Origin of the sequence: Actinomyces slackii (assembly GCF_900637295.1) — a bacterium.
Lineage (GTDB): Bacteria > Actinomycetota > Actinomycetes > Actinomycetales > Actinomycetaceae > Actinomyces > Actinomyces slackii.
The window spans coordinates 1,383,760-1,495,669 of record NZ_LR134363.1 but is presented as its reverse complement, the minus strand read 5'-3'; the positions used below and the strand labels follow the sequence as shown (position 1 = coordinate 1,495,669).

Here is a 111,910-nt window from a genome sequence, read left to right as displayed (position 1 = left end):
GCCCCCACCAGGGCGATGGCCTCCCAGTTGATCGAGCCGTAGACGCCGTCGGGGGTGAACAGGGCCTGCTCGTCGTAGTCGCGCCGGCGCATGATGACCTCGGCGATCATGATCCCCGCCCAGGCGGCGATGACCACGCCCAGGGTGGTCAGGAAGCCCTGGAAGGGCCCCAGGAAGTCCGATGCGCCGAAGGTCACGGCGATGGTGCCCAGGGCCATGATGGTGGCGTCGATGGCGGTGGCGGTGTGGCGCCGCAGCGGCAGGCCCGTGGCCAGCAGGGACAGGCCCGAGGAGTACAGGTCCATGATGATGCCCCCGGCCAGTCCCAGGATCGCCACGACGGCGAAGGGAACGAGGAACCAGGTGGGCAGGATCGTGGTCAGCGCGCCGATGGGGTCGGCGTTGATGGCCTGGCCCAGCTCGGCGTCGGAGCCCACCAGGAGGATGCCGAAGAAGACGAGGACCACCACGGGCAGGGCCGAGCCGAGGGTTGTCCATCCCACGACCCCGGCCGAGGAGGCCGAGCGGGGCAGGTAGCGCGAGTAGTCGGCGGCCGCGTTGACCCAGCCCAGCCCGAATCCCGTGGCCACCATGACCAGGGCCCCGATGACGGCGGCCGGCGGGCCTGCGGGCAGCCCCGCCAGGGCGGCGATATCGATCTGCGGGGCCACGAGGATGAGGTAGATGACCGTCAGCGCCCCCGTGGCCCAGGTGATCCAGGTCTGGACCCGCATAATGGCCTCGAAACCGAGGATCCCCGCGCTGGCGGCCAGGCCCACGGTCACCAGGAAGCCCACGATCTGGGCGCCGGTCTCGTTGTGCCAGCCCAGGGCGCGAAGGACAGTGGCCGAGGCCAGCGTGGCCAGGATGCACAGGACGGTCTCCCAGCCCACGGTGAGGATCCAGGAGATGGCCGCCGAGAGCCGGTTGCCGTTGTAGCCGAAGGCGGCCCTGGACAGGGCCAGGGTGGGGGCGCTGCCGCGCTTGCCCAGGATCGCGATGATGCCGCACAGGCCGAAGGACACCACCACCCCCACGGCTCCGGCGATGACGGCCTGCCAGAAGGACAGGCCGAAGCTCAGCACCCATGCCCCCCAGGACAGCCCCAGGACGGAGATGTTGGCCGCGAACCAGGGCATGAACAGGTCGCGGGGCCGGCCCTTGCGATCGGATTCGGCGATGATGTCGAGCCCTGCGTTCTCCAGCAGGGACATGTCAGTGACGCCCTCGGTGCTCATCAGCGCCTCCACGATGCGACAGCGGTGCAGCAACGGGACGATGATATAGGCCTCACCGATGGTCCGCCTGGGTCAGCACGCGCAGTGCCTCGGCGGGGTCACCGCCCGCCAATAGCCAGTCCCGGGGTGATAGACCGTCGAGATCCTCGGGGTCTGCCGCGGTCATGCGCGCCTCAACGGAGGCGGGCGTCAACTGTGGGCGCAGAGCGGGGACGATCGCAGCCAGGCCGGGCAGGGGGAGTCCGGCCTCGAACTGCCAGGTGGGATAGCGCAGACTGCGACCATCGGAGAAGGCGTAGTACCTGCGCCCCGTGGCACGTGTGATAGCGGAGGCGGAGCGCCCGAGCATCTGGGCGACCTGGCGGGTGGAGAGCGATTTGGCCAGGCGGCGCGCCGCAGCGATGGCATCCTGGCGGGCGGCCACGATCTCGGCCTGGCGCCGATCAGTCAGCAGGCGCTCGACCTCCTCCTCACTGGTGATCTCGTCGCGCGCCTGCGCGCCCAGGAGCCCGGCCTGCTTGGCGCTGTGGCGAAGGAAGTCAACCATGGTCCCGGGCAGAGGCGCCGCACCGGTCCGTGCGCCGCGGCCCTGCGGCCTCATACCCGCAGCCCCAGTCCCCGCATGCGTGAGACGGCGCCCTGGGAGAGGACCTCGTGGAACTGGCTGGCGCTGCGCTCCCCCAGCAGCTCGGGGAACTCGGAGAGCAGGCGCTGGAAGGTGCTGATCTCCTCGCCCACCACGCGCCGTGCCCACAGGCCCAGGCGCGCCGCCAGCTGGGTGTCCCCGGCGATGGCGGCGTCGAGCTCGGCGGTGGCGTAGCGGCCGATCGGATCGGCGGCGAGCTCGTCGATGAGGGCGGTGCGCACGGGCTCGGGCAGGGAGTCGCTCAGGGCCATGCCGAAGTCGATGAGCAGGCCGAAGGCGAGGTAGGTCTTGACCAGCCGCTCGGCCCAGTCCAGGGGGCGCAGCCGCGCGTCGAAGTCGCCCAGGACGCTGACGAAGCGCTCGGCGGCGCCGTAGACGTCCACTCCCGCGGCCGAGGCGTGCTCGACGATGCGCTCGAAGCAGCCGACCTCCCAGGCGCTCATGCGCAGCAGCGCCAGGCGCGCCTCCATCGACGGGGCCTTGTCCGCATCCTTGGCGTAGCGCACGCAGGCGGCGGTGCGCGAGTAGGCGACCACCCCGACCACGCTGAGCTCGTGGGGGCCGACCTGCATGGGGGCGCTGGGCTGGGGCGTGTCACTCATGGGGGTCAGCGTAGTCACGGCCGCGACCGCGCGCTGGAGCATCGGGGCCCATCATCCGCGGTTGGACGGCCGTCGTCGATCACCATCGATTCTGCCGACCCGTCGGTGACTTCGGCCACGCCCAGCCGGGGAAAAGGGCGGTCGGGGACGCGGATCACCCCGCGGACCGCTAATCTGGCCTCGTCCACGGTTGCCCGGTCGTCCAGCAGCCCGGTCCCGCGAGCCGCCAAGGCGGCCATGCACGGGACTCCATTCCACGATCGGCTGCCTTTGATCGCATCGCGTCGGCCCGCCCGAGAGTCTCGGGCTCGCTGCGCCTGCCGCCGGTGGCGCCTCACCTCGACGAGCCACCCGCCAGCGCCCGCGCGCCGACCAGTACAACCAGACAAGGAAGCTCGTGACTAACGAGGATCGCAGGGACGACGACGTCGAGCCCGCTCAGCAGGACGCGCCTGCCACCCAGCCCGCCTCCGGGATCATCGAGACCGCCGGGGCCCACGCCCCCGTCCTGGAGGAGGCCACGCCCGACATCACCGATGAGGGCGGCCAGGCCGAGCTGGGCGCCCGGCGCTTCGCCGACTTCGGCGTCGAGCCGGAGATCTGCCAGGCCCTGGCGGCCAAGGGCATCACCTCGCCCTTCCCCATCCAGGCCCTGACCCTGCCGGTGGCCCTGACCGGCCAGGACATCATCGGCCAGGCCAAGACCGGGACCGGCAAGACCCTGGGCTTCGGGATCCCCCTGCTCATGGACACCCTGGGCCCCGGGGAGGAGGGCTGGGACGAGGACCCCGCCTCCGGCTCCCCCCAGGCCCTGGTGGTCCTGCCCACCCGCGAGCTGGCCAAGCAGGTGGCCGAGGAGCTGGCCACCGCGGCCGCCCTGCGCACCGTGCGCATCACCCAGGTCTACGGCGGACGGGCCTACGAGCCCCAGATCGAGGCCCTGGAGAGGGGCGCCGAGATCGTCGTGGGCACCCCGGGGCGCATCATCGACCTCATGGATCGCCGGGTCCTCAACCTGGAGCATGTCACCACCGTGGTCCTCGATGAGGCCGATGAGATGCTGGACCTGGGCTTCCTGCCCGATGTGGAGAAGATCCTGTCCCGCACCCGCCCCGACCGCCACACCATGCTCTTCAGCGCCACCATGCCCGGGGCCGTGGTCACCCTGGCCCGGCGCTACATGACCAAGCCCACCCATATCCGCGCCCAGGACCCCGGGGACGAGGGCATGACCGTCAAGTCGGTCCAGCAGGTCGTCTACCGCACCCATGCGCTGAACAAGGTCGAGGTGGTCTCCCGCATCCTGCAGGCCGAGGGACGGGGGCGCACCATCATCTTCGCGCGCACCAAGCGCACCGCCGCCCGCGTCGCCGAGGACCTGGCCGCGCGCGGCTTCGCCACCGCCTCCCTGCACGGCGACCTGGGCCAGGGCGCCCGCGAGCAGGCTTTGCGGGCCTTCCGCAACAACAAGGTCGATGTGCTGGTGTCCACGGATGTCGCCGCCCGGGGCATCGACGTCGACGACGTCACCCATGTCATCAACTACCAGTGCCCCGAGGACGAGAAGATCTACGTCCACCGCATCGGGCGCACCGGGCGGGCGGGCAACTCCGGGACCGCGGTGACCTTCGTGGACTGGGATGATGTCCCGCGCTGGAGGATCATCGCCAAGGCCCTGGGCCTGCCCATCGAGGAGCCGGTGGAGACCTACCACACCTCCGCCCACCTCTTCGCCGACCTCTCCATCCCCGAGGGCGTCACCGGCAGGCTCCCCAAGGAGATGAGGGTGCTGGCGGGCCTGGACGCCGAGGAGATCGAGGACCTGGGCGAGACGGGGCGCTCGCGCCGGGCCGATCGGGGCGAGCGCGGCCGCGGGCGCGGCGGGCGCTCATCGCGTGGCTCTCGCTCCGGCCGCGGGAGGGCGGGCCGCCAGGATCCCGGCAGCGCCGGCGGGACCGGTGAGGCGGGTCAGGACAAGCCGCGCCGCACGCGCACCCGCACGCGCAAGCGCACCCGTGGCGGGCGGCCCATCACACCCCCGCAGGAGCAGTAGGCATCGCATCCGCGGGCCGGCCCCATCGGGGGCCGGCCCGCCTCAGATCCAGGCGTCCAGGAAGGCGAACACGCCATCGGCCATGATCTGCACGGCGATCGCGGCCAGCAGGAGCCCGAAGATCCTGGTCAGGATGCGGATCCCCGACTCCCCCATGAAGCGGTTGAGGCCCAGGGAGAAGCGCAGGGTGAGCCAGACCACGAGGTGGGTGCCGATGATCGCCGCGGTCACCGAGACCCATCCGGCCGCAGCCGCGCCCGCCGTCTCCACCGCCACCATGGCGGCCACGATGGCCCCGGGCCCGGCCAGCAGGGGCGTGCCCAGGGGCACCAGGGCCGCGTTGGCGGTCACCGAGTCGGGGTCGGGGCTCTCATCGGCCTTGCCGGTCAGGAGCTCCAGCGCCACCAGCAGGAGCAGGAGGCCGCCGGCCACCTGGAGCGCCGGCACCGAGATCCCCAGGAACTTCAGGATGTAGCGCCCGAACACCGCGAAGGCCAGGATGACCCAGAAGGACACCCAGGTGGCCTGCCGGGCGGAGGCCGCCCGCTCGGTCGGGCTCTGACGGCCCGTCAAGGACAGGAAGATCGGCACGGCTCCCAGGGGATCCTGGATGACCAGCAGGGTCATGAAGGAGGTGGCGAAGAGCGTGGGGTCGAAGACTGACTGGAGCATGGGCCTTCCGGTGGGTGTGGACACGGCCGCGGCGCGGCGGCGCGCCGACGGCGAGAACGAGCACGAGGGTAGCGCCGACCATGTCGGATGTCGTGCTCGCAGGCCCTGACGGGAGGACCGGCTCAGGGCTCGACCAGGCCCAGGGCGCCCTCGGAGACGATCCGCTCCAGCAGGGCGGGCGCCATGAGGTTCTCCCCCAGCGCGTTGGGCTTGCCGCCGCCGTGGTAGTCCGAGGCTCCGGACTCCCCCAGCCCCAGACGGCGGGCGAGGCTGCGGGCCTCCTGGCGCTGGGCCTCGTCGTGATCGCGGTGATCGACCTCCAGGGCCGCCAGCCCGGCGTCGGCCATCTGCGCGAAGACCTCGTCGGGCACGAGCCTGCGCTGGCGCCGGCCCGCCCGGGGGTGGGCGGCCACGGGCACTCCCCCGGCGGCGCGCACCAGGGCGCAGGCCTTAACCGGGTCCAGGGCCCAGTGGCGCACGTAGTAGGGCGATGCCGTCGCCAGGGGGCCGGCGAAGACGGCGGAGCGATCCGGGAAGCATCCGGCCGCCACCAGGGCATCGGCGATATGGGGCCGGCCGATGGTCACCGTCCCTCGGGTCTGCTCCACCAGGTCCGTCCAGCTGATGGGGTAGTCGGCGCTCAGGCGCTCGACCATCTGGCGGGCGCGGGTCTCGCGCGAGGCCCGCGCCCGCTCGAAGGCCGCGGTCAGGCCCGGGTCATCCGGGCGGTGGAGGTAGGCCAGCAGATGGAGGGTCACGCCGTTGGAGGAGCAGGAGATCTCGGTGCCCCGCAGCAGGGCGACCCCGGTGCCGGCCACCGCTGCCGCGGCCTCATCCCACCCTGCCGTGGTGTCGTGATCGGTCAGGCCGATCACGTCCAGGCCCGCCACCGCGGCCGCGGCCATGAGCTGGGCCGGGGTGTCGGTGCCGTCCGAGCAGGCCGAGTGGGTGTGGGGGTCGATGCGCACCGGCCCAGTCTAGGCGGGCCCATGACCGCCTCGTGCTCCCGGCGAACTGGGACGATGAGCCCCCAGCGGGGCCCGGTTCGGTGCAAGACTGCTCGCATGTTTCCCAGCTCCACTCCTCCCGCCCCACGCCCAGACCCTCAACCCGTGCGCTTCGGCATCATCGGCTCGGGCTTCATCGCCCAGTGGTTCGCCGATGCGGTCGCCCAGGAGTCCGCCGCCCAGATCGTGGCCGTCACCTCGGCGCGCCCCGAGCGCGCCCGGGCATTCGCCGAGCAGCACGACGTCGCCCACGCCCACACCAGTGTCGAGGATCTGCTCTCCGCCCACGGCCCTCACAGCGATGACCCCATCGACGTGGTCTACATCGCCTCCCCCAATGCCTTTCACGGCGAGCAGGCCATCGCCGCCCTCCAGGCGGGATTCCATGTGCTGGTGGAGAAGCCCTTCGCCCTCAACCTCATGGAGGCCCGGGCCATGGTGGAGACCGCCCGCCTGGCCAACCGCTTCCTCATGGAGGCCTGGCTCTCGGCCTTCGAGCCCGGTGTGGCCCGCCTGCGCGAGGCCCTGCCCCGCCTGGGCCGCATCCATCGCGCGGTCCTGGTCAAGGAGCAGTTCTCCTCGCGCATGAGCGCATACCGGGAGGGCTCGCTGCCGGCGACCTTCGACCCGGCCATGGGCGGGGGCTCGCTGATGGACCTGGGCATCTACCCGGTGAACCTGGCCATCCACCTGTTCGGCCGGCCCGATCGCGTCACCGCCTCCGGCCAGCTCCTGGACTCCGGCGTGGACTCCCACGGGACGGTGGTCCTGGACTATGAGCACGGCGAGCACTCCGGGCTGCAGGTGGTCTGCCTTCACTCCAAGACCTCGCAGGGAGGGGTGGACTCCATGATCGCCTCGGATCACTCCGCCCTGGTCTTCGACGACTGCCAGTGGCCCAGGCGCATCGAGCTGCACGAGTCCGGCTCGGGTGACCAGCGCACCGAGAACCTGTCGGTGCGGCGCCGCGGAGCCCAGCTGCGCTACGAGCTGGCGGAGGTGTGCCGCCTGGTGCGCTCCGGGGCGCACGAGTCCGGGCTCCACCCGCTCTACGCCTCAGAGGCGGCCGTCGACGTCCTGTCCCAGGCCCGCGCCCAGACCGGGGTGCGCTTCCCCTCCGATCCGGAGCGGTGATCGGCAGGGGCGCGAGCGCCGTCAGCGCGGTGCCGCGCCCCCTGCGATCCGGGGCCGCGACCCGGCGCGGTGATCCGGAGCGATCCGGAGCGATCCGGCCGGTCCTGCGCACCTCCTGCGGGTCGTGGCACCGGCGGCCCGCTGGTGGAAGGATGCTGCCATGACACGCACGCCCAGCAATGATGCAGCGCCCAGCCAGGACCAGCCCATCTCCGAGCGGGGATCCAACCGCTCCCACCGTCCCTCCAGCCGGGCCTTCCGCGACTTCATCGCCTCAGGATGGGGACCGCGCCCCGATGCCCTGCCCAAGGCCAGCCCGGCGGCGCCCTGGGCGGCCCAGCGCCGCCAGGCCTTGGGCGCGCTCTTCCCCTCCGAGCGCCTGGTCCTTCCCGCCGGCCCTCTCAAGGTGCGCAACAATGACTGCGACTACCGCTTCCGCCCGCACAGCGCCTTCGCCCACCTGGCCGGCACCGGCCAGGACTTCGAGCCCGACGCCGTGCTCGTCCTGGAGCCGCTGACGGTCCCCGGCCAGGAGCTCGGGCAGGGGCCCACCCATGAGGCGGTCCTGTACTTCCGGCCCCGCGCCTCGCGCAGCTCCGAGGAGTTCTACGCCAACGCCCGCTACGGGGAGCTGTGGGTGGGGGTGCGCCCCTCCATCGAGGAGGTCGAGGCCGCCACGACCATCCGCTGCGCCCACATCGACTCCCTGCCCGATGCCCTGGCCAAGGATGCCGGGCCGGGAGCCGTCCAGCTGCGGGTGATCGCCCAGGCGGATGAGGCCGTGACCGCGCTGGTGACCTCGACCCGCCAGGCCGCGGGCCTGGCCACCGGCCAGGAGGCCGAGGAGCTCGATGACCGCCTGGCCGAGGCCGCCAGCGAGCTGCGCCTGCGCAAGGACGCCTGGGAGATCGACCAGCTCCAGGCCGCCGTGGACGCCACCCGCGCCGGATTCGATGACCTCATCCGCTCCATCCCCCGCGCCACGGAGCATCATCGCGGCGAGCGAGTCCTGGAGGGGGCCTTCGCCGCCGTGGCCCGCCAGGAGGGCAATGGGCTGGGCTACGACACGATCGCGGCAGCCGGCGACCATGCCAACACCCTGCACTGGATCGCCAACGACGGCCCGGTCCGGCCCGGCCAGCTGGTGCTGGTCGATGCCGGGGTGGAGGTCGACTCCCTCTACACCGCCGATGTCACCCGCACGATCCCGGTCGATGGCCGCTTCACCGAGGTCCAGCGCCGCGTCTACCAGGCGGTCCTGGACGCTGCCGACGCCGCCTTCGCCCGCGCCAATGAGCCCGGCTGCCGCTTCACCGATGTCCATGCCGCCGCCATGGAGGTCATCGCCGCGCGCCTGGAGGAGTGGGGCCTGCTGCCCGAGGGGGTCAGTGCCGCGGACTCCCTGGAGCCGGAGGGCCAGTACCACCGGCGCTGGATGGTTCACGGCACCAGTCACCACCTGGGCCTCGATGTCCACGACTGCGCCCAGGCCCGCCGGGAGATGGCGATGGATGCCCTGCTGGAGCCGGGCATGGTCTTCACCATCGAGCCGGGCCTGTACTTCCGGGCCGACGACCTGCTGGTGCCCGCTGAGCTGCGCGGGATCGGCGTGCGCATCGAGGATGACGTCGTCGTGCGCGAGGACGGCTCGGTGGAGTCCCTGACGGCGCAGATCCCCCGCACGGTCGAGGAGGTCGAGGCCTGGGTGGGCGGACTCATCTCCTGACCCCCTCCCGAGCCGCTCCCGAGCCGCGGCCCGGCGGCGCGAGAGGAGACTCACCCCTCGACTCATAAAGAAAATTCGATATGATGGGGGCATGACGCCGCCGCAGGACTCCTCGGAGCACCACCACAGCCACGATCACGCCACGGGATCGTCACGACCGCGCCTGGCCATCGCGCTGGCCCTGACCTCGACGGTTCTCATCGCCGAGGTCATCACCGCCCTGCTCACCGGCTCCCTGGCCCTCCTGGCCGACGCCGGGCACATGCTCACCGATTCCGCCGGCCTGATCATGGCGCTGGTGGCCGCCGGCCTGGCCGCGCGCCCGGCCACCGACCGCTCCACCTGGGGGCTGCGCCGCGCCGAGGTCATCGGCGCGGCCCTCCAGGCCGGGATGCTGACGGTGGTCGGCGCAGTGGTGGCGGTCCAGGCGGTGCGCGCCCTCATCTGGCCCTCCCCCATCGAGGCTCATGGGATGCTCATCATGGGTGCCATCGGCCTGGCCGCCAATGCGATCGCCCTGGTGGTTCTGGCCGGCGGGCGCGGGGCGAGCCTGAACATGCGGGCGGCCTTCCTGGAGGTGGCCAGTGACGCCCTTGGGTCAGTGGGCGTGATCCTGGCCGCCCTGACCGTGGCCCTCACCGGGTGGCACCGGGCCGACGCCGTGGCCTCCCTGGTCATCACCGCGCTCATCGTCCCGCGCGCCGCCGCCCTGCTGCGCGCGGCCATGCGGGTGCTCATGGACTTCACGCCCGAGGACCTGGACCTGGCCGAGGTGCGGCGCCATATTCTCGAGGTCGAGCATGTCGAGGCCCTCCATGACCTGCACGCCTGGACCGTGGCCTCCGGCATGCCGGTGCTCACCGCCCATGTGGTGGTCAGGGACGAGTGCCTGACCGAGGGCTGCACCGAAGAGATCCTGGACCGCCTCCAGGAGTGCGTGGCCGAGCACTTCCCGGTGCGCATCGAGCACGCCACCTTCCAGCTCGAGCCGGTCTCCCACCTGGCCCATGAGGCCCAGTACTGCTGAGCGGGGCACCATGGCGGCGCCCCCCGTGGTGCCCGCCGCCTCCCGCAGCGCCGGGTCAGCGGTCGCGGCGATAGCGCCTGCGGGTGGGCTCGGGGATATGGGCCGGCTCCGCGCCCTCCAGGTGCTGGCGGGCGAAGGCCAGCGCGCTGGCCAGGCCCTCGCGCCGCTGCTCCGGGTTCATGGAGCGGGTGGTCACCTCCACGACGACCTGGCCGCCGCCCTCCTCGAAGCCGGTGGAGGCCAGATGAGCCAGGACCCCGGCGCAGTCCTGGTTGCCCTGGCCGGGAAGGAGGTGGTCGTCCAGAGGGCCGGGCACGCCGTCGGTCAGGTGCAGGTGGCGCAGGGTGGGGCCCAGGGATCGCGCCATGGCCAGGGCGTCCGAGCCCGAGGTGGCGGCATGCGAGATGTCCAGGGTCACCGAGTGGTAGCCCTGGCCCACCGGGTCCCATGTGGGCGAGTAGGCCTGGAAGTCGCGGGTGGAATGGGCTGAGCGCGGCCGCCAGGTGAACATGTTCTCCACCGCCAGGTGCACCCCGGTGGTGGCCTCGCGCCGGGCCACCCCGGCCACGAAGGAGCGCGCGTAGCGGGTCTGCCAGAAGAAGGGCGGGTGGAGGACCACGGTGGGCGCCCCCAGGTAGTGGGCGAGCTCGATCGTGCGGTCGATCTTGTCCCAGGGGTCGGAGCCGAAGACCCCCCGCGTCACCAGGAGGGTGGGGGCGTGGACCGCCAGGACGGGCTGATCGTGCTCCTGGGACAGGGCGGCCAGGCGGACCGCGTCCTGGGAGGCCTTCTCGCCCCAGACCATGACCTCCACGCCGTCATAGCCCAGGGACTGCGCCATGGCGAAGGCGTCGGCCACCCCTCCGGGGTAGACGGAGCCGGCGGACAGGCCCACGGGGATCGCCATGATCAGTCCTCGTCCCGAGCCTTGGCCCCCGAGCCGGAGTCATCGGGGCGGGGCCGCAGGAAGGGGTCGTAGTCCTCGGGCACCCGGGCGGGCTGCGTCTCAGGGGTGTCAGGGCCCTGGGGATGCTCGGCCTGCGGGGACTCCGGCAGGGGCGCGACGTCCTGGCCGTCACCGGCCTCGGCCACCACCTGGCCGTAGCCGGAGGGATCCGCCACCGGGGTGACGCGCACGCCGAAGCGGGGCTGCTCATCGGGGCGCGAGCCGAAGGCCGTGGGGCCATCCGAGGACGCCTGACGGGCTCGGCGCCGCTCCTCGGCGCGTCGGGCGGACTCCCCGCCCCGGGTGAGGTTCCCGGGCACCCGGGCCAGGGCCAGGGCTCCCTCGCGGGCGTCCTGGGAGGCGATGATGGAGTAGCGCGAGGCGATGACCTGGCTGATGGAGGTGAAGTCGCGCCGCCCCCGGGTCAGGGCGTAGCCCACCACCTGGAAGATGATGCCCCACAGCACGCCCAGCAGGACGCAGGCCACCAGGGGAACGCTCGTGGGGGCCGACTGGCCGAACATGGCCATCATGGCCGCGAAGAAGATCCCGATCCACAGGCCGGATCCCGCCCCCGAGGCCACCGCCCGACCCCAGCTCATGCGCCCGGTGATCCGCTCGACCTGACGCAGATCGGTGCCGACGATGGTGAGGTACTGGACCGGAAAGCCCTCATCGGACAGCGCGTCCACGGCGTGCTGGGCCTCGGCGTAGGTCGCGAAGGAGGCGATCTCCTCGCCGCGCGGCATGGTGACATGGCGGGAGGATCCCAGTGCGGGGCTCGGCGTCAGATTGGCGGTCATGGGGGAATCGTCGCACGCGCAGGCGCGCGCGGGAACCAGATCGGAGCGGCCTTCACGCCCAGGGCGCATAGTCTTGGCTTGTGGAGAACACCAGGACGCGCACGACAAGCAGGGTTTTTGTGGCCCGTCTCATCGGCACCTCCGTCTTCGACCCGCTGGGAGATGCCGTGGGCAAGGTCCACGACGTCGTCGTCCTGCTCCAGATGCGCGGGGAGCCGCGGGCGGTGGGATTCGTCATCGAGGTCTCCTCGCGGCGCCGCGTCTTCCTGCCCCTGTCACGGGTCACCGCGATCGAGCCGGGGGCGGTCATCACCACGGGCCTGGTCAACATCCGCCGCTTCAAGCAGCGCAATGTGGAGACCCTGGTGGTCGGCGAGCTGCTGGACCGGGTGGTCTCCCTCAAGGACGGCTCGGGCACCGTGACCGTGCGCGACGTGGCCATCGAGCGCGACCGGGGCATGGACTGGAAGGTCACCCGCCTGTTCGTCCAGCGAGGGTCGACCGGCCCCCTGGGCCTGCGCCGCGGGGAGACCTTCACGGTCAGCCCCGATGAGGTCACGGGGCTGGCCGGCAGCGTCGAGCAGCAGGGCGCCACCGCCCTGCTGGCCACCCTGGAGGACCTCAAGCCCGCCGACCTGGCCGATGTCCTGCGCGACCTGCCGCGCGACAGCCAGCTGCGCGTGGCCGGGGAGCTCAGCGATGAGCGCCTGGCCGACGCCCTGGAGGAGCTGGGCAATGAGGCGGCCGTGGCGATCCTCTCGCGCCTGGACGCCTCCCGGGCCGCCGACGTCCTGGATGTCATGCAGCCCGACGACGCCGCGGACCTGGTCAGCGGGCTCCCCCAGATCAAGGCCGCCGAGCTGCTGGGCCTCATGGAGCCCGAGGAGGCCGAGGACGTGCGCCGCCTCATGGCCTATGACGAGTACACGGCCGGTGGCCTCATGACCACCGAGCCGATCATCCTGCCCCCTGAGGCCACGGTCTCGACCTTCCTGGCCCATGCCCGCAAGGCGGAGATCCCCCCGTCGCTGGCCGCCATAGGATTCGTCTGCCGCCCGCCCCTGGAGACGCCCACCGGCAGGCTCGTGGGCGTGGTCCACCTCCAGCGCGCCCTGCGGGAGAGGCCCCAGCGGATGATGGGCTCCATCCTGGACACCCATATCGACTCCGTCCACGCCGAGGACTCCATCGGCACCGTGACCCGCCTCCTGGCGACCTACAACCTCACCGCCCTGCCCGTGGTCGACGACGCCGGCCGGCTGCTGGGCGCGGTGGGCGTCGACGACGTCCTGGACCACCTCATGCCCGATGACTGGCGCGAGGCCGACGAGGCGGTCACCGACGATGCGATCGAGAGGAGCGCCAATGCCTGATCAGCTCGACCAGCCGCTGCCGCACAACCGCTGGCGGTGGCTGCGCTGGACGCGGCCCTCGCGCGCCTCGCGCTCCGACACCTCGGGGCGCGTGGCCGAGGGCATCGCCCGCTTCTCGGGGACCCCGACCTTCCTCATCTGGCTGACGCTCTTCGTGACGGTGTGGATGGCCTGGAACTCCTGGGGCCCCGAGGCACTGCGCTTCGACCGGGCCAGCCTGGGCTTCACGGCGCTGACCCTCATGCTCTCCCTTCAGGCCTCCTACTCCGCTCCGCTGATCCTCCTGGCCCAGAACCGCCAGGATGACCGCGACCGCGTCACCGCAGAGCAGGACCGCCAGCGCGCCGAGCGCAACCTGGAGGACACCGAGTACCTGACCCGGGAGATCGCCTCGCTGCGCCTGGCCATGAACGATGTGGCCACCCGCGACTTCGTGCGCTCCGAGCTGCGGGACATGCTCTCGGAGATCCTGGCCGAGGAGCGGCGCACCCGCGAGGAGCTCGCCGAGTTCGCCGAGCCAGCCGAGGACGATGGCCAGGAGGAGAGGCACGAGGGCGGGCGCCAGGCCGGCCCTCCCCCTGTGGCCCGCCGGCAGGATCCTGATCGGCACTGATGCACTGATGGCCTCGGATAGGCGCTGACCTGCGCTCTGACGTGCTCTGACGTGCCTTGGGCCACGGCGAGTCCCCTGTGCGCGCCCGTAGGATGGGCCCATGCCACTACCCACTCGTGAAGCAGTCATGGAGGCGCTCAGTCGCGTCGATGACCCCGAGATCCGCCGTCCCATCACCGACCTGGGGATGGTCGACTCCATTGACATCGGCGAGGACGGCGCCGTGACGGTCGGCGTGCTGCTGACCGTGGCCGGCTGTCCGCTCAAGGACACCATCACCGCGGACACCCAGCGGGAGGTCGGGGCAGTGGAGGGCGTGACCTCGGTGTCAGTGACGCTGGGGGTGATGAGCGATGAGCAGCGCTCCGAGCTGCGCCGTCGGCTCCGGGGAGGGGCGGCCGAGCCGGTCATCCCCTTCACCCAGCCCGGGAGCCTGACCCGCGTCTACGCGGTGACCTCCGGCAAGGGAGGGGTGGGCAAGTCCTCGGTGACGGCCAACCTCGCCGCGGCCATGGCCGCTCAGGGCCTGAGCGTGGGCGTGGTCGACGCCGACATCTACGGCTTCTCCATCCCCCGCATGCTGGGGGTCGACCAGGTCCCCACCCAGCTCGACGGCATGATCGTGCCGCCGGTGGCCCATGGCATCAAGGTCATCTCCATCGGCATGTTCGTGGAGGACAAGCAGCCGGTGGTCTGGCGCGGGCCCATGCTGCACCGCGCCGTCCAGCAGTTCCTCACCGATGTCTTCTGGGGCGACCTCGACGTCCTGCTGCTGGATCTTCCCCCCGGAACCGGGGATGTCACCATCTCGGTGGCCCAGCTGCTGCCCAATGCGGAGATCCTGGTGGTCACCACCCCGCAGGCCGCGGCGGCCGAGGTCGCCGAGCGCACCGGGCTCATCGCCACCCAGACCAAGCAGCGGGTGGTGGGGGTCATCGAGAACATGTCCTACATGCCCCAGGCCGATGGCTCGCGGGTGGAGATCTTCGGCTCGGGGGGCGGCGCCAGCGTGGCGGGGTCCCTGAGCCAGACCCTGGGCTACGAGGTGCCGCTGCTGGCCGAGCTCCCCCTGGACATCCGCCTGCGCGAGGGCTCGGATAGCGGTGTGCCCGCCACCGTGGGCCAGGAGGGCAGGCCCTTGGCCGATGCGCCCGCCGCCCTGGTGCTGGTGGAGGTGGCCAAGCGCCTGACCCATCGCGCCCGGGGACTGTCAGGCCGCAATCTGGGAGTCACCCCCACGCGCTGAGCGGCGCGGCGCCCGCCCGCGCCCCGGAGCACCACCCCGTGATGCGCGTGGCGGAGGCTCGGTGGAGGCTCGGGCACCGGCTCGATCCGGCGGGAAGGTCCACAGGAATGTCCGCCGCAGCGGGGCCGTCGGGCTCAGTGGGCCTGGCTCATTGGGCTTGGCGGGTCCGGGCGGCGGCGTTGGCGGCCCGCACGATGTCGCGCGGTGAGACAGGGCGCGCAGCCGGGGCCGGGCCCTCGGCCTCGGCCAGGCTGACGGGCACGGTGGGCACGGTAGGCTCGGCGAGATCATCAGTAGACCCAGTGGGCTCGGCGGACTCAGTGGATTCTGCCGTTGTGCTCGCCGGGACCGGGGCCTGCGCGTCCGCGTCCGCCTCCTGGGCGTCCTCCGCCTCCGTGGGGCCCTGACCGTCCTGCCCGGCGTCGTCCTGCCCTGCCTCGGGGGCCGACTCCGCCGGTGCCGCGGGCTCGGCCTGCCCGGGCTCAGTGGCCCGCTCGGCACTTTCTGCGCTGTCGGCGCTGTCGGCGCGATCAGCCTGCCCGGGTTCGGCGGCCTGGGCGGTCTCCTCGGGCTCATCGCGCGCCGCGGTCTTGGCGGCAGCGGTCGTGGAGGCGGCCTTGGCCTCCTCCTTCTTCTCAGTGATGCGCTTGCTCAGGGAGTCGGCGCGCTCCTTGGAGACCGCCTCCTTGACAGCGCCGGCGGCGGCCTCGGAGGTCTCCTTGGCCGCGGCGGAGACCGAGCGGAAGGGGTGGGCCAGGTCCTCACGGATGGCGTCGAGGTCCTCCCCCAGGGCATCGCGCACGATCTTGCGCGGATCGTACTGGCGGGGGTCGAGGTCCGACAGGTCCAGATCGGCCAGCTCGGGGCCGACCTCCTCGGCGATCTGCGTGCGGGCATTGTCCAGGTAGACGCGCAACTGGCGCACGAGCTGGGTGAGCTTGCGCGTGTACTCCGGCAGGCGCTGAGGGCCCACCACGATCACCGCCACCAGAATGATGACGGCGAACTCTGCTCCTGAAATGCCGAACACGCCGCTCAGTATAGGGAGCCTCCCGGGCTGCGCCATGTTCCGGCGGCCCCGGCGGCGCAGGCAGCCCAGGCAGCCCAGGCGACCCCCGGAGGCCCCGACGCTTCTGCCGGGCGATCCGCGCCGGTTACCTGCTCGGGGTCGGTTTGCTGGAACAATGGCCCGCAGGGGCCGCGCCGGGCGGCCCCGAGCAGGGAAAGAGGCTCATGGTGAGTGCGGACAAGACGCTGAGCTGGTCCTACACGCAGGACTTCCTCGCGGAGGATGAGGCCACAGCCCAGGCCCGGATGCGCGGCCTGGAGCTCGGCATCATCCCGGTGTCCACGGGGACGGGGGCAGCGCTGCGCATGCTGGCGGGCTCCGTGGGCGCGAAGTCCGTGGCGGAGGTCGGCACCGGCACCGGTGTCTCCGGGCTGTGGCTGCTGGCGGGCATGGGGCCCGACGGCGTGCTGACCACCATCGACGTCGAGCCCGAGGTCCAGCGCGAGGCGCGTCACGCCTTCGACGCGGCCGGCTACCCCACCTCCCGCATCCGCATCATCCAGGGCCGGGCCTCCGATGTCATGCCCCGGATGGCGGCGCGCAGCTATGACATGGTGGTCCTGGATGTCGACCCCCAGGAGTCGGCCTACCTGGCTGGTGACGCGCTGCGGATGCTGCGCATCGGCGGGGTCCTGGCCGTGACCCGGGCGCTGTGGAACGACCATGTGGCCGACCCGGCCCGCAGGGATGCCGCCACCGTGGCGGCCCGCGAGCTGGGCAAGGCCATGCGCGACTCCGATGCGCTGCTGACCACGCTGCTGCCCGTCGGCGACGGCCTCCTGGTCGCGGTGCGCCAGGCCTGAGAGCGGGCGCACCAGAGGTCAGAAGGGGTCAGCAGAGGTCAGCACTTCAGACCGGCGGGCACAGGCTGGATGGGCGCGCCCGCATAGCGGAGGGCCGGGCCCATGGGCCCGGCCCTCCAACCGTGACAGGCTGTGCCGATCAGATCTTGGCGTTGGCCAAGGCCTCGCCGAGCTCCTTGACCTCATCAGCGGTGATCTCGAGGACAAGGCGGCCTCCGCCCTCCAGCGGCACCCTCATGATGATGGCGCGGCCTTCCTTGACGACCTCGAGAGGACCGTCGCCAGTCCGGGGCTTCATGGCAGCCATGTGCTCACCTTTCGTCAGTGCGACGCGGACTTATCGCCGCGAGACCTGCCACATTCTACGCCATGGGCGCACAGTTATCGGCAGATCTCCATCTCATGACGCGGCTCACGCCACGGCGATGCGCCTTGACACCTCCGCGCGCGGACTCGCGGGGTCCGCTCAGCCCTGGGAGGCCCGCCCCTCGCGGAGCCTGCGGGCCGCGGCGACCACGTAATCCACGGCCTCCTCGGCGCTGTCCACGACATGGACGAGATCGGGGTCCCCCGGGGAGATCATGCCCGCCTCGACCACGGTGGAGCGCAGCCAGTCCAGCAGTCCCGACCAGTAGCCGGAGTCGACCAGCACGATCGGGAAGGAGGAGATCTTCTGGGTCTGGACCAGGGTGAGGGACTCGAAGAGCTCATCGAGGGTGCCCATGCCTCCGGGCATGACCACGAAGCCGTCGGAGTACTTGACGAACATGGTCTTGCGGGCGAAGAAGTAGCGGAAGTTGATCCCCAGGTCCACGTACTCGTTCATGCCCTGCTCGTGGGGCAGCTCGATGCCCAGGCCCACGGAGACCCCGCCCGCCTCATGGCATCCCCTGTTGGCGGCCTCCATCATTCCCGGCCCTCCACCGGTGATGACGGCATAGCCGGAGCGGGCCAGCCCGGCACCGACCTCGCGGGCCACCGCGTAGGAGGGCGCCTCCGGCGCTGTGCGCGCCGAGCCGAAGACGCTGATGGCCGGGCCGAGCTCGGCCAGGGCGCCGAAGCCCTCGACGAACTCGGCCTGGATGCGCATGACGCGCCACGGATCGGAGTGGAGCCAGTCGGCCTCCTCAGAGGAGCTGAGCAGGCGCGCGTCGGTGGTCTGAGCGGGGATCTGGGTTCCGCGCAGAAGCACGGGGCCCTTGCGGTAGGTCTGGCGATCGGTCATGGGGCTCATGCTCCCCCATGTTCCTGAGCGGCGGGCGAACCGCCGCGCCCACTGAGCCCACTGAGCCCGCTGAGCTCACTGACCTCGCCGAGTCCACTGAGCCCGGCGCGCTCAGCGCACGTGGAGCTGTCGGGCCGCCTCGGAGACCGTGCCGGACACCGAGGGGTAGACGGAGAAGGCATTCATGACCTGCTCGACGCTCAGGCGCTGGGTCACCGCCAAGGTGATGGAGAAGATCTGCTCGCTGGCGGACTCGGCCACCACCACGCCTCCCAGCACCACGCCGCTGCGGCGCTCGGAGGTCAGCTTGACGAAGCCCTCGGTCACGCCCTGCATCTTGGCGCGCGGGTTGCGGAACAGGGGCACGGTGGTGGTCACCGCATCCAGTCCCACCGCCTCGGCCTGGGCCTGCCCCAGGCCCACCGAGGCGATCTCGGGCAGGGTGAAGACCGCCTGGGCCACGGTCTCGGTCTCCAGCGGGGCCACGGCGTCGCCCAGGGCATGGCGCATGGCGATCTGCCCCTGCATGGCCGCCACCGAGGCCAGCGGCAGCACGCCGGTGCAGTCCCCCGCGGCGTAGACGCGATAGGCGGTGGTGCGCGAGACGCGGTCGACGCGCACATGCCCGCTCTCGGTCAGCTCGACCCCGGCCTCCTCGAGTCCCAGGCCCGCGGTGGCCGGCACCGCCCCCACCGCCATGAGGCAATGGGAGCCGCGCACGGTGCGCCCGTCGCTCAGCACCACCTCCACGCCCTCATGGTCGGTGCCCTGGTCGATCAGGCGCGCCGCCACGGCCCTCGTGCCTCCCAGGACCTCCATGCCACGGCGCTGGAAGGCCGATTCGACCAGGACCGCGGCATCGGCATCCACGGTGGGCAGGACCCGGTCACGGCTGGAGACCAGGGTCACGCGGCTGCCTAGGGACAGATAGGCCCCGGCGAACTCCGCCCCGGTGACGCCCGAGCCCACGACGATGAGGTGCTCGGGCGCCTGGTTGAGGTCGTAGAGCTGGGTCCAGGTCAGGATGCGCCGCCCGTCCGGGGCGGCGTCGGCCAGGGTGCGGGGGCGCGCCCCGGTGGCCAGCAGGACGACGTCGGCCTTGAGCTCCATCTCGCGATCCCCGGCGGCCCCGGGGATGTGGATGGTGCGCTCCCCGTTGGCATCCAGTCCGCCCAGGGCGGCGCGCCCGTAGACCACCTCGATGCCCTTGTGGAGCATGCGCGCGGTCAGGTCGTGGGACTGCTCGGCGGCCAGGGCGCGCACCCGCGCGTTGACCGTGCCCAGATTGACGCGCACCGCCTGCTCCCCCTGCCCCACGGTGATGCCCAGGCTGTGGGCCTGCTCGGTGGTGACCAGCCACTCGGCGGTGGCGATGAGGGTCTTGGAGGGGACGACGTCGGTCAGCACGGCGGAGCCTCCCAGGCCCCGGGCCTCGACGAGCTGGACCTGGGCGCCGAGCTGGGCCGCCACCAGGGCGGCCTCGTAGCCCCCGGGGCCGCCGCCGATGATGACCACGCGCAGGCCACGGCGCACGGGCGAGGCGTCGGTGGGCAGGACCGGGGTGCTGGGCGCTGAGGAGAAGGCGTCATTGCTCTGGCTCATGGTGACAGTGTGACGCATCAGCCAGGAGGTGCTGCGCGTCGAGACGCGCCCTGTGTCTGGGAACACCCGTGAGTGCTGTCATGGTACGGACGATCAGCGCGCCGGCCGCGGTAGCGTCTCGGGCATGACCCTGTCTCCGGCGCAGACTCTCGACCAGGCTGTCTCCTCCTGGATCACCCACGACCCCGACCCGGTCACCCGCGAGGAGCTCTCCGGCCTCCTCCAGGCTCATCTCACCGGCGAGGCCGGGGCCACGGCGGCCCTGAGCGAGGCCTTCGCCGCCCCCCTGGCCTTCGGCACCGCCGGACTGCGCGGGCGCCTGGGCGGAGGGCCCGGGCGGATGAACCGGGCGGTGGTCATCCGCGCCGCCGCGGGCCTGTCCGCCTTCCTGCGCGACCGGCTCGGCGAGGGCTTCACCGTGATCATCGGCTTCGATGCGCGCCATGGCTCGGCGCAGTTCGCCCGGGACACGGCCAGCGTGGTCACCGGGGCCGGCGGGCGGGCCCTGCTGTTCGACGAGCACTGCCCCACCCCGGTGCTCGCCTTCTCCCTGCGCCGCCTGGGCGCCGATGCGGCCATCATGGTCACCGCCTCCCACAACCCTCCCCAGGACAACGGCTACAAGGTCTACCTGGGCGGCCGTGCGGTGACGGACTGGGGGCAGGGCGCCCAGATCGTTCCCCCGTACGATGAGCAGATCGCCGCCGCCATCGCCGCCGCCGCCCCGGCCAACGAGATCCCCATGCCCCAGGACGGCTGGGAGGCCGTGGACCCCCGGGTGATCGAGGAGTACCTGGAGCGGGCCGTCAAGGCGGCTCACACGCAGGCCGCCGCGCCGCTTCGGATCGTGCTGACCGCGATGCACGGGGTGGGCGGAGCGCTGTGCCGCCAGGCCCTGGAGCATGCGGGATTCGATGACATCGTGGAGGTGGCCGAGCAGGTCGACCCGGACCCCGACTTCCCCACCGTCGACTTCCCCAACCCCGAGGAGCCCGGCGCCCTGGACCTGGCCCTTGCCCTGGCCCGGGAGCGGGACGCCGATCTCATCATCGCCAACGATCCTGATGCCGACCGCCTGGCGGTCGCGATCCCCGACCCCACGGCTCCCGGGGGGTGGCGGCAGCTGACCGGCGATGAGCTGGGCTCCCTGCTGGGCGAGCAGGCCGCGGAGCTGGCGGCCTTCGCCGGCACGGGGGTGCTGGCCAACTCGGTGGTCTCCTCCCGGCTGCTGCGCAGCATCGCCCGCGCCCACGGCCTGGGGCACCGCCAGACGCTGACGGGCTTCAAGTGGATCAGCCGGGTCCCGGACCTGGTCTTCGGCTATGAGGAGGCCCTGGGCTACTGCGTGGATCCCGGAGCGGTGCGGGACAAGGACGGGATCTCGGCCGCGGTGCGCACCGCGGTGCTGGTCTCAGTGCTCAAGCAGCAGGGTCGCAGCGCCGTCGACCTGCTCGACCGCCTGGCCCGCGATCACGGCCTGCACGCCACCAGCCCGCTGAGCATCCGGGTTGAGGACCTGGGCCTCATCACCACGATGATGGAGCGGCTTCGGGCCGGCGGGGCCCCGGCCCGGCTGGCGGACTCCCCCGTCACCGCACGCTTCGACCTGCTCGACGGCGCCCCCGACGGCATCGGCGGCCACCTTCCGCCCACTGATGGCCTGGTGTGGACCACGGCCGCCGATGACCGGGTGGTGATCCGCCCCTCGGGAACCGAGCCCAAGCTCAAGTGCTACTGCGAGGTGATCCTGGCCGTGGAGGGCCGCCCGATGGTCGAGGTCCGCGCCGAGGCCGAGCAGCGCCTGGAGGCCATCAAGGCGGACCTGCGCGGGGTCCTGGGCATCGGCTAGCCGAGGCTCCCGCGGCTCTCGCGACGGCGCCGCATCATCCGCGGGATGATGCCGTGGCGCGGCGAGCCCAGGTAGGCGGCGCCGAAGGCCAGGGACTGGCACACGATGATCCATCCCGCTGAGGAGGCATTGGTCCAGTAGGCGATGTAGAGGCCTATCACCGTGGAGCCGGTGGCGATGGCCGGAGCCACCAGGAGCATGGTCCCCATGCGGTCGGTCAGGAGGTGGGCGGTGGAGCCCGGGATGATGAGCATCGCCACCACGAGGATGACGCCGACCACCTGAAGGGCCACGATGGTGGTCAGGGCCAGGAGCACCAGCAGCAGGGCGTTGATGCGCGCCGGGCGCAGGCCGATGGCGTGGGCGTGGGTCCGGTCGAAGGCGAAGAGCGTCAGGTCCCGGCGCTTGGCCAGGAGCACGGCGGTCACGACGGCGGCCAGTGACAGCACCATGGCCCGGTCGACCGGGGAGATCCCCAGGACATTGCCGAAGATGATGGAGTTCAGGTCCGTGTTGGCGGGGTTGCGGGATTTGAGGATGAGCCCGGCGGCGAAGAAGGCGGTGAAGACCACGCCGATGGCGGCGTCGCCCTTGACCCGGCTGGTGTCGCGCACCACGCCGATGAGGGCCACCGAGGCCATGCCGAAGACCAGTGCCCCCAGTGTGAAGGGCAGGCCCAGCATGTGGGCCAGGACCACTCCTGGGAGCACCGCGTGGGAGATGGCGTCGCCCAGCAGGGACCAGCCGATGAGCACCAGCCAGCAGGACAGCAGGGCGCACACCAGGGAGGCCGCCGTGGCCACGAGGAAGGCGTTGGTCATGAAGCCGTAGGAGAAGGGCTCGGTGAGAACGGTGATGACGGCGCTCATCGCAGCATCCCCTCCCCCGCGGCGGCCTCGGCGCCGAAGGCGTGGGCGATGGCCTGAGGGGTCAGGACCTGCTCGATGGGCCCGGCGGCCAGGACCCGCCCGGCCAGCAGGACGGCGTCGTCGGCCAGTTCCCTCAGCGAGCCCAGGTCATGGGTGGAGACCAGGACGGCGCAGCCCTCGGCGGCCAGCTCGCGCAGCAGGCCGACGATGGCGGCCTCGCTGACGCGGTCCACGCCGGCGAAGGGCTCGTCGAGCAGAAGGAGGCGGGCGCCCTGGGCGATGGCCCGGGCCACGAAGACGCGCTTGCGCTGGCCCCCGGACAGCTCGCCGATCTGCCGTCGGGACAGGCCGTCGATGCCCGTGCGCTCCATGGCCGCCTCCACGGCTTGCCGGTCTGCGCGCGAAGGTCGGCGCAGCGGGCCCATATGCCCGTAGCGGCCGGTGGTGACGACCTCGCCCACGCTGATGGGGAAGTCGCGATCGACGGCGTCCTCCTGGGGGACGTAGCCCACGACGCCCCGGCGCCGGGCGATGGCGCCGGGGGTCCCGTCGATGATGATGGTGCCGGCCTCGGGGGCGACCAGGCCCATCACCGCGTTGAACAGGGTGGACTTGCCCGATCCGTTGGCTCCGACCAGCCCGCAGATGCGGCCGGGCAGGACCTCGAGACTGGCGTCATCGAGGGCCAGGAGCGGGCCGTAGCGCACGCTCAGCCCGCGCACCTCGAGCATCGGGGGCTCCTGGCCGGCAGGGAGTTGACGGCTTGTCACTGCTGCTTCCCGCCTGTCAGGCCCTGCGCGATGACGGCGGCATCGTGGCGGATGAGGGCCAGGTAGCTGGGGGCCTCGCCCTGGGCGTCGGTCAGGGAGTCGACGTAGAGGGTGCCGCCGAAGGTGGCGCCGGTCTCGGAGACGACCTGGCGCATGGCCTTGTCATTGACGGTGGACTCGCAGAAGACGGCGGGCACGGAGCGGGAGCGCACGAGGTTGACGGTGTCGGCGATCTGCTGGGGAGTGCCCTCGTTCTCGGCGTTGACGGGCCACAGGTAGCCCTCCTCCAGGCCGGCGTCGGCGGCCAGGTAGGAGAAGGCGCCCTCGCAGGTGACCAGGACGCGCTGATCGGCGGGCAGCGGGGCGATGGCGGCGACCAGCTCGTCCTTGACCGCCTGGAGATCGGCCTTGTAGGCGACTGCGTTGGCCTGGAAGTCCGCGGCGTGGTCGGGATCGAGCTCGGCGAAGGCCGTGGCCATGGTGTCGACGTAGGACTGGGCGTGCGTGGGGCTCATCCAGGCGTGCGGGTTGGGCTGGCCGGCATAGGACTCCGAGGCGATCTCGATGGGGGTGATGCCCTGGCTCAGGGTTACCGAGGGGGCGTCGCTGCCCGCGGTGAACTGCTCGAACCAGCGCTCCAGGCCAAGGCCGTTGGCCAGGATGAGGTCGGCTCCGGCGGCCGCCTTGATGTCATCGGGGGTGGGCTCGTAGTCGTGGATCTCGGCTCCGGGCTTGGTGATGGAGCGGATCTCCAGGTGGTCTCCCGCGACCTGGCGGGCCATGTCGGCGATGACGGTGAAGGTGGTCAGCACCACCGGCTTGCCCGAGCCCTGGGTGGCTGCCGGGCTGCAGGCGGGAAGGAGCAGGAGGGTCAGGATGGTCGCCAGGGCTGCGATGACCCGGCGTCGCGAAGAAGGGAAGATGGACATGCCCCCATCATAGTTTCGGGCACCCGAAACCATGCAACTCGAGCAGCGCCCACCTCATGCGCCGCCCCCACGCCAGGTGCCCGCCCCGCGCACCGCCCCCACTCGCCGAGGTAGACATTGTCCGCCGAGGTAGACGTCGAGTGCGTCTACCTCGGCGGACAATGTCTACCTCGGCGTGAAGGATTGGAGGGGTCAGTCCTCCAGGCCGGCGAGGACGGCGGCGGATGCGGACAAACCCAGCCTGCTGGCTCCGGCCTCGACCATGGCGAGGGCGTCCTGCGCGGTGCGGATGCCGCCGGAGGCCTTGACGCCCAGGCGGTCGCCGACGGTGGCGCGCATGAGGGCGACGGCGTGCGTGGAGGCGCCGCCTGCGGGGTGGAACCCGGTGGAGGTCTTGACGTAGTCGGCTCCGGCGGCCTCGGCGGCGCGGCAGCAGGCCACGATCTCCTCATCGTCCAGGGCCGCCGACTCGATGATGACCTTGAGCAGAGCCTGGCCGCAGGCCTCCTTGACGGCGCGGATCTCGGCCTGGACGCCGTCGACATCGCTGAAGTTGCCCTCCTTGACCAGGCGGAGGTTGACGACCATATCCACCTCCTGGGCGCCCTTGGCCACGGCCTCACCGGCCTCGGCGGCCTTGACCGCGCTGGAGTGCGCCCCGGAGGGGAAGCCGCAGACGGTGGCGAGGTGAAGGCCCTGGGGAACCTGGAGGGGCAGCTGGTTCGGGGAGACGCAGATGCTGTAGGTGCCGAGCTCGGCGGCCTCGGCGACGAGCTCGGCGACGCGGCCGGCGGTGGCCTCGGGCGCGAGCAGGGTGTGGTCGATCATGGCGGCGATCTGGGCGCGGGCTGGCGTCATGGGAGTCCTTCCTGTGCTGCGCCGGGCGGCGCGGGGGCCGCGGGCGCGATGGTGGCCAGAATACGGGGCCAGCCGCCGAGCTCGCGGGGCCCTGGACGGCGGGGGTCGCGCGCCGCCGCCAGGTCCACGGCCCGCACGGCCCCGGTGCCGGGCTCGTAGAGGTGGAGTCGCGCGGGTCCGGGATCCTCCTGGCCGATCAGCCTCCAGGGCAGGGCCAGGACGTAGTGGCGGGGAATGGCCGGGGGCAGCAGGAGGGCGGGCCCGGTGGGCTGGTCTGCGCGCCGCGCCCGCAGGCCCAGGCCGGGGTCCCCTCCGGTCAGGAGCAGGACCGGCGCCCCGGTGGCCGCATGGTCGCGCATCTGCTCGACGACGCCGCCCCATCCTCGGCGCCGATCCGCCACCCAGCGCACGCGGTAGGCCGCACCGGTCAGGGCGCTCATCTGGGCGGCGAGTGCCCAGGGCGTGGAGCCCAGGGCCCCGGGCCAGGGCGCGATGCGCAGGCCGCGACGGTTCATCATGGATTGGAGCCGCTTCTGGCGCCGGCGCAGGGCCTCCATGAGCTGGGCACCGCGGGCCTTCTGGGGGCCCGGGCCGGGCCCCGCCGCGAGATCGGCCTCCAGGCCGGTCGCAAGATTGGCGTCGAGCGTGGTCTCAAGGTCGGCGGCCAGGTCGGCGGCCTCGGCGGGGTCGAGCAGGAGCCGGGCGGCCAGCACGCAGGCGGCGCCGCAGGTGGTGGTGTCGGCCTGCGTGAGGGTCACGGCGTCACCGCCGCGCCTGAAGCGCCCGACCCGCAGCCGGTAGTTGACGACCGTGGCGCGAAGGCCCATGGGAGAGTCCCTGTCCGTCTGCGTCCGTCCCTGTCCGTCCATTCGATCCTCGACGGCTCAGGCGCCGATGCGCTCCAGGACGATCCCGGCCTGGCGGCGGGCGCGCGCCTGGGCCGCCTGCGGGGAGTCCGGCTCACTGATGACGATGCCCCCGGCCAGGGCCTGGCGCGCGCTCGAAGCGCTCGGGGCTGGCGGTGTGCAGCGTGAGCAGCGCCTGCCCGGCCCTCACCGCGTCCCCGGGCTTGGCGTGCATCTGCACGCCCGCCACGGCCTGGACCGGGTCCTCCTTGCGGGCTCGGCCCGCCCCCAGGCGCCAGGCGGCCACCCCCACGGCCAGGGCGTCCAGGGCGGTCAGCACGCCGTCGGCCGGCGCGGTGATGACCTCGGTGTGCGGGGCCACGGGCAGGGGCGCGTCGGGGTCGCCGTCCTGGCGGCGGATCATCTCGCGCCAGCGGTCCATGGCCCGCCCGTCGGCCAGGGCGGCGCGCAGCTCGTCCTCGCCGATGGGCCGGCCCGAGGCGTCGAGCATCTCGGCGGCCAGGGCGATGGTGAGCTCGACGACGTCCCGGGGGCCCGCGCCGGCCAGGACCTCCAGGGACTCGGCGACCTCCAGGGCGTTGCCGGCGCTCAGGCCAAGGGGGGTGGACATGTCGGTCAGCAGGGCGCGGGTGGTCACGCCGGCGTCCTGCCCCAGTTCCACCATGGTGGTGGCCAGCTCACGGGCCTGGTCCATCTCCTTCATGAAGGCCCCCGAGCCCACCTTGACGTCCAGGACCAGGGCGCCGGTGCCCTCGGCGATCTTCTTGGACATGATGGATGAGGCGATGAGCGGCACGCAGGAGACGGTGGCGGTGGTGTCCCGCAGGGCGTAGAGACGGCGGTCGGCCGGGGCCAGGCCGGAGCCGGCGGCGCAGATGACGGCGCCGGGGCCGTCGGCCCGGAGCATGGCGGTGATCTCCTCATTGGACAGCGCCGCGCGCCATCCGGAGATGGCCTCGAGCTTGTCCAGGGTGCCGCCGGTGTGGCCCAGGCCCCGGCCCGAGAGCTGGGGGACGGCCACGCCGAAGACCGCCACCAGGGGCGCCAGGGGGAGGGTGATCTTGTCCCCCACCCCGCCGGTGGAGTGCTTGTCCGCGGTGGGCCGGCCCAGGGCGGTGAAGTCCATGCGCTCCCCGGTCTCGATCATGGCCCGCGTCCAGCGGGCGATCTCGGCGCGGTCCATGCCGCGCAGGTAGATGGCCATGGCCAGGGCGCTCATCTGCTCCTCGGCCACGGCGCCGCGGGTGTAGGCGTCGATGACCCAGTCGATCTGATCGTCGGCCAGGCGCTGCCCGTCGCGCTTGGCGGCGATGATGTCGACGGCGTCGAAGGGCTCGAAGGCCGCGCTGGGGGTCTGGGTCCTGTGGGCGCTCATGGCTGACCTCCTGTCTGGGCGGGTGGGGTGGGCCGGTGGGCCCGCCTATGGGGCGCCCGCGTCCTGGGGCGCGATAACGGCCTCGATGTCCGCGCTGGTGAAGCGGTCGGGCAGGACCTCATCGATGGTGGCGATCCCCGAGGGCATGGCCAGGAGCATGGCCGGGTCGGCGTGCTCGGACAATAGCTGGCGGCAGCGCCCGCAGGGGGCCAGGGCCGCGCCGTTGGCGTCCACGCAGGCGAAGGCGATCAGGCGCCCTCCCCCGGTGCGGATGAGCTCGGAGACGAGCCCGCACTCGGCGCACAGGGTCACCCCGTAGCCGGCGTTCTCCACATTGCAGCCCGAGACCAGGCGCCCGTCGTCGACCAGGGCGGCGGCCCCGACCTTGAAGCGGGAGTAGGGCGCGTAGGCCCGCTCCATGGCCTCGGTGGCCAGCTCGCGCAGGCGCTGCCAGCAGGCGGCGTCGATGCTCTCAGGCATGGGGCGGCTCACGGGTAGGGCACCCCCTCGGCGGCGGGGGCGCGCACCTTGCCCACGAATCCGGCCACGGCCAGGATGGTGACCACGTAGGGGATCATGAGGATGATGTTGGCCGGCACGGGGCTGCCGATGACGGAGATGGTCTGGCCCACGGCCGTGGCGAAGCCGAAGAGCAGGGAGGCGCCCAGGGCCCCCAGGGGCCGCCAGCCGCCCAGGATCATGGCGGCCAGGGCGATGTAGCCGTTGCCGGCGGCCATGTCCTTGGTGAAGGCCAGTCCCGATCCCAGGGTGAAGAAGGCCCCGCCCAGTCCTGCCAGGGCACCGCCCAGGACCAGGTTGTTGACGCGGGTGCGCATGACGTTGATGCCCACGGTGTCGGCGGCCTTGGGGTGCTCGCCGCAGGCCCGCATGCGCAGGCCCCAGCGGGAGCGGAAGAGCATGACCGACAGCACGGCCACGGCGAGGTACATGAGGTAGACCAGGATGGTCTGCTTGAACATGACCGGCCCGATGACCGGGATCTGGGCCAGGACGGGGATGGGCAGGGCGGGCAGGCGCATGGCGGCGTTGAGGCCGGCGGGGTTGTGGGCCAGGACGGTGGAGAACAGGAAGCTGGTCAGGCCCAGCACCAGGACGTTGAGGACGACGCCCACGACGATCTGGTGGACCCGGTGCTTGAGGCCGAACAGGGCCAGCAGGAGGGCCACGAGGATGCCGGCCAGGGGCGCGGCGATCAGTCCCACCCAGGGGCTGGAGGCCATGGAGGCGACGACGGCGCCCAGGAAGGCCCCGCCCAGGAGCTGGCCCTCGATGGCGATGTTGATGGTGCCCGAGCGCTCGCCGATGAGCCCGGCCAGGGAGCCGAAGACCAGGGGGACGCTCAGGGCCAGGGCCGAGGACAGGATGGTCACCAGGGGGATGACGGAGTCGCGGCCGGCCCCCACCCAGGTCAGGAAGGACAGGGCGAAGGCGGCGCCCAGAATGGCCTTGACGCCGATCCCGATGGCGGCGCGGGCCCTGGCCCGGTGCAGGGCCCAGGCCGCCGCCCCGGCGCTGAGGGCCGCCAGGACGCCGATGACGGCGGCGGCGGGCAGGTGCAGGACGGGCAGGGCGAGGAAGTCTGCCGAGGTTGCCAGCTGGAACCTGGTCTCCCCGCGGGCGGCCAGGGCCATGCCCAACTGGAGGAGGGCGGCGACGGCGCCGATGATGGGGATCTTCAGGGCCAGCGGCGCCAGGGCGGCGGGCGCTGCCGCCAGGGCCTGGAGCTCGGGCGCGTGACCGGCAGTGCCAGCAGTGCCAGCAGTGCCAGCAGTTCCAGCAGAGCCGGCGGGACCGGCGCCGCCGCCCTGGGAGGCGGTCTGCTCCGAGGCGGGAGCTTCTGGAGAGGATGGTGATGGGGCGGTCATCTCTCAGGCCTCCTGGGCGGTTGCCGGGGCGGGGCTGCGGCGGGCGCGCATCCATGATCCCTGGGCGGGCAGGCGGTAGATGGCGCGCACCAGCGGGGGTGCGGCGATGAAGAGCACGATGGTGGACTGGAGCACCAGGACGATGTCGATGGGGGTTCCGGTGGCCGCCTGCATGGTGGTGCCGCCGGCGCTCAGGGCGCCGAAGAGCAGCCCGGCCAGGACGGTGCCCAGGGGCGTGGAGCGCCCCAGGAGGGCCACGGTGATGGCGTCGAATCCGATGGTCCCGGCCACGGACAGGCCCAGGTACTTCTGGGTGCCCAGCAGCGGGGCGGTGGCCGCCAGCCCGCACAGGGCGCCGGAGACCATCATGACCAGGACGGTCACGCGGGGCACGTCCATGCCGGCGGTGCGGGCGGCGGCGGGGTTGAGCCCGGTGGCGCGGAACTGGAAGCCGATGGCGGAGCGCTCCATGAGCCACCACACCCCCACCGCCGCGGCCAGGGCCACGAGGAACCCGGCGTGGAGGCGGAAGGCCGATCCGGCCAGCAGCGGGTAGTGGGCGGCCTCGGAGAGGTAGAGGGACTTGGGGTTGGCGTTGCCCTCGCCGATGAAGGCGTCCAGGGTGAGGATCTGGGCGAGCAGGTAGCCGGCCACGGAGTTGAGCATGATGGTGACGATCACCTCGCTGGCCCCGGTGCGTGCGCGCAGGACTCCGGCGATCCCGCCCCAGATCAGGCCGCCCAGGGCCGCCCCGATCATGGCCGCCAGCAGGTGGAGGCCCACCGGCAGGTCCCAGATGATGCCCACGTAGGCGCCGGTGATGGCGCCCACGATGATCTGCCCCTGGCCTCCGATGTTGAACAGCCCGGCCCTGAAGGCCACGGACATGCCCAGGCCCGCCAGGATGAGGGGGGTGGCGTTGGTCAGGGTCTCGGTGAGGGGGCGGATCATGCGGGTGGCGGAGGCGGCCCGCCAGTCGATGAGGGAGCCGCGCAGCAGGGAGGTGTAGGCCTCGGCCAGGGCGGTGCCCGAGGCGCTGAGCATGTCGGTGGGCCGGGCCAGGAAGTAGCCGGCGGTGGTGCGCACCTGGTCGTCGGCGATGAGGATGAGCAGGGATCCCACGATCATGGCGGTGACCACGGCCAGGACGCCGATGAGGGCGGAGGACTCGGCGATCTGGCGCAGCAGCGGCGGCTGGGCCTGTCCCTGGGCCTCGGGGGCGTCCTGGGGGGTGGTCGGGGCCTCCTCCTGGGGCGAGGGGCTGGGCGGCGGGGACTGGCTCATCGCTCCTCCTGGGGCTCGGGGCTGGCGGCGCCGCTGCGGGACTCCTGGGCCTGGTGGTGGGCCTGGTCGGCGGGGATGCCGGCCATCATGAGGCCCAGGACGTCGCGCGGGGTGTCGGGCTCGACGATGCCGACAATGCGGCCCCGGTACATGACGGCGATGCGGTCGGCCAGGGCGTAGACCTCGTCGAGCTCCGAGGAGATGATGACCACGGCGGTGCCGGTGTCGCGCTCGGCGACGATGCGCTGGTGGACGAACTCGATGGAGCCCACGTCCAGGCCGCGGGTGGGCTGGGAGGCCACCAGGGCGGTCAGGGGGCGGGAGAGCTCGCGGGCCAGGATGGCCTTCTGCTGGTTGCCCCCGGACAGGGTGGAGATGGGGTCGGCGACGTCGGTGACGCGGACGTCGAACTCCTGGCGCAGGGCCTGGGCGTTGTCGCGCACCCTACGGGGGGACAGCCAGGGCCCGGCGCCGAAGGCGGGGTCGTCGTAGCGGTCCAGGATCATGTTCTCGGCCACGGAGAACTCCGCGACCATGCCGTCCTCGGATCGGTCCTCGGGGACGAATCCCAGCCCGTCGCGCAGGCGGCGGTGGACGTCGTGACCGGTGACGTCCTGGCCGCCGAAGGCGATGCTCCCCGTCGAGGGGGTGCGCAGGCCCAGGATGACCTCGGCCAGCTCGGACTGGCCGTTGCCCTGGACGCCGGCGATGGCCAGGATCTCCCCGTTGCGCACGTGGAGGTCGACGTCGTCGAGCAGGAGGGTGCCTTCCTCGGCCAGGGTGACGCCCTTGAGGGTCAGGCCCTCCTCGCCCGGCTCGGCGGGGGCCTTGTCCACGGTCAGGGAGACCTCGTGGCCCACCATGAGGCCGGCGAGCTCGCTGGCTGAGGCGGTGGGCTCGGCGCTGCCCACCACGCGGCCGCGACGGATGACGGTGATGGTGTCGGCGACCTCGCGGACCTCGCGGAGCTTGTGGGTGATGAAGACGATGGAGGTTCCCGAGGCGGCCAGGTCCCGCATGATGGCGATGAGCTCGTCGGTCTCCTGGGGGGTGAGCACAGCGGTGGGCTCATCGAGGATGAGGACGCTGGCCTGGCGGGACAGGGCCTTGATGATCTCCACGCGCTGCTGGACGCCCACGGGCAGGTCCTCGATGCGGGCGGCGGGGTCGACGTCGAATCCGAAGCGCTGGGAGATCTCGGTGACCTTGGCGGCGGCGGCCCGGGTGTCGATGATGCCGGCCGGGCCGGTGGGCTCGTAGCCCAGGGCCACGGATTCGGCGACGGTGAAGACCGGCACGAGCATGAAGTGCTGGTGGACCATGCCGATGCCCGCGGCGACGGCGTCGCCCGGCCCGGTGAAGGTGACGGGCTGGCCGTCGATGAGGATCTGCCCGCCGTCGGGCTGGTAGAGCCCGTAGAGGACGTTCATGAGGGTGGATTTGCCGGCGCCGTTCTCACCCAGCAGGGCGTGGATCTGCCCGGGCTCGACGCTCAGATCGATATGGTCATTGGCCACGAAGGATCCGAAGACCTTCGTGATCCCGCGCAGTTCGAGCTTCACTCAGGACTCGCTTCCGAAGCTGGGGTCTCAGATGCCATCAGGTGCAGGGGGATTCTATGCCAGGGGCGGCGACCCGCTGCGGGCCCGGGCCTGGTGGGCGCGGGCCCGCATGCGTGCGGGTCAGGAGGGGTCGTAGGGGGTGGTGACGTCGATGGAGCCGTCGATGATCTGCGTGCGCAGCTCCTCGACCCTGGTCTTGACCTCGGCGGGGACCTTGGAGTCCTGGTCGTGGAAGGGGGCCAGGGCGACGCCGCCGTTGTCCAGGGTGCCGATGTAGGGCTTGGAGGTGAAGCTCCCGGAGGAGGCCTCCTTGACGGTGTCGAAGACGGAGGCCCCGATCTCCTTGACCACGGAGGTCAGGATGAGCGGGCCGCCGTCGGTGGCCTCGAAGCCGTCGGAGTCGACCCACACCACGAGGTCGTCCCCGGAGGACTCCTTGACGACCGAGAGCGTGCCCAGGCCCACGGGTCCGGCGACGGGCATGATGACGTCGGCCCCCTGGGAGATGAACTGGTTGGTCAGGGACTGGCCCTTGGCGGTGTCGGAGAAGTTGCCGACGAAGGAGCCGCCCTTGGGGTTGTTGATGTCCCATCCCAGGACCTTGACCGAGGCGCCCTTGTCCTCGTTGTACTTGGCCACGCCCATGGCGAAGCCGTGCATGAAGATCTGGACGGTGGGGATGGGCTGGCCGCCGTAGGTGGCCACGGTCCCGGTCTTGGACATGGCGGCCGCGGCGTAGCCGGCCAGGTAGGCGGACTCGGCGGTGTTGAAGCGCAGGGGCTTGGCGTTGTCCAGGGAGAGCTCCTCGCCGCTGGTGTCGCGGAAGACGTCGTCGATGAGGGCGAACTCGATGTCGGGGTTGGCCTTGGCGGCGGTGGCCAGGTCGGTGGCGAGGTTGAAGCCGACGCCGAAGATGAGCTTGCAGTCCTGCTGGATGAGGGAGTCGATGTTGGTGGGGTAGTCGGCGGCGGACTCGGACTCCACGGTGATGGTCTTGACGCCCAGCTCGGCCTTGGCCTTGTCCAGGCCCTCCTTGCCGGACTGGTTGAAGGACTGGTCGTCGAAGCCGCCCTCGTCGGAGACCATGCAGGCGGTGAAGTCGGAGGCGCCTGCGGCACCGGAGCCCTGCTCGGGGGCGGCGCCGCAGGCGGCGAGGGTCAGGGCGAGGGCAGCGCTGAGCGCTAGGGCAGGACAGGCCTTCTTCATGGGGACCTCCAGGGTGGATCAGGATCCGCCGACCGTCGTGGGCGGCGTTGAGATCTCCATGGTACGACGCCGCCGTGACGGCGACTGCCAGGGACGACGCCCCGGCGCGCCCGCCTCCGCCGACCTTCAGCGCGGTGGAAGGTGGCAGAGCCCGACCGGGACGCGGTCACCGCCGCCCTGCACATCGAAGGTCTGCGGCGACACATCCATGGGGCTGAAGGGATACCCTCTGTTACCTGTCGCGACCTGAGGGCCCTGAGGAGGACGCATAAACCACATCGGCGTGGGAGAGGTGTCCAAGAGTGCGGCACGTAAGGCTGGAAGTACACTGCGTGAGCGCTGGCGTGGCGATGTGGAGGCAAACGATCTTGTTGACGTTCTGTCGACGATTGACGCCTACCGACGCTCGTTCGCCAAACCTATGGCTACCGTCAGTGACCAGTTGAGCAAGCTACTGACACATCGTGGCATCGAAGCGGAGGTGAGCCAACGACTCAAACGTATGCCGACCATCGTCGAGAAGATCGCCCTGCGCGAGTCGAGGCTAGATCTGTCTCGCATGCAGGACATTGGAGGGTGCAGAGTCGTCCTGCCGACAGAAGGTGCCGACCCTGTCTACCGTGTCGACAGCATCGTCAACGATCACTGGGGAGAGGCGGTCAAAAAGCGTTCTGACTACGTCACCAACCCTCGGAGGTCCGGATACCGAGCCATCCGTCGTCGAGCAGGACGGACGACTCATCGAGATCCAGTTGCGGAGCCGCTTGATGCACCAGTGGGCCGAAGTGGTCGAGGCGCTCAGTGAGGTGTTGGGGGAGAACTACAAACAGGATGGGGAGTCCGTCGTCCAGGACTGGGCTCGATTGCTGTCGAGGAGGTATGCTGGCCGCGAGGGGGTCCCACGCCTAGCCACGAGGATGAGGCCAGGCTCACCGACCTGGCAGTTGACCTTCAGGCTATGCTCCCACCGCGAGCTAAGGAGCAACCGTGACGACTAGAACTGGCAGCATCCAGCAGTTTCTGCTCATCTACGATCGCCATCGTGACGAGCTCATCTCTCATGAGTCCTTCGGTGACGACGTTGATGCTGCTACCACTGCGTACCGTGCCGCCGAGATGGAGTACCACGACCGGCCTGAGATCAACATCGTCCTGGTGGGGGCCGAGTCCTTGGATGCCATCCGGGTCACTCACAGCACCTACTTCACCGGTGCTGTCGCCCGGCTGCGCAACTCTCTGGACAACCTCATCTGAGGCCAGCATCCCGGCCTGAGACACGTGCGCCAGCACGCGAAATCAAGTTGTCAGTTCAAGCCCCATCCAATGCGGTGGAGTCGAGGGTGGCGCCGGCCTGTTTCAGGGCGGCATCGATGAGGTCCTGGGGTCGGAGGTCGGCGGGGCTCTTGCTGGGATTGGTCACAGAGATCCACATCTGCCCGAGCTGGCCATTGCGTATGAAGCGCAGGAATATGCGTTGCGTTGTCACGGCCTTCCCTCGCCTCTCATCAATGATCGTGCTCGTGTATCCCACAACCCCTTTTGGTAGGGAATCTGATGACAGGGAGGAGAAGAACTCCGTACCCTGGTCACCACTATTATAGACCGACCATGACCCGAGTTCGTCGCACGATGCGATGTCAGCATAGTACTCCCCCATGACACCATCGATCCCAGTCGACTGAACGATCAATGTCTGCTGAACTACCACACTATCGGGCAGCAAGATTTGAACCGTGGTTTTTGGCAACACCTCATCTTGGGACCACTGAAAACTGAGATCATGTCTCAACGCACCACAACTGGAATCATGTTGAAATTCAATGATCGTTCGCCGCTCCGCAGACTGGACATCACGCACAGTCAGCATGTAATCCGCAGTTGCAACACGAGGATCACGATCCGGCGAGCACCCACCCACAAGCACCAGACACGCAACAACAACCCACGACATCACACGCCGAATAAACATCCTTTACTCCACCAAATCATCAACCTCAGAAACTGTTCGCCACACCATTGTTCACCGAGATTCCAGCCGAGGCGTTATCACTGGAATAGCAACCGAAACCACTCTTACCCAATTCACACATACTGTCAACAATCTTGTCAAGTAGGCGTCGATGAGCCTTGAGATGGCACCGCTCCCGCCGTGGGGTAGGCGGAAGGTAGAGCAAGCGCCAGGTACGACGCCAGCCGAATCATGCGATTCTTCAATTCGGCATCAGGGATGGAATCACTTCCCTCCCTGTCGAAAGCTTTCAAACTGAGAGTCCTACCAGAGTCAGAGAACCAAACGTAGGCCGCTCTTCCACCTCCTGGACCCGGGGAGAAGTAGTAACTACTCCCGTCAAGACCGTCATCTCGAGACTCAAGCGACACTCTATAATTTTCAGGAAACTTCAATAACTCATTCTCGTCGGTGATTTCGTCGCCATAGAAATAACTACTTTCTGTATATCCTATTTCTATGCCAGCGTCATCGAACATCAAATCACAAAAAAGAATGTAGTCGTCCCGACCACCCCACGCGAACTTCGTACTATCCATCAGAGTTGACTCGAACGCGTGAGACGCGCCATCCGCGGAGAGCGGGCCTTGGCAAAGAGAAGAAGAAGTGCCCTTCGTTGCGTCGGCACCCTGACGGATTGGCCAGAGACTACAACTACTTACACTCACCACAATAAGAAGAGCAAGACAACCGATCAACTTGCGTGATTCAGACACGAAATAACTCACAGATTATACTATCGAATCAATTCCAAACTGAATGTCAAAGGCGATCATTCGCTTTTTGTTTTCTCAATCACCCTTCCCTGATCCGGGTGTACTCGTAGCCCCCGCTGACTCGGGTGCGCCCGAAACGTTCCAGTTATCATATCCTTCCACTCCAGCCTGCTCCAGTTCATCCCAATAATAGAAGGATTGTCCACCGTAATCACCGGCTGCGTCAAGTCGTCGAAGCAACGGGGAGTTGGCCGTTGAGGAGTCGGGTGAAGGCTTCGGTGGGGGTGAGGCAGCCCAGGCGGCGGCGGGGGCGGTTGTTGATCTCCTCGGCGATGCCGGTCAGGTAGGGCTGGTGATCGGGGATCACTGTGCCTTTGGGGAGGTAGGCGCGGATGCGGCGGTTGGTGTTCTCGTTGCTGGGTCGCTGCCAGGGCGGGTGAGGATCGGCGAAGTAGACCGGCATCTGTGTGGCCAGGGTGATCCTGGTGTGCTGGGCCATCTCGCTGCCCCGGTCCCAGGCCAGAGAGGCCCGCAGCATCTTTGGCAGCTCGTTGAAGTACTCGATCACCTCCTCGGCGGTGGTCTCGGCGTGCTTGGAGGGCAGGGCCAGCAGCCCGGCCAACCCGCTCACTCGTTCCACCAGGGTGTGCTGCGCACGAGGCACCGTTCTTCCCGATGATCAGGTCTCCTTCCCAGTGCCCCGCCACCCGGCGCTGATCAGCGTCCTGGCCGCGCCGGCAAGGGCACCATGCCGATGATCGGACCGCCCCGGGAACGGCCGGTGGTCCGGGGCCGACGCCGGGTCCGCTTGGAGGGCAGCATGATCCCGCGCCGGGCCAGCTCGCCGCGCGGGATCGCGTAGATGTACTGGTAGATCGACTCACCGGAGATGGTCCGGCCCTTGGCATCGGGAGAGCTCGCCATACGCTCCACCGTCGGGTCTGCCGCCTCCAGACGCAAGCGGCCCGAGATCTGGTTCGGGGTCCATGACGCGGCCAGATCAGCGTCCACCCGCGCTTTGAGCACCGGGTCAGCAGCGACCTTGCGCCGCTGGGGCCGGGCCCGGCGGCGCTGCGCGGCCACGTCCGCGCCAACAGCCTGGTACCCGCGCGTCTTCATTGAGTTCCGGCGGATCTCCCGTGAGATCACCGACGGGCACCGACCCAGATGCCGGACGATCCGACGCACCGACCAGCCCGCCTTCAAACCCGTAGCGATCTCCGAGCGATCACCAAAGGACAGCTTCCTCCGCCCCACCCCAACACCTCCGATCACACCCCCACCAACCAGGAGCGTTGCTTCCACGCTACGACACCACCCGTGGATTGATGGAGGAAAAGGAGAGGTGACGTGTCGCATGAGAATGCGTGTGGGGTCCAACTGCCAGCTCAAGCGCCGTCCAATGCGGTGGAGTCGAGGGTGGCGCCGGCCTGCTTCAGGGCGGCATCGATGAGGTCCTGGGGTCGGAGGTCGGCGGGGCTCTCGCCAGGATTGGTCACCGAGATCAGTATAGCTCTATATTTTCCTTGACGTTGGACCAGCAGGAACACGCGCTCAGTCGTCATCGTCGGACGATTCTTATCCCACGACATGGTACTTCTATAACCCACAACACCCTGCGGAAGGGAATTTGAAGGCAGTGCGGAGATACTCTCCGTACTCGTCACGCCAGCTTCCCACAATGACCAAGGGCCGCTAGACGCGCACGCTTCAATATCTTCTTGAGAGCCTTTGGCAAAAGTATCGTAGGCGATATACTCAACGTTCAACGACTGCTCAACGAAACCGCCTCCTGGAAGATGGATACGAATCATTGTCGTAGGCAGGGCTTTATCTTCTGACAGGCCAAGAACGAGGTTCATCTGCAGGTATGGCCGGCTTTAAACAAGGTTTCCTTCTGGTGGGGTGATTGGTAGGTGTTCGAAGTCGTAGTCGAAGGTGCGGCTAGTGATGTAGCTGGTGAACGCGGTCCAGGTCTGCTCGGGGGTGTCGCGTTGAATGTTGGCGATGTGACCTTTCGCGGTGTTCCAAACGTGCTCGGTGGGGTTGTGGTCCGGCGCGTAGGGCGGTAGGTAGATCGGGGTGATACGGTCTAGTGCCTCGCCGGGCTCGTACAGGCCGGTCAGGGCCTTGGCGTGGTGGAATCTGGCGTTATCCAGGACGACAGCGATCCTGTCGTTGTCTGTTTCGCGTGCCAGGCGAGCCATCGCCAGGATGATCTGTTCGGCGTTCTGGTTGCCCTCGATGGGATAGACCTTCATCTTCTTGGTGGTCAGGCTCAGGGCCCCGAAGAAGGATTGGGCCGAGCGCGTGCGGTCAACGTGGATCTTGGTGCGCTCGCCCTTGGGCAGCCACATACGACGGGTCTCGGCCTCGTGCTCCACACGGACCTCATCGACGGTGTACACCTCCCAGCCGCCGGCCAACAGGCCGGCGACCTCGGCGCGGATCTGCGCCATCCGCTCGGTGATGGCCTTCTCATCGCGGCGCTTGTCGAAGGGATCGGGCAGCTTGAAGCTCATGCCGGCCAAGCGCAGGAGCAGCTGGTAGGAGGAGTCCGAGGCGTACTCCACGCCGAACCTCGCACTGACCACGTCGCGCAGGGCGGGTACGTCCCAGAAGTCGGCGGCGATGCCGGACCGCGATGGTGGCTGGCTCAGGACCTCCTTGAGCTGCTCCTTTTGGGTGCGGGTGAGTTTCGCGGCGTTCTCATTTCCGGCGTGACCGGTCACGACGGAATGCAGTCTGGTGCGCCGCCAGTCCGCCAGCCATTCCTTCACGGTTCTCTCGCACCTGTCGACCATTTCAGCGATAACACCCACGTCAACGCCACGGGACGCGTAGAGAATCGCCTCGGCTTTCAATCTGACCAGGATCAGCGTGTCATTGCGCTTCTTCCATCCCAAAAGGACATCGCGCTCATCCGACGTGACATCAACCCGCATGCGCCCATTCTATACCTCGCCCGCACCAATATCCACCCAAGAACACACCGGAATACGGTTTTGTTTAATTCCGGCCATAACTACGATTCGTTCCGATCAGGTAGTGATCAGCAATCTCTCGCCGCTCCGCAGAATGGATATCACGCACAGTCAGCATGTAATCCGCGGTCACGTCACGAGGGTCACGATCCGGCGAGCACCCACCCACAAGCACCAGACACGCAACAACAACCCACGACATCACATGCCGAACATACATCATCACCATCAACGAGCCTTTTTTATCAGGGTTGCTGAACGGGGCAGATACCGTGGATTGATGGAGGAAAAGGAGAGATGACGTACCGCATGGGAATACTCGCAGGGTCCAACTGTCGGCTCAAGCGCCGTCCAATGCGGTGGAGTCGAGGGAGGCGCCGGCCTGCTTCAGGGCAGCATCGATGAGATCCTGCGGCCGAAGGTCAGCGGCGCTCTTGCTGGGATTGGCCACAGAGATCCACATCTGCCCGAGCTGGCCATTGCGTGTGAAGCGCAGGAATATGCGTTGCGTTGTCACGGCCGTCCCTCGCCTCTCATCAATGATCGTGCTCGTGTACCCCACAACCCCTTTTGGCAGGGTATCCGCCGGAAGAGCGGAGAAGAATTCCGTGCCATCATGACCACCATTGACAGGCCACGACGCGAATTCTTCACATAATGCGATGTCAGCATGGTAGTCTTTAATGCCATCACCAATAGCAGTCGAGCGAACAATCAACGTCTGCAGAACCACCACGTCTTCAGGCAGCAAGATCTGAACCGTAGTTCTCGGCAAAGCCCTGTCTTGGGACGACGGAATATTGAGATCGCTTCTCAACGCACCGCAACTGGAATCATGCTGAAATTCAATGATCGTTCGTCGCTGCGCAGCCTGGATGTCGCGCACAGTCAGCATGTAATCAGCGACCTTCGCATGCCGATCAACCTCCTGAGAACACCCGGCCACAAGAGCAAGCAACAACGCTGGAACCAATATGCGAGCACCGCACATAGTACACCTCAGGAATTAAATAACATAACCACTAAACCGGGTCTCTCAGTAGTACTTGCTAAAAGGATCCTTGAAAGACCCCTCAACATCACCCCTAGTCGCACCAGCGGGCAGGAAGCCCGCATTGTTCCCCGCGACGTCCAACAGGTCGCTGTTCACTTTATCCAGCGTCTCTGCGGCAGCGCTATCAGTCCTTGCCCTCTCGACAAGATCATTATACTCGGCCCTCGTCATAAGGCGATACGTACCATCAGGGTTTTGAACCGCCGACTCATTGCTCGAACCCAATGACTCTACTCCTTTCTGGTATCCATTGAGACCGTCAGCGTCAGCAGAGAGAAGGAGGCTGCGAGTGAACTGCTGCATCGCAATGTTGGCTTGCTTTTCCATGTCGGCAGTTGTTGCAGCAGTACTATCGGCCCATTTTTTCTCGGCCCGACTCTTCAGGTCGTCGATCATCTTGTCTGAGGCCCACCCAGCAACCGGTGCAGCAGGCCCTGCATACTTGGAGGCCAGGCCAGTAAGTTCCGAAACTGGTGCTCCAGCCAGGTCGACCCAAGCCTTCACGTAAGCGTCATGCGCCTGAGCATCCTTAATTTGGCCAGTCCCAATAGAACTCGCCACAAAGCCTTCTGTCTTGGCTAGGCGTTGGGAGGCATCATTGAACTCCGGATTAGTCATATCTTTATGAATCATTTTTTCTTGGTAGGAGTTCTGAGCCTCTCGGAGTTTAAGAAATGCCCCACCGTCCCTGCCAACAATATTGAGCACTTCGGATAACCGATCAACATCGAATCGAGGCATGATACCCAAAGGATTATTGTTGACGTCATGGTCTTCTGAAACTTTTCGAAGATTACCTGTGTCCTCGTTGTCGAAGATGGAATAGTTCATTCCCTGAATATAAGTTTTGAGAATATGCGCGAGAGCGCCTGCAGCGGCAACCCCCTCCACTGTATCCTTAGTAAGATGGGGATTATCCACATAACCGAAGTCCCGACGCCCCCCTAATCCGTTGACGGCAAGTGCAGCAATCTCTGCGGCACCCCTCGGATGATTCTTCACGACGTTGTAACTAGTCGAAGCTGTCTCGAGCGCCTGCGAGATGGCGGCAAAATCATCATTATACTTGCGCTCAGTGACCCAATATTTGGCTCGCTCGGCATCCTCGATGAAAAAATCGTATGCCTGAGTAGGATGATACGATAGATCTTTGATAAGGGACGCGGGAGCATCATACACCACCTTGAGCTCTTCTCTATCATAAAGAAGGGGAAGGAATTTCGAAGTGTCTATCAATTCGAACGGACTCTTCCTTCCTTCTTCGACGGCCTTCCGCTCGTGGTAGTCTGCTTGGCGTTGCCGCACCATAAATAAAGGAGCCAGAGGCCTCCGAGTTATTATAGACAAGGAATGCTAGCGCCTCAGTCAGGGGGCCACCTGAAGAGACTTTGGCGTAACGAGAGTTAGAGGACACGCCATTCACGGCCACATCGATCAAATTTTTTCCAAATTTCTCAGCCTTTTCGTCAGACCAGCCGCTTGTCGCGGTGTTTAGCCCGGCCTTCAATAGTTCAAGAGTTTTTTTAGCGGTTGCCACCTGCTCGTCACTGGACCCAGGCCTGACTCCAGTATGCAAGCCAACCGTTGTGGTCAATGCGAGAGTGCCTTCCTCACCCAATTCGTCATACATTGACCCCATGACAGTCTGGTTGGCGTTCCATTTGCCCATATACGACTCGAGCACGGCAATTCTGGGATCATTCCTCTTGTGGCCAGAGGATGCGATTTCCCCACCGAATTGACCAATGGTTGTCCCCAGTTGCTGCTGCACCGCGACAGGATCAGTCGAGTCCTTTCCGGGCACCTCATATGACAGTGTGCCCGTTTGAGGGACATTCCCAGTGTCCCCCGTGTTGTGAATGATCGCCATGTCAACCCGCGCATCCAAGGCTGTTGCATGATCGCGGAGCGTCTGAACCTCAGTTGCCAAGGTAGACAGACTCGTCGAGCTGACCGTCTCGAGGCTGTCAGCGCCAAGGGACAGATTACTCCCTCGGAACTCGACATCCGTCGCTTTTGTACGCATCGCATTAGCGACACCACGAAGTTCTTCTACTTTGACAACAACCTTGGTGGCCACAATAATCTCTCTCTCAAAAACAACTGATCTCTAAAAACGGACTACGCCATCGCCAGCGCGGCGCCCAACGTTCCACCGCCGGACATAAAGGGATTCACCCACGTGGCTTTCCATTCATGCTCACCAGGCACCTCAACTGTTTCAGGCTCCTCCCCCAGCGCGCGATCCGCCTCGTCGTCCTGATTGGTGAAGATCGTCTTGATCCTTGTCCCGAGGTCTCCGATGTCCACCACCCAATCGTCGGCTGCGGGAGATTCCCACGCCCCATTAGTCACCGAATCACAGATCTTCTGGCACGGATTGCCTCCACTGGGACTCACATCGTCCAGGTACAACTGGGTCAGTTGTGCGTACTGCGAGACGGACTCTCGATATTTGTTGGTTTCCTGTGTCATGCGCTCTCCAGGTGACAACCTAACTATCTACCGGCGCCGATGGTAGCACAGGACGAGGCGCGAACGCCTGCGATCAGGCCAGCAGTCACATCCGTATTTCACGTGCCTCTCATACTAACGATACTTCCAGCGATCGTTCATGCAACACTCATTTTTCAATCCAACCGCGGCACCTGGACCCATTGCCAGCCGCTTGTGGTGATCATGACGCCCCGTCCCTTGGGCACGGGCCCGCCGACCGAGCGGGGCAGGCGCGCGGACAGGAGCGTGCCGTCATCGGATGAGCGGGGCGCCAGCACCAGGCCCGTGCGCGCTCTCTTGACCCTGACCATAAGACCCCCGTACATGGCCATGGCCTCCTCCACGCCGGAGGAGAGCAGCATGCCTCCATGGGCGTCCCGGCAGTCCCGCAGATGCTTCTCCATGACCGCGCACATGACATGGTCATTGCCGACAAGATCGTAGTCGTCCACGACAACCAGCGTCTCGGGCCCATTCGTGCGCAGCAGGTCCTCCAGATCCGCCGCCGTGGACTCCAATCCGAGCACGCCGACCACGCCCGGGTGCGCGGACAGGGCCTCCAGCGGGGAGCGGCGAGGCAGGACCAGCGCGACGGACAGGCCATTGGCCAGTGCCGTCTGCGCGCCGAAGGCCAGGGCCGTCGAGCGCCCCGAGCGCCTGGGGCCCGCCACCAGGACGCCATTGCCGATATCGTCCATGGCCATGGGGATCAGCCCCAGATCGTCGCCACCCACGGCCAGGGAGAAGGCACCCGGCGGAAGTTCGGGCCCCATGTCCAGGGCCTCGCGCGTCGAGAGCGTCACCGGCAGCTCATCGACCCGCCCGGGCCGCTGGGCCCGGGGGATCTCGCCCCAGCGCGCCGTGGACTCCCGCCCCGCCTCATGGATCGCCGCCACCTGGGCCGTGCCCGCGGCCTGCTCGGTGAGCATGGCCAGCTGCACCTCCCTGGGCCAGGTCCCCGTGCGGAACGCCCTGCCCACCGGCATCGTCACGGGCACCTCCCGGGCCCGCATCCCGATCACCTCATAGTCCTCAGCGGCGGGCAGCTTGAGGGCCAGACGGTCCTCCAGCATCATGCCGAACCGCCCCCGGAAGACCGTGCGGTCCCCCGCCACCACCACGCGCAGGCCCACGGCAGGCCCCTCGCGCATGAGCGTCTCCACGCCCTCCAGCAGGGCCCCGCCATCGACGGACTCGAAGGTCGCGGTGAAGGAGTCCCAGCGGTCGATGAGCAGCACCAGGTAGGACATCGCCTCCTCGGGCCCGGCCGCCAGGCGCTGCTCGGCAAGCGAGGCGAAGCCATTGGCCGCCAGGTACTGCTGGCGGCGCGAGACCTCCGAGCCCAGAAGCGCCAGGAGCCGGCGAACCCGCTCGGGCTGGTCGCGCGTGACCACCGCCCCCACATGCGGCAGGCTCACACAGGGAAGCAGCGCGCCCGTGCCCGCATCGATGCCGTAGATATGCACCTCGGCGGCCGAGGTCGTGCGCGCCACCGCCACCGCGATCGCCCGCAGCAGCGAGGAGCGCCCCGAGCGCGGCCCCCCGGCCACCCCCAGGTGCCCGGCACGCGTGTAATCCCAGCTCATGGGCCGCTGGTCCTGCTCGCGGGGAAGATCCTCCAGCCCCAGCAGCAGCGGGGGCAGGAACCCGGACCGGCGGGGATCGTCCAGCGGCTCCAGGGCCTCAGGGGCCTCCGGAACAGCCTCGGCTACCGGGTCCCCGGAGTCGGCCCCGCCGGCTTCTCCCACCCCGCCCGCTTCTGCGGCAGCGCCGTCGCCCTCGACCTCTTCAACCGGGGCGGGCACGCGCCCGGTGCCCTCATCGGCCAGGCGCTCCAGCTCCCCCAGGGTGACCATCTCCGGCAGCGGCGGCAGCCACGGACTGTGCGGCTTGGGCCGCCCCAGGGAGGCGAAGGCCGAGCCCATGGCATTGACCAGGGTCGCCAGATCGGTGGGGATCGTGGCATCCTCCTCCAGCACCGGCCCGGCGGCCTCGGGGCGCGAGAGCTCGCCGAGCGTCAGCTCCGCCGCCCGCAGCTCGGCGCGCGGCGTCGCCCCCCGCGGACGGCCCCCCACGCGGGAGGACTGGAACTGCCGGAGGCTGGCATGCCCCAGGCGGGCATAGGCCCGCCCCGGCAGCGAGGGCGGGATATGCGCCGAGGCGGAGTGCTCGATGACATCCTGGGAGTCCCCCTCATCGGTGACCCGCAGGGCGATGCGCAGATTCGTGTTCGACTTGATCTCCGCCGAGACCACGCCCGCCGGCCTCTGGGTGGCCAGCACCAGGTGAACGCCCAGAGAGCGGCCGCGTCGGGCGATGTCCACCAGGCCGGTGACGAAGTCCGGCAGCTCGGCCACCAGCGCCGCGAACTCGTCGATGATGATCATCAGCCGCGGCATGGGCTCATCCCCGGGCTGCATGGAGGCCACGTAGTCCTCGATGTCCTTGGCATCGGCGTCGGCCAGCTGGTGCTCGCGGCGCCGCAGCTCGGCCCCCAGGGACTCCAGCGCCCGGGAGGTCAGGTGCCCGTCGAGGTCGGTGACCATGCCCACCGTGTGCGGCAGTCGCGCGCAGTCCTTGAAGGCTGCCCCGCCCTTGTAGTCCACCAGGACGAAGGTCATCGACTCCGGCGTATTGCCCACGCACAGGGAGGCGATGATGGTCTGCAGCAGCTCGGACTTACCCGAGCCCGTGGTCCCGGCCACCAGCGCATGCGGCCCATCGGCGCGCACATCGAGCCAGAACTCGCCCTCGGCGTCCTCCCCCACCAGCGCCTTGGTGGTGCGGCTGACCCGCTCCCAGGCGCGCAGCACCGTCTGAGCCTCGGGCTCGGGCATGGGCAGCACATCCAGGAGCCGGGAGCTGGAGGGGATCGCCCCCTCCGCCCCCGAGGCCGAGACGTCATGGACCGGGGCCAGCGCCCGGGCCACCCGCTCGCACCAGCCCGCGGGCACCTGGTCGAGAAGAACATGCTCGACCTCATCAACATCCGTCTGGGACACCGAGGGCAGGCCCGGCCCCGTGGAGACCACGGCCCGGCACTCCTCGGGGAGCGAGGTGCGCTCCGCGTCGATGCAGATCACCCGGATCCCCACCGCGGGGCCATCGCGCAGCACCCGGATCATGCCGGGCCTCTGGCGCAGGGCGTGGGCGCCGTCGAGCACCACGAGGATCTGGTTGCCCCCGGCGCCCCTGCCGCCGTCCTTATCGGAGCGGGCCTCGACCAGGTCGGCCAGCTCATTGATGCGCCGCATCACCGACTCGTCATCGGCCCCGATCCTGGCGCGCGCCCCCATGCCCTCGGGATTGCGCAGATGCGGCAGCCAGCGCGCCCAGGCCCAGCGCTCACGCGCCGCCTCCTCCTGGCCCGGGTCCATGATGAGCACCATCTCCAGCTCGGCGGGCGAGTGCAGGGCCGCGGCCTGGGCCGCCATCCAGATCGAGACCAGGTCCCGCTGCGCCCCGGCGATGCCTACCACCCCCAGCGCCGCCAGCTGCAGGGTCACGGGCACATCCGGCGCCGTCCACCGCAGCTTCTCCTCATGGCGGGGCCGCTCCGGATCCTCCAGCACCACATCGCTGGCCAGGTCGGCCGTCCCCACGCGCAGCTCCAGCCAGTCGGGGTCCCGGGGCCTGCGCTCCCACAGATCCGCCCGCGGCCCCGTGGCCCGCAGCATGACCTCGGCCGGGTCGGGAGAGTCCAGGCGCCGCAGGCGCCGCTCCTCGGTCAGGGCGACGAAGGCGGCGTTCTCCGTGGCCTCGCGCTGCTCCTCATAGGTCTTCATCTGGTCGCGGTAGGTCTTCTTGGAGCTCGAGCGCCCCTGGACCTGGTTGGCGATCATCATGATCGGGGACAGGACCATGAACATCAGGGAGAAGACGCGCCGCGTCATGAGGTACATGCCCAGTCCCATGACCATCGGGGAGATCATGAGCGCGAAGGGGATGGGCGGCTTGCGCGGCGGCTGCGGCTTGCGCGGCAGGGAGAACTCGGTGCGCCGAACCGGGCGGGCCAGGCGCGGGGGCCGGTTGAAGTCGATGGTCGTGGCCCCCGGCGTGGGGGTCATCACCGCATCGATGCCCGGCACGGCCCCCACCGTCAGCAGGCACTCCCCCACGGTGAGCACCGCACCGGCCTCCCACAGGGTCTCCTCCTCCAGCGGGCGGCGCTCGAGCTCCACCAGATGCCGGTGGGCGGCCGGGTCCAGCTCCTCGCGCCCCTCGAGATGAGGGGCCTCGTCCTCCTGGATGTCCCGACGGCGCTTCTTGCGCCGCTTGGGGGGCTCGGCCTCCTCCTGCCCGGCCTCGGTGGCGAGCACGAGGGGCCCTGGCAGGGGGCGACGGCGCGGATGCGGGGGCTCGGCCATGCGCTGGGCGACCTCCTCTCGCGCCGTGATGAGGACCTGGCCGCCGGCCTGGACCGCCAGGCTCGCCACCATCTCCTCAACGCCCTCCAGGGCGATGTCGCAGCCGGGGCCGCCCAAGGTGTAGCGCCCCAGGCTCAGGCGATGAACCGCCCCGGCGCCTCGCCCTGAGACCACCCGCAGCTCGACGACGCCGCCGGGCTCGACGTCGTCGGCCAGCGCTCCCCCCAGGCCCAGGAGCATCCCGTCATGGACCGGCCCTCCGCCCAGGGGGGCCTGAGGATCCAGGAGGGTGGAGCCGACCCACAGGTCGCAGGCCTCCTCCTGCAGCCGCTCGCCGCCCTCGACCACCAGCCGCAGGGCGCCGGACTCCACCGGGGCGGGAAGGCGGTTGGCCAGCACCGCGGCCAGGTCGCCCACCGTGGAGTCGGACTGGGCGGCGACAATGAGATCCTGGGGCCGGGCCTCCGGCTCCCCGGAGCGCACGACCGAGATGAGGAGCTGCACAGCGGACTCCTTATGCGGGGATGCGGCGCACGGAGATACCGGGGGCCAGATCCTCCACGAGGGCGGCCGTCGCCGGGTCCAGCAGCATGAGATCGTCCAGGCCACTGGCATCCAGGAGGGACTGGACATCCCGCTCCAGCTCGCCGCGGCCCCTGCGGGCCGCCAGGCGCAGCCGGTCGCGCCACAGCTCCTGGTTGAGCTCGACCATCTGCAGGCCCGCGTCCACCGCCGCCGCCGCGCCGTCGGGGTCGGTCTCCCCCGTCAGCTCGACGATGCGGTGGGCCGCGTCGACAACCAGGATGTCGGCCTGGTGGGCGGTGCGCACCCGGGCCAGCCAGCTGTACTGCCCCTCGGGGACATCACGTCCCACGGGGCCGCGCACCAGGCGCAGCGCCTCCTTGAGCAGCTCGATCTCCCGATCAGGGGGGCAGAAGCGCGACAGCTGCAGCAGCGAGCGCAGCACATCCCAGTCCATGACCACGCCCGGCCCCATCCACAAACGGCCCTGGGAGTCCTGGCGCACGTGGGGGGAGCCATCGGCGTCATGCCCCAGCCAATCGCGCAGGCGCTCGATGAGGGAGGACACGACGTCCCCCGTCACGCCCAGCGGCCAGAGCATCGCGCCCAGAGCATCGGGGCGGATCCCCTCGGGGTGGAGGGCCACGCAGATCGCGGCCTCGGTCAGGATGGAGCGGCGCGCCCGATCCACGGTGCCGCCTGCCTCCACCAGGGTCTGGCCCAGGATCTGGATGCGCACGGGCGCGGCACGCAGCGCCGCGGCGACCACCGGGGGCTGGGGCGGGTCGGGGATGGGCGGGCGGCTGCTGTCCACCGGGACCTCCACGGCGAAGATCTCCTCCAGGGCCGCCAGCTCCGACTCCGTGGCTCGCGTGGCCCTGACCGTGATGCCCAGCGGGTCGATGTGGGCCGTCCCCGAGGCGTCGATCTCGATGCGCCACCGCGAGTCGCGGCCCGTGCCGGTGCGCACCAGGGCGGTGCTGCGGCCGGGGGGCAGGGGCGGGAGGACATCCTGCCCCGCCACCAGCATGAAGGTGGTCGCGGCCTGGGCCCGCGGACCGGTCAGGACGGCGTCGGCGGGGCTGGGCTGAGCCGGCGAGGCGGCGAGGGAGGCGGGGTCCTGGAGGCGCCCGGCGGTCATGCGGTGCAGGGCGGGGGGCAGCCCGGCGCCGGCCACCGTGGCCTGATCCGACCAGGGGTTGGTGCACAGCTCCAGGGCGAGCGCCCCCACGACCTCGGCGGCCATGGTGGGGTCACCGGTCACGCAGACCTCGCCGTCGGCGGAGGCCAGGTCGATGAGGATGTCCGTGCCCGCGGCGTCCCGCCCGATGGTCACCAGGCCGGGCAGCGGGGAGGCCGCCCCCGAGGGGCTGGGCTCGCGCCCGGCGGGAAGCGCCCAGGTCAGCCCCTCGTCCTGGACCTGCCAGGGGTGGGGGGCCACGGGGATGGGGCGGGACAGGCGCAGGTAGCAGGCGGCGTCGCTGATGGCCACGGCGTAGGGCCGGGGCTGCTCGGGCATCTCGCTCAAGGAGCGCAGCACCGCGTCCAGGCGTCGGCAGCGCTGCTCATCGGCGCCCACCCTCAGGAGGCGCTCGACCTCCGCGGCCTCCTCGCTGATGGTCGGCACCAGCCACTGACGGCGCCTGCGGGCGAGCATGGCCACCAGGGAGGCCGCCAGCAGGGAGCCGACGGCGGGCACCTGGGCGGGAGCGATGTCCTGGGTCATGAGCGCGTGGGCGGCGCCCTGCTCCTGAGCGGTGGGAGCCGGCTCCTGGGGCGCGGGCGGGGGCGGGGCGGGGTTGGTCACCGGGACGGCCACGACGCGATCAACCGACTCCGCCGACTCGGGCATGACCAGCAGCCAGCCGGGCTGGATGAGGCGGGCCAGCTCCAGGGAGCGCCCGTCGGGCTGGAGGCGGCCCACATTGAGATCGTAGATCTCCGGGTAGGAGCGCCCCTCCCCCAGGTTGCGCTCGGCGATGTCCCAGAGGTTGTCGTGGTACCGGCCGTCGGGGGGCTGGACCACGTAGACGCGCTTGCCCTCCAGCTCGGCGCCGGTCTGGGCATCGAGCTCGATGTCCCCCAGCATGTAGCGCACGCCCTCGGCCGGACGGGCCTGCGGGTCCTGCGTGGAGTCCCCTGGGGCGGAGGCGGGCGCGGCCTGCGATGCCGTCTGCCCGGAGGCCTCGACCTGCGCCTGGACCCCGGCGGGGGCCTGGGCGGGCAGGACCGGTGCGGCAGCGGCCGCGGGGGCGGCCATGGCGCTGACCAGGAGCATGGCAGTCACCAGCTTGCGGGCCAGCGCCTGGGGTCCCCCGGACAGCGGCACATGAGCGGGCACTCCCCGCCCCCGCAGCGCCGAGACCAGCTCGACGACGGTGCACACCGTGAACTGCAGCCAGGCCAGCCACAGCACCCAGATGAGCACCCCCATCAGCACCGTGACGGAGACCTGCTGCATGAGCAGCGAGGCGTCGAGGCTGGTGGGGATCGGCGGCAGGCCCAGGAACTGGAGCATGAGCACGGGCAGCCCGACGATGATGAGCAGCAGCACCAGGCCGGCCAGGATCGAGCGCAGTGGTGAGGGCCTGTCCTGGCCCGTGGGGACCCGGAATCGCTCCGGCCCGATGGTGGCGGTGCGTGCGTTCACGGCTTGTCCTCCTCGAAGATGCCGACGGCGGCCCGGGCCTTCCCGGTGGCCGTCACGTGGACGGAGCTCATGCCCACCAGCCTGAGCATGGTGGTCGGTACCTCGTCCTCGACGGTCACGCTGACCGTCTGCGAGGACACCGTGACCCTGGAGTCGCCGGTATGCCCCACGCCGTCCAGGTAGGCGCGGGCGGAGGCTGAGGCCGCCGGGGCGTCCAGGGTGATGGCCGCGGTTCCGCGCAGACCGCTGTCAGCCAGGTTCTGAGCCCCGGCTCGGGCGGCCTGCTCGGCGTGGTCGGTCATGGTGGCCCTGGCGTTGAGGACGCGGCCGCCCTCAATGCACAGTCCGGCCACGAGCATGAGGGTGGCGGCGATGATGACGGTGAAGACCGACACCGATCCCCGCTCGCCTCCGCGCCCCGCATGCCGTGGGCTGCGTGTCATCATCTCGATCCTCTCCAGGTGTCCACGGGGGCCGTGGATCGTGCTGTCACGGTGGTCGCCCCGGGAAGGAAGACCAGGCCCAGATCGGCCAGGGTCACACGGCACCTGACCGTGACCTCCACTCTCCCGCCGCGACCGAATGAGCCCACATTGGTGGTCGAGCTGCAGGCGGCGCCGGCGGTATCAGCCTGGGCCAGGCTGGCGTTGGCGGCCGCCGACGCGGCGAAGGAGGAGCGCTCCATGGAGGCCGCGCGGGCGGCGTCGCGCGAGGCCGCCTGAACCATGCCCTCGGCCGAGACCAGGCGGCCACCGGCCACCGCCACCAGGATGATGAGCAGCAGCACCGGCACCATGACGATCATCTCCACGGACATCGTCCCGGCCTCGGCCCTCCGCAGGGCCCTGGCCCAGCGAGTCAGCCCACTCATCGGTCCTCCCTGAAGCTCTCGATCTGCGAGGTCACCGTGGCCGTGACGCGCGGGGCGAATCCGGCGACGATATCCATGGACTCCCCGGAGACCTCCACGGAGACCTCCTGGCCCCGCACGGTCACATCGACGACGACGTCCTGCAGCGCGCCGCCCCCGACCCGGCGGGCGTAGGCCACGCCCTCTACCTGGGCGACGGCCGGGCTGTCACCGCCGCGGACCTGCCTGGCCACCTCGCGGGCGGTGGTTCTGGCCACCTCATTGCCGTACCAGCTCAGGGCGACCTGAACCGTCATGAGCACGATGAGCATGAGCAGGGGGAAGAAGACGAGCAGCTCCACACTGGAGGCACCCGCCTCCTCCCGCAGGCGACGAAGGCGCGATCGGAGAAGCATGTCAGGGGTCCGCCGGTTCTGCCGATGAGCCGCTCAGGTCGGACGCGGGATCTGAAGGTTGCTCGAGGCGTCGGTGACCAGGCGGATCACGGCGCGGCCGACGACGGCGGCCACCACGATGAGGAAGCCGGTGATGATGACCCACTCGACCGTGGAGGCACCGCGCTCCCCTCCCAGGCGCGCCGTCACCCGCTCACACACGTTTCCGGCGAGGATCTGCAGAGTGCATAGAAGCTTGATCATGATCCGTTTCTCTTCCTGTTGTGGATAGGCGTACAACTGTGAGGGCAACTACATATTGCCCATAATCCCGGCCAGTGCCGGGTAGACCAGAAAGATGATGAAGCCCATCGCGATGACGAGCTGCGCCACGAGCATCGACTCGGAGTTCTCCCCGGCCTTGCCCTCGGCCTCGGCCAGGTCCTTGCGCCGCATGCTGGTGGCTCGGGCGCCCAGCGACTCGCGGATCTTGGCGCCGTCCTCCGCCACCAGCGCCAGGGCGGCGGACAGGTCCCGCAGCTCGTCGATGCGAAGCTGCGTGCCGAGCTGCCCCAGTGCCGCCCACGGGGTCTCCCCCCGCAGGCGGGCGATGTCAAGCGCGTCCCGGATCCGCACCATGGCCGGATCGTTGCAGAGCCTGGAGGCGGAGTCCAGTGCCTCGGGCACGCCCCGCCCCGCCGACAGCGACATGGAGACCAGGTCCAGGAAGGAGCCGACCACATGGCGGAAGTCACGGCGCGCCGCCGCGGCCTGACTGCGCAGCCGCAGGGTGGGCAGCAGCGCCGCGGCCACGCCCAGCAGCAGGCTGACCAGCACCGGGACACTCCACTCGAAGCGCGCGCCGATGATCTGCAGCAGGGCGACCCCCACCACGGGAATGGCGAAGGCGCCCGCCCCCGCCAGGATGGAGACCGCCAGATGGCGCTCCAGGGAGCGCCCCATCACCGAGAGATCAGCGGTGATCGAGGAGATCTCGATCCCCGAGCGCCGCAGCAGGGCGGCCCCCCGCAGTCCCAGGATGTCCATCCACTCCGGAAGGGCCGCCTCACGCGGGCTGAGGCGGCGCACGTCCTGGCGCAGGCGGCGCTCATCGCGCCGCGTGTCCAGCTCGGCCAGCGCCGCCGCGGGCTGAACGGCCGGGGGCACGAGCAGCAGGATGAGCATGACCACGCCCGCGCCGCTGACAGCGCCCCCGATGAGGATGAGGTTGATCATGGCGTCCCACCTGCCTCATCGATCTCCCCGGCTGTGGTCATGAGGAATCGGCGGGGGAGCTTGACCCCGGCCAGGCGGCGCATCCACAGCATGCCCACAGCGAACAGGCTCACCACCACCAGCAGCACCATCTGTCCCTGAACCGACTCATAGGGCTGGACGAAGCTGCGGTTGAACAGTGCCAGGCCCAGCATGACAGCGATGGAGAACAGGACGACGATCTGCGCCGAGCGCCTCGTCCCGGCCCGGGAGGCGGAGACGCGCTGACGCATGTCCAGCTCCGAGCGCGCCGCGTCCGCCAGGGAGCCCAGCAGCTGGCGCAGGCCCGGGCCGCGCAGGCGGGCATTGATGATGAGGGCGGAGACCACGAGATCCGCGGTGGGGTCGTTGAGATCATCCGCGAACTGCCGCAGCGCCGTCGGCAGGGGGACGCGCACCCGCATGCGATCGGCCAGGAGGGCCAGATCATCCCTGATCACCGGGGCGGCGGCGTACACCGTGGCGGGAATCGCCTGCTCCAGGCCGACCGCGCCGGCGATCGTGTCCCGCAGGGACTCCGTCCAGGTCGCCAGCGCCTCGATCCGCGCGGCGGCCAGCTTCTCCTGCCGGGCCCCGCCGAAGAGCATGGGCCAGACCATGACCAGCACCGCGCCGGCCACCGCCAGGACGATCCAGCGGGTCGCCACCAGCAGGGCCACCCCCACCAGTGCGGCGACGATCGTGCGCCGCGACAGGCGCTTGAGCAGGTCAGAGGCCTCCCCGGACTCGGACTCGGGCAGGAGACCGACGCCCATGAAGAAGCCGACCAGGAGGAAGATCCCTCCGCCGACCATCGCACCGGCCAGGATGGCCAGAGTCGCCGTCGTCTCGTTCATCGCATCTGCCCCCCGTAGGCGGCGGCCGGGTCGTAGCCGACCTCCATGAGCTCGGCGGCGCAGGCGATCGGGGCGGCCGGCTGGGCCATGCCGGTGCCGTCGTCGGCGAAGATCTCCGAGGACAGCACCCGTCCGTCCACACCGTTGACCTCACGGACCGAGGCCACGAAGCGCCGCATGGTCCCGCCCTGGCCGAACCGGTTCTCCCGGGTCAGGAAGATGACGAAGTCCACGGCGCCGGCGATGAGCAGGTTGGTTGCGTCCTGGGGCAGGTGCTCTGCCGACTGGATCGCGTAGGTGGCGATCCTGTTGAAGACCTCGGAGGAGGAATTGGCGTGGATGGTGGACAGTGATCCGTCATTGCCCTGGCTCATGGCGTTGAGCATGGTGACGATCTCGTCTCCCAGCACCTCTCCGACGATGACCCGCGAGGGGTTCATGCGCAGCGAGCGGCGCACGAGATCCGCCATGGAGATGGCGCCCGCGCCCTCGGAGTTGGGCAGCCGCTCCTCGAAGGCCACCACATTGGGGTGGAGATCGGCGAACTCCCCCAGGCCCAGCTCCAGGGCCCGCTCCACGGTGATGAGCCGCTCTCCCGGAGGGATCTCATTGGCCAGGGCCCGCAGGAAGGTCGTCTTGCCGGCGTTGGTGGCCCCGGCGATCATGATGTTCTTGCGCGCCCGCACCGCCGCGGAGCAGAAGGCCGCCAGGCGCGGGCTCAGCGTGCCCAGGCCCACCAGCTCGTCCAGGCCCACGCGGTCCAGTCGCGCCCGGCGCACCGAGACCGCCGGGCGGGAGCACACGTCCATGACCGCCGAGAGTCGCGAGCCATCGGGCAGGCGCAGGTCCAGCTGCGGATTGGCCGAGTCGAAGGGCCTGGAGGCCAGGCCCGAGTAGGACCCCAGGACCTGGACCAGCTCGACCAGCTCGTCATCGGACTCGGCCACCGGGGCACCGCGCTCCTCGCGCCCATCGGCGTACTGGATGAAGACGTTGTCATAGCCGTTGATGTCGACGTTCTCGACATCGGGATCCTCCAGCAGCGGCTGGAGCCTGCCCACGCCGAACAGCGCGGCATGGATGCCCTGGGAGACCTCCTCCTCGTCCTGGGCGGTCAGCGGGCTGAGGCCCGCGGCGATCGCCGATCGGGCGTGCTGCTCCAGGACCCGGCCGATGAGTGCGCGGGCGAACTGGCGCTCATCCTCAGGGGTCATGGGCGGGATGCCGGAGGAGGCATCGTCGCGGCGCTGCTGGGCCAGGAGGTCGGCGACCTCCTCGCGCATCTCGCGCACCAGGTTCTGATCGATGCTCATCGCGATCCTCCGCTCCTGGCCCCTCCGGCCAGATTCGCGGTCAGTGTCCTGCCCGATCTGACCAGCATGGTGCGCCCCAGTGGGCGCGGACGGCGCCCGGCCAGGGCGTCGGCCGCGGCGGGGTCGTGGGCCAGCACGCCCAGCACGGGGACGTTGAAGCCGCTGGCCTGCAGCAGTCGGGAGAGGTCGGCGCCCTCATGGCGGCTCTTCCACGGGGCGATCAGGATGACGCCCAGCCGCACCTGCTCGGAGCGGTGGGCGGTGTCGTTGATGATCCAGGACAGGCGCTCGCGCAGGTGGCCGTAGTTCTCCACCCCCGGTCGGGTCACCAGGATCGTCAGATCCGAGGCCAGCGCCACTCCCAGGCTCGGCGCGCCCGGCGCGATCCGGCCCACATCGGCCACCACATCGCCGTGACTGCGCAGGCAGGCCGCCAGGGCGGCCCAGCCCGCGCCGATGGCCGCGGCCTGATCGGGGCGGGACAGGCCCAGGAGCACCTCCAGGCCGCCGTCGATGGTTGTCAGGTGCTCGGCAACCGGGGCCTTGGGCTCGCGGCGCACCGCCGCGGCCAGGGAGACCACCCCCCGGTCGGCATCCAGGGGCAGGCCCTGGGCGGTGCGGGAGCGGTAGAGCAGGTCCGAGCCGGCGGGGTCCAGCTCGGCCATGATGACCGGGCGGGGCCAGAGCGCGGCCAGGAGATGTGCCGAGGTGGTCACCCCCGGCGCCCCCTTGGCGGAGGCCAGTGACACCAGCATCAGTTCTCCTGGATCGGCTGCTCGGAGGCCACGAGGACCAGGGCGACGGTGCCGCCCGCGGAGGCCGCGGCAAGAGCGGCCGCGTCCTTCTGCTCAACCGCCACCGAGACCAGGGCGCCCGAGGACCAGTCCCCCTCGGTCCCGGAGGTCGGCGTCGCGCTGATGATCTGCGCTCCGGCGATGGAGACCGACTGGCCGTTGATGTCCACGACGTCGACCTTGTCCCCCGGGCGGAAGCCCTGGGAGGGGAAGCGCCCCGCCTCCAGCGACATGCCCACGACCTGCTTGCCCTCGGCCGGGATCGAGCTGCCCGTCAGCTGGGAGGTGTCCAGCAGCTGGCCCTGGGCGACCTGAACCCGCGCGGTTCTGCCCACGACCTGGTCCGCCTGGCTGGCGGGGATCAGCGTGCCCAGATCCGCCGAGACAGGGGCGGCGCTGAGGTCCTCCTTGGTGATGACGGTCCCCGCCTCGATGGTGTTGGCCGCCACCAGCATCTGGACGCGCTGGTCGAGCCTGGTCGCCAGGAGCGCGGAGAGCACGGCTCCGCCGACGATGAGCAGCACGGCGAGAACCGCCAGCAGGGGCCTGCGCTCACGGGGCGCCGAGGGCAGGCGCGCCGAGCCGTCCTGCTTGGCGGCGCGGGTGGAGCGCATGCCTCGCTCATCGCGCTCACGACGGCGCTGGGCGCGCCCGTCCTGGGGCTGGGACATGGAAGTGAACCTCTCGCTCCGGGGGATAAGGCGCGAACACCGTATCTCAATCGTGACCGTGGCGTGTAGAGATGTGGCATGACAATCAGTACGATCCTGTGGGTACATCTCTCCTTGCGCGATGATGCGAGTCATGTAAGGGTGTGCTCCAGCAGCAGGACGCAGTTCACACTGCCCGCTGTCTTCCGGCGTCGACCGTCGCCGGGACTCGCTGAAAGAACCGCAGCCCTTGAAGGAGACCCAATATGTCTTTGCAGGCAGACCTTGACACTCTGGCCACGCTGTACGACACCCTCTCCAAGAATGTTCAGTCATGCCACGACATCCAGACCTCCACGGACAGCTCCCTGTCCGGCGCCGTCTGGGAGAGCCCCAACGCCACGGCCTTCCGCGCCGCCTGGGATGAGTTCAAGCCCAAGCTGGTCGCCTTCGAGCAGGCTCTAGCCGATGGCGCCACCGACGTGGCCAACAACCACAACAACAACGCCGCCGCGAACGGCGTGACTGACGCGCGTCAGCTCACGCCCGTCTCAGCGGTCGCCTGAGCGGCGCGCCTCGAGCATCACCCTCGAGCATCATCGCAGTGCCGGCTGCGCGGTGTTCCCACCGTGCGGCCGGCGCTGCTGCATGCGGTTCTCAGTGCAGCGATATTGAGAACCACGCAGCCTCCCGTTTCACCATAAGAAAAAACGAGAAGTATTGATGGTTCAATGACCTTGAGAATCGCCAGATGACATTCGGGATTCTCTCAGAATATTTGGCTAATGCGTAATGCCGTCCACCGCTGCGCAGGCTCACAGCAGAGCATCGCTGCCCTGGGCCGCGAGCCTGTCCACAACGGTCTTGACGCCCTGAGCGCGCGCCGGGACCGTCACCAGCAGGGCGTCGGGCGTATCGACGACGACGACGTCGGGCACTCCCACCAGCGCCACCGTCCGACCGGTGGTGGTGGCCACGAGGGCCCCGGGGGAGTCCACCGCCTCAATCGCGCCCCCGGCCCCGCCGGCCGGCCCCAGACCGACCGGGGATCCCTGGGCCTGAAGGATCCTCACCCCGGCCGCGGCCCCCTCCTGCTGCGCGGCGATGAGCCCGGCCAGGGCATCGAATCCGCCGACATCATCCCACCCCATGGCGACTGGGATCGTGGCCACCCCTCCCGCGGCGGCCACGGGCTCGGCGATGGCATGATCGATGGCGATGCTCTCCAGCCCCGGCCACACCCGCGCCATGACCTCCTCGCGCTGCGGGGTGTCCCAGGCCTCGGCAATGGCCGCCAGGCCCTGAGCCAGCTGGGGGCGCAGGCGGGCCAGGTGGTCGAGCAGGACCCCTGCGCGAGCCACGAACATGCCGGCGTTCCAGCGGTAGTCCCCGCTGTCCAGGTAGGTCTGAGCGGTCTGAAGGTCGGGCTTCTCGGTGAAGCCCAGCACCCGGCGCCCCGCAGGGGCCCCGGCCGCCCCGATATGGTCCCCGCAGTGAATGTAGCCGAAGGCCGTTGACGGGCCCGTGGCCTCGATGCCGATGGTGACCACCCACCCCTCCTCGGCCAGAGCGGCGGCCTGGCGCACGGCATCGACGAAGGCGTCCTCCTCGGCGATGGTCTGGTCGGCGGCGAAGGACCCGACGACGGACTGGGCCCCGTGGCGCCGGGCGATGACCGCGGCAGCCAGGCCGATCGCGGCCATGGAGTCGCGGGGCAGCGGCTCGGCCAGCAGGTTCTCGCGCGGGATCCCCGGCAGCTGATCGGCCACGGCGGCCACATGCGCCACCCCGGTGACCACGGTCGTGCTCGCCGCCACCGGGGCCAGGCGCTCGACCGTGCCCTGGAGGAGGGAGCGGCCCGTGCCGGTGAGGTCCAGGAGGAACTTGGGGCGCTGACGGCGGCTCAGCGGCCACAGCCGAGTGCCCGCGCCCCCCGCCGGGATGATCGCGTGAATCGGCTGCCCCCTCCGGGGCTCCGACAGGTGCTCGCTGTGCTCACTGTGCTCGCTGTGCTCGTTCTGCTCGCTATATCCACTGTGCTCGCTCATCGGTGCAGACTAACGGCACCGCCCCTCCCTTTCACGGAATCGGCGGGAGCGATCCGTGCGCCTCAGGGCGAGTCGGCCTGGCCGGAGGGTGGGCGGCGCAGGAGGCGGGCCAGCCAGCGGGGAGGATCGGGCAGGCGGAGCCAGCCGGGCCGACTCGGGGCCGGCGGGGAGGGCTCCTCAGGGGCCGCCTTCAGGGGCACGGGGGCCACGTAGTCGGGATGCTCAGTGGGGTCGGCCTCCAGCGAGCCCGTGATCGACTGGCGCGGCCAGGCCAGAGTGGCGGGAACCGTGAGGGTCACGTAGTTGGGCCGCTCCCGGCCGTGGACCTCGGCAGGATGCACCACCGGGCGCGGCATGGGCGGGTTGGCCGTCCAGGCGGCCACGAGCAGCAGGACCCGGCTGGCCAGGTGCAGCCAGACCACCAGCACCACCAGCGTGGCGGCCGAGGCCAGCAGGGGATTGTCCACCGCCGAGCCCACCGCTCCGGCCCCCGCCTGGCGCAGCGCGCCGAAGGCCACCGCCCCCAGCGCGCATCCGGCCGCCAGGTCGCGAAATGGTGGGCGGATGCCGCAGACCGTGATGATGAGCCCCAGAACCGCCGCGTCGATGAGGAAGGACACGATCAGCCCGGCCACCCATGCGCCCCTGCCCGTCAGCTCCACCGGCACCCCCAGCGCGGCACCGACCTCCCCCGCCACCACCGTGGTCACCAGGGTCGCCATCGCCGTGATGAGCACGCCCAGCAGGATCACCACGAATCCCACGAGGTTGACCGCCTGCCCCACCACGGCGCTGGGCGGCAGGTTGACCATGCCGAACATGGCTCGCAGCGCCGTCTTGATCGCGCCCATGAGGCTCATCGCCGAGTAGACCAGGACCGCCCCGGCGATCACCGAGCCCAGGGTCAGCGGCGAGTCCAGGATGAGCTGGTCGATGGTGACCATCCCACCGTCCCCGGTGTCCAGGACGCCGGGAAGTGCGGCATCGATCTGGGTGATCACCGCCTGTCGCAGCGCCGGGCGGTCTCCGAGCGCTGCCATGATGACGGTCACCCCGATGGCCAGCGCCGCGAAGATCGAGGACAGCCCGGTGTAGGCGATGCCGCCGGCCATGAGGGCTCCGCGCCCCGTGCTGTAGCGGCTGAGGGTCCGTCCGATCCGCGAGCGCCCCCACAGCCCCTTGGCGCGCCGCAGCAGGGCCGCCATGGCGTGTCAGCCCGCCACCGGAAGGGGCGCGGCGGTGAAGGAGGAGGTGGAGATGATCTCCCAGGTCCCCTCGGCGCTGAAGCGGTAGAGGTGAAGGCTGGATGCGGTGAAGGCGATATCCAGCTCGGCGCCGGCGCCGGCGGCATTGTCGAGCCCGGCGTCGTCGACCTCATGGGCCAGGGTGACATGCGGGTGGAAGGGGAAGCTCAGGGGCCTGGCCAGAGGGCCGTCCTGGTCGCGCACGGAGCCCTGGAGGCAGTCGCACTCGGCGACTCCCTGGCTCAGGGAGAGGAAGACCACCGGGCTGATGGGCCTGAAGGTGCCCACATCCTGGAGGTGGACGGTGAAGGGCGCCGTGCGCGCGGCCACCCGGGCCAGGTGCTCGGTGATGTCCCCCAGGCGGTCGACGTCGACAGCGGTGGGGGGAAGCAGCGTGATGTGGGGCGGCACCACCTGGGCCAGGGGGTCTCCGGCCGCGGCCCGCACGGCGCGGACCTTGGCGGCATCGCGATCGGGCAGGGCGATGGCCACGCCGATGATGCACTGGTGAGCGTCAGGCGCAGGCAGGTGCATACTCCTGATCTCCTTTCCTGTGCAGGGAGCGCGATGACGGGGAACGGGACCATGGTGACACTACCGCGATTCAGGACCAAGTTCCCAGCCGGGCCCCTCCTGAGGCCGCATGCCGACCTTGACGCACCAAGACGGGCTTGGACGGGCATGGCCGCGGGGCGGGTCTGGCAGGATGGGGCCATGCACCATGCTGCTGCCTCCGGTGGCGCCCGGCCGGCGCCGATGCTCGCCCGTCAGCGCCAGGAGCACATTCTGGAGCGCGTCGCGGCCACAGGCGGAGTCCGCGTGGCCGACGTCGTCGAGGAGCTGGGCATCTCAGAGATGACGGTGCGCCGGGACATCACCGAGCTGGTGAGCCAGGGGCTGGTTGAGCGCGTCCACGGAGGGGCGGTCCCCTCCAGCCCCACCAGTGCTGAGCCCCGCTTCCAGACCAAGTCCACCCTCCACCCCGACGCCAAGCGGCGCATCGGCGCCGCGGGGGCGGCGCTGGTGCGCCCCGGGGACTCCCTGGCCATCTCGGGGGGCACCACGGCGCTGGCCCTGGCCCGGGCGCTGACCGAGGTGGAGCACTTCGGGACCCTGACGGTGATCACCAACTCCCTGCCGGCCGCGCAGCTGCTCTTCGACGCGGCTGATGCCTCGCGCGCCGAGGGCCGCGACGCCCCCTCGATCGTGCTGACGGGGGGCGAGCGAACGCCGTCGAGCGCCCTGGTGGGCCTGGTGGCGGTCGATGCCCTGCGCACCATTCGCGTTGAGTGGGTCTTCCTGGGAGCCCACGGCTTCACCCCGGAGGCCGGCCTCATGACGCCCAATCTCATGGAGGCCTCCACCAATCAGGCGCTGGCGGCCACGGGGCGCAGCGTGGTGGCCGTGCTCGACTCCTCAAAATGGGGGGTCCTGGGCCTGCGCTCCTTCTGCCACACCCGGGACATCGGGGTCCTCATCACCGAGTCCCAGCCCGATCCGGCCACCGTCCAGGCCCTCGACGAGGCCGGGGCGCGCCTGGTCATCGCCACCTGAGACCGGGCCCGGCACCGCGCCCCCATCACATCCCCACCGCGTCCTCACCGCATCGTCACCGTCCTCCACCCATCCGATCACATCGTGAATCAGGAGATCATCATGAGCACATCGTCGTCCTCCCCCGTCTTCTCCCCCGCCATGGAGCCGGATGAGGGGGCTCGGGCAGCCACCGAGCTGTTCCGCGAGGTCTTCGAGGCTGAGCCCGACGGCGTGTGGAGCGCCCCGGGGCGCGTCAACGTCATCGGGGAGCACACGGACTACAACGGCGGCCTGGCCCTGCCCATCGCCCTGCCGCACCGGGCCTACCTGGCGCTGCGCCGCCGCGATGACCGCACCGTCCGCCTGGTCTCGACCCAGACGCGGGAGCAGGTCGATGTCCTGGACCTCGATGAGATCGGCCCCAAGGGCAGCCCGGGCGAGGTGCGCCACTGGGCCTCCTACATCGCGGGGGTGGCCTGGGCGCTGGAGCAGGAGGGCGTCTCGGATCTGCCCGGATTCGACGCGGCCCTGGTCTCCTGCGTGCCCCTGGGCGGGGGCCTGTCCTCCTCGGCCGCGCTGGAGTGCTCGGCCGCCGTCGCCATCGATGAGGTGGCCGGGCTGGGCCTGGCCGGCAGCGCCGAGCAGCCCGACGACGCCGGACGGGCCCGGCTGGTCGCGGTGTGCGTGCGCACCGAGAACGAGATGGCCGGCGCCCCCACAGGCGGCATGGACCAGTCCGCCTCGCTTCGCTGCCGGGAGGGCCATGCCCTGGAGCTGGACTGCAGGGACGGCTCGGTGACCCATGTGCCCTTCGATCTGGCCGCTGAGGGGCTGGCTCTGCTGGTCATCGACACCAAGGCCAAGCACTCCCTGGTCGATGGCCAGTACGGGGCGCGTCGCGCCGCCTGCGAGCGCTCGGCCCGCATCCTGGGGATCGAGCTGCTGGCGGATCTGTCCGCACAGGATCTGCCCGCGGCGCTGGAGCGCCTGGAGGCCAGTGAGCAGGGCAGCCAGGAGGACGCCGACATCCTCGTGCGCCGCACCCGGCACGTGGTCACCGAGATCGCCCGCACCAAGGAGCTGGTGGCGCTTCTGCAGGACGGCCGCCCTCTGGCCGGGGAGAAGCTGGCCGCCGTGGGCGCCCTCATGGATGCCTCGCATGAGTCGCTGCGCGTGGACTACGAGTGCACCTGCCCCGAGCTGGACACGGCGGTGGAGGCGGCCCGGGCCGCGGGGGCGCACGGGGCCCGCATGACCGGGGGCGGGTTCGGGGGCTCGGCCATCGCCCTGGTGGACGCCGGCGCCGTCCAGGAGATCGCCCGGGCCGTTGCCGCCGCCTATGAGAGCCAGGGCTTCAACCCGCCGGCCTTCCTCGACGCCGTGCCCAGCGCCCCGGCCGGCCGCGTCCACTGAGGGCAGGCCCTGGCCGGCGATGAGCGCTGGGCCGGGACCTCGCTCAGATCTGAGTTCTCCCTCACGTCCTCCACCTCCGCCCTGTGGCCCCGCACCGTGGTCCACAGGGCGGGGTGCGTGGGGCGCATGTTCATCCTCAAGCATGATTCCCGCAGGCCAGGGGCGGCTTTAGGCTGCGATCAGACGCACATGAATTCTGCCCAGACATCGAGTGAAGGAACGCTGTGAAACGCTACATCATGCCTTCGATCAAGGTGCTCATCGCCCTGATCGTCGCCGTGGCCCTGACCAAGATCGCCTTCTTCCCCTCATCCGGCGCCCAGGACCAGAGCGCACCGGAGCCCCAGTTCGCGATCAACGCCCCCACCATCACCGTGGCCAAGGCGGACATCTCCAACTCGCTGACCGTCGAGGGGCAGATCGTCGAGGACGCTCCGAAGGAGGCCAAGGCGACCATGGCGGGGACCGTGGCCCGCCTCGTCTACGAGGACGGGGCGCAGGTGGCCGCCGGCGAGCCGATCCTCACGCTGAAGAAGACCGAGGCGCAGGAGCCGGTGACCTCCACCGATGAGGAGGGCAATACCACCACCGAGCAGCGCGAGCCCAAGGTCACCTGGGAGGATGTCTACGCCCCCGTCGGCGGAACGATCACCTACAAGGTGATCAAGGATCAGGAGGCGACGGTCGGCACCGTGGTGGCCACGGTGGCCGCCGGCAGCTACTCGGCCAAGGGAAAGGTGACCGCGGCCCAGCAGTACCGGCTGACCAACCCCCCGACGGAGGCCTCGGTGTCGGTCGACTCCGGGCCCGCGCCCTTCTCCTGCACCAACCTGAAGATCGGCACCAAGGACGACCAGACCTCCAAGACCGACCCCACCACGGGGGACACGACCACCACCACCGGCGACGGCACGAGTGTGGAGGTGCGCTGCTCAGTGCCCGGCGATCAGCAGGTCTTCCCCGGCCTGAAGGCCAAGATCACCATTGACGCCGGATCAGCCTCTGATGCGATCGTGGTTCCGGTGACCGCCATTGAGGGGAACTACTCCACCGGGAGCGTCTGGGTCCTGTCCGACCCCAAGAAGCCGAGCTCGGCGGTCAAGACCGAGGTGTCCCTGGGGATCAACGACGGCAAGAACGTGCAGATCACTGAGGGCCTCAAGGAGGGCGCCACCATCCTGCAGTTCGTCCCGGGCAAGGACATCCAGCGCACCGGCACCCCCAACACCTGCGAGAGGGACCAGTCGGCGTGCTATGACGAGAACGGCAAGGAGATCTCGTGACCGCGCTGGTGGACATCCGCGGGGTGACGCGCACCTTCGCCATGCCCGACGGCGAGACCCTGGAGATCCTCAAGGGCATCGACCTGAGAGTCGAGCCCGGTGAGCATGTGGCCATCGTGGGGCGCTCGGGAACGGGGAAGTCCACGCTGCTCAATATCCTGGGCCTGCTGGACAAGCCGACCTCGGGCTACTACGTCCTGGATGACCAGGACACCTCCCGCATGGGTGAGACCCGCCGCGCCAAGCTGCGGGGGCGGACCTTCGGATTCGTCTTCCAGTCCTTCAACCTCATCCCGGGCCTCAACACCACGGAGAATGTGGCTGCCCCCCTGCTCTACTCGCATGGCACCGCCTTCTGGACCCGCACCAAGCGGGCGGAGGAGTTGCTGACCGCGGTGGGCCTGGAGGCCAAGATCGGCGCTCGCGTGGATCGGATGTCCGGCGGTGAGCAGCAGCGCGTGGCCATCGCCCGGGCCCTGGCTCGCCGTCCCCGGGTCATCCTGGCCGACGAGCCCACCGGGGCCCTGGATGTGGACACCGGCAACGCCGTCATGGAGCTCCTGGAGCGCCAGTGCTCCGAGTCAGGCTCCGCCCTCATCATGATCACCCACGACCTGGCGGTGGCCGCGAGGGCCTCGACCCAGTACCGCCTCGATCACGGGGTTCTCACCCGCATCGAGGTCTCCTCGCACAAGATGGGATCCCTGGAGGAGTTCCAGGAGGTCATCCCCGGCATGGCGCCACCGGCGGCCGCGCCCGCACAGACCGCGCCCACGGCGATCGCGCCCACGGCGGCACCCGCACAACCCTGGACGGAGAGACGAGATGGCTGAGATCTTCGGAGCTCTCACAGAGGCATGGGGGCAGGTGCGCATCGGCAAGCTGCGCGTGCTGCTCTCCCTGGTCGGCGTGGCCGTGGCCGTGGCCGCCATGACCTTCGTCATCGCCCTGGGGCAGGTCGCGGTCCAGACCATTCAGGATCTCAACGATCAGATCAGCGGTCGGCCGGGCACGATCTCCCTGACGGTGACCCCCAAGAAGGCCGATGAGAACGCCCCTCAGGACGAGTCGGCGGACCAGGGCACAGGCCAATCCGACGGTCAGTCCGACGGCCAGGCGAGCGCCGCCTCGCAGGGAGGCGCGGGCGCGCAGGGCGGGGCAGGAGCGCAGAACGCGACGAGCACGGTCAGCTCCAGCCGGCAGAGGGAGAGAATCTCCACCGCCATGGACGACTTCGTGAAGCGCTACCAGATCAAGCACTCCACGACCTTCTACGACGTCCCCCTGCGTCTGGCCTTCCCCGAGGGCCCGGCCAAGGTCACCTCCACGGCGGTCTCCAGCCAGTACCGGGTGCTGCACCGCACCCAGGTGGAGCAGGGACGCTGGTTCCGCCCGGATGACTCCGATGACCTCTCGCCCTCCCTGGTCGTCAGCCAGAGCGTGCTCCAGCGCATGGGCATCGAGAAGCTCGAGGCCCCGGTCACCGTTGAGGCCTACGCCCCGGTGCACACCACCTTCACCATCGTGGGCGTCCTGCCCCCCGACCCGTCGTCGAGCATGTGCTTCGAGCAGAACGAGCAGGGCCAGACCGTCAAGTGCGCCGAGCCTCTCAAGGCCTATGTGCTGCGCGACTCCCTGGAGCAGGTCCTGCCCAAGGACTACCCCCTGCCCAATCCCACCCTGGAGATCTGGGCCGGCAAGAGCGGCGACCCGCAGATGCGCACCCTGGTGCGCAATGACTTCGATGCCGAGTTCGGCGCGGGCTCTGCCCAAGTCCGCTCCAACCTGCAGGGAGCCGGGGCCGGCAACCAGGGCGACACCTTCATCAGGGTGGTCACCGCTGCTGGCATCTTCGTCATGCTCCTGGGGGCCCTGTCCCTGGTCAACATCTCTCTGGTCACGGTGCGCCAGCGCATCCATGAGATCGGCGTGCGACGATCCTTCGGCGCCACGAGCCAGCGGATCTTCTTCTCCATCATGCTCGAGTCCGTGGTCGCCACGGTCATCGCCGGCCTGGTGGGCATCGCCCTGGCCATCGTGGCGATGAGGTACGTCCCACTGGTGGCCATCCTGGGGGCCGAGCCCCTTGTGCGCCCGCCCTTCCCGATGACGGCCGCCCTCATCGGCCTGATCTCGGCGGCCGGCGTGGGATCCCTGGCCGGCATCGTCCCGGCCATCGTGGCGGTGCGCATCCGCCCCATCGACGCGATCCGCTACTGAGCCTCCTCCACGCCGAGACGGCGGCGCGCCGGGCATCCTGCCCGGCGCGCAGCCGTCTCGGCGTGGAGGTGGATCCGCCGGTCAGTCGTACTCGACGACCAGGGGGGCGTGATCCGACCAGCGCGAGGCGTAGTCGGCCGCCCGGTCCACGGTCGCGCTCATGGGGCGCAGCCCCGGGGTGGCCACCTGGTAGTCGATGCGCCATCCCGCGTCATTGTCGAAGGCCTTGCCGCGCTGGGACCACCACGTGTAGGGACCCTGGGCCTCAGGGCCGGCCAGCTCGCGGGCGACGTCCACCCAGCCCGAGGCGAACCAGGACTCCAGGTGGGCGATCTCCTCATCCATGACCCCGGCGATCTTGTTGTGGTTGGGCTTCCAGTTCTTGATGTCCTTCTCCGAGCGCACCACGTTGAGATCGCCGGCCATGATGACCTGCTGGCCGCCGTCGCGAGAGGCGGTCAGGAGATCGGCCATGCGGGCGTCGACCAGGTCCAGGTGGGCGTACTTCTGGTCCATCTTCTCGGTGCCCAGCTGCCCGGAGTGCAGGTAGGCGGAGATGACGGTCAGCGAGGACCCGTCCGCCAGGGACAGGTCGACCTCCAGCCAGCGCCCGGAGTCGACGTCGGGCTCGGGGGTCCCAGGGGCGGCGATGCCCTGGCGCACGGCGCCGATGGAGGCCGGGCCGCCCTCGCGCACGGCCACGCTCACCCCGGCGCGGCCCTTGATGCGGCAGGGCCAGGTCACGGCGGTGTACCCGGGGAGAAGGCCCGCGGCGATGGCCTCATCGGCGCGGACCTCCTGGAGGAGGAGGACATCGGGGGCGCTGGAGGCGATCCACTCCCCCATCCCCTTGCGGGCGGCGGCACGGATGCCGTTGACATTGACAGTGGCGATACGCATGCCCCCAGCCTACGGGCGCGGGGCGGGCAGGGCCTGTTGCCAGGGCCGGCGACCTGGGACCATGGGGTCATGAGCCAGAGCGATCCTGCCCGCATCCGCACGATCCACGCCATTGTCTCGGGCCGCGTCCAGGGCGTGGGATTCCGCTACGAGTGCGCCAACCACGCCCAGGGCCTGGGCCTGGTCGGCGAGGTCCGCAACCTGCCCGACGGCGATGTCGAGGTCATGGCCCAGGGCCCGGCCGACGACGTCTCCCGCCTCGTGGCCTGGCTCTACCACGGCCCCGACTGGGCCCGGGTTCGAGGAGTGCGGGTGAGCGAGATGCGCGCCGGGAGCCTGTCGGGGCGCCGCTTCGAGATCACCTACTGAGGGCCGGACGTGAGCGGCGAGGGGCTGAGGCAGGACGCGCCGGCAGCGGTGGACGGCACCGGTGACACCGAGGGCATCGGGGACACCGGGGGCACGGCCCAGCGGTCCTGGAGCCGCATGTGGTGGGGGATCGCCCTGATGATCGTGGCGGCCTGCCTGCCCCCGGCGGCCCAGCTCGGGGCGTTGTCGCGGATCTCGACCCTCCTGTGGCTGGCCTCCATGCCCCTGTGCCTGGCCGGGGCGGTGCTGGCCGGCCAGGGCATCATCGCCCTGCGCGCCCAGCGCCGCGCCGCCGAGGAGCGCGAGGCCGGCCTGCTGTGATCCACTGAGCCGGTGCTCGGCCGGCTGCGGGCGGGCGCTCTCGCCGCCGGCGGGCCAGGGCCCGGGGCGGCTCAGAGTGAGCGCCCCGAGCACTGCGCCCGGGCACAGCGCGAGCGGGCTCAGGCGCGGATGCCGGTGGCCCTCTCCGCGGCCTCGACGACATTGGCCAGGAGCAGGGCCCTGGTCATGGGCCCCACCCCGCCGGGGTTCGGGGAGAGCCAGGAGGCCACCTCATCGACGCCGTCGGCCACATCCCCCGCGATCCGGGCCTTGCCGGTGTCGGGATCCACCACGCGCGAGACTCCCACATCCAGCACGACGGCGCCGGGTGCCACCATCTCCGCGGTGATGATGCCGGGGCTGCCGGCCGCGGAGATGACGATATCCGCGCGCCGGACATGCCCGGCGAGGTCGGCGGTGCCGGTGTGGCAGACGTCCACGGTGGCGTTGACCTCCTTGCGCCCCAGGAGCAGGCCGATGGAGCGGCCCACCGTCACCCCTCGGCCCACCACGCAGACATTCGCGCCTGCCAGGTCGATGCCGTGACGGGTCATGAGCTCGATGCAGCCCCGCGGGGTGCAGGGCAGCGGGGAGTCGATCGGGCCCGAGCCGCGCAGGACCAGCCGCCCCAGGTTGGTGGGGTGCAGGCCGTCGGCGTCCTTGTCCGGGTCGATCCGCTCTAGGACGGCGCTGGCGTCCACGCCGGCGGGCAGCGGCAGCTGGACGATGTAGCCGGTGCAGGCCGGATCGGCGTTGAGGCGGTCGATGGCGGCGACGACCTCGGCCTGGGTGGCGCTGGCGGGCAGGTCCTCGCGGATGGAGGTGATGCCCACCTCGGTGCAGTCGGTGTGCTTGCCGGCCACGTAGCGCACCGATCCAGGGTCCTCGCCCACCAGGATTGTTCCCAGGCCGGGTCTCACGCCCCGCTCGCCCAGGGCCCTGACCCGCTGGGCCAGCTCGGCCTTGATGGCGGCCGCCGTGGCGGTGCCGTCCAGGACCTGTGCGCTGCCCGCCCAGGGCGCCCTCACTGGGCCAGCCCCTCGTAGAGGGGGAAGGCGCCGGTCAGGGCCTCGACGCGCCCGCGCAGACCGGCCAGGAGCTCCTCGTCGGCGCTGCCCGCGGCGCCGTGGATGAGGGCGGTGGCGATGATGTCGGCGACCTCGGTGAACTCCGCGGCGCCGAATCCGCGGGTGGCCAGGGCCGGGGTGCCGATGCGCAGGCCCGAGGTCACGCGCGGGGGGCGCGGGTCGAAGGGCACCGCGTTGCGGTTGACGGTGATCCCCGCGGCGTGCAGGAGGTCCTCGGCCTGCTGGCCGTCCAGGGCCGAGTCGACCAGGTCGACCAGCACCAGGTGGACATCGGTGCCCCCGGTGACGAGCTTGACGCCGGCGGCGCGCACGTCCTCGGCCAGGAGCCGCTCGGCGATGAGGCGGGCGCCCTGGAGGGTGCGGGCCTGGCGCTCGGCGAACTCCTGGGTGCCCGCCAGCTTCATGGCCACGGCCTTGGCGGCGATGACATGCATGAGGGGGCCGCCCTGCTGCCCGGGGAAGACCGCGGAGTTGAGCTTCTTGCCCCACTGCTCGGCCCGGTTGGACAGGAGCATGCCCGAGCGGGGCCCGCCCAGGGTCTTGTGGACGGTGGTGGACACGACATCGGCGTGGGGCACGGGACTGGGGTGCAGGCCCGCGGCCACGAGCCCGGCGAAGTGGGCCATGTCCACCCACAGGGCGGCGCCGACCTCATCGGCGATGGCGCGGAAGGCCTCGAAGTCCATGTGGCGCGGGTAGGCCGACCATCCGGCGATGATGACCGTGGGCCGCTCGCGCAGGGCGGCCTCGCGCACCTGCTCCATCTCGATGCGGTGGGTGGTCTCATCGACCCCGTAGGCGGTGGCGCGGTAGTTCTTGCCGGAGAAGTTGATCTTCATGCCGTGCGTCAGGTGCCCGCCGTGGGCCAGGGACAGGCCCAGGATGGTGTCCCCGGGGGTGGCCAGGGCGTGCAGGACCGCGGCGTTGGCCTGGGCGCCGGAGTGCGGCTGGACATTGGCGTACTCGGCGCCGAAGACGGCCTTGGCGCGCTCGATGGCCAGGGACTCGGCGACGTCGACCACCTCGCAGCCTCCGTAGTAGCGGCGGCCGGGGTAGCCCTCGGCGTACTTGTTGGTCAGCACCGAGCCCTGGCACTCCAGGACGGCCCGGGGCACGAAGTTCTCCGAGGCGATCATCTCCAGGGTCCCGCGCTGGCGGGCCAGCTCTCCGGTGAGGACCTCGGCGATCTCGGGGTCGAGCTCGACCAGGGGCTGGTTCATGGCATCAGCGGTCATATATGTCCTCCGTGGGTGGGGCGCGCACGGTGCGCGCAGGGGGCGGGCGATCCGCGGCCCAGGCGGGCGACCCCGGAGTCTGCTGTTCATGCCGCTCCCCGGTGGTGATCCACCCGGCGCCAGTCGCGACGGGCACAAGCCTAGCGCGCCAGGCGACGCAGCGCCCGTGGGGCGCCTCCGCCTGGCGTGAAGGCGTGGTGCTCGGCCTGGCCGACGACGCCTCCCCCGCCGGGTCGGACTACTGAGCCGGCCACCGGATCAGCCGATGATCCGCGGAGCCGGGCCCTGGGCCAACCGCGAGCGCCCCGAGCCCGGCTCCGCCCGCTGGGGCCCTCAGCGGAGGTCAGCGGAGGTCAGCGGAAGTCCGAGAGCGTGGGCTTGGTCATGGCGGCCATGGTCTGCCAGGCCCCGGGCCGGCCGATGAGCTCGGTCATGTTCTCCGGGGTGATCGTCCAGGAGATGCCGAATCGGTCCTTGAGCCAGCCGCAGGCCTCGGCCTCGGGGACCGCCGAGAGCCCCTCCCACAGCAGATCGACCTGCTCCTGGGTGGCGCACTGGATGGTCAGGGAGACCCCCATGGAGAAGGTGAAGGGGTGGAGCACGCCGGAGTCCATGAGGGTCAGCTCCTGCCCGGCCAGGCGGATGAAGCCCTGCAGGAGGGCGGGCTCCTGCCCGGGCTGGGCGGGGTAGAAGGACATCTCACCGATTCCCGAGTCCCCGAAGGCCCGGTCGAAGAGCTCGACGTACTGGCGGGCGGCCACCCCCGCCTGCCCCTGGCTGTGGGGGAACATGAGCGCGGGGATGACCTCCACGCCGCGGTGCGCGCGCTGGGGCGCGCGCCCGTCCGGCGGCGCGATGCCCTGACCCGGGCCGAGCTCACTGGCGGTCGCCGCCCTGCCCACCGAGCCCACCAGCAGCTGCCAGCTCACCCCGTAGCGATCCTCCACCCAGCCGAAGCGCTCGGAGAAGGGATAGGCCCCCACCGGCATGAGGGCCCGCCCGCCCTCGATGAGGCACTGCCACAGGGAGTCCAGGCGGGCCGCGGGGTCGGGGCAGTAGTCGGGGTCGATGACGACCATGAGGGAGATGGAGGGATTGGGCCGGTTCTGCGGGCCGGCGTTGATGGCGCTGAGCTCCAGCCCCGCCAGGCGGAAGCGGATCTCCAGGACCTGCCCGGCCATCGCCTCCTGACCGGGCCCCAGATCGTGATCCGGGTAGTGGGAGGTGGCCAGGACGCCGGTGCCCCCGCGGGCCTGCTCGTCGTCGGCCAGGGCCTCGGCGAAGGCCCGGACGTAGAACTCCACGGCCTGGGGCGCGCTGCGGTCGAACCACAGGGCGGGGACCACGCGCTGGATCTGCTCGCTCATGGCCTCAACCTACAGGCCGGCCCGCGCGCCCTCACTGCTCGGCCTGGCCGAACCAATCCCCCAGGCCGTCGTCGACGCCGATCCAGGCCAGGGCGCCGGGCATCTCCTCGGGGCGCAGCAGCACCTGCTCGAAGGCCGCGCGCACCTGGTCGCGCACCTGCGGCTCCCCCACGCCGGTGACCACGAGATGACAGCGGGGCTCGACCAGCGGCTCGCTCTGCGCCTGCCCGGCCGCGGGGACCTCCTTCCAGGCCCCGGCATCCCCGACGCTGACCGCCCCGCCCGCCACCTCCCAGGCGCATACCCGCCCGGGCCTGCTGGGAAGCCAGAAGCAGCCCCGGGCGCACAGCCCCGATCCGGCCAGGTCGGCCACGAGCTCGCGCAGGCGCCCGGGATGGAAGGGGAGGGAGGCGCTCAGGTCCAGGGTCCACACCCCGTGATCACCGGGGCCGCCCCAGGCCTGGGTGGTGGCGGGGTGGACCCGGCGGATCGCCTCGGGGGCATCATGGTCGATGGACAGGAGGCACTCCAGGATCGGGGCGCTCAGGCCCGGGAGCAGGAGAGTCTCATGGGGCCGCAGGTGCTCGATGAGATCAGCCCCGACCCCGGCGGTGTCATGCCCCAGGGACAGTACGACGTCGGCGTAGCCGAGGTTGACCATGTGAATCTCCCCGGTGCAGCGCTCGTCGCCGGGATAGGAGGCCAGTCCGGCGTCGGCCAGCAGCCTGTGCTCCAGGAGCTCGTCATGCGCGACGGCGGCATCCAGGACGTGGGCCACCGCCGCCAGGCGCACCCCGGGGGCCAGGTCGGCGAGCTCGGCCGCCAGGCGGGGAAGGAGGTGGACCAGCTCGATGGCCGGCGGCAGGAGGACCACGGTGGCGCCCTCGGGCTCCTGCTCGGCGCGGTCCTGGGCCACGGCGATGAGCACCTCGCGCAGGGAGCAGGTCTGGCAGTGGCCGGGCATGGGCACATCCAGGATCTCCGGGTCCTGCCCCAGGGCCTGCTGGCAGCTCAGGCGCACCACGCCGCGCTCCGCCAGGTCGGGATGCAGGGTGGCGGTCATGACCATGGCCTCCTGGCCGGACAGGGCCAGATCGACCAGGCCGAGCAGCCCCGGGTCCAGGGCGCTGATGAGGGACAGTCGATGGGCGACGTCGGGCACGGGACCTCCACAGTTGACGGGAACCAGAATCATTCTCAATAATGCATGCCATGACCACCTACTGCCAAGTCACAGGGGCCCGACCGGTCTTCGGCCGCTCGGTCTCCCACTCGCATCGCCGCAGCTCGCGGCGCTGGAGCCCCAACCTCCAGCGCAGGCGCTACTGGGTCCCCTCCCTGGGGCGCACCGTGCGCCTGACCGTCTCGACCAAGGGGATGAAGATCATCGACCGCCAGGGCATCGACGTCGTCGTGGCCCGCATGCTCGCCCGGGGGGAGAGGCTGTGAGCACCCGTGCCAAGGACCTGCGCCCCATCATCAAGCTGGTCTCGACCGCCGGCACCGGGCACACCTACGTCACCCGCAAGAACCGCCGCAACACCCCCGACCGCCTGGTGCTGCGCAAGTACGACCCGGTGGTGCGCCGGCACGTGGAGTACAAGGAGTCCCGCTGATGGCCAAGACATCCAAGATCGCCGCCCAAGCCCGCCGCCAGGCCATCGTGGCCCGCTACGCCCAGCGCCGCGCCGAGCTCAAGGCCGCCAGCGTCAACCCCCACCTTCCCCTTGCCGAGCGCAGTGCCGCCATGGCCGCCCTGCACGCCCTGCCCCGCGACGCCTCCCCCACCCGGCTGCGCCGGCGCGACGCCGTGGACGGCCGGCCCCGCGGGCACATCCGCCTCACCGGCACCTCCCGGGTCCGCTTCCGGGAGATGGCGCTTCGCGGCGAGCTGCCCGGCATCGTGAAGTCCTCGTGGTGAGGGCAGCGTCATGAAACCCGGCATCCACCCCGCCTACGCGCCCATCGTCTTTCGCGACCGCTCCGCCGGCTTCGCCTTCCTGACCCGATCGACCCTGACCTCCGACCAGACCATCGAGTGGGAGGACGGGCGGGTCTACCCCGTGGTGGACGTGGAGGTCTCCAGTGCCTCCCACCCCTTCTGGACCGGCCAGGGACGGATCCTGGACACGGCCGGACGCGTGGAGAAGTTCCGCCGCCGCTACGGCCTGGAGTAGGCCGCCCCGCCCGGGCGCCCCCGCGGGGCCCGGGCGCCCGCCGCCCCGGGGCACCGCGGCCCGGCTGCCCCTGGCACCGGTCCCCGGGGCAGTCCACCCACCATCACAAGAGCAGGAGACCCATGAAGGTTCGCGCATCCATCCGATCCCTTGCCAAGCAGCCCGGCTCCAAGGTCGTGCGCCGCAGGGGCCACACCTACGTCATCAACAAGAAGAACCCCCGCTTCAAGGCCCGCCAGGGCTGACCCGTGGCCCGGGAGCCGCGGCCGCCCTCAGCGCAGCCTGTCGCGAGGGCGGCCGACCGGCGGCTGCCTGGCGGACGGCTGCTCCTCGGGGGCGAGCCCTGCCGCTACCCTGCACCCATGTCCGACTCAACCCATCTGGTCCTGTCCCTGTCCTGCCCCGACAAGCCCGGCATCGTCCACGCCGTCACCGGGGCGCTGGCCCGCCGCGGCGGGAACATCACCGAGTCCAAGCAGTTCGGGGACAGCGACACCGGGCTGTTCTTCATGCGCGTCCAGGTCGAGACCACCGTGCCGCGCCTGGAGCTGGAGAAGGACCTGGAGGCCCTGGCCGGCGACTACGCCATGGAGTGGAGCCTCGATGAGGTGGGCCGCCCCATGCGCACCCTCATCATGGTCTCCAAGGAGGGGCACTGCCTGACCGACCTGCTCTTCCGCGCCCGCAGCCAAGGCCTGCCCATCGATGTGGCCGGGGTGGTCGGCAACCACGAGGACCTGCGCGCCGTGGCGGAGTTCTACGGCGCGCCCTTCCACTGCATCCCCGTGACCCGCGAGACCAAGGAGGCCGCCGAGGCCGAGCTGATGGCCCTGGTGGAGTCCCTGGGGGTCGAGCTGGTGGTCCTGGCGCGCTACATGCAGATCCTCTCCCCCGCCCTGTGCGAGCGCCTGCACGGCGGGGTCATCAACATCCACCACTCCTTCCTGCCCTCCTTCAAGGGGGCGCGCCCCTACGCCCAGGCGCATGAGCGCGGGGTCAAGCTCATCGGTGCCACCGCCCACTACGTGACGGCCGATCTCGATGAGGGCCCCATCATCGAGCAGGACGTCACCCGCGTGGCCCATGAGGACTCCGTGGCGGCGCTGCGGGCCAAGGGCCAGGATGTCGAGCGGCGCGTGCTGGCCCAGGCGGTGCGCTGGCACACCGAGCACCGGGTGCTCATGAACGGCCACCGCACGGTGGTCTTCGCCTGAGTCGGCCCAAGCGCAGGAGAGCCATGGTGAACCACTCCTCCCCTCTTGGGCCGGGCGTGAGCGAGGCGCTGTCGCGGGCAGCGACCGTCGAGCCGAGCATTGCGCGGCCGGCAGGGCCGCGCCTGGCGGTCCTGGCCTGCCAGGACCGCCGCATGGACGTCATGAGGATCCTCGGGCTCAGCGCCGGTGAGGCCTATGTGATCCGCAATGCCGGCGGGATCCTCGATGATGGCGCGCGCCGTTCCCTGGCGATCTCGCAGCACGCGCTGGGCGTCACCGAGATCATCGTCATGCATCACACGGACTGCGGGATGTCGCGGATCGAGGACGAGGCCTTCCTGGCGCTGCTCGAGCAGCGCACGGGGGCCAGGCCCACCTGGTCGCCCGGCGGCTTCGCGGGGCGCAGCGCCGAGGAGCATCTGCGCGATGTCCTGGCCGATCTGGCGGCGGACCCGTTCATCCCGGACGGGGCCGGCGCCCACGGACTGCTCTACGACGTCGCCACCGGGGCCATCAGCAGCCTCGACACCGTATCCTGACCGCACACGCAGCGCGTTGGGCGCAGCAGCGATGGGACAAGGAGGCTGTTCATGAGCGGTATCGGGGACACAGAGGCTCAGGCACTGCGCAAGGTTCTCATCGATGCCCTGGGGCGCTCGCGCGAGCGCCTGGACCGGGCGCTGGAGGGCGTGAGTGCCGAGCAGGCCAATGCCCGGCCGGTGGATGGGCTCGCACCGCGGATCGACTCGCTCACCTGGCTCGCCTGGCACACTGCCCGAGCGATCGACCTGCAGATCGCGCCGTTAGCGGGCCGCGAGCCGGAGTGGACGGCGGGCGGCCATTCCACGCGATTCGACCTGCCCCTGCCCGATGACACCGAGGACTGGCGGCACACGCCCGAGGAGTCTGCGCAGGTGGAAGTGCGCGACCTGTCGGTGCTGACGGCCTATCTCGACGCCGTCTACTCCAGCGCCACCGGCTTCCTGGAGTCGCTGGATCCAGCGCGCCTTGATGAGGTGATCGACAGGGAATGGGAGCCGCCCGTGACGCTCGGTGTGCGCCTGGTATCGATCATCGACGACGCATCCCAGCACTCCGGCCAGGCCATCTACGCCCGCCGACTCCTCGGCCTGCCCGGATAGCCCTGTGGACCGCCCCGCTCAGAGGCAAGGCCCTACTGCGAGTCACCCGGGGGCGAGGCAGGAACAAGCCGGCCGTCCACCTCGAGCGACCACGGGCCACGGGCACCATCGGCCTGGGCGCTTACTCGACCATCCGCGCAGCTCACGTGGAACGTGGCGGCCTGGAAGCCGTCGTGCGCCGGCACCACCACCTCCCGCTCATCCCCATCGGCAAGGCAGAAGCAGCGCAGCGTGAGGTCGGCGGCCCAGTCGGCCTGCGGGTCGGCGGTCGCCCCCGTCACCGGCACCACGCTGCCCTGACGCACGTACAGGGGCAGGGAGTCCAGACCGTGACGCTCATGCACCCAGCGCGGCCCGATCACGGTGCTCCCGTCCCACCAGGAGGTCCAGGTGCCCTCGGGCAGGTAGACGTCCACCTCACCATCGGCATCCATGACCGGCGCCACCAGCAGGCTGTCCCCGAGCATGTACTGGGTGTCGACGTCGCGCGCGCCGGGATCGTCGGGGAACTCCAGGAACATCGACCGCATCATGGGCGTTCCCGTCGCGTGGGCCTCGCCGGCCAGCCGGTACAAGTAGGGCATGAGCGAGAGCCGCAGGGTGATGAAGCGGCGGGCTACCTCGACCGCCTCCTCATCGAAGGCCCAAGGCACGCGCACTGAGCTCGAGCCGTGCAGCCGTGCGTGGGAGGATAGCAGCCCGAAGGCCAGCCAGCGCTTGAACACCTCGGGATCCGGAGTCCCCTCGAAGCCGCCGATGTCGTGGCTCCAGTACGCGAACCCGGAGGAGGTCAGCGACAGTCCCCCGCGCAGGGTCTCCCCCAGTGAGGCGTAGGTCGACTCGTTGTCCCCGCCCCAGTGCACCGGGAACTGCTGGCCGCCCGCGGTGGCCGAGCGGGCGAAGACGATCGCCTCGCCCTCCCCACGGCGCTCCCGCAGCAGGTCGAAGACGGTGCGGTTGTACAGGTGCGTGTAGTAGTTGTGCATCTTCTCCGGGTCGGAGCCATCGTGCCAGGCGATGTCGGTCACCGGGATCCGCTCACCGAAGTCCGTCTTGAAGCAGTCCACGCCCGCATCCAGCAGGGCGGCGAGCTTGCCCCGGTACCACGCGACTGCTTCCGGATTGGTGAAGTCCACCAGGGCCATGCCCGCCTGCCACAGGTCGGTCTGCCACACGTCGCCGCTCGTGGTGCGCACCAGGTAGCCACGGGCGAGGCCCTCCTCGAACAGGGCCGAGCGCTGGGCGATATAGGGGTTGATCCACACGCACACGCGCAGCCCCCGCTCCTTGATGCGGGCCAGCATTCCCGCCGGGTCGGGGAAGGTGTGCGGATCCCACACGAAGTCGCACCAGTGGAAGCCGCGCATCCAGAACGTGTCGAAGTGGAAGACGCTCAGCGGCAGGTCGCGCTGGGCCATCCCATCGATGAAGGACATGACCGTGCGCTCGTCATAGTCAGTGGTGAAGGAGGTGGTTAGCCACAGTCCGAAGGACCAGGTGGGCACCATGGGGGCGCGACCGGTCAGGGCCGTGTAGCGGCGCAGCACATCCTTGGGGGTCGGGCCGTCGATGAGGTAGTAGGTGAGCCGCTCCCCCTCGACGGAGAACTGGGTGCGGGTGACGACCTCGCTGCCAACCTCGAAGGAGACCCCGCCGGTCTCGGCGACGAACACCCCGTAGCCGGCAGTGGTCAGGTAGAAGGGAATGCCCTTGTAGGCCTGATCAGAGGCAGTACCGCCGTCCTCATTCCAGATGTCCACCCGCTGCCCGTTCTTGGTGAAGGCCCCGAAGCGCTCCCCCAGCCCGTAGACCCGTTCCCCGGGCCGCAGAGCGAGCTGCTCGCGCATGTAGGTGGTGCCGTCAGGGCCGACGATATGGGCCAAAGCACGAGGCAGGCTCGCCGTCAGCGCCCGGCCGCCGGAGGTGAACTCGGCCCTCCAGTCGGCGCCCTCCCGCAATGTCACCGCCAGTGACCCGGCGCGCAGGGTGACGCCCGCATCCGTGCGCTCAACCTCGCCCCGGTAGTCGGATGGCACGTTGACGGCGAAGTGCGGGCCGCGGTCGCGCCGGCCCCGATGGTGGACGGCCTCTACCTTGATGACACCGTCGGCGACGGCGGTGAAGGCGACGGAGATGAGGCCGACGTTGAGGGTGTCGCCACGTGTGGCGACGGGACGGACGGGGGCGTGGGCGTGGACGGCGCCGGCGGGATCGACCGTGAGGTCGAGCAGGCCGCGGGCCTTGTGCACGGCATGGCCCTGGCGATCGAGCCAGTAGCCGTTGGAGAATTTCATGCGGGCTCCTTGATGATGAGTCGAGTGGCGGGCACGAGTGAACACCGGTGGTGGGGCCTCTCCGAGCCGAGTGCGGCAGGGGCGACGGCGATGAGCCTCGGCCCCAAGGACTGCGGACCGCGCAGCGCCGACCGGCCGCGGCGAGGGGTCACTTCACCGCCCCGGCGGTCACTCCCCGGGTCAACGTGCGCTGGAAGAACAGGAAGAACAGGAAGGTCGGGATGAGCGACACCAGTGCGCCGGCGTTGAGGGTGGGCACGTCGAGCATGCGATCACCCTGCAGACTGGACAGAGCGATCGGCACCGTCTGGTTGTCATTGCTGGTGAGCATGACCAGCGGCATGAAGAACTCGTTCCAGGTCCAGATGAAGAAGAAGATCATGAGAACGCTCAGGGTGGGCCGCACGATCGGGTAGACCACCTTCCACAGGATCTGCCAGCGGCTGGCACCGTCGAGCTCGGCCGCCTCCAGCAGGGCGCGCGGGAAGGTGCCCAGGACGGAGGCCAGCAGGTAGGTGCCGAAGGCCGACTGGATGACCGTGAAGATGATGACGATCGACCAGGGGTTGTCCGTGAGGCCGACGCGCTGCGCCATGGTGAACAGAGGGTAGATGAGCCCCTCCTGCGGCAGCATATTGGCGATCATGAGCACAGCGACGATCCAGGCCCGTCCCCGAACCCGCCCCACGCCGATGGCATAGGCGTTGAGCAGGGACAGCAGGGCCCCGGCCACGGCCACGAGCGCGGAGGTCCACACCGAGTTCCACAGTTTGACGGGGAAGTTGACCCGCTGCCAGAAGTAGGCCAGGCCGTCGGTGTAGATCTCCTGGGGCAACGACAGCGGGCTGCCACCGGAGTAGTCGGCCGGGGACTTGAAGGCGTTGATGACCATGAGCAGGAACGGGGAGATCATGAACAGGGCGAACAGGCCGACGACGGCGAGCACCAGCCACCGGCCCGCCCCGCGGTGGAAGCGGTCCTTGCGCCGACCCGAGGGCGCAGCGCCGGCTGAAGCCGTCGATGGTTGTGCGGACATACGCGTGGTCATATCAGCGGCCCTCCTCATCACGGCGCTCGCTGCGATTCTGGAAGATCTGGATGACACCCGCGATCACGATGATGACCACCGTGAGCACGGTCGAGATCGCAGCGCCATAGCCGACCTTGGACTTGTCGAAGAAGTTGAGATACGAGTAGTAGCTCGGCACCAGGGTGGAGCTCTCAGGACCGCCGCGGGTGAGCACATAGATGGGCGCGAAGACCTTGAGGGCCGCGATGGTGCAGGTGAGCACGATGACAAAGGTCTCCGGCCGAATCTGCGGGACGGTGATGGCCCGGAATCGGGCCATCCAGCCCGCGCCGTCGAGCTCGGCGGCCTCGTACAGCTCCGGATCCACCCGTTGGAGAGCGGACATGAAGATGACGGTGGGGTAGCCGATCTGGATCCAGATGAGCACGAACATGACCGAGGGCAGCGCCGTCGACGTGGATCCCAGCCAGTTCGGCGGATCCGTCACGCCGATGCTCCGCAGAACGGTGTTGACAGCGCCCGTCTGCGAGTTGAGGATCCAGTTCCACACAATGCCCGCCACGGAGATCGGCAGGATCTGCGGCAAGTAGTACATCGCGCGCAGCGCCGCCGCGGTGCGCGAGTTGAAGTGCTTGCCGATGTAGTCGAACAGCACAGCGGCCAGCACCAGACCGATGAGGGTCGGGATGATGACCATGGCGACGATCATCGCCATCGAGTTGCTGAAGGAGGCCCAGAACTTGTCATCCTCAAGCAACTCGGCGTAGTTGTCCAGGCCGATGAAGCGCATGGGCGACATTCCGCCCTTCCACCGGTGGAGGGAGTACCAGACGTTGAGTACCAGTGGTACCAGGATGATGACGGTGAAGGCGATGGCCCCGGGGAGCAGATACGGCAGGTAGGCCAGCGACCGGGACCTGCGTCGCGCTGACCGGCTGCGTCCGTTGCTCACTGCTCAGTCCTCGACGACGATCTCGGCCTTGCCCTCCTCATAGGCGGCCTTCAGATCGGCGAGGACCTGCTCGCCGGACTTGGAGCCGTTGATGAGGGACTGCATGGCGGAGGTGATCTGGTCGTAGAAGCCGGCCACCGGCCAGTCGGGGTAGAAGGCGAGTCCGTCCTTCTCGTTGATCTGGGCGAAGTTGTCCGTCATGGTGCGGGTCTTGTCGTCCTTGATGGTGGCGGGGTCGCCGGCAACGGGAAGTCCGCCCTTCTCCCCCAGGATGGCCTGGACCTCCTCGGACAGGGTGATGTCGATGAAGTCGTAGGCGAGCTCCTTGTTCTTGGCATTGGCCGGGACCACCCAGAGGTTCCCGGAGGAGCCGGGGAACAGGTTGGCACCGGGGAAGAGGAACTGGTCCCAATTCGTCTTCGCCATGTCCGACACGATCCGCCCGAACCACCAGGACCCGGAGACGAACATCGGGAAGCTGCCGTTGATGAAGGCGGTGCCGGCGTCCTCGGCGGTCAGTCCGGCCGAGTCAGCGGCGATGTAGCCCTTGCCGATCCACTCCACGAGCTTGTCGGTGCCCTGCTTGACCGGGCCGGAGGTCCAGTTGACGTCGCTCTTGAACAGCTGATAGGCGTCGACGAAAGAGCGGTCGGCATGGGCGAGGATGAGCTGGTACCACAGCTGTCCCATGGGGTACTCCGAGCCCGCCTCGGCAAGCGGCACCTGCCCGGCGGCGACGAAGGCGTCGCACACCGCCTCGAACTCCTTGAGGGTGGTGGGCACGCTCAGCCCCGCCGCATTGAACATGTCCTGGTTGTAGTAGACGAAGACGTACTCGCCGTAGTTGGGCACTCCATACCAGTCGCCGTCACCCATGAGGCCGTCCTCGGTGTAGCGGGCGGTGGTCTGCAATGAGGCGGCCAACTTGGTGTCCCAGCCGCGCTCAGTGGCCTGCTCCGTCAGCGGCTCGATAAGCCCCTGGGAGGCGAGCTGCCCGGCGGTGGAGTTGCCCTTGTTGTACTCCATGATGTCCGGGACATCGTCGCCGGTGAGCACGATCTTGGCGTTCTTCTGGAGTTGCTCGAAGGTCTGGTCCTCGATCTTGACCGTGACCTCCGGGTGCTTCTCCTTGAAGATCTCCACCGCCCGGGCCCAGGCCTGCCCCATGGCGGAGTCGTCGGACTCGTAGTCCCAGATGATGAAGGTGTCCGAGCCCTTGCCGGATGAGCCTGAGGACGGGCCGCAGCCGGTCAGACCCAGCCCGAGCAGGCTGGTGGCAGTGGCGGCCAGGAGGGCGTTGAAATTCCTGCGCTTCATGGTGTGGTTCCTCTTCGTTGAGTTCATCGAGTCTCCCCTGGGGGAGGGCGGTGGCGGAGTCCCCGGCTCCTTGGTCCGGGGACGATGTGGGGATCAGCGGCCGGGGGCGGGCCCGAGGCTCTCGCCATCGACGACGGCGCAGGTCACCAGCTGGTGGCAGTCGGCCGGATCGAGCTGCTGGTCGAGGATGGCCAGGAGGGCGCGGGTCGCGAAGGCGCCCATGCGCTCTCCGGGCGCGTGCGTCGTCGTCAGCGCCGGTACGGTCATGGCCCCCAGAGTGGGGGATGAGACCGCGCCGACGACGGAGATGTCCTGGGGGACCCTCAGTCCCAGGCTCTGCAGCCCGGCGAGCAGTCCGAGGGCGGCCATGTCGTTCATGACGACGATGCCGGTGGGGCGCTGCTCGTGCTCCATCAGCTCGCGGGCAAGGGTCTGTCCGGCATGCGGGTTGGCGTCGCAGGCGAAGGCCAGCGGGGTGAGCGAGCGCTGCTCCACCGCTTGGAGGTACCCCTGTCGGCCCCGGATGGCCGGGCCGTAGCCGGCCTTGGCCTGGGCGTCGGGGCGACCGATGAAGGCGATGCGGCGGTGACCTCGGCGGTGCAGCTCGGCGACGGCGTCGTCGACGGTGCGCTCAAAATCGATGTCGACATAGGCCAGGCCGGTCGGGTCCGCGGTGCGGCCCACCATGACGAAGGGGAGGTCGGCGGCCTTGAGAGCGGCGACGCGCGGATCGTCCACCTCGACCTCCACGAGCAGAACGCCGTCGGCCTTGCCCTGCTGCACCAGTGCCACGAGCTCAGAGCCCGCCTTGGTCTCATCCAGCGGCCATACGGCAAGGCTGTAGCCGTGGCGAGAGGCCTCGTGCTGCGCACCGCGGACGATCTCGAAGACGGTCTCCCCCATGGCGGTGTCAAAGCTGGGGAAGGTCATGGCCAGGGTATGGGAGCGGCGACTGGCCAGTCCTCGGGCCATGGCATTGGGCTGGTAGTCGAGCTCGTCCATGGCGGCGCGAATGCGGCGGGCGGTCTCCGGCGCCACCGGGCGGGCGCCGGAGAGCGCATAGGAGACGGTCGAGACGGCGACATGCGCGCGGCGGGCGACGTCCTGCATGGTGGCCATGGGCCGCCTCCTTCGTCGACGGGCTCCGGCGCGATGCCGGTGCCGGTTCCTCCCTGAACCTGTTGGATGGACTGTGCCTAAGCGCTGCCGGGACGAGTGACTGAAGAACCTCAATCGAAGCGCTCCGACGAAGCGCTTCGATAAGTGTGAGTCACCGCGGCAACAGGGGGCAACCTCAGCGGGGAAACGTCGAAAATTTCGACTCGCAGCGCCTGCGCCGACTCACTGCGCGCTGACCTGGTGGGCCCTGCGCCTCGCGTCGCGCCCGGTCCCGTATGCAGGGACATGCAGGGCATGGCGACGAGGGTCTGAGTGAAGGTCAGGCGGTGCGGGGGGCGGCGAGGTCCACGTCGGCGCCGCGGCGCAGGACGCGCACGGGGGCGAGCTCGGCGTCGGTGACCAGCACATCGGCCCACAGGCCCGGCCGCAGGGCGCCAATGCTGGCATCGCCCAGGATCCGCGCGCCCTGCACGGAGGCCGCGTAGACGGCGTCGACAAGATCCACGCCGCCGCGCCAGGTGGTGCGCACGACGTCGAGCAGATGCGCCGTGCCCCCGGCGATCGCCTGCCTGCCGGTGAGCCTGGCGACACCGCCAGCCACGGTCACGGCCGCCGGGCCGAGCACGTAGTCGCCGTCGGGCATGCCTGCCGCGGCCATCGCGTCGGTGATGAGGACGACGCCATCGCGCCCCAGGGTCTCGAACATGTCGAGCACGATCGCGGGGTCGAGGTGGACGCCGTCGCCGATCATCTCCAGGACGCACTCCCCGCGCCGGGCGGCGGCCAGGAACTCGGGCACCGGCCCGGGAGCGCGGTGATGCATGGGTCGCATCCCATTGAACAGGTGGGTCGCGGTCGAGCGCGCCGAGCGGACGGGCCGGCCGGCCTCCAGGCGCGCGGCGATGCGGGCGGCGGCGTCGGCCAGGGCGGCGCGCACGGCGGGGGCCTGGGCATCGGTGTGCCCGAAGGACGGCAGGGCGCCGCCCTCGATGAGGGCGGCATTGACGCCCTCGTCCCCCGTGATGCCGGGCTTCTCCGGGGCGATGGTCATGGTCACCACATGCCCGCGCCCCAGCTCGATGAGCTCGCGGGTCAGGGCCGTATCGGGGTCGAGGATGTAGGTGGGGTCCTGGGCACCGCAGCGCTCCACCGAGACGAAGGGCCCCTCGAAGTGGATGCCGGCCAGCTCACCGGCATCGCACAGCTCGGCCAGGAGGGCCGTGCGCTCCTTGAGCACCTCAGCGGCGGCCGTCACGCAGGAGGCCACGAGCGAGGTGGTGCCGTGACGGCGGTGCTCCAGGATCGAGACCATGGCCTGCTCGGAGCTGGCGGCATTGGGGAAGGACTCCCCGCCCCCGCCGTGGCAGTGGACGTCGACCAGGCCGGGCAGGAGGTAGCCGCCCTCGGGGGCCGCCCAGGCGCCCTCCAGGGCCTGACCGAAACCGGCAACGGGCGCCGCTGCCGCCTCGCCGACCCAGGCGATATGCCGCCCGACGACGACCACCGCCCCGTCCTCGATGATGCCCTCCGGGGTGATGACCCGCCCGCGCAGGGCGGTGGCAGCGCTACTCATACCCGCAGTCTAGGCCCAGACATCAGACAACTGCATGTGAGGCTGGCGCCGCCAGGGCGCGGTGCCGCCGGGGCGCAAGACCGGCGTCCCTCAGCGGGCCAGCCGCTCCTCGACGGCGCGCACCGCCCGCTCCACATCCCGCTCCAGCCGGGCGCTGCGGCGCGCCGAGTCGGCCCAGATGAGTCCGGCGCCCACCGGCCGCACGGCCACCACGCGCCCGCGGTCCACGAGGATCGGCCGGAACATGCCGTTCATGGAGGGGCAGATGAGCCTCTCCCCCGCCGCATCGGTCAGGCAGCTGCGGTCCTTGTAGCCCACATGCAGCTCATCGAAGGAGGCCAGGAAGCGGGTGCGCTCGGCCTGGGCGCGGTGGGCGGCCAGCAGGTCGGGCAGGTCAGCGCGCAGATAGAGCGTCTCGGCTCCCCGGGGCACGGTCCCGCCCGGCTCCATGAGCTCCAGGCTCCCGCGCGCCCCGCCTGTGGCCAGCCCCCGGGCCAGGGGGACTGCGCCGCTGGCCGGATCGGCCGCGTAGCCCTCGGCATTCGTCATCTCGACGGCGTCCTGGAGCGCCCGGGCCGCCTCCCGCTTGGGCATCGTGGTCCAGCGCGATAGATCCGCGGCGCTGACTGGGCCGTGACTGGTGGCGTAGCGCCGGGCGATCTCCGCCAGGGCGGCGCGGTGCCCCTCCTGGCCCTGGGCCGCTCCCCCGCTCCCGCCGGGGCCGGTTCGCGTATCGGGCAGCCGTCGCGCGTCGATGACCAGGTGCTCCCCGCCGCTGCGGGGCCCCTGGACCAGGGCCCCCACCGCGTGGAGCCCGACGATGAGATGCCGCTTGGCGTAGGAGTCATCGGCGCCTGCGGCGATGAGATCGGGCAGGACGCCCTCGGCCTGCCAGGCCTCGATGAGCTCGGCGCGCGTGCAGCCGGGGCGCCCCTGGTCAGCGGCGCGCTCGATGGCCTGCCAGGCGGCGCTCGCGGCCCGCTCCAGGCCCGCCGAGCCGTGCCCGAAGCGCTCCTCATCGGCCCGCATCCATGAGGCCATGCGGTGGAGCAGGGCCTCGCGCATCCAGTGGTAATCGGCCGCCGTCGTGATGTGGACGGTGCCGCGCATGGGCCAGGAGCGCACGAGCCCGCCGGCCCCGAAGGCCTCATCGATCTGCGGCATGCCCACCGCCTCGCCGGTGCGCGAGGCGATGGCGTGGGGGATCGCCGAGACCTGCTGGCCCTGGATGGCGAGCTGACGGCGCACCGCCTCAACCGGGTCCGGGGCCGCGGTGGCGGGAACGAGGCCCTGGGCCACGATCCTGGCCAGCGAGACCTCCCGGGGCAGGGGCTCGGCCGCCGGGGCAGGGCGCGCGGGGCGCGCGGGACGAGTGGGGCGCGCGGCCATCAGAACAGCCTCGACTCGGCGTCGTCCATCCCGCGCATGGCGTCGTAGTCGAGCACCACGCAGCGGATGCCGCGATCCTCGGCCAGCACGCGGGCCTGCGGCTTGATGGTCTGCGCGGCGAAGACGCCCTGGACGGGGGCGAGCAGGGGGTCGCGCCCCAGGAGCTCGAGGTATCGGCTGAGCTGCTCGACGCCGTCGATCCCGCCCACGCGCTTGATCTCCACCGCGACCGAGTGGCCCTGGGCGTCCTTGGCCATGATGTCCACCGGGCCGATGGCCGTGGGGTACTCGCGGCGCACCAGGCGGTAGCCGGGGCCCAGCACCTCGATCTGCTCGGCCAGGAGCTCCTGGAGATGGGACTCCACCCCGTCCTTGGTCAGGCCCGGGTCCACTCCCAGATCCTGGCTGACATCGGAGATGACCTCGTAGAGGCGGATGACCAGGCGGTCCTCGGTCTTGGTGGAGTGAACCTGCCACACGGCGCTGACCCCCTCCTCGCGCTCCTGGTCATCGGGGTCGCTGACACTCAGGCGCGCAGGCGCGGTCATCCAGTTCAAGGGCTTGTAGGAGCCACCATCGGAGTGGACCAGGACGGAGCCGTCGGCCTTGAGCATGAGCACCCGGGTGGCCCGGGGCAGGTGGGCGTCGAGACGGCCGGAGTAGTCCACGGAGCATGAGGCGATGACAAGGCGCACCGGCCCACCCTAACGGGTAGTCTCGGCCGCGGACCGGCACCCGGGCAGTCGTATCGCGAGAGGAGTCCCTCATGAGCCCTTCCGAGGGAGCCCCTGCTCCTCCCAGCGACCTCTACAGCGCCAACGCCGACATCTACGCGGCATTGGCCCTCCCCTACGTCGAGGCGATGAGCGCCGCGCTCATCGAGATCCTCGGTCGCGACGGCGGCCCTCCTGCCGGGCTGCCGATCCTCGACCTCGGCTCGGGCACCGGCTCCCTCCTGCCCGGCCTCGCCACCCTCGGGGCCCATCCGCTGTACGCCGTCGAGCCGCATCCGGCCATGCGGGCGGGGCTCATGGCCACCGTCTGCGCCGCTCCCGGCCTGGCGCCGCGCGTCACAGTGCTCCCCGGGACGCTCGACGACGCCGCTCCCCTCCTGCCCTCCCGCCTGGGCGCGATCACCGCGCTCAACATGCTCGGTCACCTCGATGAGGCCGCTCAGGATCGCTTCTGGGGCTTCGCGGGCGAGCGCCTGCCCCCGGGAGGCGTTCTGGCCATCGCGCTCCAAGGCCCGCTGGAGCCCATCGAGGTGCCATGGACGGACTTCGGGCAGAGCGCCGTCGGCGGACTGCGGTACGGCACCGAGGGCAGGGCCGAGCCCGACGGCGAGACGATGCGCTGGACCATGCGATGGACTGTCCGCACGGCGGCGGGCGAGGTGCTCCAGGAGCGCACGGCCCGCACCGACTGGAGGATCCTCAGCCCGGAGGGCCTGCGCGACCAGGCCGCGCGGGTGGGGCTGGAGCCGGGCCCGGCTCGCGATGACCTCCTCCTGCTCTCCTTCATCCGTCGCTGAGCGCTGGAATGGTCCTCGCCCCGGCTCGCCGCCCCGCCATCGCCCGGATCGACGGAGGATCCCCCGTTGGTCAAGGCCCACCGCATCCTGAGGAGTCCCCGGAGTGAGCAGCACGCACGCCGCACTGCCCTCGGCCCCCGCCGCCGATCCCGCGAGCTGGCGGCTCCCGCTGCGCCGGGGCCCGTACCTCACCGGCACGACGGGGCCGAACCGGCTCATCGGCCTCGACGCCGCCCGGGGCCTGGCCCTGCTGGGGATGATTGTGGCGCATGTGGGGGCCACCTCCTGCGGCCTGACCAGCCTGGAGGGGATCCTGGCCCTGTCTCATGGGCGGTCCTCGGTGCTCTTCGCCGTGATCGCGGGCTTCTCCCTGGGCATCATCACCGGGCGCCTGGAGCCCCATCGCGGCGATCGCCTCGTGCGCACCCGTCTGCGCGTCCTGGTGCGCTCGGGCCTTCTGCTGGCGCTCGGCGCGGCCATGGCCTCCCTGGGCACGCCGGTCGCCGTCATCCTGGGCTTCTACGCCGCCTGGCTGTCCCTGGCCCTGCCCTTCGTGCATCTGGGTCCCCGCAGGCTGCTGGCGCTGGCCGCGGCCACGGCGGTCCTGGGCCCCTTGGCGGTTGGGGCGCTGATCACGCTGCCGGCCCACACCGGCCTGATGGTCTTCGGCACCGAGGACGGCAATACCGCCATGCTGTCCTTCCTCGTCAGCGGCGCCTACCCGGGACTGGTGTGGATGGCCTACATCTTCCTGGGCCTGGGACTCTCGCGCATCGACTGGCAGCCGGCCCGACTGTGGCGCCTGGCGGCCGCGGGCGCGCTGTGCGCCGTCCTGGGCTACGGCGGCGCCGTGGTGGTCGGCATGGTGCTCATCCCCGACAGCCACGACTCCCCCGTGCTCGTCTCGCCCCGCCATGCGCAGGCCTGCCACGAGGGTGGGGCGGGCTCGGTCCCGGCCGTGCCCGGCGACGGCTCCATTGAGCCCGCCGATCCAGGCCCAGTCGCCCCTGAGCCCATCACGCTCGACGAGGTCCAGGAGCAGGCCCCGCTCGCCGGCCCGACAGGCCCTTCCCTGCCCGGGCTCGACCTGGAGTCCCTCATCACCGCCAGACCGCACACGAACACCACCTTCGAGGCGCTGGGCTCCGGGGGCGTGGCCATGGTCGTCATCGCCCTGGCCCAGCTCGTGGCGCTGCGTCACCGGCTGCTCCTGGCGCCCCTGGCGGCAGTGGGCTCCATGTCACTGACCGTCTACTGCGCCCACCTGGTGGTCATCGCCGCGGGCGGCCTGGGGCCGGGCAGCGGCAACCTCTCAGCCCTGGCCCTGGGCGGGGGCTGCATCGTCTTCGCCATGGCCTGGCTCGCCGTGTACTCCCGCGGCCCCCTGGAGCACATCCTGCACGTCGTCTCCGTGCGCGCCACCCGGGCGCCCTAGAAGAGCCGGGGCTGCTCGGGGGCCGCCGACTCCACCCAGGAGATGAGGGCCGAGTAGGACTCATCCATCATCGCCAGCTCGAATCTGCCGGAGGGATCGGCGCACACGACGTCGACCACGCGACCCTGGGCGCGGCGGTGGCGGGCCTCCAGGAGCTCCAGCTCCAGGCGGGACCATGACCGGGTGGGCCTCAGCGACAGCGACATGAGCCGGTACCAGTCCAGGGACTCGTGCCGGAAGGCGGCCACCCCGGAGAACCAGCGGGGCCCGGCGCGCCAGGCGCACTCGAAGGAGCCGACCTGACCGGCCAGGAAGCGCAGGCGGACGAGGAAGGCGGCGATGAGCAGCACGATGGCCAGGGCGATGATCGCCACGATGGTCCACGCCTGCGCCGTCATCCTCAGGCCTCCGCGCTCAGTCTGGCCTCGTCGGCGGCGATGGTCACCGTGTCATGGTCCACCGAGCAGAACCCCCCGCGCACCTGCAGCTCCAGGACGGTGCCATCCATCTCGGTGAGTCGCAGGGCTCCCGAGCCCAGGAGGGCCAGGAGGGGCTGGCGCCCTGGCAGGATGCCAGCCTCGCCGTCGATCAGCGGGACGGAGGCCTGCTGGGCCCGCCCCTGCCAGACGAGCTCGGTGGGGTTGACCACCTCGATGCTCAGTGCCACGGTTCCTCCTGCCTGTCCTGTCCGACTCAGGCCCCGAGCTCGGCGGCGCGGCGCTCGAGGTCCTCGATGCCGCCGATGTTGAAGAAGGCCTGCTCGGGCAGATGATCGTACTCCCCCTCGCAGATGCGGCGGAAGGCCTCGATGGTCTCCGTCAGCGGGACGGTCGAGCCGGGCACGCCCGTGAACTTCTCGGCCATGTAGGTGTTCTGGGACAGGAACTGCTCGATGCGCCGGGCCCGGGCCACCGTGATCTTGTCCTCCTCGCCGAGCTCGTCGACGCCGAGGATCGCGATGATGTCCTGGAGCTCCTTGTTCTTCTGCAGGATGGACTTCACGCGGGTGGCCACCCCGTAGTGCTCGGCTCCCACATAGCCGGGGGCCAGGAGGCGCGAGGTGGAGGCCAGGGGGTCCACGGCCGGGTAGATGCCGCGCGAGGCGATCTCGCGGGACAGCTCGGTGGTGGCATCCAGGTGGGCGAAGGTGGTGGCCGGGGCCGGGTCGGTGTAGTCGTCGGCGGGAACGTAGATGGCCTGCAGGGAGGTGATGGAGTGGCCTCCCGCCGAGGTGATGCGCTCCTGGAGCTGGCCCATCTCATCGGCCAGGTTGGGCTGGTAGCCCACCGCCGAGGGCATGCGGCCCAGCAGCGTGGAGACCTCGGAGCCGGCCTGGGTGAAGCGGAAGATGTTGTCGATGAACAGCAGCACGTCCTGGTTCTGGACGTCGCGGAAGTACTCGGCCATGGTCAGGGCGGACAGGGCCACGCGCAGACGCGTGCCCGGGGGCTCGTCCATCTGGCCGAAGACCAGGGCGGTCTTGTCGAAGACGCCGGCCTCCTCCATCTCCACGATGAGGTCGTTGCCCTCACGGGTGCGCTCGCCCACGCCGGCGAAGACGGAGACACCGCCGTGGTTCTGGGCCACCCGCTGGATCATCTCCTGGATGAGGACGGTCTTGCCCACGCCGGCCCCGCCGAACAGGCCGATCTTGCCGCCCTGGACGTAGGGGGTGAGCAGGTCGATGACCTTGATGCCGGTCTCGAACATCTGCTCCTTGGACTCCAGCTGGTCGAAGGCCGGGGGCTGGCGGTGGATGGGCCAGCGCTCGGTGATCTCCAGGCTCTCGCCGTCCGCGAGGTTGAGGACATCGCCGGTGACGTTGAAGACGTGGCCGCGGGTCACATCGCCCACGGGCACGGTGATGGGGGCGCCGGTGTCGCGCACCTCGGTTCCGCGCACCAGGCCATCAGTGGGCTTCAGGGAGATGGCGCGCACGATGTTGTCCCCCAGGTGCTGGGCGACCTCGAGGGTGATCTCATGGGCCTGCGCGCCCTCGCTGGTGGCCTGCACGGTGACGCGCAGGGCGTTGTACATCGCCGGGATGGCCTCGGGCGGGAACTCGATATCGACGACGGCGCCGATGATCCGGGTGATGCGTCCCGTCCCTGGGGTGGTGGTGTCAGCCATGTTCGTTCTTCCGTGAGTCCTCGACAGATGGTCCGTGGGGCGGCCTGTCCCGCTATCCCGAGCCCAGGGCGTCGGCCCCGGAGACGATCTCGGTGATCTCCTGGGTGATGTCGCCCTGGCGCGCGGCATTGGCCAGGCGGGTGTAGGTGATGATGAGCTCGTCGGCGTTCTCCGTGGCGGTGTGCATGGCCTGCTGGCGGCTGGCCAGCTCGGAGGCCGCGGACTGCAGGATGGCGTTGCGGATGCGGCTGGCGGCGTAGCGGGTCAGCAGGGCCTGCATGACCTCCTCGGCGCTGGGCTCGAACTCGTAGAGCGGCAGGGTCGGTGACGCGGCGGGGCCCTCGCCCTGCACGCCGGCCTCATCGTGGTGCGCGCCCCCATGGGCGCCCTCGGAGTCCTCGGAGTCCTCGGAGTCCTCGGGCTCCTCGACGTCCACCACGGTCAGGGGCAGCATGCGCCGGACCTCGGGGACCTGGGAGACCATGGAGACATAGCGGGTGAAGACGATGTGGACCTCGCCCACTCCCCCCTCCTCGGCGGTGGCCATGAAGGCATCCAGCAGGGTGGTGGAGACCTCGGCCATGGTGGCCTCGGTGGGGCGGTCGGACTCCCCGGTCCAGGCCCGCTCGATGGGCCTTCCTCTGAAGGAGAAGTAGGACTGGGCGCGGCGGCCGAAGGTGTAGACCACCGGCTCCTTGCCCTCCTCGACCAGCTGGGCCAGGAGTCTCTCGGACTCCCGCAGGATGGTGGCCGAGTAGGCCCCCGCCATGCCGCGGTCCGAGGTGCAGACAAGAACCGCCACCCGGGGGTTGCCGGAGTGCTCGGCGATCTCGGCGAGGATGGGGTGGTCCAGGCTGGCGTAGGAGCCCACTGCCGCCACGGCATGGCTCAGGGCGTGATCGTAGGGGGAGGCCTCATGCGCGTTGCGCCGCGCCTGACCGATCCTGGAGGAGGCGATGAGCTCCATGGCCCGGAACACCTTCTGCAGGGTCTGGGTGGATCGGATGCGCTGCTTGTAGACGCGCTGGTTTCCTGCCACGGCTCAGCCCTTCTTCAGGACGATCTTCTCGTGGGTGCGCTCGGCCTGGGCCGGCTCCTCGGGCTCGGCGGCCTGAGCCCCGAGCAGCTGCCCCTTGGCCTGGTAGGTGGTGCGGAAGGCCTCGACGGCCTCGCGCAGAGCGGCCTCGGTCTCCTCCTCCAGGGCGCCGGAGGCCTCGATGGTCTCCAGGACCGGGGTGTTGCGACGCAGGTGGTCCAGGAGGGCCTCCTCGAAGCGCAGCACCTCGGAGACCTCCAGGTCGTCCAGGTAGCCGTTGGTGCCCGCCCACACCGAGGCGACCTGCTCGGCCACCGGGTAGGGGGTGTACTGGGGCTGCTTGAGCAGCTCCATGAGCCGCTCGCCGCGGGTGAGCTGGGCGCGGGTGGCGGCGTCCAGGTCGGAGGCGAACATGGCGAAGGCCTGCATGGAGCGGTACTGGGCCAGGGTGATCTTCAGGGTCCCGGCCACCTTCTTCATGGCCTTGATCTGGGCGGCGCCACCGACTCGGGACACGGAGATGCCCACGTCGACGGCGGGGCGCTGGTCGGCGTTGAACAGGTCGGACTGCAGGAAGATCTGCCCGTCGGTGATGGAGATGACGTTGGTGGGGATGTAGGCCGAGACATCGTTGGCCTTGGTCTCGATGATGGGCAGTCCCGTCATGGAGCCGGCGCCCAGGTCATCGGAGAGCTTGGCGCAGCGCTCCAGGAGGCGGGAGTGCAGGTAGAAGACATCCCCGGGGTAGGCCTCACGGCCCGGCGGGCGGCGCAGCAGCAGGGAGACGGCGCGGTAGGCCTCGGCCTGCTTGGACAGGTCGTCGAAGACGATGAGGACGTGCTTGCCGGCGTACATCCAGTGCTGGCCGATGGCCGAGCCGGTGTAGGGCGAGAGGTACTTGAAGCCGGCCGGGTCCGAGGCCGGGGAGGCCACGATGGTGGTGTACTCCAGGGCCCCGCGCTCGGCCAGGGTGGCGCGCACGGCGGCGATGGTCGATCCCTTCTGGCCGGTGGCCACGTAGATGCAGCGCACCTGCTTGTCAGGGTCCCCGCTCTGCCACGCGGCCCTCTGGTTGAGGATGGTGTCCAGGGCGATGGCGGTCTTGCCGGTCTGGCGGTCGCCGATGATGAGCTGGCGCTGGCCGCGGCCGATGGGGATCATGGAGTCGATGGCCTTGAGCCCGGTCTGGAGGGGCTCATGGACGGACTTGCGGGCCATGACACCGGGGGCCTGGAGCTCCAGGGCGCGGCGGCCCTCGGCGGCGATCTCACCCAGGCCGTCGATGGGCCGGCCCAGGGGGTCGACCACGCGCCCCAGGTAGGCGTCCCCCACCGGCACGGAGAGGACCTCGCCGGTGCGGCGCACCACCTGCCCCTCGTCGACGCCGTCGAAGCTGCCCAGGATGACCACGCCGATGCGGCGCTCCTCCAGGTTCATGGCCAGTCCGGCGGTGCCGTCCTCGAAGGTGAGCAGCTCATTGGCCATGACGCCGGGCAGGCCCTCGACGTGGGCGATGCCATCGGCGGCGAAGACAACGTGCCCGACCTCCTGGGCGGCGACCTCGGCGGGCTTGTAGGACGCGGCGAACTCGCTGAGGGCCGAGCGGATCTCCTCGGGCCTGATGGTCAGCTCTGCCATCTGTCGTCTCCTTGCGTCTGTATGGGGTGAAGGCTCTGTATGGGGTGGCCGCATGGGGCCGGGGCTGGGTGGGGGCCGCTGCCGGCCGGGAGCCGGCCGCTAGCCGGCCAAGCGCTCTCGCATCTCGGCCAGGGAGCCGGCGATGGTGCGGTCGATGACGTGGTTGGTCACGGTCACGCGCATGCCGCCGATGACCTCGGGGTCCACCACCGTGTTGAGCTCGACCGCATGGCCCAGTCTGCGAGTCAGGATGGCGGCCAGGCGCTCCTCCTGGGCGGCGCTCATGGGGACGGCGGTCACGACGTCGGCGATGGACCGCAGCTGGAGGGCGGCGGCGAGCTCGACGACGCGGCGCAGGTTGCGCACCGGCCCGCCCTCGCTGCGGTGGCGCACGCACCAGCGCACCAGGGCCATGGCGGGGGCGGAGATGCGCGAGGCGAAGAGCCGCTCGGCCAGGCGCACGCGCGAGGCGGTGCTGGTCTGCCGCGAGGGCTTGAGGGCGGCGCGCAGCTCGGGGTCGGCCTCCAGCTGCCTGGCCACCGCGAAGACCTCCTGCTCGATGTCTCCCACGGTTCCCTCGGAGTAGGCGCCGCTGAGGATCGACTCGATGCCCAGGTCGTGGAGGTGGGAGATGAGGTCCACCGGATGGGACCAGCGCCGCCGGGCCATGGCCCGGAGGAGCTCGACGACGCGCTCATCGGCCTTGCCGGCGAAGAGCCGGGAGGCCAGATCGGCCTTGTCCTGGGGCTCGCGCCCAGGATCGGTCAGCGGCCCGCTCAGGGACCCCTTGGCGATCTGGTGCGCCATGGCCAGGATCTGGGTCCCCAGCTCCAGGCCATGGGATCCGGCGGCCCGCAGCACGGGCCACCAGGCCTGGGCGACGGCCTTGCGCGTCTCGGCGGTTCCGGCGCTCACCGCGCCTCCTGAGCGGGGGCGCCGCGATCCATGCGGTCCAGGCCCGGGGTGGGCGGGGCGGCCTCGAGCTCGTCGAGGAAGCGGTCGATGACGCGGGAGGACAGCTCGGCGTCGCGCAGCTGCTCGCCGACGATCCGCTCGGCCAGGGAGGCGGCCAGCATGCCCACGTCAGTGCGCAGGGAGATCTGCGCGGCCTGCTTGTCGGCCAGGATCTGGCGGTTGGCCCCCTCCTGGATGGCGGCGGCCTCCTCCTGGGCGGTGGCGCGGGCCTGGGCGATGATCTGGCCGGCCTGGGCCTGGGCGTCGTCACGGATGCGGGCGGCCTCGATGCGGGCCTCCTCGACCAGTCGGGCGGCCCGCTTCTCGGCGTCGGCCTGCTCCGCCTGCGCCTTGGCCGTCAGGTCCAGGCCCTGCTGGATCCGCTCGGCGCGCTCATCGAGGGTCCGATAGATCCTGGGCAGCCCGAAGCGCCCCACCACCAGGAGGATGAGGAGCAGGACGACCGCGGCCCAGAAGATCTCGTAGAGCGGGGGAAGCAGGAAGGATGTCCCCCCTGCCTCCTGATCTGCGGCGGTGACGGCGGCGGTGAGCATCAGCTGACGACGAGCGGCAGGACGAAGCCGATGAGGCCCAGGGCCTCGACCATGCCCGCGGTGATGATCATGTTGGTGAACAGGCGGCCGGCGACCTCGGGCTGGCGGGCGGTGGCCTCCTGGGTCTTGCCGGCCAGGATGCCGATGCCGATGCCCGGGCCCAGGGTGGCCAGGCCGTAGCCGATGTAGGCGAATGCCGCAGTGGTCATGTGTGCTTCCTTTGGTTGCTGCGCCCGGGGGCGCGGGGTGGGTCGGAATCGGGGCCCGCAGCCCTGAGGGGCTAGTGGGCCTCGATGGAGAGCTTGATGTAGACAGCGCTGAGGATGGTGAAGATGTAGGCCTGCAGGACGGCGACGAAGACCTCGAAGAGGGTCATGATGATCATGGCCGCGCCGGTCAGCGCCGCCACCGCCGAGGTGGCCTGCAGGTGCATGAGCAGCGTGGTGGTCCCCAGGTAGGTCATGGCCAGCAGCAGGTGGCCGGCCACCATGTTGCACAGAAGACGCAGGGTGAGGGTCACCGGCCGCACCACGAAGGTGGACAGCAGCTCGATGGGGGTGATGAGCAGGTACATGGCCTTGGGCAGGCCGGGGGGGAAGAGCTGGGAGACCAGGAAGGCGCCCAGGCCCTGGGCGCGGATGCCGGCGCCGATGAAGGTCACGTAGGTGGTCAGGGCGAAGACCAGGGGCACCGCGATCACCGAGGAGGCCGCGATGTTGAGCCCGGGCAGGATCCCCGCCAGGTTCATGGCCAGCACGCCCAGGAAGACCGTGGTCAGGTAGGGGGCGAAGCGCCTGCCCTGGCGGTTGCCCAGCATGCCCACCCCGATGCCCTCGCGCACGAACTCGGCGACCAGCTCCAGGGCGGCCTGGCCGCGTCCGGGCACCTGCTTGAGGCGCAGGGCCGCCACGGCCACGATGAGGCACAGCGCCAGCCCCATGACCAGGCGCACCAGGATGAGGCGGTTGACCTCCAGGACCGTGCCCTGAGCCAGGAAGGAGGCGGGGAAGAAGTCACCGATCCCCGGGGCGTGGGGGTGCTGGGTGAAGGCGGGCACGGCCGTGGCGGCGATGATCGCCACGAGGACCACCAGGCACGCCCAGTACCAGCGCGGCTTGGCGTGGGCGCCAGGCGCCGTGCTCGTGGTCGCTGCGTCGTCGGTGACGGTCTGCGTGGACAGGGTGTCCTCCTGCGTGTCCTGACTGAGAGTGCGGAACGCGCACATGCTACCAGCCCATCACCGCTGCTCCGCCACTTGGCGGCTGTCTCCCATCAGGTGGCTCACCGCTCTCCTGCGCCCGGATCGACGGTGAGGAGGCGCGCGCGGGACAGCACGATGGTCTCGGCGAGCATGCCCACCAGGATCGCGGCGATGAGCCCGACGCCGATCATCCGGACATCGAGGCCCAGCGCCCGCCCGCCCAGCAGCGCGACCACGAGGATCGCGATGCGCGCGATGTAGCCCCCGCCCACCCATCCGGTCATCACCGCCGGTCCGGAGCGCACCATGCGCCCCAGGATCAGCCAGATGGAGCTGAGCATGGCCGCGGTGGCCAGCGCCGCCACCGCCAGGCTGGCGGCGGGCCGGGCAACAGGGCCCACCAGCGCCCACAGGCTCTGAGCGGCGATGAGCGCGCCGGTGGCGATCATAAGGATGCGGCGCAGGCGGGCGACGGCGCTCAGCAGCGCAGGGCTCGCGGCGGGCGCCTGGGCGGGACGGGGCTCAGCCATGACGGTCCTGGGTCGAGCGGGGCGCCGCGGCGTCCTCGGCCCGAAGCGCGGCATCCAGGGCGCTGACCGGCTCATCGGCGGCTGAGACCAGGCGCGAGGAGACCACCCGCACATGGCGGGCCCCCGTGCGCCGGGCCACCGTGGCGCGCAGGCCCGGCATGAGGTCGATGGTGATCACCAGGGCCAACGCCACCCCGAGCACGGCTCCGGCCAGCACCCAGTGCAGCGGGATGAAGGCCATGGCCGCCACGGAGAAGGAGGCCACCGCCGCCCACACGTACATCACCAGCACGGCCCGGCGGTGGGAGTGCCCGGCGGCCAGGAGCCGGTGGTGCATGTGCATGCGGTCGGGGTGGAAGGGCGAGTGCCCCGCCAGGGTGCGCCGCGTGATCGCCATGATCATGTCGGTCAGGGGCAGCAGCAGCACCGCCAGGGGCACGAGGATCGGAAGGAAGGCCGGAACCGCGCGGGAGCCCTCCATGCTGCCGGGATCGATCTGCCCGGTGACGATGATCGTGGCCGCGGCCGAGACCAGGCCCAGCTGCATGGACCCCGAGTCCCCCATGAAGATCGAGGCGGGATTGAAGTTGTGCGGCAGGAATCCCACGCATACGCCGATCAGCGCCGCCACGATCGTGGCGGCCAGGGAGGTGTAGGACTCCGGGGAGGTCGTGCGGGTGAGCACGTAGGTGTAGAGGAAGAAGGCCACCGCTCCGATCCCCACCATCCCGGCGGCCAGGCCATCGAGCCCGTCGACGAAGTTGACGGCATTGATGGCGGTGAGCACCACGATGACCGTGGAGACCAGGGACAGCCGCGACGAGCCGATGGTCAGCCCCCCGATGGGGAAGGTGAGGAGCTGGACGCCCTGCCAGGCCATGACCCCGGCGGCCAGGGCCTGACCGGCGAGCTTGGCCATCCAGTCCAGCTCCCACAGGTCATCGACCACCCCCAGCACGCAGACCAGCCCCGCCCCCAGGACCACCGCCCAGGCACTGGAGTCGATCACCCCGGCCAGGTAGGGGATCCGCGAGGCCACGGTCACCGAGCTGGCCAGCCCGATGAACATGGCCACGCCGCCCAGGCGCGGGATCGGCATGGAGTGGACATCGCGGGCGCGCACCGGCGTCAGGGCGTTGGAGACCAGGGCGACGTGACGGACGATCGGGACCGCGAGATATGTCACGGCCGCGGCCACGGCCAGGACGAGCAGGTAGACCTTCACGCGCCACCCCCTGCGGGGGCCGCCGCGACGGCGGGGCTCGAGCCCGCCGCGGGCGCGTGCCCGGCCAGGACGGCACGGATCCGCGACTCCTCCAGGGCGCCGCGGCGCAGGATCGTGCCCTCCTCGGCGGCGCGCGAGGACAGGTCCACGATGGTCGAGGGCACCGGCCCGGGGGTGGGCCCGGCGTCGAGCAGGGCGATGCTGTCAGGCTCCAACTGGATCTGCGGCTCACCTGCCCCACCCGGATCATTGAGCCTTCGCGCCCTGCCGGCGAAGGCCCGCTCCGCCTGGTCGGCCGTGGTGGCCGGGGGCTGACCACTGAGGTTGGCACTGGTCACGGCCGCCGGGCCGGAGCGTGCCAGCAGCTCCAGGGCCAGGGGGTGGTTGGGCATGCGCACGGCGATGGTCCCCCCGGTCTCCCCCAGGTCCCAGTCCAGGCGCCCGTCGGCATCCAGGACCAGGGTCAGGGGCCCGGGCCAGAAGGCCTCAATGAGGTCCTGGGCTCCAGCGGGGCACTGCGCCAGGCCCTGGAGGTCCTCGGGGCTGGAGACCAGGATCGGCGGGGGCATCTGGCGCCCCCGCCCCTTGGCGGCCAGCAGCCGGGAGACGGCCCCTCCATCCCCGGCGGCGCAGCCGATGCCGTAGACGGTATCGGTGGGCAGGATGACCAGGCCGCCCTCGCGCAGATGGCGGGCGGCGCGCTCAACAGTGCCGGAGGCGGGGCGGTCGGTCGGCTCCAGAGACGGGCTCACAACCCGCATCCTCGCACGGATGACCCCCGCCCCTCCATGAGGCCCTCCCCTCGCCCAGGGCAGGGCGCCTCCCACCGCAGGAGCGGCCGCGGGAGCGCCGGGCTCAGCGCCCGGCGACGCCTCACACGATGTGACGGGCCACGGCCCAACGGGTCAGCTCATTGCGGTTGGACAGCTGGAGCTTGCGCAGCACCGCCGAGACATGGGTCTCCACGGTCTTGATCGAGATGAACAGGTCCGCGGCGCACTCCTTGTAGGTGTATCCGCGGGCGATGAGGCGCATGACCTCGCGCTCGCGGGCCGAGAGGCGGTCGAGCTCGGAATCGGCCACCGCCACCTCCCCGGCCCCCGCGCCGAAGGCGTCCAGGACGAATCCGGCCAGGCGCGGGGAGAAGGCCGCGTCGCCCGCGGCAACGCGCCGCACCGCCTGGGCCAGGTCCTCGGTGGTAATGGCCTTGGTGACGTAGCCGCGCGCCCCGGCGCGGATGACTCCCACGACGTCCTCGGAGGCGTCGGAGACCGACAGCGCCAGGAAGCGGGTGCCGGTCGCCTCGTGGCAGGAGGCGACCACCTCGGCCCCTCCCCCACCGCTGCCTCCCGGCAGGTGGACGTCCAGGAGGACCACATCGGGGGCCAGGGCGTGGACGGCGGCGATGGCGCCCTCGACGTCGTCGGCCTCGGCGATGACATCGAGGTCAGGGGCGTGGGCGGTCAGCTCGGCGCGCACACCGGCGCGCACCAGGGCGTGGTCGTCGACGACGAGGACCCTGAGGCGGGTCTGGGAGTCGGTGGGCTCAGAGGGGTGGGGCATGGGTGATCCTGTTCTGCTCGGGGTGACGGGCCGGGCGCGGTGGGTCAGTCCTCGGGCGGACCGATGGGAAGGTGCAGGCCGACCTCGGTGCCCTGCTCCAGGCGCCTGACCCGGGCGCTGCCCCCATGGCGCTCCATGCGGGCGATGATGGACTCGCGCACGCCATGGCGGTCCGGGGCGATCCGGGCCAGGTCCTCGACCTCGAAGCCGGGGCCGCGGTCGCGGATGAAGACCTCCAGGCCCTGGGACCCGGCCTCCATGTAGAGGGAGACCGGGGGCGCGCCGTGGCGCACGGCATTGGACAGGGCCTCGCGCGCGGCGGCCACGACCACCTCGGTGGAGCGGTCGGGGGCGCGGTCGCCCACGCAGATCACCTCCACGGCCACGCCGTGGCGATCCTCGATCTCCCCGGCCAGGTCCTGGAAGGCGTCGGCCACGGAGGTGCCCGGCTCGGGCCGGTCGGTGTAGAGCCATGCCCGCAGCTCGCGCTCCTGTGAGCGGGCCAGCCTGGCCACCGTCTCCGGCTCCTCGGCGCGCTTGCGGATGAGGGTCAGGGTCTGCAGGACCGAGTCGTGCAGGTGGGCGGCGATATCGGCGCGCTCCGCCTCGCGGGCCTCGGCGGCGCGGGTCTCCGCCAGGGCCCGATTGGTGCGCAGCCACAGGGGGACCAGGATGAGGCCCACCCCCACCACCAGGGCCCCGCCCGTCAGCGCCCCGGTGAACAGGTCACCCGGTGGGGTCTCGGAGGCCAGCCACAGCAGGATGCCGACGGCGACCAGCGCGACTCCCCCCGCCAGGCGCAGCACCGCCCCCACGCTGCGGGTTGGGCCCGTCAGGGCGTCGATCTGGGACCAGGCCAGGGCCGCGCCGGTGATGATGAGGAGCAGCGGAAGGATGCTGCCGGCGTCGCGCAGACCGCCGGCGCGCCAGACGGCCAGGAGGATCGCGGCCACGATGAGGGCGGCGCCGCCCACCAGGCCGCGCAGGCGCAGCGAGACCGGGGATGTCGATGCGGGCCGGGAGGCCAGGCGGGAGCGCGCCGTCGGGCGAGTCCCCCAGGCCTCGGCCCACGGGTCGCCGCTGGGCACGGCCACCCACAGCATGAGGTAGAGGAGGAGCCCCGGCCCTCCCGCGAGCGCCAGGACGAGGGCGGCCAGGCGCACATATCTCACCGGCACGCGCAGGTGGGCCCCCAGGCCGGCGCAGACACCGACCAGGATCCTGGGGCGGCGCCAGGACGCCGGCAGGGAGGCCAGGGCCTGCTGGGGCAGGGGTGCCAGGGTGCGGCCCGGCCGCCTCAGCGGGGGCCGCCACACCGTGCCGGCAGGCCCCGGACGCCATGGGGCACCGGGGACTGGAGCAACGGGAGCCACGGGGACGCCGGGTTCCAGGGGGTGAGGCATCCCCTCCGCCCCCGTGGCGGGTGCGGCGCTCATGGCACCCGGGGCGGCGGGGGCGATGCGCCCGGCGGGAGCGGGGCCTGGCCGCGTCGTCGTCATGGTCTCATCGTGGCACGCCGGCCCCGCCTGCGGGGGCCTCGGGGCCGGATATCCGGGTCCCTCGGGGAGGAAATCCGGGGGCTGTCAGGGTGTTCCCCGATCGTGATGGAGGGCCTGTCAAGGCGAGCATGGAGTCATGACGCAGCACACAGCATCCGATCCCTTCCGCCCTCCAGCACAGCCCCAGTTACAGCGCTTACGGCATCCCGGGCCTCCTCGCCGCCTGAGCCTGATCGTCCTGGGGCTCATCGCCCTGGCCACCGCGGCGGTGGTCGCCGCCATGCTCACCGGGTCGGTGGGCGTGGGCAATGGCGTCCTGCTGATGGCCGGCCTGCCTGCGGCGATTCTGGGGGCCGGGGTGATGCTCAGCGGCGCCGGCCGCCGTCGCGGGGGCTGGATGTCCTGGCTGGGATGGCCGGCCATCGTGGTGGCGCTGCCGGTCCTGGCGCTGGGCACGGCGATTCCGGCCTCCATCAGGGCGCTGCCCCGCCAGGAGATCGCCGCGAGCACCGGCCGCACCGTCTACTCCTGGTCGGACATCGTCGCCGCGGGCTCTGGGAGCACCCGTGCGCTCCCGGCGCAGGTGGCCGGGGAGCTCGTCGTGGACCTGCGCGGAATGCCGCAGGACGCCGAGGTCACCCGCATCGAGGTCGAGCTCGGGGTGGGCGCACTGGAGGTCCTCACCGATCCGGATGCGCAGGTCGGTGTTGAGGCTCAGGCCAGCGTGGGGCCACTGTCCGCCAAGGTCCCCAGTGACTGGAGCATGGACGGGCTCCCCTCACCATCCATTGATGTCGAGACGGCCTACACCGTGCATGGAAAGCCGGTCGAGGAGGGCGTGGAGTCCTCAGGGCTGTCCAGGTCGGTGGCTCTGCGGCCCGAGGGATCATCGAGTCCTCGGGTGACCGTCCACTCGCGCCTGGGGGCCGGGGCGGTGTCGGTCCTCAGCCCCCAAGGGGTGATCTGGCAGGGTGACGCCTCTCAGGAGGTGTGGATCATCGAGCACTGGAGGGACGAGGACGGCCGCTGGCACTGGGGGGAGACTCCGGTCCCGGGCATGACCCACCCGGCGGTCAGCGCGGAGGACGCCTCCGTCTGCCTCAACTCGGCGCAGGCAGCCGACTCCCACGACGACGACGACCAGGACGCCGACTGGGACGACTGGGAGGAGATCAACCACCTGAGCCAGTCTCAGCGGCACGACTACGACCAGTGCATCCAGCGGGTCCTCCGCTCCCCGCACGGCGCCTCACCGACCCCGGCGCAGCCGAGTCCCACGGCCACACCATGAGCGGGGCGGCACGATGAGACCCAATCAGACCATGGGCGCCACGGGGCACTCCCGCGGACTGCCATCAGTGCCGTACCCATTCGGCAGTACCTCGTCCCGCTTGTCGGGGCCCCAGCACATCGATCGAGCACCCACCAGGAGAATCCCATGAGCAGTCACGAGGGGCCCACGAGCCCCGAGAGTCAGGATCCGAGCGCCGGCCCTGCCGGGACGCAGGGCCCGAGCGACCCGCCCCGCTCCGCCGGCCACGCCCCCGACGGCGAGCAGGGTCCTCCCAGCGGGCCGGGGCGCCCGGGGTATCACAGCGGACCGGGGCCAGGCGGCGCGCCGGGTGGCAGCAGATCCCAGGGCCCGCGATCCGGCGGCTTCTTCGCCTCACTGCGACACAGCGGCCTGATGCGCACCGATCAGCGCTGGGTGGGAGGAGTCGCCGGAGGGGTGGCCCTGCGGCTGGGCATCGACCCGATCGTAGTGCGCTGCGTGTGGGTGGTCATCTCCGTCTTCTCCGGCATCGGCCTGGTCCTCTACGGCCTGGGCTGGGCGCTGCTCCCCGAGGAGTCCGATGGGCGCATCCACGTCGAGGAGGCCATCGCCGGGCGGGTCAATGCCGCTCTGGCGGGGGCGATCGGCGCCATGCTGGTCGGTCTGACCATGCTCGACGGCGGTCTGATCCCCACCTGGTATGCCGAGGCGTGGGGGCTGCCGGCCTTCGGCGGCATCCTGTGGGGCCTGTTCTGGGTGGGCCTGCTGATCCTGGTGGTCATGAGCTGCCTGAGCTACGCGGACCGACGGCGCGAGCGCCCGAAGCCCTCCCCCATGGCCGGGCCCTTAGCGCCGGGCGGGACGGGAGCGCCGGGCGGGCCGAGCGGGCCGAGCGGGCCGGGTACTTGGCAGCGCAGCGCGCCCGGTGGCCCCGGTGGGCCGGGCGGGCCGAGCGCGCCCGCAGGCCCCGCTGGAGCAAGTGCGCCCGTAGGCCCCGGCATGCCCGCAGGCGCTGCCGGAGCAGGCGCGCCCGCAGGCCCCGGCGGATCGAGTGGTCCGGGCTGGCATGGCGCCCCGGCCCAGCCGGGCGCGCCTGCCGGGCCGAGCGCCTGGCAGCACAGGGCTCCGGGCGCTCCGCCTCTCCACCGCGCAGCCCCGTACCAGCCTGTCCCGCCCCGGCCCGTGCCCCCGAGGAGGAGGGCACCGCGTCGGGGCCCTGGCCGGGGTCTGAGCCTGGTCGTCTTGGGCCTGTCCCTGGTCACCCTGGCGGGCTGCCTCCTGGCCATCGACCTGGGGAGGGTGACGACGACCAGCGGCATGCTCATCGCGCAGGGAGGCCTGACGGCGCTGCTCGGCGCCGGAGTCCTCCTGTCCGCCCTGCGGCGCCGTCGTGGCGGCTGGATGTCAGGATTCGGCGTCCTGGCCTTCATGATCGCGCTGCCGGCGCTGGCCATCGGCCCCTATGTCACAGGGCCGACCATGACCACGGTGGGGGACGTGACCTACACCTGGCAGGAGATCGCGGATCAGGGCGCTGGCTCTCGGGGGGCGGTCACCCTGGGCAGGCACGGCGTCGGGAACGTGATCCTCGACCTGCGCGACATGCCCGCCCCCCAGGACGCGTCGGCAGTGCCACCAGTCGTGGAACTCGAGCTGGGCGCGGGCGACCTGAGGATCCTCACCCGCGCCGGGCAGGCGGTGCGGGTCGATGCCCGCACCGGCGTCGGCTCCCTGTCCGCGGATCTGGTCAGCCCCTGGTCCGACGCGCACGGCACCACCATCGACCGCAGCGGCGCCGAGGGCGACTACACCCTGGCGGGCGAGGAGATCCACCGCTATCGGCAGGACACGGGGGGCGTTGGGCGCACGATCACCCTGGACTCCCCGGCGGCACGCGAGAGCGGACCGGCGATCACCATCAGGACGCGGGTGGGCACCGGCGGCCTCAACCTCACCGAGCAGCCCGCTGAGGTCACCTGGTCGGGAAGCGCGGAGGGCCCGACCTGGGTGGTCGACACCTGGACGGACGCCCAGGGCGAGCACCAGGATCCCGCCGCGCAGTGGCCCGTGCCCGGCATGGAGCACGCCGCCGTCACCTCGCAGACCGCCCAGGCCTGCCTGGCGGGCCTGTCCTTCCCCAACCACGTCCCAGACCCGACCTGGCGGGATGTTGAGGAGCTCTCCTCTCAGGAGCGCCAGGCGTATCAGGACTGCCTGTCGCGCGCCTGGCAGGAGACCGGTGGGCGAACGTCCCCTGAGGACGGGGCCTCCGAGGCCTCGGCCTCCCCCAGTGCCGCGGCCGAGCCCACAGCAGAGCCCACGGCCTCGCCGTCGGCTCAGAGCACATCGACCAACTGACCAGCACCAGACCATCGACCCAGGAGCACACATCATGACCAGCACCGAGTCCACGCACGACGACACCCAGCCCATGACGGCAGACCCGCAGGGGCAGGCGAGCCCCATGAGCCCGGCCGAGGCCGAGGCGCATGCAGTCACCGATGTCATGACCACCCCGGTGAGTGCCTCCACCGAGGCGCCCACCCAGCCCATCTCCCCGTCATCAGAGCCGTCGGGGACCAAGCCCATGCCCAGTGCCGCGGCGGGCGAAGGATCCGATGCGGTGTGGTCGGCCAGCAGACTGCCCGAGCGCGACGACGCTCCCCTGAGGACCAGTCCGGTGACTCTGGTGTGGGGAGCGGTGCTGCTCGTCGTGGGAGGGCTGCTGATCGCCGTCGGCCTGGGGGCGCAGATCGATCTGGCGATGACGGCGATCCTCCTGCTGGCCGGCACCGGCGTGGCGCTCCTGGCCATGGCCGCCCTCCCCACGCGCCGCTCGCGCAGCTGAGGCGGACGATAAGCGGCCCGTGGGCGGTGGCACACATGGTGTGCCACCGCCCACGGGCCGCTCGGGTCCGGGTCAGCCCTGGTGGACGATGGCGGTCTTGAGGTCCTCCACGGCGGCGTCGCCCAGGATGTGGCGCACGATCTCCAGGCCGAAGTCCACAGCCGTGGCCATGCCCCGCGAGGTGATGATCGCGCCGTCGACCACCACGGCCGCCTCGGAGAGCCGGGCCCCGTGCTTTGCCAGGACGCTCATGAATCCAGGATTCGAGGTGGCCTCCCGCCCCTGGAGCAGCCCCAGCTCGGCCAGGATGGAGGGGGCGGCGCAGATCGCGGCCAGGGGCCGGCCCGCCTCGCCGCGAGCGCGGACCTCGGCCATCAGCGGCTCGCAGGCCTTGAGGTTGGGGGTGCCGGGCAGGCCGCCGGGAAGGACGAGCATGTCGTAGTCGTCCAGGCTGATCTCCTCCAGGGTGCGGTCAGCGGTCAGGACGATGTTGTGGGAGGAGGTGACTGTGCGCTCGGGGGTCACCGACACCATGTCGGTGGGGATTCCGGCGCGGAAGAGCAGGTCGACCACGGCCAGGGCCTCAACCTCCTCCAGACCCGGGGCGATGAAGACCGCCACCTTCGTGTCAGTGGTCGCCTGGATAGCGGGCATGGTTCCTCCTTGATGGGTGGGCGGCCGACTGCCGAGGGGACGGCCGGCCCTGGCACCCTATGCCCACCGGCCGCGGCGCGGAAGAGCCTCACGGCTCGGCTTCGCGGTGGGCGCGGCGCGGCAGACCGCCTCAGCCCTCAAGGATCCCGTTCCAGGACAGGAAGTCGATGGTGGTGGTCATGGCCCGCTCCCAGTCGGCGTCCGCGAAGCCGTGAGCGGCGCCGGGGACGGTGACCAGCTCGGCGTCGGGCATGATGCGGGCGGCCTGCTGGGAGACGGCCAGGGGGACGGAGCGGTCCTGGTCGCCGTGCACCAGGAGGGTCGAGCGCCGGTAGGAGGCGATCTCGGCCTCGATGTCCAGGCCCCAGGCGTCGACGGCGTAGGCGCGCCCCAGGCGGTTGCCCCGGTAGTCGTAGTGCTGGGGGACCCGGTCCAGGGAGCGGAAGTGGGCACGCAGGTCGCGGTCCAGGCCCAGGGCGGGGTACCACAGGGCCAGGGCGCTGACGCGCTGAGGGTGGCGCGCGGCGGCGAGCGCGGCCACCGCCCCTCCCAGGCTCAGGCCGAACAGCGCCACCCGGGAGGCATCCACCTCCCCCCAGGCGGTGGTGTGGGCCAGGACCTCCTCGAGATCGGCCAGCTCGGTGAGGACCGACATGGCCAGCGGATCCCCCTCGCTGGCACCGCCTCCGCCGCCGCGGAAGTCGAAGCAGACGGCCACGGCGCCGGCCGCGGCGAAGCGCAGGGCCATCGGGGTCACGCGGGTGTGGGAGCCGTCCATGCCGTGGCAGCAGATCACCAGGGGCGCGGGGGCTGAGGCGGAGGCGGTGCGGGGCACGTAGGCCAGGCCGCCGAGGCGCTGGCCGACGACCGAGAGCGTCAGGGGGCGGGAGGCGTAGGGGCTTGGTGTCATCGTGGCGAACGGTGCCACACTGGGCGCCCCAGCGCATATCGCCGCACGGGGCCCGGCAGTGCAGGCGGGGCGCCGGCGTGTCACAGACCTGAGGTCCAGGGCAGAAGAACCCTCCGCGTCAGCTCGCCGTCCTGCTCGGGGGTCGACCAGGTATCGGTGAGCTCGGCACGCATCCTCGCGCTGAAGGCCGTGGGCTTCCATTCCCCTTCCTGATAGCCCCGGCCGTACCTGAGCTCGGAGTCATCGAGGGGGTGGTAGGCCGGTGCGACGTAGGCGCGCGCCTTGGCCACCTGCTCCTCGGTCAGCGGCATGGCCACGTAGGCCCCCTCGGTGGTCTGTCCGCAGCGCGAGGGGTCCGAGATCCCCGAGACCTCGACACTCATCCCGGTGTCGCCTTCGCTGACCCTGACCGATGTCACGGCGCAGACCGGTGTGGACAGGCGCAGGATGATGGCCGAGCCCTCACCGATCGCGGCCTCGCCCCCACCGACAGTCGTCGCCTGGGCGACGTCGAGCGTGCCCAGGGCCACCTTGGAGTCAATGACGTTGGCAGCGGCGAAGGCATTGGGATGGTCACCGGGCAGCCAGGGGTAGTACAGGGCCTCAACGCCGATCGGCTTGGAGGAGTCGGAGGAATCCGGCGTCGCCTGAGGGTCGGTGAGCACAGGCGCGAAGAGCGTGACCGGCTCCCCTGAGCCGACGTCACTGTTGACGGCCGAGGGGAAGGGATCGACGGCCGCGGCCTCCACGGTTGCCTCGGCGTAGCCGTCATCATCAGTGCTCGGCGCCCACGGGTTGATGTAGGTAAAGGTGCTGGAGGCGCTTGCCTCCGCCTGGGCATCGCCCGATAGGTTAGCGATCTGGCCGGCGGCAGACAGGCAGACGACGAGCCCTACAACGCCGCCGATCCGCGTGAGTGCGTAAGAGGCATCCGAGGGCTCGTTGGCCTCGGGGTTGCGGAACTGCCAGGAGGCGGTGGTCCTCCACATGCCCTTGGGGTCGATCACCGACCACAGCAGTATGAGCGCTACGAAAATCAGTACAACAATCGCTGCCGCCATGCTGCGATCCTATGCACATTCTCCTGGTCAGGTGGGCGGATTCCGACGACGAACTGCCAGGACGGAACACCCTGCTGCGGCTCCCCCTCGCCTGACGCGCGCATTGCGGAGCACCGTGGCCCCGGGCGGTGCGGGCACCGCCGGCGAGCGGGGAGACCTCGCGACCTACTGGCCGTGCGGGATGAGGCCGACGAGCTCGTGGGGGGTGTAGGGCTCCTCGAGGTAGGCGACCTCCTCGGGGGTCAGGCTCACCTCCAGGGCGCGCACGGCGTCGTCGACGCGGCTGGGGCGCGAGCAGCCCACGATCGGCGCGGCCACGCCCTTGGCCCAATGCCAGGCCAGGGCGACGTCGGCCATGGCCACCTCGCGGCGCTGCGCGACCTCGGCGACGCGCTCGACGATCGGCATATCCGCCGCTCTCCCGGCGTCGTACTTGCTGCGCATGGTGCTGTCCGTGGTCGAGCGCACCGAGTCCGAGTCCCAGGTGGGGCGGGTCAGGTGGCCCGAGGCCAGAGGGCTGTAGGGGGTCAGCGACATGCCGAACTGCTTGGTCACGGGGATGAGCTCACGCTCGTCCTCCCGGTAGAGCAGGTTGTAGTGGTTCTGCATGCTGGCAAAGCGCGTCCAGCCGTTGGCGTCGGCCACCACCTGCATGCTGTGGAGCTGGTAGCCGTACATGGCCGAGGCTCCCAGCGCGCGGACCCTGCCGGCGCGCACCAGGGAGTCCAGGGCCTCCATGGTCTCCTCGATGGGGGTCTCATAGTCGAAGCGGTGGATGATGTAGAGGTCCAGGTAGTCGGTGCCCAGACGCTCCAGGGTGCCGGTGATCTCCCGCTCGATGGCGGCCCTGGACAGGCGCCCCTCGTTGAAGTAGACCTTGGAGGCCAGGACCACGTCCTCGCGCTTGACGCCCAGGCTCTTCAGGGCGCTCCCGATGAACTCTTCACTGGTGCCGTGGGCGTAGACATTGGCGGTGTCGATGAAGTTGAGCCCCAGCTCCAGGGCTCGGGCGATGACGGCCCGGGTCTCCTCAGGGCCGATGACCCACTGGTGGAAGTCGGGGAAGACCTTGCCGAAGCTCATCCCGCCCAGGCACAGGCGGGGAATCGTGATGTCGGTGGTGCCCAGCGTCGTGTACTCCATGATGCCCTCCTTCGTCGCGCGCCAGCGCTCCTAGCCTGTCACACCAGGCGAATCCCAGGGCGCGGATGGCGAAGGACGGGCTCCCCTGACCTGAACGGCACCCCCGAAGCCTGGCGCGATTCGATGCGAGTACTGACGCACCACTGACGCGGACCTGAACGCGTCCTCCACACTGCGGTCTGCGCACCGCGGTGCGGTTCATCGGCCAGGGCTCATCAGCGCTGGACACGAGCAGGACCGTCTCGCCAGTCGTCCCACTGCCGGCGTAGCGCCCTGCGGAGGCAAGGCTCCCTGTGGGGCATTGGGCCCGTGCTGATCTTCCGTAGGCGCTGGATAATGGTGATCACACCGATCGAGTTGGGAGAACGATGCTCCACCCCACGCCCCATGTCATGCCCCATGCGCCCAGCCGCCGCCGCGCACTGGCCGTTGCCTGCGCCGCACCGCTTCTCGCCGTGTCCGGGTGCGAGCTGTTGTCAGGCGCCCAGACGGCAACACGCTCATCGGGCACCCCGACTGCTACGCGCTCATCGGGCACCCGGATCGTTCCGCGCGAGGAGCCCACATGCCCGACTGAGGGCGAGGACCGGGTCCAGGTCTCCCTGGAGGCGAATCACACGACTCCCTATGAGTGGAGGTACACCATGAGCACAGACGGTGTCCTCGAGGAGGACTGCTCGGAGTACCTGACTGATGAGCATGAGGAGGGCATGACCGGCGTCGGGGGAACAATGATCTTCGTGTTCCGAGCCGTGGCGGACGGCGAGGTCACGATCACCTTCACCTACGCCTCCCTCTTCGATGACGACGCATCGTCGTCCCCCACGGAGCCCTCCACATCCCCCACCGAGGACGCGGAGGCCAGTCCACAGGACAGCGATGACGAGGTTGTCTACACCTACCGGGTCCGCAATGGGGTGATCAGCAGCGTCTGATGCCAGGCACCGATCGACCCGCGTGGCGGGATCCCGGTGGCCACTGCCATACCATGAGGTCAACGGATGATGAGAGAAGGCGGAGAAGATCATGGCCGACCTCAGGCAGTACACGGTGCACGCCTTCACACGGGAGGTCTTCGCGGGCAACCCGGCCGCGGTGTGCATCATGGACGAGTGGATCGACGACGCGCTCATGGCGCGCATCGCGAAGGAGAACCGGCTCTCCGAGACCGCCTTCGCCGTCGGGGGCGGCGGGCGCTACCGCCTGCGGTGGTTCACACCGGGCGGGGAGATCGACCTGTGCGGTCATGCCACCCTCGCAACCGCCGCCGCCGTCCTGCGCTTCTACGAGCAGGGTGCCAGCCGCATCGCCTTCGAGACCCTCAGCGGCGAACTCGTCGTGACACGCGCCGACGACGATCTGCTGGAGATGGACTTCCCCGTCTATGACCTCTCTCCCGCCCCGGTGACCGATGCCATGGAGCGAGCGCTGGGCGCACGTCCGGTGGAGGCCTGGATGGGCCGCGACCTCATGTGCGTCCTGGGCTCTGAGGAGGAGGTGCGCGACCTGGCCCCGGACCTCGACGCGATCGCCGCCCTGGACGGCCTGCTGGTGCATGTCACCGCCCGAGGTCGCGAGCACGACTGCGTATCACGCACCTTCGCGCCCAAGCTCGCCGTCGACGAGGACCCCGTGTGCGGCTCGGGGCACTGCCACATCGCCCCGTACTGGGCGCGCACGCTCGGCAAGGACCGGCTCCGCTGCTGGCAGGCCTCCGAGCGCGGCGGCGAGATCGTGTGCACGATGCGCGGCGACCGGGTGGCCCTCGCAGGCCGCACCACCCTGTTCGCGGAGTCAGTCATCCATATCTGACCCGGCGCCTGATGGCATCGGCCCCGGCCTTGCGCGCGCAGCGGTCAGGGCCTCAGGCACGCCAGCGGGACCACGAGGACGCCGTCGTCGCGCCGAGCACGGGATCGACGAGTCGATCCAGGTAACTCATCTGCCCTCCCACCAGCAGCGTTCCCAACTTTGGACCGTTTCCACTCCCGAGTTCGGACCGCTTCCACTCCCGAGTTCGGACGGCATGCCACCCACCCTCCTACCCCGTCGGACATCGGGCAGGGGCTCAGGCCTCCCCCGCTGCCCTCGCCCCTCCTCACGGCCCCAGCGCGTTGAGGGGGAAGGTGATGGCGCCGTCGGGCAGCGGCATGACGGGGCCGTCGGCGGTGATGACGGCTGTGAACACTGGAGGAGGGGTCCGCGCAGTATCGATGTCTGCCACCAGGGCGGCGAGAGAGGCCTGCGCTGCAGGGATCTGGCGCTGCCCCAGTTTGACCTCGAAAGCGGCCCAGCGCCCGTCATCAAGCTCCACGATGGCGTCAGCCTCCCTGCCCGCCTTGTCCCGGTAGTGGTAGAGGCGGCCGCCGCACATCTCGGAGAAGATCCGCAGATGCTGCACTGCCTGGGACTCGAACCACAAACCAGCGGTTTCCAGGTCCTGCATGAGGCGCTCCGATGACGTCGCCGTCACGGCCGCCGCGATCGCAGGGTCGACGAAGTGCAGCTTGGATGAGGTGCGCACCGCGTACCGGGACCGCAGATGCGGCGCCCAGGCAGGCTGCTCCTCGATGATGAAGAGGCGCCTGAGCGCCCCCACATAGGCGATAGCGGTTTCCGCGCTCAAGGACCGTCCAGCCACATCCTTGACAATGGTGCTGAAAGACGCCTCTGTTGCGATGTGCCGAGCCAGGGAGCGCATCAGGGCTCGCATGCGCACGGGATCTCGCCGCGGTTCACCGTCCAGGCGACCGATATCGATACTGACAACGTCCTCAACATAGTCGCGCAGACGGCGCTGCGCCTGAGCGGCGGTCAGGTCGAGATCTGCGGGCCACCCTCCATGCACCAGGTCATACAGGGCATCCCGCACGCCGACGCCCGCACCGAGCACCGGCGTCGGGACCTCGCCATCGAACAAGCTCTCCAGAGAGACGCTGCCGTCCCCCCGGCCGCGCTCGAACAGGGTCATGGGTCGCATTCGGATCCGTGAGATCCGGTGCGCGCCGGAGTGCCGCGCAGCATCCTCAGCAGGGACGGACGACCCTGTGAGGATGAATTGCCCCGTGCGACGACGCGCGTCAATCTCCCTGCGCACGAGGTTCCACAGCGAGGGCTCGACCTGCCACTCGTCGATGAGGCGCGGCGCATCGCCAGCGAGGAGCAGCGAGGGATCAACGTCCAGGGCAGCCCGCAGCTGCGGCAGCCCGGAGTCCAGCGCAACCTCGGACAAGGCGTGCTGACGTCCGGTCATGGTCTTCCCACAGGCGCGGACGCCCTCGATAAGGATGCCACCCGAGTAGCCGAGAACATCGTCGACAAGTCGATCCACAACCCTCGGCAGAT

Annotated in this window: 111 protein-coding genes, 2 pseudogenes and 1 riboswitch (1 of these 114 cut by a window edge); of the genes and pseudogenes, 34 read left to right on the top strand and 79 right to left on the bottom strand. The window is 70.3% G+C overall.

All coding sequences use genetic code 11. The annotated features are described in order from the left end of the window. The 3 genes in view from EL266_RS06250 to EL266_RS06240 are tightly spaced (at most 52 nt apart) and all read right to left on the bottom strand, a layout consistent with a single transcriptional unit that may run on beyond the window. A protein-coding gene (locus EL266_RS06250; protein WP_026426906.1) for a purine-cytosine permease family protein crosses the window boundary here: on the bottom strand, positions 1-1,238 show its 5' portion. The gene continues 217 nt to the left of window position 1, outside the view; only the first 1,238 of its 1,455 coding nucleotides appear in the window; the start codon lies at positions 1,236-1,238; the stop codon falls past the left edge of the window. A 52-nt stretch (positions 1,239-1,290) separates the two neighbouring features. Beyond that, the gene (locus tag EL266_RS06245) at positions 1,291-1,785 is read right to left on the bottom strand and encodes a hypothetical protein (RefSeq protein ID WP_051281125.1); all 495 of its coding nucleotides are present in this window, start codon (positions 1,783-1,785) and stop codon (positions 1,291-1,293) included. A 50-nt stretch (positions 1,786-1,835) separates the two neighbouring features. After that, the gene (locus EL266_RS06240) at positions 1,836-2,486 is read right to left on the bottom strand and encodes a ferritin-like fold-containing protein (RefSeq protein ID WP_026426905.1); all 651 of its coding nucleotides are present in this window, start codon (positions 2,484-2,486) and stop codon (positions 1,836-1,838) included. A gap of 397 nt (positions 2,487-2,883) precedes the next feature. Between EL266_RS06240 and EL266_RS06235 the strand changes: the two genes are divergently transcribed. After that, positions 2,884-4,539: a DEAD/DEAH box helicase gene (locus tag EL266_RS06235; RefSeq protein ID WP_026426903.1), complete on the top strand. Its 1,656-nt coding sequence runs from the start codon at positions 2,884-2,886 to the stop codon at positions 4,537-4,539. Between the two features lie 42 nt (positions 4,540-4,581). Here the strand turns inward: EL266_RS06235 and EL266_RS06230 are convergent, their stop codons facing one another. Together EL266_RS06230 and EL266_RS06225 are read right to left on the bottom strand one after the other, a co-directional pair. Next, positions 4,582-5,211 carry a MarC family protein gene (locus EL266_RS06230; RefSeq protein ID WP_026426902.1) on the bottom strand — a complete coding sequence of 210 codons (630 nt, stop codon included), beginning with the start codon at positions 5,209-5,211 and terminating at the stop codon, positions 4,582-4,584. A gap of 122 nt (positions 5,212-5,333) precedes the next feature. Then, positions 5,334-6,179 carry a PHP domain-containing protein gene (locus tag EL266_RS06225; protein WP_026426901.1) on the bottom strand — a complete coding sequence of 282 codons (846 nt, stop codon included), beginning with the start codon at positions 6,177-6,179 and terminating at the stop codon, positions 5,334-5,336. Positions 6,180-6,275: 96 nt separating this feature from the next. Here EL266_RS06225 and EL266_RS06220 point away from each other — a divergent pair, with 96 nt between their 5' ends. The 3 genes from EL266_RS06220 (at position 6,276) to EL266_RS06210 (ending at position 10,105) form a co-directional block, all read left to right on the top strand. Next, positions 6,276-7,352, top strand: a complete 1,077-nt coding sequence (locus tag EL266_RS06220; RefSeq protein ID WP_026426900.1) for a Gfo/Idh/MocA family protein — start codon at positions 6,276-6,278, stop codon at positions 7,350-7,352. Between the two features lie 160 nt (positions 7,353-7,512). Continuing rightward, on the top strand, positions 7,513-9,078 hold the full coding sequence (locus tag EL266_RS06215) for an aminopeptidase P family protein (RefSeq protein ID WP_026426899.1): 1,566 nt from the start codon (positions 7,513-7,515) through the stop codon (positions 9,076-9,078). 91 nt (positions 9,079-9,169) lie between these two features. Continuing rightward, positions 9,170-10,105: a cation diffusion facilitator family transporter gene (locus EL266_RS06210; protein ID WP_026426898.1), complete on the top strand. Its 936-nt coding sequence runs from the start codon at positions 9,170-9,172 to the stop codon at positions 10,103-10,105. A 55-nt stretch (positions 10,106-10,160) separates the two neighbouring features. Here EL266_RS06210 and EL266_RS06205 read toward each other — a convergent pair whose 3' ends face one another. Together EL266_RS06205 and EL266_RS06200 are read right to left on the bottom strand one after the other, a co-directional pair. After that, positions 10,161-11,012 carry a sugar phosphate isomerase/epimerase family protein gene (locus EL266_RS06205; protein ID WP_026426897.1) on the bottom strand — a complete coding sequence of 284 codons (852 nt, stop codon included), beginning with the start codon at positions 11,010-11,012 and terminating at the stop codon, positions 10,161-10,163. Positions 11,013-11,014: 2 nt separating this feature from the next. Continuing rightward, positions 11,015-11,854 carry a general stress protein gene (locus EL266_RS06200; RefSeq protein ID WP_034514858.1) on the bottom strand — a complete coding sequence of 280 codons (840 nt, stop codon included), beginning with the start codon at positions 11,852-11,854 and terminating at the stop codon, positions 11,015-11,017. 80 nt (positions 11,855-11,934) lie between these two features. Between EL266_RS06200 and EL266_RS06195 the strand changes: the two genes are divergently transcribed. From EL266_RS06195 to EL266_RS06185, 3 genes are all read left to right on the top strand, one after another. Then, entirely contained in the window at positions 11,935-13,227 is a 1,293-nt protein-coding gene (locus EL266_RS06195) for a magnesium transporter MgtE N-terminal domain-containing protein (RefSeq protein ID WP_026426896.1), read from the top strand. After that, positions 13,220-13,840: a DUF1003 domain-containing protein gene (locus EL266_RS06190; RefSeq protein ID WP_051281119.1), complete on the top strand. Its 621-nt coding sequence runs from the start codon at positions 13,220-13,222 to the stop codon at positions 13,838-13,840. The genes EL266_RS06195 and EL266_RS06190 overlap by 8 nt, the downstream gene beginning before the upstream one ends. A gap of 100 nt (positions 13,841-13,940) precedes the next feature. Further along, positions 13,941-15,086, top strand: a complete 1,146-nt coding sequence (locus tag EL266_RS06185; RefSeq protein ID WP_026426895.1) for a P-loop NTPase — start codon at positions 13,941-13,943, stop codon at positions 15,084-15,086. A 148-nt stretch (positions 15,087-15,234) separates the two neighbouring features. On the opposite strand, the gene EL266_RS06180 is transcribed toward EL266_RS06185, so the two are convergent. Next, positions 15,235-16,116: a twin-arginine translocase TatA/TatE family subunit gene (locus EL266_RS06180; protein ID WP_034514857.1), complete on the bottom strand. Its 882-nt coding sequence runs from the start codon at positions 16,114-16,116 to the stop codon at positions 15,235-15,237. A gap of 206 nt (positions 16,117-16,322) precedes the next feature. Between EL266_RS06180 and EL266_RS06175 the strand changes: the two genes are divergently transcribed. Then, on the top strand, positions 16,323-16,958 hold the full coding sequence (locus EL266_RS06175) for an O-methyltransferase (RefSeq protein ID WP_026426893.1): 636 nt from the start codon (positions 16,323-16,325) through the stop codon (positions 16,956-16,958). A gap of 139 nt (positions 16,959-17,097) precedes the next feature. Here EL266_RS06175 and EL266_RS06170 read toward each other — a convergent pair whose 3' ends face one another. From EL266_RS06170 to EL266_RS06160, 3 genes are all read right to left on the bottom strand, one after another. Beyond that, positions 17,098-17,265 carry a DUF3117 domain-containing protein gene (locus EL266_RS06170; protein ID WP_003782053.1) on the bottom strand — a complete coding sequence of 56 codons (168 nt, stop codon included), beginning with the start codon at positions 17,263-17,265 and terminating at the stop codon, positions 17,098-17,100. A 159-nt stretch (positions 17,266-17,424) separates the two neighbouring features. After that, positions 17,425-18,183, bottom strand: coding sequence for an LOG family protein (locus EL266_RS06165; RefSeq protein WP_026426892.1), 759 nt, complete (start codon positions 18,181-18,183; stop codon positions 17,425-17,427). Positions 18,184-18,294: 111 nt separating this feature from the next. After that, positions 18,295-19,785 (bottom strand): NAD(P)H-quinone dehydrogenase, encoded by a 1,491-nt coding sequence (locus tag EL266_RS06160; protein ID WP_084500697.1) that lies wholly within the window; start codon positions 19,783-19,785, stop codon positions 18,295-18,297. A gap of 124 nt (positions 19,786-19,909) precedes the next feature. Here EL266_RS06160 and EL266_RS06155 point away from each other — a divergent pair, with 124 nt between their 5' ends. Next, positions 19,910-21,634 carry a phospho-sugar mutase gene (locus EL266_RS06155; protein ID WP_026426890.1) on the top strand — a complete coding sequence of 575 codons (1,725 nt, stop codon included), beginning with the start codon at positions 19,910-19,912 and terminating at the stop codon, positions 21,632-21,634. On the opposite strand, the gene EL266_RS06150 is transcribed toward EL266_RS06155, so the two are convergent. The 11 genes and pseudogenes from EL266_RS06150 to EL266_RS06100 form a co-directional block, all read right to left on the bottom strand. Continuing rightward, positions 21,631-22,503: a metal ABC transporter permease gene (locus EL266_RS06150; RefSeq protein WP_026426889.1), complete on the bottom strand. Its 873-nt coding sequence runs from the start codon at positions 22,501-22,503 to the stop codon at positions 21,631-21,633. The two genes, EL266_RS06155 and EL266_RS06150, sit on opposite strands and share 4 nt — an antisense overlap. Further along, entirely contained in the window at positions 22,500-23,234 is a 735-nt protein-coding gene (locus tag EL266_RS06145; RefSeq protein ID WP_026426888.1) for a metal ABC transporter ATP-binding protein, read from the bottom strand. The genes EL266_RS06150 and EL266_RS06145 overlap by 4 nt, the downstream gene beginning before the upstream one ends. A 35-nt stretch (positions 23,235-23,269) precedes the next feature. Continuing rightward, positions 23,270-24,202, bottom strand: coding sequence for a metal ABC transporter substrate-binding protein (locus tag EL266_RS06140; RefSeq protein WP_026426887.1), 933 nt, complete (start codon positions 24,200-24,202; stop codon positions 23,270-23,272). A 192-nt stretch (positions 24,203-24,394) separates the two neighbouring features. Then, complete coding sequence (deoC, locus tag EL266_RS06135; RefSeq protein WP_026426886.1) at positions 24,395-25,060, bottom strand: deoxyribose-phosphate aldolase; 666 nt, start codon at positions 25,058-25,060, stop codon at positions 24,395-24,397. Next, complete coding sequence (locus tag EL266_RS06130) at positions 25,057-25,887, bottom strand: hypothetical protein (RefSeq protein WP_084500695.1); 831 nt, start codon at positions 25,885-25,887, stop codon at positions 25,057-25,059. The genes deoC and EL266_RS06130 overlap by 4 nt, the downstream gene beginning before the upstream one ends. Positions 25,888-25,944: 57 nt before the next feature. Continuing rightward, positions 25,945-27,301 (bottom strand): annotated as a pseudogene (locus tag EL266_RS06125) (thymidine phosphorylase). 45 nt (positions 27,302-27,346) lie between these two features. Further along, complete coding sequence (locus EL266_RS06120) at positions 27,347-27,781, bottom strand: cytidine deaminase (RefSeq protein ID WP_126412227.1); 435 nt, start codon at positions 27,779-27,781, stop codon at positions 27,347-27,349. Between the two features lie 8 nt (positions 27,782-27,789). Beyond that, positions 27,790-29,007, bottom strand: coding sequence for an ABC transporter permease (locus EL266_RS06115; RefSeq protein ID WP_232012148.1), 1,218 nt, complete (start codon positions 29,005-29,007; stop codon positions 27,790-27,792). A gap of 183 nt (positions 29,008-29,190) precedes the next feature. After that, positions 29,191-30,471 carry an ABC transporter permease gene (locus EL266_RS06110; protein WP_026426883.1) on the bottom strand — a complete coding sequence of 427 codons (1,281 nt, stop codon included), beginning with the start codon at positions 30,469-30,471 and terminating at the stop codon, positions 29,191-29,193. Further along, positions 30,468-32,033 carry an ABC transporter ATP-binding protein gene (locus EL266_RS06105; protein ID WP_026426882.1) on the bottom strand — a complete coding sequence of 522 codons (1,566 nt, stop codon included), beginning with the start codon at positions 32,031-32,033 and terminating at the stop codon, positions 30,468-30,470. The genes EL266_RS06110 and EL266_RS06105 overlap by 4 nt, the downstream gene beginning before the upstream one ends. 120 nt (positions 32,034-32,153) lie before the next feature. Continuing rightward, positions 32,154-33,239, bottom strand: a complete 1,086-nt coding sequence (locus tag EL266_RS06100; RefSeq protein ID WP_026426881.1) for a BMP family lipoprotein — start codon at positions 33,237-33,239, stop codon at positions 32,154-32,156. 421 nt (positions 33,240-33,660) lie between these two features. On the opposite strand from EL266_RS06100, the gene EL266_RS14045 reads away from it, so the two are divergent. Continuing rightward, positions 33,661-34,044 carry a RelA/SpoT domain-containing protein gene (locus EL266_RS14045; RefSeq protein ID WP_408608495.1) on the top strand — a complete coding sequence of 128 codons (384 nt, stop codon included), beginning with the start codon at positions 33,661-33,663 and terminating at the stop codon, positions 34,042-34,044. A 182-nt stretch (positions 34,045-34,226) separates the two neighbouring features. Next, the gene (locus EL266_RS06090; RefSeq protein ID WP_026426879.1) at positions 34,227-34,493 is read left to right on the top strand and encodes a hypothetical protein; all 267 of its coding nucleotides are present in this window, start codon (positions 34,227-34,229) and stop codon (positions 34,491-34,493) included. A gap of 55 nt (positions 34,494-34,548) precedes the next feature. Here EL266_RS06090 and EL266_RS06085 read toward each other — a convergent pair whose 3' ends face one another. From EL266_RS06085 to EL266_RS05995, 22 genes and pseudogenes are all read right to left on the bottom strand, one after another. After that, positions 34,549-35,097 carry a hypothetical protein gene (locus EL266_RS06085; RefSeq protein WP_156907643.1) on the bottom strand — a complete coding sequence of 183 codons (549 nt, stop codon included), beginning with the start codon at positions 35,095-35,097 and terminating at the stop codon, positions 34,549-34,551. A 248-nt stretch (positions 35,098-35,345) separates the two neighbouring features. Continuing rightward, positions 35,346-35,963: a hypothetical protein gene (locus EL266_RS06080; RefSeq protein WP_126412221.1), complete on the bottom strand. Its 618-nt coding sequence runs from the start codon at positions 35,961-35,963 to the stop codon at positions 35,346-35,348. A 223-nt stretch (positions 35,964-36,186) separates the two neighbouring features. Further along, a complete protein-coding gene (locus EL266_RS13725) occupies positions 36,187-36,603 on the bottom strand; it encodes an IS30 family transposase (RefSeq protein ID WP_232012126.1) in 417 nt (138 codons plus the stop codon). A 77-nt stretch (positions 36,604-36,680) separates the two neighbouring features. Then, entirely contained in the window at positions 36,681-37,082 is a 402-nt protein-coding gene (locus EL266_RS13720) for a hypothetical protein (protein ID WP_232012177.1), read from the bottom strand. Positions 37,083-37,145: 63 nt separating this feature from the next. Beyond that, positions 37,146-37,322 (bottom strand): annotated as a pseudogene (locus EL266_RS13715) (helix-turn-helix domain-containing protein); the annotation flags it as partial. A 29-nt stretch (positions 37,323-37,351) separates the two neighbouring features. Continuing rightward, positions 37,352-37,528, bottom strand: a complete 177-nt coding sequence (locus EL266_RS13405) for a hypothetical protein (RefSeq protein WP_170175869.1) — start codon at positions 37,526-37,528, stop codon at positions 37,352-37,354. A 315-nt stretch (positions 37,529-37,843) separates the two neighbouring features. After that, complete coding sequence (locus EL266_RS06070; RefSeq protein WP_126412219.1) at positions 37,844-38,908, bottom strand: IS630 family transposase; 1,065 nt, start codon at positions 38,906-38,908, stop codon at positions 37,844-37,846. A gap of 379 nt (positions 38,909-39,287) precedes the next feature. Continuing rightward, complete coding sequence (locus EL266_RS06065; RefSeq protein WP_126412217.1) at positions 39,288-39,842, bottom strand: hypothetical protein; 555 nt, start codon at positions 39,840-39,842, stop codon at positions 39,288-39,290. Between the two features lie 141 nt (positions 39,843-39,983). After that, a complete protein-coding gene (locus EL266_RS06060) occupies positions 39,984-41,183 on the bottom strand; it encodes a DUF6571 family protein (RefSeq protein ID WP_126412215.1) in 1,200 nt (399 codons plus the stop codon). 16 nt (positions 41,184-41,199) lie between these two features. Further along, complete coding sequence (locus EL266_RS06055) at positions 41,200-42,081, bottom strand: hypothetical protein (protein WP_126412213.1); 882 nt, start codon at positions 42,079-42,081, stop codon at positions 41,200-41,202. 41 nt (positions 42,082-42,122) lie between these two features. Next, a complete protein-coding gene (locus tag EL266_RS06050) occupies positions 42,123-42,476 on the bottom strand; it encodes a hypothetical protein (RefSeq protein WP_126412211.1) in 354 nt (117 codons plus the stop codon). Between the two features lie 155 nt (positions 42,477-42,631). Further along, positions 42,632-47,368 carry an FtsK/SpoIIIE domain-containing protein gene (locus tag EL266_RS06045; protein ID WP_026426802.1) on the bottom strand — a complete coding sequence of 1,579 codons (4,737 nt, stop codon included), beginning with the start codon at positions 47,366-47,368 and terminating at the stop codon, positions 42,632-42,634. Positions 47,369-47,378: 10 nt separating this feature from the next. After that, positions 47,379-50,036 carry a LysM peptidoglycan-binding domain-containing protein gene (locus EL266_RS06040; RefSeq protein ID WP_026426803.1) on the bottom strand — a complete coding sequence of 886 codons (2,658 nt, stop codon included), beginning with the start codon at positions 50,034-50,036 and terminating at the stop codon, positions 47,379-47,381. Beyond that, on the bottom strand, positions 50,033-50,482 hold the full coding sequence (locus EL266_RS06035; RefSeq protein ID WP_051281091.1) for a TadE/TadG family type IV pilus assembly protein: 450 nt from the start codon (positions 50,480-50,482) through the stop codon (positions 50,033-50,035). Before EL266_RS06035 ends, EL266_RS06040 begins: the two co-directional genes overlap by 4 nt. Beyond that, positions 50,479-50,907, bottom strand: coding sequence for a TadE/TadG family type IV pilus assembly protein (locus tag EL266_RS06030; protein ID WP_026426805.1), 429 nt, complete (start codon positions 50,905-50,907; stop codon positions 50,479-50,481). The genes EL266_RS06035 and EL266_RS06030 overlap by 4 nt, the downstream gene beginning before the upstream one ends. Beyond that, on the bottom strand, positions 50,904-51,302 hold the full coding sequence (locus EL266_RS06025; protein ID WP_026426806.1) for a TadE family protein: 399 nt from the start codon (positions 51,300-51,302) through the stop codon (positions 50,904-50,906). The genes EL266_RS06030 and EL266_RS06025 overlap by 4 nt, the downstream gene beginning before the upstream one ends. A gap of 33 nt (positions 51,303-51,335) precedes the next feature. Next, positions 51,336-51,545, bottom strand: coding sequence for a hypothetical protein (locus EL266_RS06020; protein WP_026426807.1), 210 nt, complete (start codon positions 51,543-51,545; stop codon positions 51,336-51,338). A gap of 48 nt (positions 51,546-51,593) precedes the next feature. Continuing rightward, positions 51,594-52,517, bottom strand: a complete 924-nt coding sequence (locus EL266_RS06015) for a type II secretion system F family protein (RefSeq protein WP_026426808.1) — start codon at positions 52,515-52,517, stop codon at positions 51,594-51,596. Further along, positions 52,514-53,392 (bottom strand): type II secretion system F family protein, encoded by an 879-nt coding sequence (locus EL266_RS06010; RefSeq protein WP_026426809.1) that lies wholly within the window; start codon positions 53,390-53,392, stop codon positions 52,514-52,516. The genes EL266_RS06015 and EL266_RS06010 overlap by 4 nt, the downstream gene beginning before the upstream one ends. Further along, the gene (locus EL266_RS06005; protein ID WP_026426810.1) at positions 53,389-54,705 is read right to left on the bottom strand and encodes a CpaF family protein; all 1,317 of its coding nucleotides are present in this window, start codon (positions 54,703-54,705) and stop codon (positions 53,389-53,391) included. Before EL266_RS06005 ends, EL266_RS06010 begins: the two co-directional genes overlap by 4 nt. Further along, positions 54,702-55,460: a P-loop NTPase family protein gene (locus EL266_RS06000; RefSeq protein WP_026426811.1), complete on the bottom strand. Its 759-nt coding sequence runs from the start codon at positions 55,458-55,460 to the stop codon at positions 54,702-54,704. Before EL266_RS06000 ends, EL266_RS06005 begins: the two co-directional genes overlap by 4 nt. Beyond that, positions 55,460-56,170 (bottom strand): SAF domain-containing protein, encoded by a 711-nt coding sequence (locus EL266_RS05995; protein WP_026426812.1) that lies wholly within the window; start codon positions 56,168-56,170, stop codon positions 55,460-55,462. Before EL266_RS05995 ends, EL266_RS06000 begins: the two co-directional genes overlap by 1 nt. Before the next feature lie 245 nt (positions 56,171-56,415). On the opposite strand from EL266_RS05995, the gene EL266_RS05990 reads away from it, so the two are divergent. After that, positions 56,416-56,715 carry a WXG100 family type VII secretion target gene (locus EL266_RS05990; protein ID WP_026426813.1) on the top strand — a complete coding sequence of 100 codons (300 nt, stop codon included), beginning with the start codon at positions 56,416-56,418 and terminating at the stop codon, positions 56,713-56,715. 249 nt (positions 56,716-56,964) lie between these two features. Here EL266_RS05990 and EL266_RS05985 read toward each other — a convergent pair whose 3' ends face one another. The 3 genes from EL266_RS05985 to EL266_RS05975 all read right to left on the bottom strand — a co-directional run bounded on the left by EL266_RS05985 (position 56,965) and on the right by EL266_RS05975 (position 59,975). After that, positions 56,965-58,197, bottom strand: coding sequence for a mannose-1-phosphate guanylyltransferase (locus tag EL266_RS05985; RefSeq protein ID WP_084500662.1), 1,233 nt, complete (start codon positions 58,195-58,197; stop codon positions 56,965-56,967). 62 nt (positions 58,198-58,259) lie between these two features. Next, entirely contained in the window at positions 58,260-59,402 is a 1,143-nt protein-coding gene (locus EL266_RS05980) for a YihY/virulence factor BrkB family protein (protein ID WP_197719275.1), read from the bottom strand. Positions 59,403-59,408: 6 nt separating this feature from the next. Then, a complete protein-coding gene (locus tag EL266_RS05975) occupies positions 59,409-59,975 on the bottom strand; it encodes a 2'-5' RNA ligase family protein (RefSeq protein WP_084500664.1) in 567 nt (188 codons plus the stop codon). Between the two features lie 222 nt (positions 59,976-60,197). Here EL266_RS05975 and EL266_RS05970 point away from each other — a divergent pair, with 222 nt between their 5' ends. The 5 genes from EL266_RS05970 to EL266_RS05950 all read left to right on the top strand — a co-directional run bounded on the left by EL266_RS05970 (position 60,198) and on the right by EL266_RS05950 (position 65,893). After that, positions 60,198-60,995, top strand: coding sequence for a DeoR/GlpR family DNA-binding transcription regulator (locus tag EL266_RS05970; RefSeq protein ID WP_026426815.1), 798 nt, complete (start codon positions 60,198-60,200; stop codon positions 60,993-60,995). A 102-nt stretch (positions 60,996-61,097) separates the two neighbouring features. Then, the gene (gene galK / locus EL266_RS05965) at positions 61,098-62,390 is read left to right on the top strand and encodes a galactokinase (RefSeq protein ID WP_026426816.1); all 1,293 of its coding nucleotides are present in this window, start codon (positions 61,098-61,100) and stop codon (positions 62,388-62,390) included. Positions 62,391-62,614: 224 nt separating this feature from the next. Then, positions 62,615-63,673, top strand: a complete 1,059-nt coding sequence (locus tag EL266_RS05960) for an efflux RND transporter periplasmic adaptor subunit (protein ID WP_026426817.1) — start codon at positions 62,615-62,617, stop codon at positions 63,671-63,673. Beyond that, a complete protein-coding gene (locus tag EL266_RS05955; RefSeq protein WP_051281092.1) occupies positions 63,670-64,506 on the top strand; it encodes an ABC transporter ATP-binding protein in 837 nt (278 codons plus the stop codon). Before EL266_RS05960 ends, EL266_RS05955 begins: the two co-directional genes overlap by 4 nt. Continuing rightward, complete coding sequence (locus EL266_RS05950; RefSeq protein ID WP_026426818.1) at positions 64,499-65,893, top strand: ABC transporter permease; 1,395 nt, start codon at positions 64,499-64,501, stop codon at positions 65,891-65,893. The genes EL266_RS05955 and EL266_RS05950 overlap by 8 nt, the downstream gene beginning before the upstream one ends. An 81-nt stretch (positions 65,894-65,974) precedes the next feature. On the opposite strand, the gene EL266_RS05945 is transcribed toward EL266_RS05950, so the two are convergent. Next, entirely contained in the window at positions 65,975-66,793 is an 819-nt protein-coding gene (locus EL266_RS05945) for an exodeoxyribonuclease III (protein WP_026426819.1), read from the bottom strand. Between the two features lie 69 nt (positions 66,794-66,862). On the opposite strand from EL266_RS05945, the gene EL266_RS05940 reads away from it, so the two are divergent. Both EL266_RS05940 and EL266_RS05935 read left to right on the top strand, forming a co-directional pair. Continuing rightward, entirely contained in the window at positions 66,863-67,162 is a 300-nt protein-coding gene (locus EL266_RS05940) for an acylphosphatase (protein WP_026426820.1), read from the top strand. Positions 67,163-67,171: 9 nt separating this feature from the next. Further along, positions 67,172-67,483, top strand: a complete 312-nt coding sequence (locus EL266_RS05935; RefSeq protein ID WP_051281093.1) for a hypothetical protein — start codon at positions 67,172-67,174, stop codon at positions 67,481-67,483. Positions 67,484-67,602: 119 nt separating this feature from the next. Here EL266_RS05935 and EL266_RS05930 read toward each other — a convergent pair whose 3' ends face one another. From EL266_RS05930 to EL266_RS05915, 4 genes are all read right to left on the bottom strand, one after another. Beyond that, on the bottom strand, positions 67,603-68,511 hold the full coding sequence (locus tag EL266_RS05930; protein ID WP_026426822.1) for a bifunctional methylenetetrahydrofolate dehydrogenase/methenyltetrahydrofolate cyclohydrolase: 909 nt from the start codon (positions 68,509-68,511) through the stop codon (positions 67,603-67,605). Continuing rightward, positions 68,508-69,806 (bottom strand): serine hydroxymethyltransferase, encoded by a 1,299-nt coding sequence (gene glyA, locus EL266_RS05925; protein WP_026426823.1) that lies wholly within the window; start codon positions 69,804-69,806, stop codon positions 68,508-68,510. Before glyA ends, EL266_RS05930 begins: the two co-directional genes overlap by 4 nt. A gap of 49 nt (positions 69,807-69,855) precedes the next feature. After that, a riboswitch (ZMP/ZTP riboswitch) is annotated at positions 69,856-69,943 on the bottom strand. Between the two features lie 216 nt (positions 69,944-70,159). After that, the gene (locus EL266_RS05920; RefSeq protein ID WP_034514836.1) at positions 70,160-71,173 is read right to left on the bottom strand and encodes a VOC family protein; all 1,014 of its coding nucleotides are present in this window, start codon (positions 71,171-71,173) and stop codon (positions 70,160-70,162) included. A gap of 31 nt (positions 71,174-71,204) precedes the next feature. Continuing rightward, the gene (locus EL266_RS05915; RefSeq protein WP_034514837.1) at positions 71,205-72,335 is read right to left on the bottom strand and encodes a CobW family GTP-binding protein; all 1,131 of its coding nucleotides are present in this window, start codon (positions 72,333-72,335) and stop codon (positions 71,205-71,207) included. A 50-nt stretch (positions 72,336-72,385) separates the two neighbouring features. Between EL266_RS05915 and rpmB the strand changes: the two genes are divergently transcribed. From rpmB to EL266_RS05875, 8 genes are all read left to right on the top strand, one after another. Continuing rightward, positions 72,386-72,622, top strand: coding sequence for a 50S ribosomal protein L28 (gene rpmB / locus EL266_RS05910; RefSeq protein WP_026426826.1), 237 nt, complete (start codon positions 72,386-72,388; stop codon positions 72,620-72,622). Further along, positions 72,619-72,789 carry a 50S ribosomal protein L33 gene (gene rpmG / locus EL266_RS05905; protein WP_026426827.1) on the top strand — a complete coding sequence of 57 codons (171 nt, stop codon included), beginning with the start codon at positions 72,619-72,621 and terminating at the stop codon, positions 72,787-72,789. Before rpmB ends, rpmG begins: the two co-directional genes overlap by 4 nt. Further along, entirely contained in the window at positions 72,789-73,094 is a 306-nt protein-coding gene (gene rpsN / locus EL266_RS05900; RefSeq protein ID WP_026426828.1) for a 30S ribosomal protein S14, read from the top strand. The genes rpmG and rpsN overlap by 1 nt, the downstream gene beginning before the upstream one ends. 10 nt (positions 73,095-73,104) lie before the next feature. Continuing rightward, the gene (locus tag EL266_RS05895) at positions 73,105-73,350 is read left to right on the top strand and encodes a type B 50S ribosomal protein L31 (RefSeq protein ID WP_026426829.1); all 246 of its coding nucleotides are present in this window, start codon (positions 73,105-73,107) and stop codon (positions 73,348-73,350) included. A 122-nt stretch (positions 73,351-73,472) separates the two neighbouring features. Then, a complete protein-coding gene (gene ykgO, locus EL266_RS05890) occupies positions 73,473-73,595 on the top strand; it encodes a type B 50S ribosomal protein L36 (protein ID WP_017194831.1) in 123 nt (40 codons plus the stop codon). 117 nt (positions 73,596-73,712) lie between these two features. Next, positions 73,713-74,564 (top strand): formyltetrahydrofolate deformylase, encoded by an 852-nt coding sequence (gene purU, locus EL266_RS05885; protein ID WP_026426830.1) that lies wholly within the window; start codon positions 73,713-73,715, stop codon positions 74,562-74,564. A 23-nt stretch (positions 74,565-74,587) separates the two neighbouring features. Then, complete coding sequence (locus EL266_RS05880; protein WP_084500665.1) at positions 74,588-75,103, top strand: beta-class carbonic anhydrase; 516 nt, start codon at positions 74,588-74,590, stop codon at positions 75,101-75,103. Between the two features lie 51 nt (positions 75,104-75,154). Then, positions 75,155-75,706 (top strand): DinB family protein, encoded by a 552-nt coding sequence (locus tag EL266_RS05875; RefSeq protein ID WP_051281095.1) that lies wholly within the window; start codon positions 75,155-75,157, stop codon positions 75,704-75,706. A 32-nt stretch (positions 75,707-75,738) separates the two neighbouring features. Here EL266_RS05875 and yicI read toward each other — a convergent pair whose 3' ends face one another. The 8 genes from yicI to nucS all read right to left on the bottom strand — a co-directional run bounded on the left by yicI (position 75,739) and on the right by nucS (position 86,075). Next, positions 75,739-78,000, bottom strand: coding sequence for an alpha-xylosidase (yicI, locus tag EL266_RS05870; RefSeq protein ID WP_026426833.1), 2,262 nt, complete (start codon positions 77,998-78,000; stop codon positions 75,739-75,741). 148 nt (positions 78,001-78,148) lie between these two features. Then, positions 78,149-79,048, bottom strand: coding sequence for a carbohydrate ABC transporter permease (locus EL266_RS05865; protein ID WP_026426834.1), 900 nt, complete (start codon positions 79,046-79,048; stop codon positions 78,149-78,151). A gap of 1 nt (position 79,049) precedes the next feature. After that, entirely contained in the window at positions 79,050-79,982 is a 933-nt protein-coding gene (locus EL266_RS05860) for a carbohydrate ABC transporter permease (RefSeq protein WP_026426835.1), read from the bottom strand. 3 nt (positions 79,983-79,985) lie between these two features. Continuing rightward, positions 79,986-81,299 carry an ABC transporter substrate-binding protein gene (locus EL266_RS05855; protein ID WP_026426836.1) on the bottom strand — a complete coding sequence of 438 codons (1,314 nt, stop codon included), beginning with the start codon at positions 81,297-81,299 and terminating at the stop codon, positions 79,986-79,988. Positions 81,300-81,392: 93 nt separating this feature from the next. Continuing rightward, positions 81,393-82,418, bottom strand: coding sequence for a LacI family DNA-binding transcriptional regulator (locus EL266_RS05850; RefSeq protein WP_026426837.1), 1,026 nt, complete (start codon positions 82,416-82,418; stop codon positions 81,393-81,395). Positions 82,419-82,737: 319 nt separating this feature from the next. Next, positions 82,738-83,991, bottom strand: coding sequence for an N-acetylglucosamine-6-phosphate deacetylase (locus EL266_RS05845; RefSeq protein WP_026426838.1), 1,254 nt, complete (start codon positions 83,989-83,991; stop codon positions 82,738-82,740). A 90-nt stretch (positions 83,992-84,081) separates the two neighbouring features. Beyond that, on the bottom strand, positions 84,082-85,380 hold the full coding sequence (locus tag EL266_RS05840; RefSeq protein WP_026426839.1) for a DNA glycosylase AlkZ-like family protein: 1,299 nt from the start codon (positions 85,378-85,380) through the stop codon (positions 84,082-84,084). After that, positions 85,380-86,075 carry an endonuclease NucS gene (gene nucS, locus EL266_RS05835; protein WP_026426840.1) on the bottom strand — a complete coding sequence of 232 codons (696 nt, stop codon included), beginning with the start codon at positions 86,073-86,075 and terminating at the stop codon, positions 85,380-85,382. Before nucS ends, EL266_RS05840 begins: the two co-directional genes overlap by 1 nt. Before the next feature lie 71 nt (positions 86,076-86,146). Here nucS and EL266_RS05830 point away from each other — a divergent pair, with 71 nt between their 5' ends. After that, complete coding sequence (locus EL266_RS05830) at positions 86,147-86,911, top strand: class I SAM-dependent methyltransferase (RefSeq protein ID WP_051281097.1); 765 nt, start codon at positions 86,147-86,149, stop codon at positions 86,909-86,911. Between the two features lie 103 nt (positions 86,912-87,014). After that, positions 87,015-88,346, top strand: coding sequence for a heparan-alpha-glucosaminide N-acetyltransferase domain-containing protein (locus tag EL266_RS05825; RefSeq protein WP_026426841.1), 1,332 nt, complete (start codon positions 87,015-87,017; stop codon positions 88,344-88,346). Here the strand turns inward: EL266_RS05825 and EL266_RS05820 are convergent. From EL266_RS05820 to EL266_RS05755, 14 genes are all read right to left on the bottom strand, one after another. Next, complete coding sequence (locus EL266_RS05820) at positions 88,343-88,744, bottom strand: DUF2550 domain-containing protein (protein WP_026426842.1); 402 nt, start codon at positions 88,742-88,744, stop codon at positions 88,343-88,345. The two genes, EL266_RS05825 and EL266_RS05820, sit on opposite strands and share 4 nt — an antisense overlap. A gap of 2 nt (positions 88,745-88,746) precedes the next feature. Then, positions 88,747-89,013: an ATP synthase subunit epsilon gene (locus EL266_RS05815; protein WP_026426843.1), complete on the bottom strand. Its 267-nt coding sequence runs from the start codon at positions 89,011-89,013 to the stop codon at positions 88,747-88,749. Between the two features lie 26 nt (positions 89,014-89,039). After that, a complete protein-coding gene (gene atpD / locus EL266_RS05810) occupies positions 89,040-90,476 on the bottom strand; it encodes a F0F1 ATP synthase subunit beta (RefSeq protein ID WP_026426844.1) in 1,437 nt (478 codons plus the stop codon). Between the two features lie 52 nt (positions 90,477-90,528). Further along, positions 90,529-91,515 carry a F0F1 ATP synthase subunit gamma gene (locus tag EL266_RS05805; RefSeq protein ID WP_026426845.1) on the bottom strand — a complete coding sequence of 329 codons (987 nt, stop codon included), beginning with the start codon at positions 91,513-91,515 and terminating at the stop codon, positions 90,529-90,531. A 3-nt stretch (positions 91,516-91,518) separates the two neighbouring features. Then, positions 91,519-93,150, bottom strand: coding sequence for a F0F1 ATP synthase subunit alpha (gene atpA, locus EL266_RS05800; protein WP_026426846.1), 1,632 nt, complete (start codon positions 93,148-93,150; stop codon positions 91,519-91,521). Positions 93,151-93,249: 99 nt separating this feature from the next. Further along, positions 93,250-94,065 (bottom strand): F0F1 ATP synthase subunit delta, encoded by an 816-nt coding sequence (locus EL266_RS05795; protein WP_026426847.1) that lies wholly within the window; start codon positions 94,063-94,065, stop codon positions 93,250-93,252. Further along, on the bottom strand, positions 94,062-94,658 hold the full coding sequence (locus EL266_RS05790) for a F0F1 ATP synthase subunit B (protein WP_026426848.1): 597 nt from the start codon (positions 94,656-94,658) through the stop codon (positions 94,062-94,064). The genes EL266_RS05795 and EL266_RS05790 overlap by 4 nt, the downstream gene beginning before the upstream one ends. Further along, the gene (atpE, locus tag EL266_RS05785; protein ID WP_026426849.1) at positions 94,658-94,867 is read right to left on the bottom strand and encodes an ATP synthase F0 subunit C; all 210 of its coding nucleotides are present in this window, start codon (positions 94,865-94,867) and stop codon (positions 94,658-94,660) included. The genes EL266_RS05790 and atpE overlap by 1 nt, the downstream gene beginning before the upstream one ends. A 71-nt stretch (positions 94,868-94,938) precedes the next feature. After that, positions 94,939-95,883 carry a F0F1 ATP synthase subunit A gene (atpB, locus tag EL266_RS05780; RefSeq protein WP_051281099.1) on the bottom strand — a complete coding sequence of 315 codons (945 nt, stop codon included), beginning with the start codon at positions 95,881-95,883 and terminating at the stop codon, positions 94,939-94,941. 56 nt (positions 95,884-95,939) lie between these two features. After that, positions 95,940-96,389 (bottom strand): hypothetical protein, encoded by a 450-nt coding sequence (locus EL266_RS05775; protein ID WP_026426851.1) that lies wholly within the window; start codon positions 96,387-96,389, stop codon positions 95,940-95,942. Continuing rightward, positions 96,382-97,614 (bottom strand): MraY family glycosyltransferase, encoded by a 1,233-nt coding sequence (locus EL266_RS05770; RefSeq protein WP_026426852.1) that lies wholly within the window; start codon positions 97,612-97,614, stop codon positions 96,382-96,384. Before EL266_RS05770 ends, EL266_RS05775 begins: the two co-directional genes overlap by 8 nt. Beyond that, positions 97,611-98,375 carry an L-threonylcarbamoyladenylate synthase gene (locus EL266_RS05765; RefSeq protein WP_034514838.1) on the bottom strand — a complete coding sequence of 255 codons (765 nt, stop codon included), beginning with the start codon at positions 98,373-98,375 and terminating at the stop codon, positions 97,611-97,613. Before EL266_RS05765 ends, EL266_RS05770 begins: the two co-directional genes overlap by 4 nt. 112 nt (positions 98,376-98,487) lie before the next feature. Further along, on the bottom strand, positions 98,488-99,177 hold the full coding sequence (locus EL266_RS05760; RefSeq protein WP_026426853.1) for a response regulator: 690 nt from the start codon (positions 99,175-99,177) through the stop codon (positions 98,488-98,490). A gap of 44 nt (positions 99,178-99,221) precedes the next feature. Next, positions 99,222-100,676, bottom strand: coding sequence for an ATP-binding protein (locus tag EL266_RS05755; protein ID WP_232012124.1), 1,455 nt, complete (start codon positions 100,674-100,676; stop codon positions 99,222-99,224). A 136-nt stretch (positions 100,677-100,812) separates the two neighbouring features. Here EL266_RS05755 and EL266_RS05750 point away from each other — a divergent pair, with 136 nt between their 5' ends. The 3 genes from EL266_RS05750 to EL266_RS05740 all read left to right on the top strand — a co-directional run bounded on the left by EL266_RS05750 (position 100,813) and on the right by EL266_RS05740 (position 104,797). Further along, positions 100,813-101,967 (top strand): hypothetical protein, encoded by a 1,155-nt coding sequence (locus tag EL266_RS05750; RefSeq protein ID WP_026426854.1) that lies wholly within the window; start codon positions 100,813-100,815, stop codon positions 101,965-101,967. Positions 101,968-102,114: 147 nt separating this feature from the next. Beyond that, entirely contained in the window at positions 102,115-104,307 is a 2,193-nt protein-coding gene (locus tag EL266_RS05745; protein ID WP_051281101.1) for a PspC domain-containing protein, read from the top strand. A gap of 34 nt (positions 104,308-104,341) precedes the next feature. After that, complete coding sequence (locus EL266_RS05740; RefSeq protein ID WP_051281103.1) at positions 104,342-104,797, top strand: hypothetical protein; 456 nt, start codon at positions 104,342-104,344, stop codon at positions 104,795-104,797. A gap of 72 nt (positions 104,798-104,869) precedes the next feature. Here the strand turns inward: EL266_RS05740 and EL266_RS05735 are convergent, their stop codons facing one another. The 4 genes from EL266_RS05735 to EL266_RS05720 all read right to left on the bottom strand — a co-directional run bounded on the left by EL266_RS05735 (position 104,870) and on the right by EL266_RS05720 (position 108,565). Continuing rightward, on the bottom strand, positions 104,870-105,451 hold the full coding sequence (locus tag EL266_RS05735; protein ID WP_026426856.1) for a DJ-1 family glyoxalase III: 582 nt from the start codon (positions 105,449-105,451) through the stop codon (positions 104,870-104,872). A 130-nt stretch (positions 105,452-105,581) separates the two neighbouring features. Further along, positions 105,582-106,361, bottom strand: a complete 780-nt coding sequence (locus tag EL266_RS05730; protein WP_026426857.1) for an alpha/beta hydrolase family protein — start codon at positions 106,359-106,361, stop codon at positions 105,582-105,584. A gap of 80 nt (positions 106,362-106,441) precedes the next feature. Continuing rightward, positions 106,442-107,422, bottom strand: coding sequence for a DUF6199 family natural product biosynthesis protein (locus EL266_RS05725; RefSeq protein ID WP_026426858.1), 981 nt, complete (start codon positions 107,420-107,422; stop codon positions 106,442-106,444). 165 nt (positions 107,423-107,587) lie between these two features. Then, entirely contained in the window at positions 107,588-108,565 is a 978-nt protein-coding gene (locus tag EL266_RS05720) for an aldo/keto reductase (RefSeq protein ID WP_026426859.1), read from the bottom strand. Positions 108,566-108,933: 368 nt separating this feature from the next. Between EL266_RS05720 and EL266_RS13880 the strand changes: the two genes are divergently transcribed. Further along, complete coding sequence (locus tag EL266_RS13880; RefSeq protein ID WP_084500666.1) at positions 108,934-109,500, top strand: protease inhibitor I42 family protein; 567 nt, start codon at positions 108,934-108,936, stop codon at positions 109,498-109,500. Positions 109,501-109,591: 91 nt separating this feature from the next. Beyond that, positions 109,592-110,377, top strand: coding sequence for a PhzF family phenazine biosynthesis protein (locus EL266_RS05710; protein WP_026426861.1), 786 nt, complete (start codon positions 109,592-109,594; stop codon positions 110,375-110,377). Positions 110,378-110,663: 286 nt separating this feature from the next. On the opposite strand, the gene EL266_RS05705 is transcribed toward EL266_RS05710, so the two are convergent. Next, positions 110,664-111,896: an ATP-binding protein gene (locus EL266_RS05705; RefSeq protein ID WP_269471450.1), complete on the bottom strand. Its 1,233-nt coding sequence runs from the start codon at positions 111,894-111,896 to the stop codon at positions 110,664-110,666. Between the last annotated feature and the right edge of the window lie 14 nt (positions 111,897-111,910).

What these genes read in the sequence shown, in the direction of transcription:
- EL266_RS06245 (WP_051281125.1), bottom strand. Translation starts at nt 1,785, where the DNA reads ATGGTTGACTTCCTTCGCCACAGCGCCAAGCAGGCCGGGCTCCTGGGC.
- EL266_RS06240 (WP_026426905.1), bottom strand. Translation starts at nt 2,486, where the DNA reads ATGAGTGACACGCCCCAGCCCAGCGCCCCCATGCAGGTCGGCCCCCAC.
- EL266_RS06230 (WP_026426902.1), bottom strand. Translation starts at nt 5,211, where the DNA reads ATGCTCCAGTCAGTCTTCGACCCCACGCTCTTCGCCACCTCCTTCATG.
- EL266_RS06220 (WP_026426900.1), top strand. Translation starts at nt 6,276, where the DNA reads ATGTTTCCCAGCTCCACTCCTCCCGCCCCACGCCCAGACCCTCAACCC.
- EL266_RS06215 (WP_026426899.1), top strand. Translation starts at nt 7,513, where the DNA reads ATGACACGCACGCCCAGCAATGATGCAGCGCCCAGCCAGGACCAGCCC.
- EL266_RS06210 (WP_026426898.1), top strand. Translation starts at nt 9,170, where the DNA reads ATGACGCCGCCGCAGGACTCCTCGGAGCACCACCACAGCCACGATCAC.
- EL266_RS06205 (WP_026426897.1), bottom strand. Translation starts at nt 11,012, where the DNA reads ATGGCGATCCCCGTGGGCCTGTCCGCCGGCTCCGTCTACCCCGGAGGG.
- EL266_RS06200 (WP_034514858.1), bottom strand. Translation starts at nt 11,854, where the DNA reads ATGACCGCCAATCTGACGCCGAGCCCCGCACTGGGATCCTCCCGCCAT.
- EL266_RS06190 (WP_051281119.1), top strand. Translation starts at nt 13,220, where the DNA reads ATGCCTGATCAGCTCGACCAGCCGCTGCCGCACAACCGCTGGCGGTGG.
- EL266_RS06185 (WP_026426895.1), top strand. Translation starts at nt 13,941, where the DNA reads ATGCCACTACCCACTCGTGAAGCAGTCATGGAGGCGCTCAGTCGCGTC.
- EL266_RS06170 (WP_003782053.1), bottom strand. Translation starts at nt 17,265, where the DNA reads ATGGCTGCCATGAAGCCCCGGACTGGCGACGGTCCTCTCGAGGTCGTC.
- EL266_RS06165 (WP_026426892.1), bottom strand. Translation starts at nt 18,183, where the DNA reads ATGACCGATCGCCAGACCTACCGCAAGGGCCCCGTGCTTCTGCGCGGA.
- EL266_RS06160 (WP_084500697.1), bottom strand. Translation starts at nt 19,785, where the DNA reads ATGAGCCAGAGCAATGACGCCTTCTCCTCAGCGCCCAGCACCCCGGTC.
- EL266_RS06155 (WP_026426890.1), top strand. Translation starts at nt 19,910, where the DNA reads ATGACCCTGTCTCCGGCGCAGACTCTCGACCAGGCTGTCTCCTCCTGG.
- EL266_RS06150 (WP_026426889.1), bottom strand. Translation starts at nt 22,503, where the DNA reads ATGAGCGCCGTCATCACCGTTCTCACCGAGCCCTTCTCCTACGGCTTC.
- EL266_RS06145 (WP_026426888.1), bottom strand. Translation starts at nt 23,234, where the DNA reads ATGCTCGAGGTGCGCGGGCTGAGCGTGCGCTACGGCCCGCTCCTGGCC.
- EL266_RS06140 (WP_026426887.1), bottom strand. Translation starts at nt 24,202, where the DNA reads ATGTCCATCTTCCCTTCTTCGCGACGCCGGGTCATCGCAGCCCTGGCG.
- deoC (WP_026426886.1), bottom strand. Translation starts at nt 25,060, where the DNA reads ATGACGCCAGCCCGCGCCCAGATCGCCGCCATGATCGACCACACCCTG.
- EL266_RS06130 (WP_084500695.1), bottom strand. Translation starts at nt 25,887, where the DNA reads ATGGGCCTTCGCGCCACGGTCGTCAACTACCGGCTGCGGGTCGGGCGC.
- EL266_RS06120 (WP_126412227.1), bottom strand. Translation starts at nt 27,781, where the DNA reads ATGCCTGAGAGCATCGACGCCGCCTGCTGGCAGCGCCTGCGCGAGCTG.
- EL266_RS06110 (WP_026426883.1), bottom strand. Translation starts at nt 30,471, where the DNA reads ATGAGCCAGTCCCCGCCGCCCAGCCCCTCGCCCCAGGAGGAGGCCCCG.
- EL266_RS06100 (WP_026426881.1), bottom strand. Translation starts at nt 33,239, where the DNA reads ATGAAGAAGGCCTGTCCTGCCCTAGCGCTCAGCGCTGCCCTCGCCCTG.
- EL266_RS14045 (WP_408608495.1), top strand. Translation starts at nt 33,661, where the DNA reads ATGGCTACCGTCAGTGACCAGTTGAGCAAGCTACTGACACATCGTGGC.
- EL266_RS13720 (WP_232012177.1), bottom strand. Translation starts at nt 37,082, where the DNA reads ATGAAGACGCGCGGGTACCAGGCTGTTGGCGCGGACGTGGCCGCGCAG.
- EL266_RS13405 (WP_170175869.1), bottom strand. Translation starts at nt 37,528, where the DNA reads ATGACGACTGAGCGCGTGTTCCTGCTGGTCCAACGTCAAGGAAAATAT.
- EL266_RS06070 (WP_126412219.1), bottom strand. Translation starts at nt 38,908, where the DNA reads ATGCGGGTTGATGTCACGTCGGATGAGCGCGATGTCCTTTTGGGATGG.
- EL266_RS06065 (WP_126412217.1), bottom strand. Translation starts at nt 39,842, where the DNA reads ATGCTGACTGTGCGCGACATCCAGGCTGCGCAGCGACGAACGATCATT.
- EL266_RS06050 (WP_126412211.1), bottom strand. Translation starts at nt 42,476, where the DNA reads ATGACACAGGAAACCAACAAATATCGAGAGTCCGTCTCGCAGTACGCA.
- EL266_RS06035 (WP_051281091.1), bottom strand. Translation starts at nt 50,482, where the DNA reads ATGATGACACGCAGCCCACGGCATGCGGGGCGCGGAGGCGAGCGGGGA.
- EL266_RS06030 (WP_026426805.1), bottom strand. Translation starts at nt 50,907, where the DNA reads ATGAGTGGGCTGACTCGCTGGGCCAGGGCCCTGCGGAGGGCCGAGGCC.
- EL266_RS06025 (WP_026426806.1), bottom strand. Translation starts at nt 51,302, where the DNA reads ATGCTTCTCCGATCGCGCCTTCGTCGCCTGCGGGAGGAGGCGGGTGCC.
- EL266_RS06020 (WP_026426807.1), bottom strand. Translation starts at nt 51,545, where the DNA reads ATGATCAAGCTTCTATGCACTCTGCAGATCCTCGCCGGAAACGTGTGT.
- EL266_RS06015 (WP_026426808.1), bottom strand. Translation starts at nt 52,517, where the DNA reads ATGATCAACCTCATCCTCATCGGGGGCGCTGTCAGCGGCGCGGGCGTG.
- EL266_RS06010 (WP_026426809.1), bottom strand. Translation starts at nt 53,392, where the DNA reads ATGAACGAGACGACGGCGACTCTGGCCATCCTGGCCGGTGCGATGGTC.
- EL266_RS06005 (WP_026426810.1), bottom strand. Translation starts at nt 54,705, where the DNA reads ATGAGCATCGATCAGAACCTGGTGCGCGAGATGCGCGAGGAGGTCGCC.
- EL266_RS06000 (WP_026426811.1), bottom strand. Translation starts at nt 55,460, where the DNA reads ATGCTGGTGTCACTGGCCTCCGCCAAGGGGGCGCCGGGGGTGACCACC.
- EL266_RS05995 (WP_026426812.1), bottom strand. Translation starts at nt 56,170, where the DNA reads ATGTCCCAGCCCCAGGACGGGCGCGCCCAGCGCCGTCGTGAGCGCGAT.
- EL266_RS05990 (WP_026426813.1), top strand. Translation starts at nt 56,416, where the DNA reads ATGTCTTTGCAGGCAGACCTTGACACTCTGGCCACGCTGTACGACACC.
- EL266_RS05985 (WP_084500662.1), bottom strand. Translation starts at nt 58,197, where the DNA reads ATGAGCGAGCACAGTGGATATAGCGAGCAGAACGAGCACAGCGAGCAC.
- EL266_RS05980 (WP_197719275.1), bottom strand. Translation starts at nt 59,402, where the DNA reads ATGGCGGCCCTGCTGCGGCGCGCCAAGGGGCTGTGGGGGCGCTCGCGG.
- EL266_RS05975 (WP_084500664.1), bottom strand. Translation starts at nt 59,975, where the DNA reads ATGCACCTGCCTGCGCCTGACGCTCACCAGTGCATCATCGGCGTGGCC.
- EL266_RS05970 (WP_026426815.1), top strand. Translation starts at nt 60,198, where the DNA reads ATGCTCGCCCGTCAGCGCCAGGAGCACATTCTGGAGCGCGTCGCGGCC.
- galK (WP_026426816.1), top strand. Translation starts at nt 61,098, where the DNA reads ATGAGCACATCGTCGTCCTCCCCCGTCTTCTCCCCCGCCATGGAGCCG.
- EL266_RS05950 (WP_026426818.1), top strand. Translation starts at nt 64,499, where the DNA reads ATGGCTGAGATCTTCGGAGCTCTCACAGAGGCATGGGGGCAGGTGCGC.
- EL266_RS05945 (WP_026426819.1), bottom strand. Translation starts at nt 66,793, where the DNA reads ATGCGTATCGCCACTGTCAATGTCAACGGCATCCGTGCCGCCGCCCGC.
- EL266_RS05940 (WP_026426820.1), top strand. Translation starts at nt 66,863, where the DNA reads ATGAGCCAGAGCGATCCTGCCCGCATCCGCACGATCCACGCCATTGTC.
- glyA (WP_026426823.1), bottom strand. Translation starts at nt 69,806, where the DNA reads ATGACCGCTGATGCCATGAACCAGCCCCTGGTCGAGCTCGACCCCGAG.
- EL266_RS05920 (WP_034514836.1), bottom strand. Translation starts at nt 71,173, where the DNA reads ATGAGCGAGCAGATCCAGCGCGTGGTCCCCGCCCTGTGGTTCGACCGC.
- rpmB (WP_026426826.1), top strand. Translation starts at nt 72,386, where the DNA reads ATGACCACCTACTGCCAAGTCACAGGGGCCCGACCGGTCTTCGGCCGC.
- rpsN (WP_026426828.1), top strand. Translation starts at nt 72,789, where the DNA reads ATGGCCAAGACATCCAAGATCGCCGCCCAAGCCCGCCGCCAGGCCATC.
- EL266_RS05895 (WP_026426829.1), top strand. Translation starts at nt 73,105, where the DNA reads ATGAAACCCGGCATCCACCCCGCCTACGCGCCCATCGTCTTTCGCGAC.
- ykgO (WP_017194831.1), top strand. Translation starts at nt 73,473, where the DNA reads ATGAAGGTTCGCGCATCCATCCGATCCCTTGCCAAGCAGCCCGGCTCC.
- purU (WP_026426830.1), top strand. Translation starts at nt 73,713, where the DNA reads ATGTCCGACTCAACCCATCTGGTCCTGTCCCTGTCCTGCCCCGACAAG.
- EL266_RS05880 (WP_084500665.1), top strand. Translation starts at nt 74,588, where the DNA reads ATGGTGAACCACTCCTCCCCTCTTGGGCCGGGCGTGAGCGAGGCGCTG.
- EL266_RS05875 (WP_051281095.1), top strand. Translation starts at nt 75,155, where the DNA reads ATGAGCGGTATCGGGGACACAGAGGCTCAGGCACTGCGCAAGGTTCTC.
- yicI (WP_026426833.1), bottom strand. Translation starts at nt 78,000, where the DNA reads ATGAAATTCTCCAACGGCTACTGGCTCGATCGCCAGGGCCATGCCGTG.
- EL266_RS05865 (WP_026426834.1), bottom strand. Translation starts at nt 79,048, where the DNA reads ATGACCACGCGTATGTCCGCACAACCATCGACGGCTTCAGCCGGCGCT.
- EL266_RS05855 (WP_026426836.1), bottom strand. Translation starts at nt 81,299, where the DNA reads ATGAAGCGCAGGAATTTCAACGCCCTCCTGGCCGCCACTGCCACCAGC.
- EL266_RS05850 (WP_026426837.1), bottom strand. Translation starts at nt 82,418, where the DNA reads ATGGCCACCATGCAGGACGTCGCCCGCCGCGCGCATGTCGCCGTCTCG.
- EL266_RS05845 (WP_026426838.1), bottom strand. Translation starts at nt 83,991, where the DNA reads ATGAGTAGCGCTGCCACCGCCCTGCGCGGGCGGGTCATCACCCCGGAG.
- EL266_RS05840 (WP_026426839.1), bottom strand. Translation starts at nt 85,380, where the DNA reads ATGGCCGCGCGCCCCACTCGTCCCGCGCGCCCCGCGCGCCCTGCCCCG.
- EL266_RS05830 (WP_051281097.1), top strand. Translation starts at nt 86,147, where the DNA reads ATGAGCCCTTCCGAGGGAGCCCCTGCTCCTCCCAGCGACCTCTACAGC.
- EL266_RS05820 (WP_026426842.1), bottom strand. Translation starts at nt 88,744, where the DNA reads ATGACGGCGCAGGCGTGGACCATCGTGGCGATCATCGCCCTGGCCATC.
- atpD (WP_026426844.1), bottom strand. Translation starts at nt 90,476, where the DNA reads ATGGCTGACACCACCACCCCAGGGACGGGACGCATCACCCGGATCATC.
- atpA (WP_026426846.1), bottom strand. Translation starts at nt 93,150, where the DNA reads ATGGCAGAGCTGACCATCAGGCCCGAGGAGATCCGCTCGGCCCTCAGC.
- EL266_RS05790 (WP_026426848.1), bottom strand. Translation starts at nt 94,658, where the DNA reads ATGCTCACCGCCGCCGTCACCGCCGCAGATCAGGAGGCAGGGGGGACA.
- atpE (WP_026426849.1), bottom strand. Translation starts at nt 94,867, where the DNA reads ATGACCACTGCGGCATTCGCCTACATCGGCTACGGCCTGGCCACCCTG.
- atpB (WP_051281099.1), bottom strand. Translation starts at nt 95,883, where the DNA reads ATGTGCGCGTTCCGCACTCTCAGTCAGGACACGCAGGAGGACACCCTG.
- EL266_RS05775 (WP_026426851.1), bottom strand. Translation starts at nt 96,389, where the DNA reads ATGGCTGAGCCCCGTCCCGCCCAGGCGCCCGCCGCGAGCCCTGCGCTG.
- EL266_RS05765 (WP_034514838.1), bottom strand. Translation starts at nt 98,375, where the DNA reads ATGCGGGTTGTGAGCCCGTCTCTGGAGCCGACCGACCGCCCCGCCTCC.
- EL266_RS05760 (WP_026426853.1), bottom strand. Translation starts at nt 99,177, where the DNA reads ATGCCCCACCCCTCTGAGCCCACCGACTCCCAGACCCGCCTCAGGGTC.
- EL266_RS05755 (WP_232012124.1), bottom strand. Translation starts at nt 100,676, where the DNA reads ATGACGACGACGCGGCCAGGCCCCGCTCCCGCCGGGCGCATCGCCCCC.
- EL266_RS05750 (WP_026426854.1), top strand. Translation starts at nt 100,813, where the DNA reads ATGACGCAGCACACAGCATCCGATCCCTTCCGCCCTCCAGCACAGCCC.
- EL266_RS05745 (WP_051281101.1), top strand. Translation starts at nt 102,115, where the DNA reads ATGAGCAGTCACGAGGGGCCCACGAGCCCCGAGAGTCAGGATCCGAGC.
- EL266_RS05740 (WP_051281103.1), top strand. Translation starts at nt 104,342, where the DNA reads ATGACCAGCACCGAGTCCACGCACGACGACACCCAGCCCATGACGGCA.
- EL266_RS05735 (WP_026426856.1), bottom strand. Translation starts at nt 105,451, where the DNA reads ATGCCCGCTATCCAGGCGACCACTGACACGAAGGTGGCGGTCTTCATC.
- EL266_RS05730 (WP_026426857.1), bottom strand. Translation starts at nt 106,361, where the DNA reads ATGACACCAAGCCCCTACGCCTCCCGCCCCCTGACGCTCTCGGTCGTC.
- EL266_RS05725 (WP_026426858.1), bottom strand. Translation starts at nt 107,422, where the DNA reads ATGGCGGCAGCGATTGTTGTACTGATTTTCGTAGCGCTCATACTGCTG.
- EL266_RS05720 (WP_026426859.1), bottom strand. Translation starts at nt 108,565, where the DNA reads ATGGAGTACACGACGCTGGGCACCACCGACATCACGATTCCCCGCCTG.
- EL266_RS13880 (WP_084500666.1), top strand. Translation starts at nt 108,934, where the DNA reads ATGCTCCACCCCACGCCCCATGTCATGCCCCATGCGCCCAGCCGCCGC.
- EL266_RS05710 (WP_026426861.1), top strand. Translation starts at nt 109,592, where the DNA reads ATGGCCGACCTCAGGCAGTACACGGTGCACGCCTTCACACGGGAGGTC.